Origin of the sequence: Actinomyces sp. SKVG-SVH-4(1), assembly GCF_048514265.1 — a bacterium.
In the GTDB taxonomy this organism is placed as follows: domain Bacteria; phylum Actinomycetota; class Actinomycetes; order Actinomycetales; family Actinomycetaceae; genus Actinomyces; species Actinomyces oris.
Window position 1 is genome coordinate 1 of sequence record NZ_JBGEVE010000008.1, and the last position, 115,343, is coordinate 115,343.

The following is a 115,343-nucleotide window of genomic DNA, read 5'->3' on the forward strand; positions in this document are numbered from 1 at the left end:
CATCGTCTTGAACGGACAGACCCCAACTGAGAAACTCAACGACATCATCAACGGTGCAAACACCACCTGACCCCACCCTCCAGCCGGGGACAGCCCACGCGTTCGGGGACCGGATTCCCGTCCCCGACGGCGTCGAAGGTCCCCGGACGCACAAGATTGTCCCCGGACGCGCGGAGTGCACCCGCCCGCGAGGACACAACACATCTCAACCGCCGCTCTTGTACCAGGCGACGGCGATTTGGACGCGGTCACGCAGGTGGAGTTTGGCCAGGATGCGGCTGACGTTGCGGCGCACGGAGGCGGGCTGCAGCACGAGCCGCTCGGCGATCTCCTCGTTCGACATGCCCTCCGCAATGAGTCGGGCGACGTCGAGCTCCCTGGGCGTCAGCACCTCGAACCTCTCCCGCAGCCCTTCGCGCTGCGCACCGGACAGCGCCCGCGGTACCCCACGTGCAATGAGCTCTTTGGTGACGCGAGGCGTGAGTACGGCATCGCCCTGTGCCACCGCCCGCACCGCCTGAGCCAGCTGCGCCGCGCGCACATCCTTGAGCAGGAACCCCGATGCCCCCACCTCCAGAGCCCCAAAGGCGTAGTCGTCCTCGTCGTAGGTAGTCAGCACCAGGACCTTTACCGTCGGGAACCGCCGCGCCACCGCTCGGGTCGCACTGATCCCATCCATCCCTGGCATGCGCACATCCATGAGCACGACGTCGGGCAGCCCCGTTGACCGGTTCAGCCGCTCCAGGGCCTCCAGCGCCTCCTGCCCGTCACCGGCCTCCGCCACTACGTGCAGGTCCGGCGCCTTGCGGATCATGAGTGCCAGCCCCAGGCGCGCGTAGCGCTGGTCGTCCACGATCATGACCGATGTCGGCCTCAGCCCCTCCGACTCCACGCCCACACCTCAACCCTCACCGCGAGTTCTCGGCACCGTCGCAGCCACCCGCCAGCCGCCGTCGGCCTCCGACCCCCAGTCCAGCGAGCCTCCCGCCGCCTCGATCCGGTCCCGCAGCCGCGGCAGGCCGGTCCCCTCCGCAGCCCCACCACAGCAACCGTTGTCTTCCCCGCCACGGTCACCCGAGGCGCCATCGTTGCGAACCGTCACCGTCACCGCCGACTCACCGTGGTCCCAGGACACCTGCACCTGCGACAGCGCGGGCGCGTGCCGCACTGCGTTGGTGAGCGCCTCCCGGGTGAGCGCGAAGCACAGCTCGGCCTGCCCGGCGTCGTCGGCCCGCTGCCCGGTCTCGGTGAAGACGACCGTGACGCCCAGCGACCGGACCCTGCCGACGACGCTCCTGATCTCATCCCAAGACCGGTGCCCGGCATCGTCCCGGTCCGGTAAGTCCGCCGGCTCATCCTCGCCGTCGGCCAGGGCCCTCACCGCCCGGCGCGTCTGCTCCAGGCACTCCCGCGCCACCTCGTTGATGCCGCCGAGCGCCTCATCGATCTCCGGGTCGGCCCCACCAGCCAGCCCCTCGGACAGGGCGATGATCGTGGTCAGGCCGTGCCCCACGGAGTCGTGCAGCTCGGCGGCGATACCGGCCCGGCTCACCGCGCGGTCGCGCTCGGCCCGAAGCACCCGGAAGCGCTCCCGCTCGGCTCTGGCCCCGGCTTGCGCCGCCCGCCAGTTCGCAACGCTGCGCGCCAGCATCGCGACGATGACCGTCAGCAGGACGGCGACCACCTGGCTGAGCCACTCCTCCATCAGGACCCCGGGCGGGGCCACCAGGACCGCACTGGCCGTCGCCATGAGGCAGGCCGCGCCGATCACCGCGAGGTGCTGCCACAGTGGGAGCCGGCTCACCGCACTCCCCAACGCGACCAGCACCGGGACGAGGAAGAAGTTGTTGAGCCCCAGCGCCGAAGCCGCCACGTACACGGCACCCTCGACCAGGAAGACCGCCAGCGGGTGCCTGCGTCGTGCAGTGAGGAGTGCCGTCGACCCAACGGCCGCCAGGATGAGAATCGCGAAGCCGATTCTGGTCGGGGCGATCCCCGCAACCAGGCCGCCGTCACCGACGCGGCCGGTCAGCACCGCACTGCCGATCATGTCGCCCTGGTAGGTGGCGCACAGGATGAGGAGCAGCGTGGACAGGATGCCGGGGCCGGCCTGCGCGGGCGCCGGCTGGCGCACCCACTCCCCCAGCGTCCGCCAGTCGACCCGAATCCTCATCACCGACGACGAGCCGCGCTCTGCACCGGACACCAGCGTCCCTCCTCTCCGTCGCGACCGTACCCTACGCCCCGAGATCTGAGCCCCAGAGCGGTTCGCGAGGCCTGGGGACGACCGCGGTTCCCAGGCAACCAGCGGCCTCTGCTCAACCTGCTCGGGCCCATCGTCACTCGGCCGCCAGGATGGCACCGATCGGGGCCCGGGTGGCACCCCGGATCGGAGCGAGTAGCACCGCGACCAGGGCCAGGAAGGACAGGAGGGCCACGAGCAGCACTGGCCCGATGCCGGGGCGCACTACCAGCGGCATCCCCGCTCTGGCGTAGAAGAGGGACTCGCCGGCTGTTGTCACCACTAGCGGTAGGAGCGAGATCAGCAGGGCCGTCCCCACGTACAGCGCCGCCTCGATGACCACCTGCCGGCGCACGCCGCGCACCGTGCTCCCGGCGCAGCGCAGCACCGCGAGCTCACGCTGCCGGGACCGGGAGGACATGCCGACGACGGCCACGGCCCCCAGCAGCGCCATCGCCCCGAGGATCGTCGCCAGCACCAGTGAGTCCACCTGGTTGATGGTTACGTTCAGGTGCGCCGCCTCCACCACTGCCTGCCCCGTGGCGAGACTGGTCGTGAGTGCCGCGGTGAAGGAGATCGCCAGGGCCAGCAGGCCGATGGCACTTGCCGACGACTCGCTGCGCCACAGCGCCGAACGGCGCGCGATGAGCCACGGTCCACCCAGCCGCGCCAGCGGCGCCGACCACAGCCGCAGCAGCCGCGGGATGAGCGCGGGCGCCAGCAGCACCACGAGGACCGCGAGCAGGAGCGACGCCAGGATCGCCTGGCCCCCACCGGTCGGCCATCCGTCGATCTTCCTTCCGGGTGGGGCCAGAAAAGCGACGAACAGCTGCCCCGCACACGCAAGCGCCCACACTCCGGCCAGGATCCATCGCCCCACCCCCATGCGGCGTCGGCCTTCCGATGCGGTGTCCCGCACTGCCTCCACGGCTGGCGTTCTCACGGCGGCACGTGCCGGGCCCACGGCCCCCAGGACCGCGACGGTGACCACGACGAGCACGGTGAGCAGGAGCGTCGTCGGGGTCTGGGCGACCTCGATGCGCCCCATGCGCGCGGCCGCCAGGCGGGTGAGCACCGAGGCGAAGGGCTGGGCCGCCACCTGCCCCAGCAGAATCCCGGGCACACAGGCCACCAGGCCTAGCACCGCCACGGTGGCGAGGACGGCGGCGAGCACCTGGCGGGGCAGGGCACCGGCCAGTCTCCACAGGGCCCAGCTCGTGCGCAGTGCCTGCACGCAGGACTGCCCGACGACGGCCACCACCGGAACCGTCACCATCGCCGTGTAGAAGGCGACCGAGATACCGGGAACGACGAGCTCGGCCGGGTCCACTCCCGCCGCCCGCGCCGCGGCGACGACGTCGGGCCGGGTGACGGTCATGCGGTGCACCAGGCAGACGTTGATGAGCCCCGCGGCGAGGGCCAGTACCGCCACCGTTCCCGACCAGGCCCGCCACTGGGCGGCCAGGGCGCGCAGTGTGTAGCGGGTCATGCCGCAGCTCCCGTCTGGTTGACGGCGGCCAGCAGCTCGTCGGGGGTGGCACCGCGGCGGTGGTCGACGATGCGGCCATCGCGCATGATGAGCACGCTCTCGGCCAGGGCCGCGGCCCCCAGGTCGTGCGTCACGAGGATGACGGCGGCCCCGTCGTCGGCCAGGCGCCGCAGCTCGGCCAGGACGAAGGCGGCCGATCGGGTGTCGAGGGCCCCGGTGGGTTCGTCGGCGAAGACGACCGGTGGGCGGCGGTAGAGGACCCGCCCCAGGGCGACGCGCTGCTGCTCACCGCCCGAGAGCGTGGTCGCGACCGCGTCGGCGCGCGACTCCAGTCCCAGTCCGGCCAGGACCTCCCGCACCCGTGCCGAGTCGGGGCGCCGGCCGGCCAGGGTGTCGGAGATCGTGATGTTCTCCCGCACCGTCAGGTAGGGCACGAGGTTGTAGGCCTGAAAGACGAAGCCCACCCGGTCGCGGTAGAGCTCGGCCACTCGCGCCGCCGGGAGCCCGCCGAGGTCGCGTCCCATGAGCGAGACGCGCCCCGACGTCGCCGGCTCCAGCCCGGCCAGGCACAGCAGCGCCGTGGACTTGCCCGAGCCACTGGGACCGACCAGCGCCGTCATCCGCCCCGGCATCATGGCGCAGGAGATGCCGTGCAGGATCTCGATCGGTTCCCCACCGGGGGTCGGGAAGGACTTGCGCAGATCGCGCGCTTCCACAGCGGCCGGGCCACCTTCTCCCCCGACGCCGACGACGCCTCCCTCCCCAGCCGTGCCGCCCGGGAGCCCGAGGCCCCCGGGTGTGCGTCCCCGCACTGGTTGAGCCGACCGGTCCGACTGCGTCCGTTCACGTCGAGCTGCCATGGCCCTGCGCCGTCCTCTCCCCTGTGAATCCGCCGGTATCGCTGGACGCCGTCGGACGCCCGCGGTTCAACCTAGGCGGCTGCCTCGGCTCCCGGGCCCGCAGACCGCGAACTGTCCACAGATGATGACAACCGGCCCCACAGGCAGCACGGCGGGGGACATTCCGCGCGGCCGGGTGCGGTCAGCTCCAGGCGGGGACAGCCCGCGCGTTCGGGGACAGGATTCCCATCCCCGACGGCGTCGAACGTCCCCGGCCGCGACGACATGTCCCCGGCCGCGCAAGATGTCCCCGCCCGAGCCGCACATCCGCCCACACCCCGTGCGCCCCACCCCACCCACACCAGCACGAAGGGCCGGTCGCGGTCGGTCCTTCGACCAACCACAACCGGCCCCGCACACGGACCCTCAACGGGCCCTCAGCCGCAGCCTCCGGCGTCAGAACGCCGGGATGACGGCCTCGTCGGGCCAGGTCTTGGTGATGTAGGCACGCAGCTTGTCGTCGTTGAGGAGCTTGGCGAGCTTCTTGAGGTGCTCGTTGTCCTTGTCAGCCTTGCGCACGACGAGCTGGTTGGGATACTCCGAGTCCTTGCCGCCCTTCTCCAGAAGGAGCGCGTCCTTCTTGGGATTGAGCTTGGCGGCGATGGCGTAGTTACCGTTGATGATCGCGGCGTCCCCGTCGGGCATCGCCCGGTGGACCTGAGCGCCATCGACAGTCTTGAACTTCAGCTTCTTCGGGTTGGACGACACACTTGTGACGTTGGGGAGGGCCACTCCCTCTTTCAGCTCGATCAGCCCGGCGGCAACCAGGAGCTTGAGCCCGCGAGCCGTGTTGGCCGGGTCGTTGTTGAGGATGATCGTGCCACCCTCAGGGATCTCCTTGACGTCCTTATAACCCTTGGCGGTGTAGATGCCCATGGGCTCGACGTGCACGTCGGCGATGGACACCAGGTCATAGCCCTTGTCCTTGTTCTGCTGCTCCAGGAAGTTGGGAGTCTGGAAGAAGTTGGCGGCCAGCGAGCCATCGCTCAGGGAGGCGTTCGGCGTCTGATAGTCGTTGATGGTCACGATGTCGAGCTTGATTCCGGTCCCCTCAGTGAGATTGTCCTGAACCCACTTGAGGATCGCGGCATGGGGCTGAGGACTCGCACCGATGGAGATGGTGGTGACACCGTTCTTCTCAGTCAAGCCGGTCTTGGAGCCGCAGGCGGCCAGAGTGAGGGCGGCAGCGGTGGCCAGGCCACCGGCGATGACGGTGCGGCGGGAGATGGAGGAGGACATGGTGGTTCCTTTCGCGGGGCCGGGCGGCCCCAGTGACGGGAGAGAAGAAAGTCTGATGATGCTGGGGCCGACGGCGCAGCCGCCCGGTTCCAGGTGGCGCAGCGCGCTTACCCGGCTGGTGATCGCCTCAGCGGTGGTCCACCAGCCGGCTGAGCATGTCGCCGACCAGCTGGATGATGCCGACGATGACGGCGATGATGACCACGGTGATGACCACGACGTCCACCATGTTGCTGTTGTGGCCGTACACAATGGCGAGATCGCCCAGGCCGCCGCCGCCCACGGCGCCGGCCATGGCGGAGTATCCCAGGAGGGTGATGATGGTGACGGTGCCCGACTGGATGAGGATCGGCAGGGCCTCGCGCACGAGGACCCCCCAGGTGATCTGCCGCCCAGAGGCACCCATCATGAGGGCGGCCTCGACCTTGCCGCGGTCGACGTCGTTGATGGCCGTCTCCACCAGGCGCGCGTAGAAGGGGATCGCGCCGATGGTCAGCGGCACGCAGACGGCCTGCCAGCCGGTGGACGACCCCACGATCAGCCTCGTCACGGAAATCAGGGCGATCATAAGGATGATGAAGGGCATGGAGCGCCCGATGTTGACGAACTGCGAGAGCACCCAGTAGATGGGCGGATTGGGACGCTGACCGCGCTGGCCGGTGGTCACCAGCGCGAGCCCCAGCAGGAGGCCGAAGATGATGGTCAGCATTCCCGAGACGAAGGTCATCGCCAAGGTCTCGAAGATGGCGGTGCCGAGGAAGTCGTGAATGACGGTGTTGTTGAACCAGGTCCCATCTTCGGAGCTCATGCTCGCGGCCTGGGTCAGCGGAAGGAGGATCGGGTTCATGAGCGGACCTCCGCAGCAATACCGGCGTGGCGCAGGGTGCTCACGGCCTGTTCGGTGTCGGACACGGGGACGGTGACGGCCAGGCGCCCGATCTGGGCCTGCCCGATCGTCTCGAAGACGCCGGCGGCGATGTCCCCACCGAGCTCGGCCACCATGGACATGAGGGCGACGGCGGCCGGCTGGCCCGGGTGGGCGGTGATGGAGACATCGATGACGCTCTCGCCGTTGGCGACGGCGGCCTCGGGCACCTTCGGGAAGGGCACGATCTCGCGCGAGAGCCGGGAGTCGACGTCGAGCACGATGTCCTCCAGGCGGCCGCTCTCCACGATACGCCCGGCCTCGAGCAGGCTGACGGAGTCGCAGACCTGGCGGACCACGCTCATCTCATGGGTGATGATGATGACGGTCAGGCCCAGGGTGTCGCGGACGTTCTTGATGAGGTCGAGGATGGAGCGGGTGGTCTCCGGGTCCAGGGCGGAGGTGGGCTCGTCACACAGGAGGACGGCCGGGTCGTCGGCCAGCGCCCGGGCGATGCCGACGCGCTGCTTCTGGCCGCCGGAGAGCTGGGAGGGGTAGGAGCCGCCGCGGTCGGCCAGCCCCACGAGGTCGAGCATGCGCTTGACGACCGGGTGGCGCTTCCCGCCGGGGACGCCCGCGAGCGCCAGCGGGTAGGCGATGTTCTGCGCCGTGGTGCGCTGGTCCAGGAGGTTGGCGTGCTGGAAGACCATGCCGATGCGGCGTCGGGCCTCGCGCAGCTGGCTGGACGACAGGGCGGTCATATCCTGGCCGGCGACGCTCACGTGGCCGCTGGTGGGGCGCTCCAGAGAGGTCAGGCAGCGCACGAGCGTGGACTTGCCGGCCCCGGAGGTGCCGACGATGCCGTGGATGGAGCCGGCGGCGACGTCGAGGCTGAGCCCGTCCAGGGCGCGCACCTCCTTGCCGCTGCGCAGGCGGTAGACCTTGTGGACGTCGCGCAGGGAGATCATGGGCTCGCTTGGGGAGCCGGGCACGTCACCGTCTTCGGACCGGCCGGACTCGGCGGTCGACTGTTCACTGGTTGTCACGTATTCCTCCATCGTTCCTGGCGGAAGCACCCGCACCATGAAGGGGGTTGCTGCAATGTCGTCGAGCCAGGTCTCTCGGTTGCTCTGGATGGCCACCAGTAACTTACGCAGCGCCGCCTTGGCGACGCAAGCGAGGCCACCTTCAAGGGACCGAGGTCACGCCCACATCGACGGCGTTCCCGAAGTACGAGACGGGCCGGGCGGGGCGAGCGGTCCGACCCGGGTTGCACGGGCCCGCTGGCCAGCCCGCTTTCAGCCCGGGCCGTTCGGGCCCCACTGGCCGGCCGGCTCTCGCTCCGCACGTGCGCCCCACCCGGTCGTCACCCACCGCTCAGCCCGGGCCTCAGTCCGCCCGCCACCGGCGCTCCCGCAACATCCTGGCTATTCCCAGGTCACGTGTCGGCGCCGCTACTCGCGCCGCACAGGGCAACGTGTTTGGATCTGCTCATGAGTGCGACCTTGGAGCCGACCGCCCCCGACATCCTGGGAGAGCCGTGGGTGGCCCGCCGTATCCCGGTGACCGAGTCACCCACGAAGGCACCCGGCGCCGACCACGCCGTGCTCGTCTTCCAGCGTGAGGCGGCCGGCCGGGCCAGCCGACCCCGGCACTCGCGCGCGGTCCTCTACCTGCACGGCCGCAGCGACTACTTCTTCCAGACCCACCTGGCCCAGGCCTACCTCGACGCCGGCTTCGAGTTTTACGCGCTGGACCTGCGGGCCTGCGGGCGGGCCGGCGTCGGGCACCCCTCCCCGCATGACGTGCGCGACCTGCGCGTCCATGACGAGGAGATCGCCGAGGCCCTGCGCATCATCCGCTCCGAGCACGGGCATGACGTCGTCGTCCTCAACGGGCACTCGACCGGCGGGCTGCAGGCGGTCATCTGGGCGGCCGACCACCCCGGGACCGTGGACGCGCTCGTCCTCAACTCCCCGTGGCTGGACCTGCGCGGGTCGGCACTGGTGCGCTCCTACGGCTCGGCCTTCGTGGACCTCCTCTCGCGGCGGGACCCCGAGCGCGTCATCGGTGAGCCGGGCAGTGGCGATGAGGACAACTACGTGGCGGCCCTGCACCGGCGCTGGCGCGGCGAGTGGGACTGGGACCTGGCGCTCAAGCCGGCGCCGTCCTTCCCGGTGCGGGCCGGGTTCCTGGCGGGGATCCGGCGTCTGCAGCGCGAGGTCCACCACGGGCTGGGGATCCGGGTGCCGATCCTCGTGTGCTGCTCAACGGCCAGTGGCGGCGTCAAGGCGAGCCTGGAGGAGGCGCAGCGCTCCGACGTCGTCCTCGACGTGGAGCAGATCATCGACCGCTCCCAGTACCTGGGCGACGACGTGACCGTCCGCCAGATCCCCGAGGGCGTCCACGACCTGGCCCTGTCCGGGCCGCTGGCGCGCGCCGAGTACCTTCAGGCCGTCATGCGCTGGCTGGACAACCGCCTGCACTGAGCGCCTGCGCTGAGTCGCTGAGCCTCAGTCGCGACGCCCTAGTCGCGGAACGCGGTGAGCTGCTCGGCGAGCTCGTCGCTGACCCGTTCGACGACCTCGAGGGTGTCGAGGAAGTCGGCCATGGTGCCGTACCAGGGGTCGGGCACGTTGAGGACGCTGCGGGAGGACCCGCCCGCGGCGACCGCCTCGACCTGCTGGGTGGAGGCCGGGTCGAGCTCGCGGTACATGCGGATGCGGGCGGGCTCTGCCCCGAGGCCCGCGGCGCGGCGCTGGAGGACGTTCCAGTGGGAGTCGGTCATGGCCAGCAGGAGGTCGGCCTCGGTGATCTCGGCGTCGGTGACGCGGTGGGCGGTGTGGGAGGCGATGGCGATGCTCGTGGCGCGCGAGACGTCGTCGGCGCCGACGCCGTAGCCGGCCTCGGTCAGGACGCGGCGGGCCCGGGAGTCGATGGGGTTGCCACGTTCCTCGTCGGAGACGCCGGCGGAGGTGACGGTCACGCCGCCCGGCCCGGAGTCGGGGATGCCGGCGGCGGCGAGGCGGTCGCGCAGGACGACCTCGGCCATGGCGGAGCGGCAGATGTTGCCGGTGCACACCATGACGACCCGATAGGGGCCGGCGCCGCGACGGCCGGGCAGCGAGGCGGGCGCAGTGGAGGAGGCGGAAGAGGAGGAGGCAGCGGCGGTCGTCTCGGTGCTGGCGTCGGAGGAGCTCACGTCCCGAGCCTTGCGCACGTCGAGGTCGGCTGTCCACTGAGGTCAACTGAGGTGAAGCGTCCGCGCGGTCGTAGGGTAGGTCGCGCAGTCGTGCCCTCAACCCTCGACAGCGCGGCATAAGGCTCGACCGCGACGGCGAGGCCTGCGTGCCGGTGTTGTACGGGCGGACTGCTCGGCCGGGCGGCTGCGCGAGCCCCGACTACAGCGCGCGGCCGTCGAGGACGTCGGCGACCCAGGAGCGGGCCACGACGAAGTCCTTGTCGCTGGTGCCGGCCAGGACCGCCGTCGGGCGGGCGTCCAGCCGCGGGTAGGAGCCCAGGAACCGCACCACCGGGCAGGTGCGGTGCAGCCCGATGAGGGCGGCCTGGACCCGCTCCTCGCGCACGTGCCCCTCGACGTCGATGGAGAAGCGGTAGCGCCCCAGGGAGTCGCCCACGGGCCGGGACTCGATGCGCGAGAGATTGACGCCGCGGGCACTGAACTGCTCGAGCATATCCAGCAGGGCGCCGGAGCGGTCGTGCGGGAGGTGGACGAGCAGGGTGGTCTTGTCGGCGCCGGTGGGCTCGCCCACGCGACCGGGCCGGGTCACCTTGACGAAGCGGGTGACGGCGTCGGGGTTGTCCGCCACGCCCCCGGCGATGACCTCCAACCCGTACTGCTTGGCGGCCAGCGGGTTGCACAGGACGGCCTGGAAGCCGGTGTCCCCCTCGGTGGTGGCCAGCGCGCGGGCGGGCGCCGAGGTGGAGGTCCCGGCCACGTACACGGCCTCGGGGAGGTTCTGGTGGACCCAGCCGCGGCACTGGGCCCAGGCGTGCGGGTGGGTGGAGATGGCGCGCACGTCCTCCAGGCGGGTGCCGGGGCGGCCGGCCAGGACGAAGGTGATCGGCACGGCCATCTCGGCGGCGATGACCAGGGGCGTGGAGGCCACGAGGTTGTCCAGCGTGGCGTTGACCCCGCCCTCGACGGAGTTCTCAATGGGCACGACGGCGGCCTCCACCGTGCGCTCGCGCAGGTGGTCCAGGGCGGTGGGCACGTCCGGGCAGGGGTCGAGCTCGACGTCGACGGGGGCGACCTGGCGCAGCGCCATCTCGGTGAAGGTGCCGGCCGGCCCGAGGAAGGACCAGAGCGGAGCGGGAGCAGTCATGGGCACAGGGTAGCCAGTCCGGACGGTCGGGCCGGCGGCGGCTTGCTCCGTGGAACGCGGGGCCCTCACCGGCGGGTCCGGTCCCTCCGCCGGGCCTGGTCAGGAGGGAACAGCCCAGGCCCGGCCAGAGCCGGCCTCCCCCACCGGGATGCCGCCTCGTGACACCCTCCCGTGACGCCGCCGGGCCTGGCAGGCTGGGGCCATGAGTGTCTTCCGCAAGCACGACGACGGCCCGGTCTCCACCGCCCTGGAGGCTCAGGGCCTGGCCTGGCTCGCCGAGGCGATGGACGACGGCGGGGCGCACGTGGTGCCGGTGACCAGCGGCCCGGGCTGGTTGGAGGAGCCGCGGCTGACAACAACCGCCGTGACGCCGGCCGGGGCGGAGGCCTTCGGTCGGGCGCTGGCCGTCACCCATGCGGCGGGCGCCCCGGCCTTCGGGGCGGCGCCTCCCGGCTGGGACGGTAGGGCGCAGATGGGCCGCTCGGACATCCGGTTGCGGCCGCACACCGTCGAGGAGGGCGAACCGCGCCGCTGGGGCGAGTTCTACGCCGAGGACCGGATCCTGCCCTACCTGCAGCCCAGTCGGGACAACGGCTCGATCAGCGCCGCCGGGGCCGGAGTCGTCGAGCGGCTGTGCGAGCGTCTGCGCGACGGCGACTTCGACACCGACCAGCCGGCCCTCGTGCGCGCCGGCGCCCGCGAGCGCGGCGCGCGGGTCGCGGTGGCCCGTACGCACGGGGACCTGTGGTGCGGCAATGTCCTGTGGACCCCGGCCGATGAGGCCACCCAGTGGGCGCCGCCGCGGGCCGGCCTCGGGCCGCAGGAGCCTGACCCCGGGCAGACGCCCGTGGGCGGGCCGGCCGGCGGGCCGACGGTGGTCGGCGTGCTCATTGACCCGATGGCGCAGGGCGCGCACGCCGAGACCGACCTGGCGGCCCTGGGCGTGTTCGGGCAGCGCTACCTGGATCGCATCTACGCGGCCTACCACGAGGTCTCGCCGCTGGCGGAGGGCTGGCGCGAGCGGGTGGGCATGCACTCCTGGCACATCCTCATGATTCACGCCTTCCTCTTCGGCGGGGGCTATGGCGGGGAGGCGGTCGCCGTGGCCCGCCAGTACCTGTGAGCGGTCAGGGCCCGTAGGCTGGTCGGGTGAGACCTCGACGACGTCAACAGCGCCTGGTGCGCGGGGTCGTGTACGTCCTCGTGCTGCTGGTGGTCATCGGCATGATCCTGGCGGTGGTCGGGCCGGCCCTCGCCACCGCGGCCCCGACAGCGCCGGCGTCCCAGGCGGCGTCGGCGCCGGCCTCCGATGTCGCCTCGGCCTCGCACTCATCTTCGCGGCCGGCGCCGGTAGTTGTCCTGGCGACGAACAATCTCACCTGGGCGGACCTGCAAGAACAGGCCTCCCGCGAAGGCGCCGGTGAAAGCTCCGACTCTTCCGGCGTCGGCTCGGCGGCCGACCGCCTGCTGGCCTTCGCCCAGCGGGGCGAGCCGATGAACCTGTCCGTGCGTACTCCGGCGGACCGCACCTGCCCGGCCGATGCCTGGCTCACCCTGGGCCGGGGCAAGCGCGCGAGCGCCATCGAACCGTCCGCTTCCTGCGCCGGCCCCACCACCGCGATCCCCCGCAGCACCCCCCTGGTCGGAGCGCTCGGGCAGGACGTCTCGATCCAGGCCGTCGGCCCCGGAACGCAGCTGGCCACAGGGGCACCGGGGGGTTCAGCGACCAGGCCCGCCCCTGTGGCGCCGTCGGTGGCCGAGGCCCTGGCCGCCGAGGCGGACCTCACCTTCATCGACACCGCGAGCGCCGCCTCCACTGACGTCGAGCGGATCGCCGCCCTCGACGAGGCCCTGCGCACGGTCCAGGAGCAGTCGCGCCCCGGCACCCGCATCGTCGTCGCCTCCCTGGCCGACGACGAGGCCCCCGGCCCCCAGGTGGCGGTCCTGCCCGCGGGCACGAGGAGCGCGCGCGGCACCTCCGAGGGTCTGATCGTCGGCGACTCCACGCACCAGGCGGGCCTGGCCCAGCTGACCGACCTCACCCCGACTCTCGTCTCCGCCCTGGCCGGCCGCCGCGACCCGACCTTCGACGGCCACGCGCTCACGCTGCCCGAGACCGGTCGCGCGGGCGTGGCAACGGCCGGCGCCGGCGCCACCACCGGGGACGCCCGCATCTCGCGGCTCGCCGATGATGCCCTGCACGCCCGTGCCTCTCAGGCCACGGTCATGCGGGCCGGCGCCCTGCTCATGGGCCTGGCCGTGGCGCTCCTGGTCTGGGCGGCCGTCGCGCTGCGCGCCCCGAAGGCGAGCCGGCGCGAGGCTCTCCGCCGCCGGGTCACGTGGGTGGCCGTCTGCCTCAGCGGCCTGCCGACGGCGTTGCTGCTGGTCAATGCCGCCCCGTGGTGGCGCGTGGGGGCCCGGGCCGGTTCTCCCTCGGGGTGGGCCTCACTCGTCGCCGTGGTCGCGACCGCGCTGGTCGCGGCTGGGATCGTGGGACTGGCCGCCGGGATCGTGGCGCTGGCGCGGCGGCACCGGCAGCCCCGCTCCGCCGCCTCACCGAGTCCGTCGCCCTCAGCGGTCGGTGCCGCAGCCGCCGCTGAGCCGGCCGGATCCCCCAACACCCCCTCCGCCCGAGGGGAGGCCGGAGCCGAGCCGCCACCGGACGAGGCCGACGGCCCCGCACCCTCCGCGTCGTTGTCTCCGCCCCGCAACGGAGCGAGCCTGACAGCGCTGCTGGTTGCGGCGGCGATCCCGCTGGCCTGGCTGGTCGACGCCGCCGCGGGCGCGCCCCTGGCCTTCAACAACCCGCTGGGCATGAACGCGGTGGTGGCGGGCCGTTTTTACGGGGTGTCGAATACGGCTTTCGCGCTGGTGGCCGGCGCGCTCATCGTCGTCATCGCCGGCGTCTGGGAGGTTCTGGGCGGCGGCCGGCGGAGCGCGCTGCTGGTGACAGCCCTGCTGGGCGGGGCGGCGCTGCTCGTCGATGGGGCCCCGCAGCTGGGCGCGGACGTGGGCGGTGCCCTGACGCTGGTGCCGACGCTGGCCTTCCTCGCTGCGGGCCTGGCGGGTCTGCGCCTGAGCTGGCGGCGCTGGCTGGCCATCGGGGCCGCGACGGTCCTGGTGGTGGGCGGCTTCGCCGTCGTCGACCTCCTCCGGCCCGGTGAGCCCACGCACCTGGGGCGCTTCGCCCGTCAGGTGGCCGACGGCTCGGCCGCCGGCGTGCTGGGGCGCAAGGCCTACGCACTGGTCGGCCCCTTCATCACGAAGCCGGTCATGGCGGCAGCCCTGGCCTGCGCCGTGGTCATCGTGGCCGCGGCCCTGTGGTGGGGACGCCGGCAGGTGCGGGCCTGGCGCTCCGGCACGAGCCCCTACGCCTGGCTCGCCCCCAACGCCCACGGGGACATTCCACGCGTGGGGGGACGGGAATCCGGTCCCCCAACGCGCGGAATGTCCCCCTCCGCGCGATGGGTGACGACGGCGCTCAAGTCCCTGGGTGTACTGACGCTCGTGGCCGTCCTGGTCAACGACTCCGGCGTCACGATGGCCGGCTTCATCCTGGCGGCCGCCGCCCCCGCCCTGCTGGCGCTGACGCTGGCCGGCAGTGAGTCGGCGCGCTAGCTCTCGGCCGTCTCCGAGGTGGCCTGCGGGTCCTCACCGTGGTGCGGCTTCTCGGCAGGCTCGACGTCGTCGCCGGCCTTGGGGGGCTGCGGCACGGCGCGGTAGGCGAAGAAGTGGTCCTGCTCGGCGGCCGCCCTCTCGAAGGAGGCGCGCGGCACGCGGTGGCGGCGCAGCTTGCGCCGGGTCACGGCCCGCAGGACGTCCTTGTACTGGGAGGCGCGGTGCATCGTGCCGGCCCGGTCGTTACCGGTGACGCGGTGGGTGATGTCGCAGGGGACCTCGATGACGGCGAGCCCGGCCACGAGGACGTCGATGGTCAGGCCGACCTCCACCCCCCAGCCGTCGGCCAGAGGCACCGCCTTCTCATAGGCCTCGCGGCTCAGACATCGCTGACCGGACAGCGGCGCCACGGGCAGCCACCCGGTGGACAGCGAGATGGCCCGCCTGGCGGCACGTACCACCCGGCCGCGGCCGCCGGCCCCGGACTGCTTGGGGGGAACCGCGATGGACATGTCGGCCACGCCGTCGACGACCGGAGGCACCAGCTCGGCGCAGGAGGCGGCCGAGTCCCCCAGGTCGGCATCGATGAACAGCAGCAGCCGGGCGGGACCGTCGGAGTAGTCGCGCATGGCGACGACGGAGGCCCCGGTCTCCATGGCGGAGGCCTTCCCGCGTGAGACGGAGTGGCGGACGGTCACGGCGCCGGCGGCGCGGGCGTGGTCCTGGGTTCCGTCGGTCGAGCCGTCGTCGACGACGATGACGAGGTCCACTCGCGGGATGGAGCGGCAGGCCCGGACAGTGGTGGCGATGCGCTCAGCCTCATCCTTGGCAGGGATGACCACGGCAACGCGCTGGTCGGGCCGCTTGGTGGAACTCACTCCCCCAGGGTATCCAGACTCCCGGCCTCCGGCCGATACCTGAGCGCCTCGTTATCGCACGCCTTTTTTGTGAGGCCCGTCAAGTTCTGCGATCTCATGCCATGCGGCGCGGAATCCTCGGGATCGGCGCGCAGCGCAGGCACGCCCGCCGACCCCCGCACACGTCGCGTCGGCCGCTGCGACACGCCGATGCACCACGAGGAGGGCACCCCTCGCCACTTTCAGACTTTCCTGGGTGATCTTGTGTCAAACCTTCAGCATGGGACCACGGTCCCCGGAGAAACTGAGAAATCTTGCAGCAATGAATCAGGTTCCCTCGTTCGGGAGCGGGAGTCACGTGTTTCGGCATGTCACACCCGGTTTTCGTGGCACAGTGGAGACAAGGAGCCCGTCAACGGAGCCGGGTTCCGCCGGCGCATTTCGCGTCCTTCCGTGTGCCGGGGCGACTCCCCTGCCGCCCCGGCACGCCTTGGTCCTCCAGCGCTGCATCCTTCATGCAGGTCAGTGCAAGGCGCTTGCGAGCAGATCGAGCCCCACGCTGCCCAGGTCGATGCCCCGGTTGTGGAAGGCGCGCAGGTCCAGCTCACCGCCCTCGGTGCGGGCCTGCGCCTGGGCACTGCGCCGACCGGCCTGCCAGACCCGCTCCCCCACCGCGTAGGCCAGCGGCTGGGCCGGCCACCCCAGGTGCCGGGAGACCTCGAAGCGCAGGCGCCCCTCGGAGATCACGGTGTGGTGGCGCAGGACGGCGGTGACGGTCGCCCGGTTCCACTCGCGGCAAGCCCCCGGGAGGGCGGCGACGTCGTCGGGCACGGGGAGCCGGGAGTGGACGCCCAGGTCCACGAGGACCCGGGCCAGGCGCCAGCGGCGTGCCGCCAGGCGGCCGAACCGGTCCTCGGGCGTGGGCATGAGCCCGAGCTCGTCGGCGAGGGACTCGGCGTACAGGCCCCAGCCCTCGTCGCAGCCGGGCACGGAGCCCAGGTAGCGCTGCCAGGCGGTCAGGCGCGTGCTGGTGGCGTGCGCGCCGACGTGGACGTGGTGGCCCGGAACCGACTCGTGCAGGACCGTGGTGCGCTCCATCCACGGCCACACCAGCTGCTCGCCGTCGGCCAGGGAGCGCATGACGACGCCGGGTCGACGCTCCCCGCCGGTACCGCGCGGCTCCTCGTACTGGACGGCGCCGTCGCCGGGTTCCCCGAGGCGCACTCGGGGGCGGCCCAGGCCGTCGGGCGGGTCGAGGATCCGGCCGACGACGGCATCCCAGGCCTCGTCGGCCACCTCCTGCGCCCAGGTCGTGTAGTCCTCCGCGCGCAGGGCGCGGGTCGGGTCGGCGCGCAGGTGCCGGTTGAGGCTGCCGGCATCGGCGCCGGGCCCCAGGACGTCGACGGCGATGGCGTCCTGCTCGGCGATGACCCTCCCCAGCTCCTCGGTGGCCCAGGCGTAGGTCTCCTCGGGGTCCACCCGGGTGCCCAGGACGCGGCGCATCCACAGGGCGTGGCGCTGCGGGCCGACACCCTCGGCCTGGGGCGCCCGCGGCGAGAGCGTCGTACGCAGGTGGGAGGCGAAGTCCAGCGCGGCACGGCGGGCGACGATGTCCGCCTCCTGGAGCTGGACGTGCAGGGTGGCCGGCAGGTCCTCGGGCAGTCCCAGGGTCCGACGTCGGGCCAGGTCGCGCGCCTGCCCGGCGACGACGTCGACCTGACTGAGCGGGGCGATCGCACCGGCCTCGGCGGAGGCGGCCAGGGAGGCGGCCAGCCCCTCCAGCGCGGCGGGCAGCGCCTCCAGTCGGGTGCGGTGCAGGTTCCAGGCGTCCTCCCACTTGGCCTCGGCCTCGGCGAGGTCCGCCTCCTCGGAGCCGGCACGGTCGGGGGCCTCGGGGGGTCGGTGCAGCTGGCGGGCGATCTGCTGGAAGGGCGAGGAGAGGAAACCGAGGTTTCCGCCCTCCTCCCCGGCGGAGATGAACTGGATGGAGGTCTCCAGACGCTCCAGGAGGTGGCGGCGCAGGAGCTCGTCGGAGCCGGTCGAGTGGTCGACGGCGGCCACGCGGTGGCGCAGGGAGCGCTCGGCACTGAGACGCTCGACCAGCCCCGCGGGCGAGTAATCGGGCAGGATGGCCCCGCCGGGCAGACCGGTGCGGGCAGCCGCCTCGGGGTCGTGTGCGCACAGAAGCAAGGCGTACTCGTCGGCAAGGTCGCGTAGGACGACGCCGGCCGCCGCGGTCTCGGAAGGCGAATGGACCGAGGAGCGGGTGGCGGACTGGGCAGAGGTGTGGGCGGCGGGCGCCGCGGAGGCGGCTGCCTCGACCTCTCGCACGCTCAAGGGGGCGCCGGCCGTGCGGACGGCCCGCCAGGTTCCTGAGCTCGGGTGCTGCGGATGAACCGGCGGCCGCTCGGGCGGCCCGGTGCTCACCGGGCTGGTGGCGGGAGCGGGTGCGACGTCCGCCGTGTCGGCGGGGGCGTCCTGCGGGTGGGAGCCGGCCGCAGAGGCAGCGGGTCCGGTTGGAGAGTGCTTCGAGGGGTCGTCGGTCATGACATCAGGCCTTTCGCTTCACTCGCCGCATGGCGAGCGGGCCCGGCGGCGACATTGCCGTTTCACCAGGGTGCCAGGAACCGAAACAAAGGTCCATAGGCATCGTGGATCTGACGGCGAAGAAAGTTGGATGAATTGGTGGGCGCCCCGCTCTGTTCGAGGGCGGTGGGCGCGGGCGGGAACTGGTACGGGTGCTGGCCCAGCCCCGGGGCACGTGACTCAACGATGAGCCCGGGCCGGGACCTCGGTAGCGGATGAGGGGAGTCGGCCCCCCTCCTGCCGGCGCGGAGGCCCGAGAGGGACTGGCCGGCGATCAGCGGGGGCTATCGGATAGCGGTCGAGGGGCATCGATGGCGGCCGGCCGATGAGCAGGAGCCCAGCAGGCTGACACGCATAGCCGTCGACCGCGGCGTGGAGCCGCAAACAGTACGGGTCATCAGTGCTCCTCTCATCCTGGACGGGCCGGGACGCCCCGGTGCGGGGCGCTCGTCGAGCCGTTGTTGTGCTGTGATGGTTGTGACACGATTGAAGGACGCTGCAGCGGCGGTGTCAAGGATCTGCGGCCACGGTTCACCCATACCGATATCCACGCAGGTCAGAGGCATCTTAATGATCGTCATGCATCGCTGGGCTGCCGCCGATGGGAGCGCTCACGGGAGGGCGTTCACCGCCGTCGAGTCGCATCCACCGGACCCGGACCGGCCGCATGGTGGTCACTCGTCATTGACAGCACGTGCCAGGTGTGCGCATCACGGCCCCTCCCCATGCACCCTGCCACGCCTGCCCGCCGCCGACACGGCCGGGGACATTCCGCGCGGCCAGGTGCGTGTCCTTCCGGGCGGGGGCATTCGACGCCGTCGGGGACAGCAAACCCGTCCCCCAACGCGCAACACGTCCCCAGCCGGAAGAAAGTGTCCCCGCACGCGCAGGACGTCCCCGGCCATGGCCGCAGCACCCGGAACTTCCCCAAAGCAGTGCCGTCATACCCCACACACCACCCACGGGGATATTCCGCGCGGCCAGATGCGTGTCCTTCCGGGCGGGGGCATTCGACGCCGTCGGGGACAGCAATCCCGCCCCCACACGCGCAACACGTCCCCAGCCGCGAGATAGTGCACCCCTACGCGCAGGATGTCCCCACATGCCAGCGAGCTCTCGGAGACACGGCGTACGTTGGTCGTACCCAATGCCGCGCGCCTTCCGCTGAGTCGGTGGCACCGGCGCCCGCGGATGGCGACCGACAGCACCACCGCCGACACCACCTTCGTCCGCGCAGCCTTGCGCACCATCGTCACGATTGGAGACAGCTGATGACCGCTAAGAAGACCCTCAAGAAGACGGGCGACCGCACTCTCATCATCTACGCCCACCCCTACGACGGCTCCTTCAACCACGCCGTGCTCGAGGCCGCCACCTCCGCCCTGGACAAGGCGGGCCGGCCCTACGACGTCGTCGACCTCTACGCCGACGGCTTCGACCCGCGCATGCCCGCTGAGGAGCTGGCCCTGTTCACGGAGGGCGGCACGCTGGACCCGCTGGTGAGCCACTACCAGAAGCTCATCGAGGGGGCCTCGCGCATCATTGTCATCTGCCCGATCTGGTGGAGCGAGGTGCCCTCCATCGTCAAGGGCTTCGTCGACAAGGTCATGAAACAGAACTGGGCCTACCACCCGACGGCCTCCGGGGTGAAGGGGCACCTCACCCACATCCAGCAGGTGCTGGTGCTCACCACCTCAACCGCCCCGACCTGGTTCCTGCGCCGGTTCTGCGGCAACTACGTCGGCTCGGTGTTCCTGGGAGCCGTCCTCAAGCAGCTGGGCATGGGCGGGCGAAGCTGGGTCAACTTCGGCAAGGTCGGCAAGACCGGCCGACGCCAGCACAAGAAGCACCTCAAGCGCGTGGCCCGGCTCGTGGTGAAGTGACGCATGAGCCCCGGTATAACCGCGGCGCGCCAAGCCGAGCTGAACTCGGGACGAGACGAGTCCCGAACACTGGCGGAGATCCTGGCCATCACCCATTCCGCACTTCTGACGCAGGTGGTGCCGGAGGCGCCCGAGGGGCTGGTGGAGGCGGCCAAGCGCGCCGACTCGCTCGGCATCCTGGCCCGCATGCAGACCATGGGCGAAGCGCTGTACACGCACCTGGGCCACTCCGCCTGCCTGGATCTCGCTGACCACCCGGCCGACACCGTCCGGGGCTGGGCGGTCTTCGCCCTGATCTCCCAGGAGAAGGACGCCGACGTCGACACGCTGTTGGCCCTGGTGCGACCGGCCGCGGACGACCCGCACTTCGGAGTGCGCGAGTGGGCATGGATGGCGGTGCGACCGCACTTGGTGTCCCGGCTCGATGAGGCGATCCGCGCGCTGCGGCCATGGACCTCGGAACCCTCGGAGCGCATTCGGCGCTTCGCCAGCGAGTCGCTGCGTCCGCGGGGCGTGTGGGCGCGGCACATTCCCGCGCTCAAGAAGGAGCCCGAGCGGGGCCTTCCGCTGCTCGAGCCGCTGCGTGCCGACTCCTCCCGCTATGTGCAGGACTCCGTGGCGAACTGGATCAACGACGCCGCCAAGACCCAGCCCGCCTGGGCCAGGGAGCTCTGCGAGCGCTGGCAGGAGGAGTCGCCCACCCCCGCCACTGAACGGATCATCAAGCGAGCACTGCGCTCGATCCGGTGATGGAGTCGGCCAGCTGGTGGCCGAACCCGGACGGGCTGCCCTCTCAGTAGTCACGCGCCCCTCGACGGGGGCATTCCACGCGGCCGGGGGCGTGTCCTTCCGGACGGGGGCGTTCGACGCCGTCGGGGACAGCAAACCCGTCCCCGAACGCGCGAGACGTCCCCGACCGGAAGAAAAAGTCCCCGCATGCGCAGGATGTCCCCGGCCGTGAGGGAATGTCCCCATCAGCGGGGCAACGTCACGGCGCTGGCATACTTCGGTCGTGCCCGATACCGCTCGCCTCCCCCTGAGTCGGTGGCGCCTGCTCCCCCGCCGCCTGGTCCAGTTCGCCCTCCTGGAGCTGGCCTGCTGCGCTTTCGCCATCGCCATCTTCGTCGGACTCGCGGCCAGCGTCCTGATCTGGAAGTACACGGATCCGCCGATCGCCCGCTACGACGCCCTGCTGATCTACGTCGTCGTCGTTCAGATCGCCTTCGTGGCCCTCAAGCAGGAGACCTGGCGCGAGCTCGGCGTCATCTGCGCCTTCCACCTCATCGGGCTGGCGCTGGAGGTGTTCAAGGTCCGCACCGGTTCCTGGGCCTATCCGGACGCGGGAGTGGTACGCGTCGGCGGGGTGCCGGTCTTCTCCGGATTCATGTACGCCTCCGTCGGCTCCTACATCTGTCAGGCCTTCCGGCGCCTCGACCTGCACGTGGGCGGTTTTCGGTGGTGGCCGGTGAGTCTGCTGGCCGTGGCCGCCTACCTCAACTTCTTCACCCATCACGTCATCGTCGACCTGCGCTGGGTGATCGCGGCCGGTTTCCTCATCGCCCTGTGGGGAAGCGCCGTCCACTTCACTGTCGGCGGGGACCGCTACTGGATGCCGACGACGGTGGCCTTCATCCTCATCGGGGGCTTCCTCTGGCTGGCGGAGAACCTGGCCACGGCGCTGAGCGCCTGGCGCTACCCCAACCAGGCCGACGGCTGGCACCTGGTGCACGCCGGCAAGTTCGGCAGCTGGGCGCTGCTCATCTCACTGAGCTTCGTACTCGTGGCCGCCATCAAAGCCAAGGAGGGCACCCTCTACGGGCGCGGCCTGCCGCGCGTGACGCGCCAGCGCCTGCGCATCGCCGAGACCTGAGCCGCGCGCTGCGGTCCCGGGTTCGTCGTCCACCCAATCGACCTGTACGTCTTCACGTAGGGCTGCGCGCTGCACGGCCTGGTCCGCCGCCACGTCCTCATCACGTCGCCAGCGCGCACCGGCCCACCGCGATCTATCGACCGACACTCGGCCCACCACCCCCAAGTACCAACACTGACGGGGACATTCCACGCGGCCGGGCGCGTGCCGCTGCAGCCGGGGGCATTCGACGCCGTCGGGGACAGTAATCCCGTCCCCCAACGCGCAGAGTGCCCCCGGCTGGCAAAGAGTGTCCCCACAGGCGTGGAATGTCCCCGTCAGCAAGGGGACCGGGGAGGCCAGCAGGAGGAGTCGCCCGCCCCGGCCGCCATCGAGCCGGGCATTCTTCGCGGTACCGGCAGAAATTCCGGAGGGCGACGCGAAGAATGACCGGCTCGACGAGAATAAGAGTCAGAGATTGACCTGGCGGGAGATGATACCGGCCTTGGCGCGGCGGACCTCGGGGCTCAGGGGGCTGGTGTCGGCCAGTGCGGCCTCCAGGCGCTTGCCCATGGCCTGCAGCGGCTTGGTGAGCTCCTCGGCCTCCGTGCCGGGGACGAGCTCCCACACCGGGATGGCCAGGCCGTTGGCCCGGAAGGCACCGACGAAGCGCGCCCCCTCCTCCAGGTCGGACTCGCGCGCGGCGTAGATGCGGGCGAAGGCGTTGAAGAACTCGTCCTCGTCCTCCCCGCGCGCCCAGCGCACGAACTCCTTGGCGCCCAGTCGGCACCAGTAGGCGTGCTCGACGCCGGGAACGGGCCGGGTCGGGGCGATCTCCTCCTTGGCGCGCTCGATGGCCTCCTCAATGACCTGGCGGGTCTGCTCGTCACCGGCCCCGGCCTGCGGGTCGATCCAGAAGTCGAAGGTCTCGCGCACGGAGACGACCGGCGGCTCAGTGGTGTCAAGAATGTCCTGGAGGCGCGGGCCGGGCTCGGGCAGGCCGTCAGTGCGCAGGGCCTGGCCCTCGGGCAGCTCGAGGGTGGCCAGGACGGCGGCGGCGACGTCGCGGGAGGCGTCCCCGGAGTGCATGGAGGTCTGCATGGCCACGAGGACCTCGCCGTCGGAGCGCTTGAGCCCCTGGACGAACTCGGGAAGGAGCGTGACGAGCTGGATCTGCTTGCCCCCGTACTCCTTGGTCAGGCGCACGGTGGCCGTGGCGGCCGGGATGATCTGAGCCATCGCCACGAGGTCCTCCTCGGCCGGCAGACCGGCGAAGGGGCGGGCGACGAACTCGATGCTCTGCTTGCGGGGCTTGGCCGACGCGGCGGCCGGACGGCGCCCGTGGCGCTTCTTCTTCGACATGCCCGTCAGCCTACCGGCCACGTGGCGCCCCACCGGGGTCGACGACGGCCCGTCGCCGCCCCATGACGCGCCTCACGGCAGTTCTCCCCACCGGTTTCCCCCGACGTCACAGGGAGAACAGTCCCGCCGCCGCAGGGAGTGAGGAATGCTAGTCCCATGCGATTCAGTGCGGTGGGCCTTCGGAACCTGGGGATCCGTGTTGCTCGAACGGCTTGGAGCAGCCGCCTGTTCAAGACTGCGCTGGTGTTCGTCGTCATCACTGTGTTCCTCACGCTCGCACAGGCGTGGGCTCAGCAGCGGCCGGTCATGGCGTCCTCACTCACTCAACCGGAGGCGCCGGCGTACTCGACCTGGCAGGCCTCGGCCGGGGCGAATGAGACGACATCATGCGACACCTCCACTAGCACGAGCCCCGCACCAGGGACCCAGTGGGGTGAGGCCTGGCGCTTCGACAGCGGAACCGATCCATCCATGACTCTGAGCTCCCCGGTGATCCACCGATGCGGGAGCTACCTCGTTGTGGAGTCCCGCGAAGAGAAGGACACCCTGCGCGGTTACCTCCTTGACAAGGCAGGCCCAAAGAAACTGTGGGAACTGACGAACAAGAGTATCAACCTATGGGGATCCCCTTGGTGGGGCGGACACTTGGTTCTGAACCACGAGATTCTCGATCCGGCCACCGGGCGCACGGAAACAGCCCCGTGGTCCTCAGACAACTGGCCGTACATCATCTCCCCTCATCTCATCATCACCTGCGATTCCTACTGGAATACCAACCGGTGCAGTGCCTGGGACTGGAGCGGCGGGCGCCCCACTCGGCGCTGGGAGCGCAGGTACGACACCCAAACCAACCCTCAGCCGTCAGGAATCGCTGGAGATGACGCCACTGGAAGCATCCTGGTGTCGACTGCCTCGGCTGACAACAGCCAAGCGGCAAGGACTGGTCTCATGAACCTTGCTGACGGGAGTGTTCGCAACGACTGGGCGGGCGAGGAGCTGGGGAGGGAATCGACATACATCCCCGCGCAGGACGGGTGGATCCACATCCCGCGGGACTCCGAGACCGCTGAGGCCTACTCCCTTCAAGGAGAGCCGAGGGGGACGTTCCCGCTGTCCGGGAGCAATGCGGCGCTGCTCCTGTCGGAGTCGGGGACCCCCACCGTGGAGCAGTTCCAGCGAGCCTACGAGTCGGGCGACCTCTCCTGGGCCGCGTACACCGTCGAGTGCACATCCCCCAACGCCTGCACTTTCAACGGCACCCCCGTGACGCTGCCCCTCGAGGAAAGCCTCGACCGGACTCCGGGACGAGGCACGCTGCAGCTCGGCTGGCATCTCACCGATGACCGACACATCCTGGCGGCCCCGTTCGCATTCGGCCGCCAGTGGAGCCAGTCGACAAACGATGAAACGTCCCTCGTCATCGACACCCGCACGTCGCAGGTCATCGCCCCTCCGGGGAGGTTGGCGCATATTCAGGCCAATCTCACCGACTCGCACCTGATGATCGGCATCCACGGGACCGAGATCGTCGGCTACATGCCCGCTGCGTGACGGTCCGCCTACACCCGCGCCTCGGTTGCCGTCGACGTCGCGGCAGCAGCATTGGCGACCGCATCACGACGTCGTGCCACCGCCGTTTCCACAGTGGAGACGAGGCGAGAGATCCGATCCAGCTCAGCCAGCGCGGCAGCCGGAGAAATCTCGCCTTGATCCAGGCTGTTGGTCAGCTCTCCCAGCCTCCGATTCTGGTGGCCGACCCAGTTCTGGACAGCCTCGACCTGGAGCCCGGACCGGCGGCGGCTTGCGGATCGCACCATCCGGGTGACTGATATCAGGCGCTCAAGAACCGGTTCCTGCAACTTGCCCCAGACCTGCTCCCAGGTCGGGGACATCGTCAGCATGGACACGGTGTCCACGATGACGTCGTCGCCGTCATCAAGGGCTGCGGAGCGCCGCTCGAGCTCCAGGGCCTCATGTTGAACGCTCTTGCTGAACCAGTCGATACCTCGAGGTTCACCGAATCTGTTCCAGGCGCGTACGACGTCGTCATACTCGGCCTCGAAGCGCTGGTAGCGCTGTGCGAGCTGACGAGACTCCGGCGAGCCGGGCTCAAGCGTCCCCACGCGTAGGGCGGTTGAGTCGTAGTCGTAGGTCACCTGTGCGTAGGAGCGGGCGGCTGTTCTTGCTCGACGACGGGCGCTGAGCCCCCGCCGACAGTAGATGACGAGTCTGACCACTCCTGCCGCGCACAGCGCCCCTGCACCGATAACGCCGATACCCGAGACCGTCATGCCGTAGGGACCCAGGTAGGTCTCGGCTTGACGTCCCATCGCCACGACACCGCCGTTCCAGTCCTGAGCGGCGAAACGTGATGCCGCCGCGTCCTGGATGGCGACCTGCTCGGATCGCTTCAGTGACACGTCTGCACCGGGGTAGAAGGCCATCTGGTGCGCATGAGGGGCCACCGCGATGACAACCACTCCTTCTTTCCAACGACCTCCGCCCGAGGATCGAAAGTCCTGTCGGTAGTCGAAGATGTTCTCGGCGTAGTTCGCGGTAGCCGCATCCAGGTTGTTGATACCCCAACCCGTCAGCGATACGACTTCGAAACGAATGTCTTGCCGGAATCTCAGACTCTGCAGATCACGCTGAAGAGCCCGGGAGTCGAAAATGCCGGCCTCATCGCGAACATTGACAGTAGGGACATGACCCTGCCGAAAAGGCCCAAGAATCGCGAGTGGAAGCGCAGAGATCATCAGTACGCATATCGCAATATTCGCAACGAACGTGATGACATCGGAGGTACTGCGCCGACGACGCTCCGGAACAGGTCGCTCTATGGCCATCTTATTGCCCACTTCCGCTTCTTGCTGGGTTCACGTTTCCACCAGGGATCCCTGTACAACAAAGCGTACCGGTAGGCGTTATACACATCCATCACTGGTGAACTGACGGACAGTGCGCCCACCCCCTCACCCGTTACCGCGACCTCATCAACCGCGGGTGACCTCGTGAGCATGCGCACGGTACTTGACATTCGCGGCACTCCTCCCCACCGGCCAGCGAACTTCAGCCCCTCGGCGTCAGGATCCTCTTGCCCGTCACGCCCGAATTGAGCACCACCCAGCAACATGGAGATCTTCGAGCTCGAGCTGCTGCTCCACGAATTCATGTACTTCTTATACCGGCGACGACACCTCCTCCTCTCACCCCTCGGCATTCCAGCAAACACCCCACCGACAAAGCGTTCCGCAATCTGCCTCAGCTCCGAAACCACACGACCCAGAACATCGAGCCCCTCCACAGGCCTTATCTGACCTTGAGACAGCCTGCCTTCAAGGCCGTCGACCAACGAACGCAGGGAGTCCACCTGCTGCATCGCGCTCGTGAGCTTCGAGTCATACGCGCGCCCGCCCGATGCGCCGAACCGCTTGACTGCCTGCATATCTGCGAACACCGCATCGCACTCGTTCTGCCACGCGTCCCGCCAGAACTCGGTCAGAGACAACAGTCGGGCACAGTTGATCACCGCCTGCTGAACAGCATCCAATTGCATCGAGTAGGCTTTGACATAGGCCGCCTTATTCCCCACCCTCAGTCCGTACCACTGAAGTCCCACAGGAGTCCCCAACGCACCCCATGATCGCTCAAGTCGACGATAGTGCTTCTGAAGCACCATGTACCTGGCAAGAACCTGAACCCCATAAGGCTCGTCAACAGGAATGAGCGACGTGAACACACTCATGTCGGCGCGCCGTCCAATCACCCGCTCGTAGGCCTGACGAGCCTCCTCAATGCCCGAGCGCGCCATCCTTCCTCTCGTCAGATAGTGTCGAAACCAGAGGTTGGCAGCAGCCATGAAGATCAAGAACAGTGCGGCAACCCTGAACATCCTGGTAAAACCCACGTGCCAGCCGATATAGGAGGACGCAGTTCCCACGGCAGTGACCACGAGCGCATCCTCGTCACGGTCACTCTGGGTCAGATACTCTTGAATCGAGTACCACACCTCACTTTGGCCGTCCGAGTCAATATCAAGCTTCGGTCCGTAAAAGAAGTTCCTCCCCTGCCCTGCCAGTACATCATCATAGTCGGTATGCGGCGCTTGGGCGACGATCATCACGTTATCGGCCCAGCGCCCCGATTCCTCCCACGAGATCCATGGGACATCCGTGGGATGAGTGCGAGCATAGTTCCGCACCTCGTCTTGGAGGCTTTCGACTTTGGAATTGGGTAGGTTCACGACCACCACATGGGTCGGCTGCCGGAAGGTGAGCTTCTCAAGCTCCGACTTGACGTAGTCCCGCTGAAGAATTCCGGCCTCGTCATGGATCTCCACTGTCGGATGAAATTGTTTTGCGGGATAGAAGGGTGATTGTCCGCCGTTGATAATGAATGGTGCGACCACAAGTGCCACACCAATGAGGAGATTACCCACATACCCGAAGATCGCTCGTAACCCACCGAGCTCAGAGACTGTTGGCGGCTTCTTCACAGAGTAGTACCCCCAGGATTCTGGATCGTGTCCACCCGAGTCACGGCGCCGGCGTTCACAGCAGCGTCGAGTTCGACCAAACTGGCTGTCCTCTCGGCGAGACGAGCGGCCTGAGCACGCACACCACGACCGAACCATTGAGCACCGCGCGGCTCCCCGAAGTCCTTCCACGCCCTACTGACGACGTCGTACTCCGCTAGGAATCTCCTGTAGTCCGAACCGACGTCACGACTCCGAGAGGACTGCGCCGGAAGAGTTTCCGCCTTGAGCTCGGTGAGATCATAGTCGTAGACGACCTGCATCATCTTCTTGTGAGCAGCCCTGCCAAGGCGCCGGGCGGTGACGCCCCGCCATATGTAGAAGGCGAGCCATCCACTTCCCGCCATGAAGGCGAGGACCGCACCGACCACCCACATCATCGTGCCGTTCCCACTGTCTGAACCGATGTATGTCGCCAGCTGCCGCCCCATCGCCACGGCTCCGCCATCCCAATCGTCCTGGGCGTAGTGGCTTCCCGCCGCGTTCTCGATCGCCTCACGCTTGTCGGCAGACAGCCGCAAGTCCTTCGCCGCGTAGCAACGCACCCAATGAGACTCGGGCGCCACGACGAAGAGGATCGTTCCATTCGCCGGACTACCGACGTCGGAGCCCTTGAACCACGACGAACCTTGTGTGCCGTCGGCTGCGTACTTGACGGTCTCCTCGTCAATGTTGCCGATACCGGCTCCGGGGACCGAGAGCACCACGATACGAAGCTCGCGATCGTAGTGCTGCTCCTCCAGGCCGCGGCGAAGAGTCTGCTCGTGATAGATACCGGCCTCATCGCGGACAACCACATCGGGACGATGCCCAGATGCGGAGGGGTGGAGGAGCACCACCGGCAGAAGCAGGATCGCGATCAACGCCCCGGCAATATTCATCACGAACATTGCGACCGCTCGAAGACCACCAAGGCGGATGATCGCAGATTGCTTCATGTGACATTCCTTGTTAATAACCGAGCCGACCTCGAAGGCTGTCCCGTCTCCACTCTTAGCGGTTTGAGGTTAACAGCATCAATTGTCCAATCTCATCCACATGCACGTATTTCCTCGTCGAGGACCGGGAACGAGCACGATCCCGGCTCAGAAGCTCGAGGAGGAGCCCGCCCCGGAGAATCCGCCGCCACCCCCGGAGAAGCCACCCCCTCCCGAGGATCCGCCGCCCGGGGTGAAGGTTGACGCCGCACTGTAGCCCATCACCAGGGACGAGACCGGGACGAAGGAACGGAAGACCGCGTTGTCGAAGCCAGTGAGGCCGGCGATCGCCGGCGACGCCGAGTTGACGCGGATCGTGGCATGGGGGTCGTACTTGCCGTAGCCGCCGCCCAGGGACCAGGCACCGCTGTAGGCGGCGTACCGACCGGAGCCGCGGTAGCTGTTGAAACGGCGACGGCGCTCGTCGGCGTACCGCGAGGTATCGACGTCGATGGCGTAACATGCCAGGCCGTCAGCCTCCCTGTGGGTGGCGTCGGCGATCAGGTCGAGCTCATCGAGAGCCTGAGACGGCTGGAGCCTGCCCGCCGAGAGGTCCATCGTCATGCGGCCGAGACGCTCATGAAACCAGCGAACCTTCTCCCGCGTACCCATCGTGTTGACCGGCAGCCTGCCGGAGGAGTCGATCTTCTGGCACAGGGTGAGCAGCGCCTGGAGGTCCTCCAGGACCGGGCCCTGCTCGTTGTACCAGGCCTGCTCCCAGCCACGGTCTTGGTTGAGGAAGGTTGCGGTGTTGGCGACGACGTCGTCGAGCGTGTCGAGCGCAGCCGATCGTCGTCGCAAGTCGGTCGCCCTGCGGAGCATGGAGAGTCCGAACCACTGGGTGCCCCGGGGGCTGCCGAAGTCCTGCCATGACCGGGTCAGGTTCTCGTACTCGTCGCGGAACCAACGGTAGCGGGCCATAACCTGCGCCCCGTGGGGTTCCTCGGCGGGGATGCGCTGGGCGTGCCGTTCAGTGGCCCGGTAGTCATGGGCGACCTGCGTGTAGTGGCGCTGCGCCTCGCCGGCCCGACGGCGGGCCGTGAGTCCTCGCCACAGGTAGACACCGATACCGGCGGCACCGATTCCGGCGACTGGGAAGGACACCTGCAGGAAGAAGGCTCTCAGGTCGCTGCGAGGCTTACCGACGTACTTCGTGGACTTCTTCCCCATGGAGACCAGCCCCCCGTCCCAGTCCTTCTCCCGGAACTGGGACTTAGCGGCGTCCTGGATGGTGCCCTCCTGGCTGCTCATCACCTTGACGTCCTCACCGAAGTAGCAGCCCACCTTGCGCGAGTCGGGGGCGACCGCCAGGATCACCAGGCCGTCACTCCAGTACTTGGGGTTCGACGTCGAGACCCACGGGACATCAGTGTCGCTCGCATGCGAACGGGCATACTCCAGCACGGCGTCGTCGAGGTTGTCGATGTCCTCACCCGGCACCGTCAGGACGGCCAGGTGGACCTGCTTGCGGAACTCCAGATTCTTGAGCGTGGCGCTCAGCGCTGCGCTGTCAAGCACGCCGGCCTCGTCCTGGACCTCGACCGTGGGCCGGTAGGCGACCACCGCCTCCTTCTTCGATGGCCAGAGCCACACGATCAGCGGCGAGAGGACCAGAGTCAGACCCAGGACCATGACGGCGGTGAAGGCCACCACTGAACGGCCTCCACCCGAGCGTGTGGCGGGGTTCTGCCCCAGCTGCTCCATCCGAGCCCCACTTCCCTACTAGCTCCCTACTGACTGGACGTTTTCAGTGCCGATCCTAGCGGGGACGGGGCCGCCCCGGAGGCGGGCAGAGACAGCACCGACGCGGGCCCGCCCGCACCGGCTCAGAAGCTCGAGGAGGAGCCGGACCCGGAGAACCCGCCACCACCGCTGTAGCCGCCGGAGAAGCTGCTTCCCGAGAAGCTGGACCCGGAGCCGGAGCTGCTCGACGGCGTGTAGGAGGAGGCCGAGCTGTATCCCACCACCAGGTCGGAGACCGGGGTGAAGGAGCTGAAGGACCCGCCGGCGCCGACGCCCGAGCTGGACGAGCCGGATGAGCCGATAGCAGAGATGGCCGGAGACGAGGGGTTGAGGCGGATCGTCGAGTGCGGGTTGTAGCTGCCGTGCCCCCCACCCAGATACCAGTAGCCGGCGTAAGCGGCATCCGTGGACGAGACCGAGTCGTCGTAGCGACGACGGCGCTCGTCGGCGTAGCTGGAGGTGTCGGCGTCAATGGCCTCGCGTGCGAGCCGGGAGGCCTTCGTCCTCGTCTCACTGGCGATCTCGTCGAGCTCGTCCAGCGCAGCCGAGGGCTGGAGCGAACCGTCCTCCAGCCCGGCGGTCATGTCATCCAAGCGCTGCTTACGGGAGCGGACCCATTCCCGCTCCTCCTTGGAGCGCTCAGCGATCGAACCGTTCTCGGCGACGACGGCGCTGTCGACCTCGTGGCACAGTCTCCGCAGCGACTGCAGGTCCTCCAGGACCGGCCCCTGCTCGTTGCTCCAGACGCGGTCCCAGCCGGGCGACAGACTCAGGAAGGTGGCAGTGTTGGCGATGACGTCGTCGAGCGAGTCCAGGAGCTCGGAACGCTTCTCCAGCTCGGTGGCCCGCCTCAGCACCGACATGCCGAACCACTGGGTGCGGTAGGGGTTGCCGAAGTCCTGCCAGGAGCGGGTGACCTTCTCATACTCCTGACGGAACCACCGGTAGCGGGCCATGACCTGGGCACCGTGAGGCTCATCCTCGGGAATCGTGCCGGCCAGGAGCTCGGTGGTCTCGTGGTCGTGAGTGACCTGCGAGTAGTGGCGCAGCGCCTCGCGCGCCCGGCGTCGCGCCGCGAAACCGCGCCACAGATACCACGAGAGCCAGACGAGGCCCACAAGTGCCGAGATTCCGGGCAGGACGTAGGTCGTGCCCACATCACCGCCTCCGGGCCGACCGATGACGTCGGCGGTCTTGGCCGCCATGGAGACGGTGCCCCCGTACCAGTCGGCCCGGCGGTACTGTTCCTTGGCGGCGTTCTGGATGGCGGCCTGCTGCTCCAAGGGGACCGCGACATCCTCACCGAAGTAGCAGCCGACCTTGCGCGCCTCCGGGGCGACCGCCAGGATCACCAGGCCGTCACTCCAGTAGTTGGGGTTCGACGTCGAGATCCACGGGACGTCGGTGTCGCCCTGGTGCGAGCGGGCGTACTCCAGCACCGAGTCGTTAAGGTTGTCGACGTCCCAGCCCGGGACTGTGAGCACGGCGACGTGGACGTCCTGACGGAAGCCCATCGCCCGGATCTCCTTGGCCAGTGGCTCGCTCTGGAGCACCCCGGCCTCGTCGTGGACCTCCACGCTGGGGTGATGGACCTCCCCGAAGGGCCAGATGACCATGATCGGCAGCACGGCGATGAGGGCCAGGCTCACCACCACATTGGCGACGAAGGCCGTCACCGACCAGATTCCACCGAGTCCGACGATGCCGGACTGTTTCATGTGCTTCATCAGAACTTCCTTCCTCTGACGTGAGCCTGGCCTGTAAGGCGTGCCGACATCAGCATCCCGGGAAGGTCCCGTCCCCGAAATATCCCGCACCGGCATTCAGGAACCGTGGCGGCCCGGCGTAGCCGACAGGCACGACGGCTCCCCCCTCGCCACCAGGGCTGACCGGGTTCCAGTAACCGGCGTTCCTTCCGGGTCCGACGACGTCCAGCAGGGCGTGGGTACCCGGACGGGCGGAGGCTCCGACGTCGAGAGAGCCGAGAGCGCTGAGGGCAGGCTCCGCACCGGCCGCACTGAGCGTCAGGCCATGCCCCGCCCGGCGAGCATCGGCCGCCATCCAGGCAAGCTCGTCAAGCGCCGCCGAGGGCTGCAGCAAGCCGGCCGACAGCTCCGCAGTCATCTCGCTGAGGCGCTGGTGGTGTGCCCGCACCAGCTCGCGCACCTCCACCGTGCCGCGGGGAGTGAACGCGTAGGAGTCGATCCACTGGCACTGGCTCAGGAGCAGGTCGAGCTCATGAAGAACCGGTTGCTGCTCCTGGCGCCAGAGCCTCTCCCAGTTGGAGGACAGGCTCAGGAACGCGGCGTTGCTGGCGATGATGTCGTCGGTCGACTCCAGCGCGGCCGAGCGCCGCTTGATGTCACGGACCCGCTGGAGCACTCCCGGTTCGAACCACTGGGCGCCCCGGGGGCTGCCGAGGTCCTGCCAGGAGCGGGTCAGGCTCTCGTACTCGTCGCGGAACCAGTGGTAGTGGGCCATGACGTAGGCGCCGCGGGTCTCGCCTTCAGGGATGAGACGGGCATGGAGCTCGGTGACCTCGTAGTCGTCGGTGACCTGCGCGTAGTACCGCAGCGCCTGCTCGAACATCCGCCGTGCGGACAGACCGCGCCACAGGTAGTAGCCGACGCCGCCGGCGCCCAGCAGGGCCGGCAGGAGCGTGAGGGCGGCGAGCGAGGGCGCCCACACCGCTACGGCGACCGGTGAGAGCGCGCCCGCCAGGCCCGCCGTCATGATGACGCAGAAGGACAGCAGCGAGCGGATCCCTCCGACGCGGATGACGAGAGGAAGGCGCGTGGGCGGCATCGTCTTCCTCTCATGAAACCTCGACGTGGGTCCTGGCCGGCTGATGACTCTGCGGCCGCCGGCCGTGCCTCATCCTTACCCGCGGTCACGCCGTCTGCCATGGGGAGAGCAACACGGGGCGCCCTCGACGAGAGGACACCCCGTGGACGTGGAACCGGGAAAGAGCCTAGTTGTAGTGAACGGATCGCCCCACCGGCAGGGTCAGACACCCCGTTCCGGTGGGGCGGCATCCCATCGGATGCACCCGGCCCCGGCTCGCACCTGTAGGACCGGCGCCGGTCTGGCACGCGTCGGCGTGGCTTCGGTGACGCCTCTCGATCGGACCGGCTCAGGACCGGGCGGCGATGGCCTCGATCTCGACACCGGCCCCCAGCGGCAGGGCGGCCACCCCGAAGGCGGCCCGGGCCGGGAGGGTCTCGCCGGTGAAGTAGCGGGCGTAGACCTCGTTGACGGCGGCGAAGTCGGAGATGTCGGCGAGCAGGACCGTGGTCTTGACGACGTCGTCGTAGCCGAGGCCGGCCTCGGCCAGGATGGCGCCCACGTTCTTGAGGACCTGCTCGGCCTGGGCCTGGATGTCTCCCTCGACGAGCGCGCCGGTGGCCGGGTCGAGCGGCACCTGCCCGGAGACGAAGACGAGCGAGCCAGCCCCCTGACCGGTGGAGACGCCCTGGGAGTAGGGGCCGACGGCGGCGGGGGCGTTGGTCGTGGCGATACGGCTGACGGTCATGGGTTCCTCGTTCCTGGTGGACGCTGGGATTCGGCCGCGTCCCCGGCGGGCGGAGCGGCGGCCCGGGTGGCAGCGCAGTGGCGCCGACGCCCGGGCCAGAGTACCCATGTCCTGCGCACCACCTGCTTCTTAACCTCGGAGGCAGCCGACCATCCAAGCCGACGCCTCCCAGTTGCTCCCACGTATGAAGGACCGCCATGAAGCTGCCCGGTATCCCCTCGCGCGATGCCCTGACCGCCCATGCCCGAGGCCTCGCCGAACAGGCCGCCTCCGGTGCCGCCAAGGCCGCCGACACGATGTCCCGGGCAGCGGCCGACACGGGCCGAGCGGCTACCCGCACGGCCGCCCAGACCTCCCAGCGCCTCGGCGTCGACCGGCTTCCGGGCCTGTCACACCTGGCGCCGAAGGCCCCCACCCCGGTCGACACCGACGCCGGGCCACGGCTCACGGGCACCCCCTTCGCCCGGACCCTCGCCACTGCCTTCGCCGCCCGCCCTCACACGCGCAGCGCCGGGAGCCTCCTCATGGGCGCCGACTTCATTCGCACCGGGCTTCGACTGGGAGGCCGCGAGCGCAAGCAGCTCAAGAGCCACGGCTTCGCCCCCGAGACCATCTGCGCCACCGGGTGCGCCCGAGCTCGATGTCGCCGAGCTCACCCACGTCCACGGTCGCCGCCTCCCCAACCTCATGCGCAACGCCTCCTACCGGGTCATCAAGCGCGACATGCGCGCCGTCACCGACCACGGATCGGCCACCGGCTCACTGCACTGGATCAGCGTCTCGGAGCAGGAGCAGGCCCGGGGCGCCATGGGGTGGACCCGGCTGTGCGTGGACACCGATCAGACGGACCGGCTGCCCGTGCTCTCCGAGGACCATCACCTCGACGTCGTCATCGCGTCGGTGGGTCAGGAGCCCGGCGAGTACGCCAGTGACATGGCGGGCCTCCTGCCGCAGGGGATACCGGCCGAGGCGTGGCAGGCGCTGTCCGCCGACCCGACCCGCCCGGTGACGCGCCTGCACCTGCTGGGTCAGGACCGTATCGGGGTCGACGCCGGTGGGGACACCTACATGCTGTTCAGGAACGTGCCGCACGCCGTGCGCGGCTCGCTGCTCATCATGGGCAACCGGGTCAGGCGGGCCGAGCTGTGGCTGGCGGACCGTGCGAACCTCGACATCCTGGAGTGGCTGCCGGTGTAGGGGAGCTCCGGGCCTCGGGTATCGGGCCTCGTGCCCGCCGCTGGCCATCCGCCTCCAACCCACCACCTCCAAACCGCCGGCCGGGGCACGGACAGCAGGCATGGCTCCGACTGGCCGCGCCCGCCCCACCGCCCGGGACCTACGGCACTTCCACGATGACCCTCACGGCGAGCCCTCCCACAACGCCGTCGTCGGGCGCCATCCCGAGCTCGCCGGCCACCACGTCCCAGCCTCGGAACGGCCAGTGTTTCGCACAGCGAAACGGGCTGATCCGACCAGTGGCACGTGACACACTGTGCCCATGCACGCACGCGCAGGACAGCCAGCACAGCCCGAAGATCTCATCGACGTCGATGAGGTCGTCTCCGCCTACTACGACCTCGTCCCCGACCCCGCCGTCCCGGCCCAGAAGGTCGTCTTCGGTACCTCCGGGCACCGCGGCTCCTCTCTGGACACCGCCTTCAACGAGGCCCACATCGTGGCCACGACCGCCGCCATCGTGGAGTACCGCCGCTCCCAGGGCACCGATGGCACCCTCTACCTGGGCCGCGACACGCACGCCCTGTCCGAGCCCGCCTGGCGCACCGCCGTCGAGGTGCTCGCCGGCGCCGGGGTGACCACCGCCGTCGACGCCCGTGGCGCCTACACGCCCACCCCGGCCGTCTCGCACTCCATCCTCCTGGCCAACGGCGCCGGGACGGAGGCGGGGGTGCGCACGAGCGGGCCCGGCCTGGCCGACGGCATCGTGGTGACCCCCTCCCACAACCCGCCGCGCGACGGCGGCTTCAAGTACAACCCGCCCACCGGCGGCCCGGCCGGCTCGGAGGCCACCACGTGGATCGCCAACCGTGCCAACGAGCTGCTCGCCTCCGGGTGGCAGGACGTCCCGCGGGTCCCGGTCGCTGAGGCCCTCGACGGCCCCCACATCATCAAGCACGACTACCTGGAGACCTACGTCAACGACCTGGAGAGCGTCATCGACCTCGAGGCGATCCGCAAGGCCGGCGTGCGCATCGGGGCCGACCCGCTGGGCGGCGCCTCGGTGGACTACTGGGGCGCGATCGGTGAGCGCTACGGCCTGGAGCTCACGGTGGTCAACCCTGAGGTGGACCCGGCCTGGCACTTCATGACCCTGGACTGGGACGGCAAGATCCGCATGGACTGCTCCTCCCCCAACGCCATGGCCTCGCTACGGGAGAAGATGACGCCCGACGCCGAGGGCAAAACCCCCTACGACGTCGCCACCGGGAACGACGCCGACTCCGACCGCCACGGCATCGTCACCCCGGACGGCGGGCTGATGAACCCCAACCACTTCCTGGCCGTGGCCATCGAGTACCTCTTCACCCACCGGCCCGGCTGGCCCGCCGACGCCGCCGTCGGCAAGACGCTGGTCTCCTCCAGCCTCATCGACCGGGTGGCGGCCGCGATCGGGCGCACCCTCATCGAGGTGCCGGTGGGCTTCAAGCACTTCGTGCCCGGTCTGCTCGACGGCTCGATCGGCTTCGGCGGCGAGGAGAGCGCGGGGGCGTCCTTCCTGCGCAAGGACGGCACCGTGTGGACCACGGACAAGGACGGCATCATCCTGGCTCTCCTGGCCAGCGAGATCATCGCCGTCACCGGCAAGTCCCCCTCCCAGCTGCACGAGGAGCAGGTGGAACGCTTCGGCGCCAGCGCCTACGCCCGCATCGACGCCGCCGCCTCCAAGGAGGAGAAGGCCAAGCTCGCCGCCCTGGCCGCCGAGGACGTGACCGCCACCGAGCTGGCCGGCGAGGAGATCACCGCCCGGCTGGTCGACGCGCCCGGCAACGGGGCCCCCATCGGCGGGCTCAAGGTCACCACCGAGGACGCCTGGTTCGCCGCACGCCCCTCGGGCACGGAGGACGTCTACAAGATCTACGCCGAGTCCTTCAAGGGCGCCGACCACCTGGCCCAGGTGCAGGAGGAGGCCAAGAAGGTGGTCGCCGCCGCCCTGGGCGGCTGACGGCGCAGGCACAGCCCCTACCCCACCGAGCCGGGCACGTCTCGCGGCCCCCAACAGAATTTCTGTGGGGCTACGCGGGACGTGCCCGGCTCGGCGTCTGCCTGCCTTTCTCCCTGTCTCCCACGAGCGGTGCATCCACCACCTGACCCCACCGACCCCACCCGCCCTGCCCACGGGGACATTTCACGCGGCCGGGTGCGCGCCGCCCCGGACGGGGGCGTTCGACGCCGTCGGGGACAGCAATCCCGTCCCCCAACGCGCAAGATGCCCCCGGCCCAACGAAAGTGTCCCCGGGCGCGCAAGATGTCCCCGGGCGCGGGGGCGGGACGCGCGGGGACACTGGTGAATGCTCGACGTCAGCCTACCGACTGGTGAAAATATGGCCATGGGTACCACCGACTCCCCCGTCCTCCATATTCGCACTGCTCGGACGGCCCGGGCGGAGCAGGCGCAGGACGCGGCCATGGCCGCTGCCCTGGAGGCCATCTGCTTCCCGCCCGAGTATGCGGCCAGTCCGGCCGCGATCGCCGAGCGGATGGCTACCTACGCCGACCACTTCTGGCTCATCGAGGACGAGGGCGGCATGCTGCTGACGCTGGTCAACGGACCGTGCACCCACGAGCGCGACCTGAGCGACGAGATGTACGAGGCCCCCACGATGCACGACCCCGATGGGTCCTGGCAGATGATCCTCGGCGTCGCCACGGCTCCCGCCGCCCAGGGTCAGGGGCTAGCCACCCGACTGCTGCGCACCGTCATTGAGACGACGCGTGTCCACGGCCGCCAGGGCCTGGTGCTCACCTGCCTCGACGACCTCGTGGGCTTCTACGCGCGCCTGGGTTTTGTCGACGAGGGCCTGTCCGCCTCCCACCACGGCGGCGTGCCCTGGCACCAGATGCGGCTCACCCTGGTCTGAGCATCCCGCAGCATTCGGAGCTTCACCCGAGCGGTGCCGTCTTACCCCGCACTACCCCACGGGGACATTCCACGCGGCCGGGGGCGTCTCGTTCCAGACGGGGCCATTCGACGCCGTCGGGGACAGCAATCCTGTCCCCGGGCGCGCAGGATGCCCCCGGCCGGAAGAAAATGTCCCCGAACGCGTGAGACGCCCCCGGCTGGAGTGGAACGTCCCCGGGCGCGCCGGATGTCCCCGGCCACCACCGCCGTCACCGCACAACCACCACCTGACCCCACCGCCCGCCCACCACCGCAGTGTCCCCACACGCGCGGAAAGTCCCCGCAGATGGCGACTCGCCGGGTGCCACAGGTCGCCGGGTGCAAGCCCCTTCCACAGGGCTGACGACGTCGGGCGCCTCCTCCCGCGCATCGCCCCACGATGGGAGGCATGAGTATCACCGTCCTCGAACGCACAAGCCCCGCGCACAGTCTCACCCCAGCACCATCGCTACCGCTGCTCCTCACCTCCGACCCGGTCATGACCGGGGCATCCCGTCTGTTCGCGGGCCCGGGACTCACCCGCATCGCCCCGGGGACCTACGTGCCCTCCCAGGAGTGGGCGGAGGCCAGGCCGGACCTGAGGCACATGACCCTCATCCGGGCCGCGATGGCCAAGACCCGCGGCGACGTCGTCCTGCTCGGCCCATCTGCGGCCGTGTGGCTCGGGCTGCCCCTGGTGGGCCGCCTCCCCGGCCGAGTGCAGTGCCTCCGCCTCAGCGAGGCCCGGGCGCGCACGGCGCTGCTTCAACGCCATCGCCGCCCCGGCCTGAGCGACCTGCTCAACGCATCCGGCACCCACGCCTCGTCCGTCGCCGACACGGTCGTTGACCTGGCCCGGTGGGGCGGGCTCACCCAGGGCGTCTGCGCCATGGACGCCGCCCTGGCCTCCCACCTGTGCACCCGTGCCGAGCTGAACGACGCCGTCGACCACCTGGCCGCCGGCGCCCGCGGCATCCGCAGCGCCCGCACCGCCGTCCACCTGACCGACACCCGCTCCGAGTCCCCCGGCGAGTCCCTCTCCCGCGTGCGCATGTGGCAGGCCACCCTGCCCCGCCCCGACCTCCAGCACGAGGTCCACATCAACGACCACACCTACCGCCTCGACTTCCTGTGGCCCCGCACCAAGGTGGTCGGCGAGTTCGACGGCCGCATCAAGTACCGCAAGAACAGCTTCGGCAAGGACGCCGAGGACACCGTCCTCAACGAGCGCCGCCGCGAGCTCGCCCTGACCCGCGCCGGCTACGACGTCGCCCGCTGGACCTGGGAGGACGCCTGGCCAACCGACGCCCCCGCCATGCTGCGCGAGCTCGCCCGTCACGGCATCCACCCCACCGGGGTGCGCTGGTAAGACGCCGCCGAGCCGGGCACCGCCCTGCCCACGGGGACATTCCGCGCGGCCGGGGGCGTCTCGCTGCGGCCGGGGGCATTCGACGCCGTCGGGGACAGCAATCCCGTCCCCCAACGCGCAAGATGCCCCCGGCCGGAAGAAAGTGTCCCCGGGTGCGCAGGATGCCCCCGGCCAGAAGGGAATGTCCCCGCACGCGCCGGATGTCCCCAGCCAGTGCCGGGGGCGAGCGATTAGGGTGAGGGCGTGAGCCAGTCACGCCCGTCGAGGCCATCCAAGCACCACGTCGAGCACCCCTCCGCGCACACCGATCCCCCGCGCCCGACGCCGGCCGCCGGATCGGCGGACTCCCCCGCACCTTTCGCATCCTCCGCACCTGCCGGCTCCCCGACGAGCCCGGAGGCCACGTCGACCAACCAGGCCCTGACTCCGCAGGGAGCCTCCACGGCGTCCTCCGGCACCACGGCGCCGCGCCGAGCCCCCTCTCAGCAGTCCCGCCCCGGCCCGCAGGACGACATCATGCTGGCCACCGGCAAGCCCCGGCAGACCGAGCGCCCCAAGCCCCCCACCCAGGAGCAGATCCGCCGTCAGCCCGGCCGCAAGGCCTGGGTCCCCAACCAGCACGGGGCCTGGTCGATGCTGGTGCTGCCGCCGATCGTCGGCTGGGTCGTGGGCGGTTTCAGCTGGGTGAACCTCCTGTTCCTTCCCGCCTGGTGGGGCGGCTACCTCACCTACTGGTCCTGGTCGCAGTGGCTGCGCACCCGCTCGGCCCGCAAGCGCGCCCTCATCATGCTGCCGCTCCTGGTCTACACCGGCTGGACGGCCTCCCTGGCCCTCATCACTCTGCTGGTGGCGCCCTACCTCATCCAGTGGGCGGTGCCCCTGGCGCCGCTGTTCGCCATCGCGCTGCACCAGGTGTGGCGCGGTCACGAGCGCTCACTGCTCTCGGGACTGTCGACGACGACGGCCGCCTCCCTCATGGCGGCCGTCACCTACAGCCTGGCGGTGCGCGGCGACGGCGGCTTCCTGGGTCTGGGGACACCGAGCTCCCCCCTTCCGGGTGCCTCCCCCAGCGGCGCCCTGACGGGCTGGTCCTGGATGTGGCTAGTCACGGCGCTAACGGCCGCCTACTTCGGCGGGACGGTCCCCTACATCAAGTCGATGATCCGCGAGCGCTTCAACTACACGCTGCTGGCCGGCACGGTGGCGGCACACGCGGTGGTGGCGGTGGTGACGTGGTGGCTGGCGTCGTCGGGGATGCTGCCGTGGGGGCACGCCGTCCTGTGGGTGGTGCTGACGGTGCGGTCGCTGGTCATGCCGCTGTGGCAGTGGCAGCTGGTGCGTGCGCGCCACCGCCCGCTGCGCCCGGGGACGATGGGCATCGTCGAGGTCTTCATGTGCGTAGCCTTCCTGGTGACCATCTCGGTGTGACCAGGCCTGCGACGACGCCGTGACCCGCCCCGCCCAGTCGGCGGCACCCGCTCCGGCGGGGCTCAGTGCTCGGCGCGCCAGGCGGCCGCGGCGGCCAGGACCCTCTCGTTGTCCGACGTCGTCCCCACCGAGACCCGCACGCCCTCGCCGGCGAAGGGCCGCACGAGGATGCCGGCGGCGCGGAAGTGCTCGGCCAGCGTCGTCGTCTGCTGCCCCGCGCCGAGCCAGAAGAAGTTGCCCTGAGCCTCGGGGACCTGCCAGCCCTGGGTGCGTAGGGCCTCCACGACCCGGTCCCGCTCGGCGGCGACGGCGGCCGAGCGCTCGGCGGTGCGGGCCAGCTCGCCCTGGCCCAGGGCCGCGGTGGCGGCTGCCTGCGCGGGCAGGTTGACCCCGAAGGGTGTGGTCACCGAGCGGATGGCGGCGGCCAGGCCGGGCTCGCACACGAGGTAGCCCACACGCATCCCGGCCAGGGCGTGGGCCTTGGAGAAGGTCCGTGAGACCACGAGGTTGGGGGCCCCGTCCAGGAGGGTGAGGGCGTCGCCGGCCCGCGGGTCGGTGACGAAGTCGAGGTAGGCCTCGTCGATGAGGACGACGACGTCGCTCGGCACCCCGGCCACGAGCTCGGCCAGCTCCTCAGCGGTCAGGATCGTCCCGGTGGGGTTGTTGGGGGTGCAGGCCATGACCACGCGGGTGCGGGGGGTGATGGCCGCCAACATGGCGGGCACGTCATGGCGGGCGTCGGGGGTCAGCGGGACGCGCACGGCACGGGCCCCGGCGACGGCCACACAGATAGGGTAGGCCTCGAAGGACCGCCAGGGGATGACGACCTCGTCGCCGGGCTCGCAGACGGCGTCGAGCAGGTGCTGGATGAGGGCGACCGAGCCGTTGCCGACGACGACCTGCTCGGCCTCCACGCCCCAGCGGCAGGCGAGGGCCTGCGTGAGGCTCTCCCCGGTCATCTCCGGGTAACGGTTGACCCCGGTGGCGGCGCGAGTGATGGCCTCGACGACCGCGTCCTGCGGCGGGTAGGGCAGCTCGTTGGAGGAGAGCTTCGCGATCTGCGCCGCGGCGTCCTCGTCAGGGCGGGCCCCGGGCACGTAGGCGGGCAGGGCGGCGACGTCGGGGCGGATGCGCACCGTCGTCGAGGGGGCGTCCGGCGAGCCCGCGGCGGAGGACGCGGGCCTGGGCACGCCGGGCACTGGGGTCGCTGCAGGATTCATGCCCCCATCTTGGCACCGGCACAGGTTGCCCGGGCACAATGGGCCCATGGAGATCGTGGCACGAACCGTCGGAAACGCGGCCGGCCTGTGGCTGGCCACGCGCCTGCTGTCCGGGCTGAGTGTGCCCGAGGGTGTGGGCACCTCCCACATGTGGCTCAACCTGCTGGTCCTGGGCCTGGTGCTGGCGCTGGTGAACTCGCTCATCAAGCCGGTGGCGAAGTTCCTGACCTTCCCGCTCTACATCATCACCTTCGGGCTGTTCGCCCTGGTGGTCAACGGCGCCATGCTCTCGCTGACGGGCTGGCTCACCGACCACATCGCGGCACTGGGCGCCGGCGGCTCGGTGCCGCTGGGGCTGGCGGTCGCCTCCTTCGGCTCGGCGGTGGCCGGCTCGATCATCATCTCGGTGATCTCCTCGATCATCGCCGCGATGCTCGTGCGTCGCGAGGACTGAGGTAGACGACGCCGGAGGTGCGCCGGACGGCTCAGTTGATACCGGCCGGCGTCGCCCAGCGTCACCTGGCGGCTCCCAGTGCTTCGCGGAGCAGGCCGGCACCCGCGTCCCAGCACGCTTCACCACCGTCATGACCTCATACTCCTAGTGCTGGCCCGTCGACTGAGGGCTCGGGGTGGGGCGGGGGTAGGAGGGTTGCGCCGAGGGCACCGCGCCTCGGTAGGTGGTGCCGCCCTTGTAGATCCCGTTGGGGTCGGTGTTGCGCTGGATCGCGAAGGTGTACTCGGTGGTGGTCGTCCCCTTCTCGCCAGCGCCCGAGGCGTGTGAGAAGGACTTGTTCCAGTCGGCCAGCTCGGGCGCCTTGTCCTCCAGCCCCTCAGCGGCCTGGGCGTAGGCGGAGGAGGCGTGCGGGTAGCCGTTCGTGCTCATTTGGTGGGTGTCGAGCATGGCGACCTGCCGGTGGGGGCCGGTGGGTGTGGGGGCGGCGTCGAGCCCGGGGACGGCGTCGCCGGTGTTCTCCAGGTGCAGGGCGTGGACGTCGTCGGGGATGTCGGCTCCCGCGGTGGGCGAGCCGGCGGTGAGGACCGTGGTGATGTTGTAACGCTCCTGGATCGCGGAGTCGGCGGCGATGTTGGAGACCGTGATCCCGCCCTGGGAGTGGCCGTAGAGGGCGACCTCCTCCCCCGGTTGGATACCGGCCTGGCGCATGGCGGTGACGACGCCGCTCTCCATGGCAGTGGGCGTGCCACCCACGGCCTCGAGGTTGGTGAGCAGGTCCTGCGGCTCGCCGTCGCCGGAGGTCCAGTCGGTGGTGCCGGGAACATAGACGACCCAGGAGACTCGGCCATCGGCATGCTCGACCCGCTGGATGGAGATGACCCCGGCCTCCTCGTAGCCCTGCCCCAGGGAGTTCTTCGAGGACTGCACCTCCTGGCAGTGGGTGATGGTCTCGGAGATGCTCTGCGGGGACTTGGCCTCCTTGCCCTTGCCGGTCATACCGGGATTCACGGCGCTGGCGAGCCCGAAGGGGTCCTTGGCGGCGGGTGGCAGCACGGTGGATCCGGTGCCGCCGACGGGGGTGACCGTGACGCCGCTCTGGGTTCCGTAGACCCCGGCCCCTATCGCGGCGGCGTTCGCGCCCAGGACCATGGCGACGCGTTGCATGGGCGTGAGGCTCTTGGTGTCGACGGCCTGTGTCCCGACGGCGACCTGCCCGGGCAGGCGCTGCTTCGCCCAGGGGTCGAGGCGCTGGGAGACCTGCTGGAGGTAGGCCTGGACCGTGGCGGCCTCCCGCCCGGTCTTGGCGTTCTTGAGCCAGCTCGTCAGCAGAACGATCCTGACGAGGTCCTCCTTGACCCACTGCTCGGTGGTCGGGTCACTGAGCAGGAGCTGGAGGACCTCGACGGCGGCCTGCCCGTCCTCGTTATCCCCCACCAGCTCATAGAGCAGCCAGCTCGTTGCCGGTGAGGAAGCCAGCAGAGCTGCGATCGTTGGGAACTGAGCGGCGGCTGCGACGGACCCCAGCGCCATCTTGAGCAAACCGGAGTCGAAGGCCCGCACGTCCACGGGCCCCACAAGACCATTGACGGGAGCGGCCTTCCCGTCGGCCAGGGTGTGGGCCTGGGAGCAGGCGGTGACGTCGGAGGCAATGCCGCGCAGCGTACCGGCGACGGCCTCGAGCGACCCCGGCCCGGTAGTCAACGCATCCAGGGCCTGAAACGCTTCCAACTTTTCCAGATCAAAATCAAGCAGATTCGGACGGTTTCCATAATCCACATTAAGACGATGGCCACCAAGATGATACATATCGGAGGTCTTCTCACTTTCCGCAATAGGAACGCACTGACCATTCACATCCTTCCATGTTCCACCCGGATTGAAATAGCTGTACGGATCAAGTCCGTAATACCGAGGAGGAGGAGAAGAAGACGGCGCCATATTCACTTCAGTGACTGCGTTGGCAATGAGTGCTCGCGCATCATCCAGGGATCCGGCCGCCGAGGTGAGGCTGCTGGCCAGGGAGTCGAGGTCACTCGTGTTCACAGAGACGGTTCCGCCCGACACCACCACCGCGGGGCCACCGTCCCAGATGGTCCAGGCGTGGCCACTGTCCTCCGGAGCCGGCCCGGCGTACGGGGCTGGGGAAGTCTTGGGCTTCGGGGGCGCCGCCTTGGAGGCCGGCGACTCCGTCGCGTGGGGGTTCTGCTTCCAGGCGGGGTACGGACTGTCGCCGTCCATGGCAACCGGGCTCATGATGAGCTCGTTCCAGTCGATGAGTTTCGAGACTCGACGACACCGACCTTGGAGGCGGCCGTGTCATAGCGCGTCGCCAGCGCGGTCAGGAGCCCGGAGGCGTTCGTGAGCGCCGTCTGGCAGGCGGTGGAATCCGCCCCCACCCAGCTGGTGGGGACCGACGTGGGGAACTGGGTGACGGCGGCGTCGTAGTCCGCCCTGGAGCGTGACAGTGAGAAAGACATGACTCGACGGTAGGGCGGCCCGGAGGCGGCCGCAGCGCTGGCTTGCAGCCCTGTGGATCAGCCCTGCACTCCGGCACCTGTGGCCCCCGGTGAACCGCACGTCCTCGCGCCGGGAGACGGAGAGGGGCTGGCCGCCTTGACCGGAGGCCAGGCCTCAGAAGCGCATCCTCTCAATAAAGGACTCGGCCCGCGGTCCGGTCTCCCGGACCGCGGGCCCAATCCTCGCGAGGTCCTCCTGCTACCCGGCTTCCCATAAGGCCGGGGAGGCAGGACCTCCTTCACCAGAACGTCCGGTCCGGGCTCCCTAAGACCCGTTCCAGACTCGGAGACCTGCCAGTCATCGGGCTCCCCAACCCTCGTGACCGGTTCCGTCCGGCGGCAGTAACTATGTAACCCATCGATCCTGAGCGGACCCCCCGAATTCCCCTATGAACACGCTGAGAAATAGGCGCCATTCCGCCGTTTTCACGTAGCCTGCACCACACTCCGGCGTTTACCCAGAATATTCCGGCACTTCTTCAGGGCCTTTCCCACGACTTGTCCATCAAACCGAGGCCGGCGGCCTGCGCAGGCACACGACGGCGTCGGCCCGGTGCCCCTCCTGGCCGTCGGGCCCCGTGGCCTGCCGGTCCCGCTCCTCGCCGACAACGACCTCCCAGCCGTCCGTCGCCTCGGCCAGGCCCTCAAGGAGCTCGGCGGCCGTGTAGGTGCGGGCGTGGTGGGTGTGCCAGGGCGGGTTGACGGCGTGCACCGCGGTGAGCAGGTGCCCGCCGGGGGCGACGCGGGCTGCGGCGTCGGACAGGAGGGCCACGAGGTCCAGGGAACCCGGCTCGTGCCCACCGTGGACGTAGAAGCTCGTCACCAGGTCGAAGGGGCCGGCCGGCAGGCCGTCTCCGGCGTCGTGCACGCGGCCGGTCACGCGCGAGGCGACCCCGAGCCGCTCGGCCTGCCCGGTCAGACGCCCGATGGCGGTGGCGGACAGGTCCAGCCCGACCACCTGCCAGCCGCGCTCGGCCAGCCACAGGACGTCGGCGCCCTCGCCGCAGCCGATCTCCAGGGCGGTCCCGGGGCTCCAGTCGGTGGCGAGCTCCGGCAGCCAGTCGTTGGGGCGACCCGACCAGAGCTGCTCGACCGAGGCGTAGCGCTCCTCCCAGCGGGAGGCGGAGTGAGCGGCGTCGGACTGCGGATCGGAGTGCTGCTGGCGGGGCTGCGTCATGACTGGATCCTACCGACGCCGGGTCACCCGGCAGGCGGTTCAGCGACGGCACCCAGCGGCCCGGTGGGGACGCGAGCGCTCCGCCCGATCTATCCTCTGCCCATGACAATCGACACCTCCTGGGTCGCCCAGCGCAATGCCGCCTTCCTCGCCGACCCCGCCGCCCGCCTGGCCGGCAACGCCGTCGCCACCACGGACGTGGAGCAGGTCTCCCTGGACCGGACCGCGGTGACCTCCATCGACACCTCCGTGTCCGACCTCGTCCCGGACGCCTCGATCACCGACCAGAAGCAGTCGGGGCGCTGCTGGGCCTTCGCCGGCCTCAACGTGCTGCGCGCCTCCATGCTCAAGGAGCTCGAGCTCGACTCCCTGGAGCTGAGCCAGGCCTTCCCCTTCTTCTACGACAAGCTGGAGAAGGCCAACGCCTTCCTCACCCGCGTCATCGCCGAGGCGGACCGCCCCCTGGATGACCGCGAGGTCGTCGACTCCCTGTACTCCCCCATTCCCGACGGCGGCTGGTGGCCGGAGTTCGCGCGTCTGGTGGCCAAGTACGGGATCGTGCCGGCCTACGCCATGCCGGACACCGTCTCGGCCCGCAACTCCGAGGCGATGAACGAGCACCTGGCCACGCTGCTGCGGCGCACGGCCCTGCGGCTGCGGGCCGCGGTGGCCGACGGCGTCGACCCTGAGCCGCTGCGGGTAGCGGCCCTGGAGCAGGTTCACCGGATGCTGTGCATCCACCTGGGGACCCCGCCCGAGGAGTTCGTGTGGCAGTACCGCGATAAGAACAAGGAGTTTCACCGGGTCGGGACGCTCACGCCGCGACAGTTCGCGCAGCGCTACGTCACCGGGGTGGAGGAGTTCGTGGTCGTGGCCCACGACCCGCGCCCCGAGATCGCGGTCAACACGCGCTACGGCATGGGCCGCAGCGACGTCATGGTGGGCGAACCGGTCCAGGATCACGTCACCGCCGAGCTGGAGGTGCTCAAGGCCGCCGCGATCGCCGCGATCCAGGACGGCGAGCCGGTGTGGTTCGCCTGCGACGTCGCCAAGCAGCGGGACAAGAAGGCCGGGATCTGGGACGCCGCCCTGCACGACTACGAGGGCCTGTACGGGGTGGACCTGTCGATGACGAAGGCCGAGCGGCTGGTGGCGCGCGAGTCGGCGCTCACGCACGCCATGTGCCTGACCGGCGTCGACCTGGTCGACGGCGTCCCGCGGCGCTGGCGGGTGGAGAACTCCTGGGGCGACAAGTTCGGGGACAAGGGCTTCCACACGATGAGCGACTCCTGGTTCGACGAGTACGTCTTCGAGGTCGTCGTGCGTGCGAGCCGCCTGCCCGAGGAGGTCCGCGCCGCCCTGAAGACCGAGCCCGTCATGCTGCCCAGCTGGGACCCAATGGCCTGAGGCGGCGAGGCAGGCCCTGGCCGGCGCAGGCAGCTCGACGACGCCCCGCTCCCGACCGCCCGGGCCACCGCGGCCGCCCGGGCCCGCCGGGCACTACCCCGACCATCCCCGCCCACTACCGGATTTCTTTCGGCATTTTCTCCTGTGTTCTCAGCAGCAGGTCCTAAGCAAGCCTTCAACCATTCCGGTTATGGTTCGCCTGAGCACGAGATCAGACGACCGGGAGGCGGACACGCAGATGGCACGTGGTGGGAGGGGATTCCAAGGCACAGTGCTCAAGGCGCTGCGGGCACCGGAGCACAAGCTCACGGTGACCGGGGTGCGCGAGCTGGCGCCCTACACGGAACTGACTGTTCACTGTCCGAGCCTGCTGGGCACCGGTGCCGCCATGCTGCCGCCCACCGCCTGGGTGCGCATGTGGATCCCGCAGGGCGGCCGCCAGCACCAGCGCGCCTACACCATCACCCGCATCAACCGCGAGCAGGCCACCGCCATCATCCTGGTCCTGCACCATGAGCCCAGCGGTCCGGCGTCGCGCTGGTCGAAGCGGGTCAAGCCGGGAGCCACCGTGTCCGTCCAGGTCATGGGCGGCACCAGCTACCGCTTTCCCTCCCCCGGTGACAAGATGCTGCTGGTGGGCGACCAGGCCTCCGCGCCAGCACTCGCCGACGCCGTCGCCGCCGCCCCGCCGAGCAGCCTGGCCACCGTCGTCATGCTGGCGCCCGAGACCGGCTTCCTGCCCCTGGCCGCACGCGACCATCGGCTCATCCGGGTGAATCCCGAGGTTTCCGAGGAGAAGCTGCTGGCCGCCGTCGACCGCACCCTGTGGGCAGACACCGGGGACCTGGCCCTGGACTGGGTGTTCATCGCCTTGGAGAGCAGCGCCACCAAGGCGGTACGACGCCACCTGATCGCCTCCGGTATCAGCCGGCGCAGCATCCAGCACCAGGCCTACTGGATCCGCGGCCACGCCATGGGCACCACCCCCGAGGCCTGAGCCCGAGCCCTGTCCCACGACCCGGGCCCTGAGCCCTGAGCCCGGCCGGCGTCGACTCCCCCCCTCACCACCGGCCAGGCTCCGACCAGGGCACCGGCTTAGACTGGGGACGTTCGCGACCGCAACCCGTTCGCCGAGGTGCTCGACATGCGACTCATCAAGCCCGCCATTGTTGTCCTTGCCCTGACCGTCCTGGTCAACTCGATCGGGAGCCTGCTGCTCGGGTGGCAGCTCAACAGCCTCACCTCATCGCTGTGCATGCTCCTGCTCGGCCTCATCCTGCTGCAAGCCCAGAACTCGGGTCCGGGCGAGCGCAGCCTGACGCCGTCGGGCGTTCGGCTGCTGGGGGCCGTCGGAGTCATCCTCTCCGGGCTCATGGTCGCGCGCGGCCTGTACCGGTCCGACGTCGACGTGCTCCTCGCCCTGCCCGCGCTGGGCCTGCTGGGCTACGTCCTGGCGCGCAGTCTGAGGGACCGGCAAACCCGCGAGGTCACCGCACACAAGACCTCGGCCCGATAGGGCCCGTCACCCACCGGCCCCGGTCGCCAGACCTCTCGACGACGTCGATCGAGAACGTACTTTCGCGCCGAGGACTGCGCTGTCCCCCAGATGACTGGGGGCGGAGACGCGTCGTTTGGAGGAGAAGTACGTCCTCGGCGCGAAACGCAGTCCTCGACATGCGCCGTTCGGAATCAGGACCGCCGCACGCATCGGTAGCGGCGGCGCCCCGGCCAGCGCGGGTCCGACGGCGCAGGGTCGATGTCGAAGTCGAGCGCCCGGTAGAAGCCGACGGCATCGTCGTCGGTCTAGGAGCCATCCGCGCTCCCCCCACGGGCTCATGATCTCTGGGCGACACAGCACCCAAGGCATCACAGAGGCATCACATTCTCCCCGGTCGGAACTTACTTCCCGGGTCCGGGGTCGGCGGGCCGTATAGGCTGGCGGCGACCGGGGAGTGCTCCCCGCCAACGACGACGGACCACTTGTTGAAAACGGCACAAGGATCCGGCAGGATTTTGCCCGGTCATACCATTCCCCACCATGTCCGCCCTAGAAGGTCATCTACCATGCGACTCCTCCCTCCAGTCGTCTTCACGCTTGCCACGACTGTCCTGGCCCTGACGGTCGGCGGCGGCCTGTTCGGCTGGGAAACCTCCCTCCTGACGCCTCTGAGCCTGCTCACGGTCAGTCTCATCCTCTTCCAGGCCCAGCACGTTCAGCGCGCCGAGCCGTCCCAGCGGATCCCGGGCCCCTCGATCCTCGCGCTGGCCGTCATCGGCCTGGGGCTGGCGGCCGCGCTGCTCGGCCACGGCCTCTACAGCCATGAGCCCGCCGCCGCCATCAACCTGCCGTCGGCCGGCATCCTGCTGTTCGTCGTCGTGACCGCCTACCGCCGACGCCGCCCCGAGGCCCAGCCCGTCCTCGTCTCGACCCAGGAGGCCCCACTCGCAGAGATCGGTGCCAACCTGCCACAATGAGCGGCATGGTCGATCTCTCCGCAGTCTCCCCCGCCATCGCCCTGGGCCCCCTGGACGGCCGCTACCGCGCCGTCGCCGCCCCGCTGGTCAATCACCTCTCCGAGGCCGCGCTCAACCGGGCCCGCCTGCAGGTCGAGGTCGAGTGGCTCATCCACCTCACCGACGGCGGCGTCCTGCCCGGCGCCCCCCGCCTGAGCGAGACGGAGAAGAGCTACCTGCGCGGCGTCGTCGAGGACTTCGGAGCCGAGGAGATCGCCGAGCTCGGCGCCATCGAGGCCGAGACCCGCCACGACGTCAAGGCCGTCGAGTACCTTCTCAAGCGGCGCCTGGCCGCGGCCGCCCAGGCCCCCGGCGTCGTCGGCGCCGACGGCGGCCCCACCGTGCTGCCCACGGTCGGCGAGATCGTCCACATCTTCTGCACCAGCGAGGACATCAACAACCTCTCCTACGCCCTGACGATCCGGGCCGCCATCGAGCAGGTGTGGCTGCCGGCCGCTCGCGGGCTGGTCGAGGACCTGGCCGCCATGGCCCACGAGTACGCCGACGCCGCCATGCTGGCCCGCACGCACGGCCAGCCGGCCACCCCCACAACGCTCGGCAAGGAGATGGCGGTCCTGGCCCACCGGCTGCGCCGCCAGGTGCGCCGCGTCGAGGCCACCGAGTACCTGGGCAAGATCAACGGCGCCACCGGCACCTTCGGCGCGCACGTCGTCTCCGTGCCCGGCGCCGACTGGCAGGCCGTGGGACGCGGATTCGTCGAGTACCTGGGCCTGACCTGGAACCCGTTGACCACGCAGATCGAGTCCCACGACTGGCAGGCCGAGCTCTACTCCGACGTCGCCCGCTTCAACCGGATCGCCCACAACCTGGCCACCGACGTGTGGACCTACATCTCGCTGGGCTACTTCCACCAGCGGCTGAGCGCGCAGGGCTCCACCGGCTCGTCGACCATGCCGCACAAGGTCAACCCGATCCGCTTCGAGAACGGCGAGGCCAATCTGGAGATCTCCTGCTCGCTGCTGGACACGCTGGCCGCCACTCTCGTCACCTCCCGCCTCCAGCGCGACCTCACCGACTCCACCACGCAGCGCAACGTGGGCGTGGCCCTGGGGCACTCGCTGCTGGCCGTGGACAACATCCGCCGGGGCCTGGCCGGGCTCGACGTCGACCGCGCCCGCCTGGAGGAGGACCTCGAGGCGACCTGGGAGGTGCTCGGCGAGCCCGTCCAGCAGGCGATGCGGGCGGCCGCCGTCGCCGGGGCGACCGGCATGGCCGACCCCTACGAGCGCCTCAAGGAGCTCACCCGCGGCAGGAAGGTCACGCCCGAGGGGATGCGCGAGTTCATCTCCGGGCTCGGCATGCCCGACGACGTCGAGGCGCGACTGCTCGCCCTGACGCCCGCCACCTACACGGGCCTGGCCGCCGACCTCGTCTCCCACCTGGACGACTGAGGGCCCGAGGGCAGGTTCGGCACTGCCCCCGGAGCCGCCGGCTGGCCCGCGCACGACCCCCGACCCTCGCCGGGGCGAGGGGCGGGCTCGATCAGAGCCTCAGCCCGGCTCTCAGACCTGACACCACCCGAACTGCACGAGGGTCGGGATCCACTGGCAGAGGGTCGGGTGTACTCCACAGGGTCCGGGGGTTCGTGCAGTATGCACAACCCCCGACCAATACACCCCCACCCTCGTGCAGTAGGCCGCTCTGAAGAAGACCCTGCTCAGATCATCATCGAACCATGACTTCTGGGTCCCCTGCGCGAGCACCTGAAGGGACCAGGCAGGGACCGGTGGGGTTACCCCCGAGGTGAGAGAACCTGAATGCGCCGCCAAGAACCTGGCGGACTCACTCCCCGCACAGCCACGTGTCCACAGCGCTGACATCAGCGCGCCAGCCCTCGAAGCGCCTGGCACAGATCGTTGGAATCCCGCGGTCTCTTCTCAGGCTGGAACGTCAGTGCAGTGTTGATGTCAGCACCGTGGACACTTCCAGGCCTTCATCGACACTCCACGGCCCTTCATGAACACCTCATCGACACTTCATACACACTTTCGGGCCCTTCATCGACAATCAGGGGCCTTCTCGTGGGCACCTCGCGCGGTTCTGGGTTCCCGGGCGCCGCTGCGCCCGGCTACCCGACGGCGGCTGAGGGCTGGGCCGGGGGCACGGCACCCCCGGTCAGGAGCTGGCGGGCACACAGCCCGGCGATGCACTCCTCGGCCGGGTTGAGGCCGAGCCGGTTGACGTCGATGTGCAGCAGGTCCAGGGCCCGGCGCCCGCCGGTGCCCGCCCCCATGACGCCGATGGCGCGTCCGGCGTCGTCGGCCAGCTCACCCACGGCCGCCGCTGCCTGACTCCAGGACGGGATCTCATCGAACTGGAACTCGATGACCTCCAGCAGCTGCTGAACGATCGGTCCCAGGGCACTGCCGTCGCGCAGGTGCGCGGGGAGCCGCGAGCCCCACATCCGCAGGTGGGCGGAGAGCAGCTCGGCTTCGGGCAGTGGCGCACTGCGGGCAGCCAGCGCCAGGAACCGCGCCGCCAGGGCCGCCCGCGGCACCGGCCTCGGGATCTGCCAGACCTGGTGGTCCAGGCACCATCGGCTCGAGACGTAGAAATGCCGCTCGGCCTCCTCGACGCCGGCCACTCCCCCGTACTTGTCGTACTCGGGGCCGTAGACGCCGAAGGTGATGCCGGGCCGGCTCACGCCGATCCCCCCGGTCATCGGATCGGAGACGAGACGCTCGACCGTGCGCGCCTCGGTGCGCTGGGCCACGGCCCCCAGCTCGCGCATGCTCGCGTAGGCCTCATCCAGGACGCCCTCGACGGCCTTGAGCCGCAGCCGGATGTGGTGGCCGCGCAGGTCGACGAAGCGCAGGAAGTGCGCCGAGCGGATGTCCCACTGGCCGCGGGCCCGATCCAGCCACTGGGCGACCTCGGGCAGCAGGGCGTCGGTGTCGTCCCCGCCGGCGCAGTAGATCCGCGCATACAGCCAGCCGACCCCCTCACGCTGACCGGCCATCGCCGCGCCCCGCTGGCGCATTGCGCTGTGCTGGGCACGCAGGGTGCCGAAGTCGGCGGCCGCCATCTCCAAGGGCTGGATCCCCGGGATCGAGCCGCCAGACTGCGACGTCGCGCCCCCCAGGCGGACCATTCCGGCCTGGCCGACCATTCCGGCCTGACCGGCCTGACTGGGCTGGCCCACCTGGCTCGCCTGGCCCACCTGGCCCACCTGGCCCACCTGGCTCGCCTGGCCCACCTGGCTCGCCTGGCCCACCTGGCCCACCTGGCTCTCCTGCCCGGTGCGCTCCGCCTGCTCACTGGCCCGCGAGCGCCCCCCGAGCCAGCGCAGCCTGCGGGAGCGGATGAGCCGGCTGGGCTGGTTGCGCTGCTCGCGCCGGCTGAACTGGACGTCGTCGTGCGTGCTCATGCCATGCCTCCCAGGTTCTTGGGCCACTGGAGTCCCACCAGGTACTCGGCCACCGTCGGCTCACCGTCCTGGGTGAGCCCCAGGGCCTCACCGCGAGCCGGCAGGGCCTCGACGAAGCTGATGTGGGCGGCGCCCGGGTCGATCCAGCCGCGCAGCGCCAGCAGCGACACCGGTGAGGTGAGGTCCACGTAGCGGGGCTTGTGCTGGTCGAAGGTGGCACCCTGGGAGGGCATGTGCTGGTGGACGAACACCTCCGTCGGTATGCCCCACTGCTTGCGCAGGTCGTCCATGTGCAGCAGAGTCGTGGTCAGGTCGCGGTCCATGAGCGGGGCGATCTGGCGGGCCGGGAAGGTCCAGGACTCGCGGCGGGTCACCAGGCGGCCGGCCACGTTCCGCTCGGAGTGCATCACCTCGTCGGGCAGGGGCCCGCTGAGGTCCCGACGGCGGCTGGTCCAGTGGTCCGCGAAGGGGGGCAGCCGGGACCAGGGATCGCTCAGCAGCACCAGCCAGGACAGGTAGCCGCCCAGGAGGTACTGAGGGGTCAGGCCCAGGTAGGCCAGTCCCACGGGCCCGGCGTCGTCCGCCAGGAACAGGGTGCTGGTGGCCGGGTCGTGGACGAGCCGCAGGGAGCTGAGGGGGACCGCGTCCGGCGCCCCCGGCTCACCGGGCAGCCCCAGCGGCGGCAGGAGCCCGCAGGAGACGGCCTGACCGGTGTTGCACTCGGTGCTGGCCTGGATCTCCAGGACCCTCTCGGTGCCCCAGGAGGTGCGGATCCGTGTGGCCAGGCGCTCCCGGAAGCCGGAGCCCAGGAGCCGGTGGAAGCGGGCCTGGAGGGAGCCGTTGGCGTTGGTGAAGGCGTTGACGACGGTCAGGCCCCCGCCGGCGGCGTAGGTCCGGGCGCTGGGGGCCACCGGCTGGAGGAAGGCGCCCAGGTGCCTGGGCGAGCCGGAGAGCCCGCCGGACAGGGCAGCGCGCTCCTCGTCGGGGCCGGCGGCGTAGTCGAGCCCGGCGGCGCGCAGCATCTCCTGGTCGCCGTCGGGGGCGTGGGCGATGGTCATGAAGAAGGCCAGCGGGTCCTTGCACACCCCGCCGTTTCCGAACAGGGAGACGAAGCGGGCCACCATGAGGTCGTAGATGTGGGAGCGGGCCACCCAGGGGTCGGCGAGCTCGCCCAGGGTCTTGACGTCCTGCTCGAAGGGGGCGTCCTCGAGAGGGTCGACCCAGCTGCGGGTCGACTCGCAGTCCTCGTAGAGGAAGCCGCTGGGACGCTCGCCGAGCTCGCCGTCGGGGAAGACGCGCTCGGCCAGGCGCACCGTGCGGTTGAGGAGCTCGGCGCGGCCGGGCCCGTCAGCGGCGCCGACGGCGTCGTCGAGCCGGGCCAGCCAGGCCAGGTCCTTGCCCCACTGGCGCTGCTGCTCCGGTGAGAGCGAGGCGGCCAGCAGCGGGAAGGGGTTCTCCCCGCGGTACCAGGGCACGTGCGGCACGATGGCGCCGGAGGCCAGCAGCCGCTCCAGGCGCAGGCGCGGGTCGGTGCCGCCCACGCGCTCGCAGGCGTCGCGCACGCTGAGCACGGCGTGCATGCCGCCGCCGGTGAGGGCGTCGTGGGTCTCCTGGAGCCAGCGGGCGGGCTGGATGGTCTCCTGGCGGAAGACCATGCCGTTGCCGTACTCGTGCTCGCCGACGACGGTCAGCGCCTCCGCCTCGACCTCCCGGGAGGGGTACTGGCCGTAGGCGCCGGCCGCGTCCGGGCCGGGGGCGGCGCTGTAGGACCGGCGCACGGGGGCGGGCTCGAGGTAGAGGGCGCCGTCGGCGGCCAGGTCCTGGGCGGTGGCGCTCAGGATGCGGTACGCCAGGTGGGTGGCCACCATGCGGTGGCTGCGCCCGGTGGAGGGCTGGCCCGCCTCGTTGACGGTGGTCAGTCCCGAGAAGGGGCTGGTCTTGAGGGCGGCCCGGGTGGCCAGGGTGTAGAGGGTGCGCAGGACGCGGGGGTCCTCGAGCCGGCGGCCGCGGGCGGCCAGGGTGGAGACCAGGGCCGGGGCGGCAATCGCCAGGGCCTCCTGGTAACCGGGCTCGTCGAGGCCGGCCGCCAGCAGCTCGCGACTGCGGTCCAGGTCGACGTCGACCAGGACGGCCAGGCGGGCTCGGGTCTCCTCCTTGCGGGCCACCAGGGCGTCCCAGCGCTCCAGCAGCGCGCGCAGCTCGGCGGGCAGGGCCGCCAGGACCTCCTCGGACAGGTCGGTGGCGCGCCCCTGGAAGACGCAGCGCTTGGCGCGCAGGACCGGGCGGCGCTCGGCCTTGTCCAGGGTGGGGACGATCTCGTAGAGCGGGTCGAGCAGCTGGTCGGCGGCGCCGTCAAGCACCTCGTCGAGCCGGCGCAGGTAGTCCAGGGTGCCGATGACGGCGGCGCTGGTCTCGGGGACGGCCCGCACCGGCAGCCCGCCCAGGCGCACGAGGGTCGGCAGGGCCACGGCGGGCTGGGCCAGGGCCGGGGGCTCCGGCTCCGGTGCCGGTACCGGCGCTGGTACGGCGGAGGTCGGAGCGGATGGGATGGGCTCCCCGGGGGTCACGGCGGATACGGGCTGCGGCTGTGGCTGTTGGGAGGGGGAGGCACCGGCACGAGAGAGAACCGGCTGCGTCATAGGAGGAAACCTTTCAAGAGGGCGTACAGCCAGTAGCCTATCCATACAACGCTCATCACGAAGGCCACCAGTCCGAGAAGAGAGCACGCCAGCCCGTAGATGAAGTAGCCCCAGCGCACCGCGGGCCGCATGACGGCCAGACCCGGCGGCAGCGGCTGGCGCGTCAGGACGCAGCGCAGCACGAACATGGAGCGCCCGCGCAGGTTGACCGAGCCGGTGGCCGCCTCGACCGCGGCGACGCCGTCGGACTGGGTGAGGGGGTTGAGGTTGGTGACGAGCATGGTGAGCTGGAAGGCGCACAGGGTCAGGGCCACCTGGCGCACCGTTCCCGTCGAGGCCCAGGCGACGGCCGCCTCCAGTCCGCAGACGACGCCGTCGGAGAAGATGCCGGCCAGGGCCAGCATGGTCAGCCCGCTCCGGGAGCGCACCCGGTAGGAGTCGGTGCGGTCGACGTAGGCGATGGGGATCGCCCAGAACATGAGCGCCACCCCCAGTCCGCGGATGGGGGTGCCCAGGTAGCCGGCGACGATGGCGTGCCAGGACTCATGCAGCAGGATGCTCACCAGCTGGATCGCCACCGCCGTGACGAAGACCAGGACCCCCGGGCGGGGGCCCCCGGCCAGGGAGCTGAGCGCCATGGCCCCGGCCGCGTAGCCGCAGGCGGCCAGCGCCAGGAATACCCAGCTGAGCGCGGGGGCCGGCAGGCGCTGGAGCAGGGTGACAACGGGAGCGACGATCCGGTGGTACTTGCGGGCGATGATGATGCGGGGCAGCCACCAGCCCCCGCTGCGGCGGGGCCTCTCGACCTTGAGGTGTCGGGCCCGGCGGGGCTGGGCGGTGTGGCGTCCGCGGCTGCGCCTGGTGCGCACCGGGGCCGCCGAAGCGTCGGGGGCGGCGGGGTCGGCGGAGGCGGGGTCGCCGCCCGCCAGGAGGCCCTTGTCGCGCAGGTTGTCGACCAGGCCCGTGATGCGCTTGGCACCCGCCTCGTCGATGTCCTGGGGCAGCTCCTCGATGATGGTCGGCAGGGGGCGCACCCCGTCGAACTGGCCCACGATGAAGGCGGCGGCCGCGCCGAGCCGGTGGTACTTGCCCGAGTCGGAGTCGAACAGCATCGGCTGGTTGTCCATCCCGACGATGAGGCTCACCCCGCGGCGCAGGCGCGGGATCGGACTCGTCGGGCGGCTACCAGGGATCGTCGGCGTTGTCCTCGCCGTACTCATCACCGTGCTCATCGTGGGCTCTTGGCTCCCTCAGGTCGGTTCACGGGGCTCCGGGGTACCACCCAGTGGCGGGCAGGGGACCGAAGTCCCCTACCCGCCACCATGGGGTCGTCAGCAGGACGTCGTCGACGCGCTGGCAGCGCAGGCCGGGCACGAGGCCGAGGCCGCGCTGGCCGGGCACGAGGCCGAGGCGGCGCTGGCCGGACAGGACGCGCTGGCGTGGCTGAAGGCACAACCCAGGGCGTTGCCCTCAGGCAGCTCCTCGACGCCGAAGTCACTGTCGGCGAGGGTGAGATCAATCGAGCTGTTCGTCATATGCTGTTCACCTCCTTCTCTCAGGTGTCTGGTGGGCAGGAGCGGGGTCCCTTTCGGGCCCCGGGGGTCCGGTCTGCCGGGACCGGGCCCCAACCCCGCGAACGGGGTGGTCCGTGGAACACTGGGGAACTCTGTGACGCGGTATGCAGTTCTGGGTCCGTCTGGCCGGCGGTGGACCAGCGGATGGGCCGACGGCGCTCGCAACCAGCGCTGCCGGGACTAGCCGGCCGCCTGACCTGGCGGTTCTGTCTGCGGACTGGCGATGGTGACGGCGAACATCTGGTGGCGGCTGACGCCGTCGGAGTCCAGCAGGTGGCGCACCGCCGAGGTGGCGAAGCCGGCGAAGACCGTCCCCACCAGTCCCCGAGCGGCGGCGCGCAGGTGCAGCGAGTAGATGAGGGCGGCGCTGCGGCTCATGGTGAACCGGTAGCCGGCGGCCCCGCCCCAGGCGTCGGCCTCATCGAGGTTGGCGGCCGCTGAGACGATGGCTCCGGCGCGGGCGAACTCCTTCTGCACCGCCATGCCCTCGATCTCCTCGGCCGGCGGCAGGGGGCGGACGAGGTCGACGCCGTCGAGCCGCACCCGGTAGATGCCGGGCTCGGCGCCGCGCGGGCGCAGCAGGAGCACGAAGGGCTCCAGGGGGCAGGCCACCGCGTCCTCCCCCCAGGTGCGTGCGTCGTCGGTCAGGGCGTCGCGGACCATGCCCAGGAGGGCCTCGGCCTCGAGCGGCTCGGTGCCGTAGGTGGTCGACGACGAGCGGCGCTCGAAGGTCTCGTGCAGGCTGTGGGGGTAGGGGCCCTGGGGGCCGGGGACGAGCGCGTCCGGCACCCGGCAGTCCAGCGGCGGGCGCGGGCGGCGCGCGGCCAGGCCGTCGGAGGACGGCTCGGCGGGGCGAGTGTCCGTTCCGGCAGAGAAGCCGGCGATGAGCTCGCGCAGCGTCTCGAAGTCAGTGCGCACGGCGGCCTCCCAGGTCGACGACGATGCAGGCCGGCTCCCGGGCCGGGTCGGTGCCCAGTGCTCGGGCGATGCGCTGCTCGTCCCAGCGGGCCCGGGCGCGCAGCGGCACCCCGAGGGCCTCGGCGACCAGGCGGATGACCTCGAAGGAGCAGCCGCAGTCCTGGACCGCGATGCGCAGGGCGAAGGAGAAGTACTTGCGGGCCACCTTGTCCACGTTGCCGGTCAGGACGATCCGGGCGCCGACGCCGTCGGGCGGGAGATCCGGCCCGGCCTCCGTCGCGGCATCCGTCCCTGCGTCCGTCCCGGTGTCAGCCGCCGAGGGGGCGGGGCCGATGAGGGCCAGGGCGTGGTCGCGCTCGATGTAGACGTAGGTGCCGGGGGCGAGCCGCTGCCCGGCCGCCGCCCCCGAGACCTCCTGGCCGCTCTGCTCGTGCTCGGGGATGAGGACGTAGGCGGTCACCGAGCCGATGTTGCCGCCGGCGGCCGTCCAGCGGCGCAGCTTGGCGCTGGGCGGGGCCTGGGCGGCCTCGGCCGACTCCGGGCCGGTGGGTTCGGCGCCGAGCGGCTCGCGCACACCCACCGACAGCGCCAGGATCGTGGCGAGCTCGCCCAGGGTGGGGCGGGTGACGACGTCGGGCTCGGCGCCGTCGTCGGTGAGCGGGTGCGCGATCGGCCAGGGCTGGTCGAGGCGCCCCAGGTCGGCCGGCGGCAGGAGCGTGCGCGGGCAGACCGGCCAGTCGCGGAACTCGCGCTGGAGGCGCAGGTTGGAGGGCTTGTAGTGCTGCTGGTGGCCCTTGGAGTCGACGAAGGCGGCCGGCGGGATGGCCACGGACTGCTCGTAGCGGGCCCCCACGGGGGCCGAGGGCGCCACCGGCACCGGCTCCTCGCCCTGCCCCGCCACCGAGCAGACGGGGCAGCCGGGGCGGGAGACGACCGGGCGGTCGGAGTAGGTGAAGGTGGCCAGCTCGGTGCGCCGCGCGTCCCCGGGCAGGTGGGTGACGGTGGCGCGGGCGATGAGGGCGGCCACGGCCCGGGCGGCCAGACCGACGATGATGTCGTGGCGGGCGGCCTCGGGGCGCGGGCCGATCTCGGGCTCGTCGGCGCAGGCGCAGGCCAGGCAGGGTGAGAAGGCCTCATCGACGTAGGGGCCGACCGTCACCGCCTCCTGCTCGGCGCGCACCCGCAGCAGCGCGATGCCCTCCTCGCGGCAGCGGCGCGCCACCTCCGGGGAGCGGGCCGCGGACTCGGCGGTCTCGATGAGGACGGTGAGGGTGTCCCCGCGGCGGGGGGCGCTGTCGAGCCGCACCTCGGGCAGGGTGGGCTCCAGGGCGGCGACCATCTCCCCGGCCAGCTCGGCGTCCCCGACGACGGCGACCCGGGCGGCGGCCAGGCGGCGGGCGGCGTCCTGCCAGGAGTCGTTGACGCCGGTGGAGTCGCCCAGGCGGGAGAGCAGCCGCGCCAGCTCGGGCGCCGGATCCCCGGGGGCGGGCTCGGTGTCGCCCTCCTCGACGATGCCGCCGGTCCACAGCAGGGAGACGGCCTCGAAGGCGGCCTGGGGGCCGACGCCGGTGACCTCGCCGATCTCCTCGAGGGTGCGGGTGCCGTCGCAGGCCTGGAGCAGGGGGCCCATGTGCTCGCGGGCGAAAGCCCCACCCAGGACCTGGCTCTTGCGGGCGCCGTCGATGATCCAGCCGGTCTCCTCGGGCCGGGCGCGCAGCCCCAGGCGGACCACGGGCCGGCGGGGGATGCGGAACTGCAGGTCACGGCGGGCGGCGCGGCCGACGTCGCCGGCGCGCATGACGGAGCCTGTGGCGTCCCCGGCCATCTCAGGCCACCTCCTCACGTCGCCCGGGCAGGAGGGCCGCGAGCGCGGGCAGGCCGTCGCGGCGCCTCTCGTAGCGTCCCGAGCAGGTCTCGCAGCGGTCCACGGCCACGGTCGGCGAGCAGGTGGTGATGCCGGAGACGAGGTCGATGGTCCACACCCGGCCGCCGATCGGGGCGACGTCGTCGGCGCCCTCCAGGGCCGGGTCCTGGGGGCCGGGGGCGTCGAGGGTCTGCAGGGCCAGGGAGATGAGGCCGGCGCCCAGGAGCACGTGGTGGTGGCCGTAGGCCTGCTCCAGCGGGCCGTGCTCGGAGACGACCTCCGGGGGCAGGGGGCGGTAGCCGTGCTGGCGGCGGCGCCGGTCGTAGCAGCGGTAGCAGGCACTGCGGCCGGGGACCACGAGCGGCCCGCAGCGCAGCTCGGTGGGGAAGAGCTCCAGGCCCAGGGAGGGCATGGACCGGGTGAAGGACAGGGTGTCGAGGTCCTCGCGCAGGCCGGACTGGTCGGGGTCGGCGATGAGGACCGCGCGGTCGGCGTAGGGGATGTAGGCGCTGACCAGCCCGTGGTCGACCGGGATGATGACGTCGCTGGGCCCGGCCAGACGCGAGGCGACGGCGCGCGCGAACCCGCCCTGGGGCAGGTAGGCCGTCACCGGCCCCGTGGGGGCCTGCGGCGCCGGGTGCTGTTCCGGCTGCGCGTCCGGTGCGGGCGGCGTCGTGCTCATGTCGGGTCGGGGCTCCTGGGTGTCGGTCGGTGAGGCGGTCGCTGACGTGGACGGTGGTGCGGACATCGGGCTCAGGCGAAGGGCTGGCGGACGGGGTTGATCCCCGCCTCGTCGTGGACGGTCAGGCCCATCGCCCGGGGCGCCTGGTAGAGACGGGGCGTGGCCAGGTAGCGGGCGTGGTGGCTGAAGGACAGGGGCATGGCCTCGGGGATGAGGGCCTTGATGACGTGCATGCCGACCTGGCGGGCCTCGTCGGTGGTGATGTCGACGACGATCGCCTCGGCGCCGGCCCGCTCCAGGTTGGTGACGACCTGCTCGAGCGGGTCGGGGCCGGCACTGCCGTCGCTGCCGCCAGGGCCGGCACTGCCGCCTGCCCCGGGCCTGGACGCCGGGAGGGTACCGATCTCATCGAGGGCGTGGACGGGCCGCTCCCCCTCCAGGAGGAAGTCGAAGACGTGGCGCATGGACAGCTCGGCGTCGGCCAGGGCGCCACCGACGACGGTGAGGTCCTGCCCCTTGATCTCCTGGGCGCGCGGACCGCGGGCGTGGCTGCGCAGGGCGATGCGCAGGGAGGCGAGCTCGCGGTAGATCTTGGCCAGCGCCCGCTGCGGGTCGATGTCGCAGGTGGCGGCCACCACCTGGGCCAGCTCGGGGTCGACCTGGGAGGTCTGGACGGCGTAGAGGGTGGGGACGCCGTAGTCGGTGGTGGCGTCGAACAGATGGGTCTCCAGCTCGGTGGAGGTGCCGACCCGGTGGTACTCGGCGGCGGCCTCCCCCAGGGTGGAGGGGTCGACGGCGACCGCGGGCAGGCGCAGGCGCTGGAGCCAGGTCAGGGCGATGGAGTCGCGCTCGATGACCTCGAGCAGGCCACCCAGGACCGCCTCGCGCAGGTCGGAGTGCGCGGCGGTGCCGGTGGAGATGGGGTTGACGAACTGCTCGGAGGGGGTGCGTACCGGGAAGTTGAGGTACGTCAGCACCGCTGGGACGAAGACCTCACGGCCGCGGGTCAGGGACCAGCCGCGCACCCAACGCAGGGGGACGCGGGGGTCTGAGGCGATGAGCCCGCAGTCGGGGTCGGCCAGCTCGGTGGCCGAGCACGCCGGCCAGCGCTCCGGTCCGATCGCGGCCTCGCCGAGACCGGCGGGGGTGTCCCACACCAGCTCCTCCTCCGTCCATGAGCAGCTGGAGTAGCGCTCCATCGTCTCCACAATCGCGATGTGTCTGGCGCGATCGGCGTCGATGGCCCCGCCGGCCCCGTCGAAGTTGCCCGCCTCGGCACGGTGATTCCAGGTGCGCTGTGACCTCAGCGCCTCAGAGGGATCACCCAGAAGACCGGTCCAGATCGCGAAGACCGGCTCTCCGGCCGCTTGGGGCAGCTCGGTGGAACGGGAAACCAGGCCGAAGGGAGACTCGAGTGACGCAGCACGAGCCAGTGATGGCGCGACGCCCTCAATGAGCGCAGAGCGATACACGGACCCTCCTTCCTGGGAACGACAGAGGAGGCACACTTGGGGAAGTGCCGTTGGCCATGAGCCTGCCGGAATCCGACGGGGCCTCGCATCGCCCTTTGATCTATTGCTTTCCTCGCCGTTTGGATGGCTCCCTCCACCTTTTGTCGGGGCGCGTCTGAGGGTGTTTACACGGCGATCATCTTTTTTCAGGTAGTTTGTTCACTGTTCCCAGCAGACCGCGCCCCCCACTGATCGCGGACTGCACACATCTGCCCAAGGAGACTCATGTCTTCCCAGATTTCTCCCGATTGTGTCGGCCTGGCCCTGGTCGACGACGACGCGATGGCCCTGGCCCATCTGGAGTCCTATTTCTCCGACGTCGAGGACTTCACGATCCTCACCGCAACGCGCTCACCTCGCGCCGTCCTGCGATTTGTGCAGTCCCATCAGGTCGACGTCCTCATCACCGATGTCCACATGGAGCACATGGACGGCGTGGAGATGACCAGGGAGGTGCTCCGCCTCTCGCCGTCGACCCGGGTCATTCTGCTGACCACGGTGGACACCGACGAGGACCTCCTGCAGGGCCTGGGAGCCGGGGCCAGCGGCTTCCTGCTCAAGAGCGCACCGGCTGAGGAGATCATCGCGGCGGTGCGCACGGTCCACTCAGGGGCGAAGGTCGTGGCCCCGACGCCAACGACGCGCCTGATCAACTACGCCCTGGCCTCCGTACGCGGCGCGGACGGCAGCGTCCACCTCTCGCAGCGGGAGCGCGACGTGCTCCGCCTCCTGTGCGAGGGGGCCTCGAACCGCAAGATCGCCTCCCTGCTGGCGATCGCCGAGGCGACGGTCAAGTCCCACATCACCGGCCTGTTCCACAAGACCGGGACGGTCTCACGCCTGGAGATCGTGGTGTGGGCCTTCAAGCACGGCTACGCCTCCAACAGCCCCATCACCATCCCGGCCGCCGGCGCCCCGAGCGCCTCAACCCCGGGCTCCGCCGCACCCTGAGGCGCGACCACTCCCTGGGACCGCGCCCCCGCCCCCTTGCGTCTCAGCCGTTGAGGGCCCGGATGACGATGAACAGCAGGGCGAAGAGGATCCAGCCAATGATCTTGGCCGGGCTCGTGCTGGACGGCGACGACGGGGCCGACCTCCTGGCGCTGCGCGAGGAGGCCGGGGCGTTGTAGCGCCCCACCCCGAAGGAGGCGCCGGGGATCCCCGGTGCACCGGAGGGCGGCGGAGGTGCGGACGGCAGGCCACCACCGGCCGGCGCCCCTCTCACGGCCCAGGGGTCGGCCTCCACCCGGCCCGGGGCGGCTCCGACAGGCCCGGCAATCCCGACCGGCCCGGCGATCCCCGGCACCGGGTAGGGCGCCGCGGGCGCGAAGCGTCCGGGCGGCATCGGGGCCGGGGGCGCAGGCATCGTCACCGCCGGCCGCTGCGGAGGCGGGGCGGGGGCCTGCGTAGCCCGGGCCGCGGCTGTGCGCGAGGCGGTACGGGCCGGAGCGGTATGGGCGGAGGCGGTGTGCGGCCTGGCCGTACGCCGGCTCGACGGCGCCCGTCGCCCACCCTTGCCGTTGCGAGCAGCCGCACCGGTGGGCTCGGTGGGATCGGCGTCGGCGGGTTGGTGGCCCGAGCCGTCGTCGTCGAAGAGCGGTGAGCCCATGAGCGGGTCACCCAGGACGGAGCCGAAGGGGTCCTCACCCAGGCCGATGTCGGAGGGCTCCCAGCCCGTGGGCGCCAGAGACACAGCATCATCCGCGTCGTCAGCGCTGCCAGAGCCGCCCGTCCGAGCCACCGCGGCCTCGGGACCGCGGCGCCCGGAGCCGGCGGAGGCTCCCCCCATACGGCTCACCCAGGCGCGCAGCTCCGGGGAGCAGCCCGGATTGTCCGCGATGACGCCGCGCAGGTCGGGACGGTTGCCGGCCAGCACCATGAGTCGCCCGGCACCCGCCCTGGGGTCCCGGGCGAGCTGGAGATCGGGGTCATCTGGCGTCCGGGGCACCGCGTCGGGGTCGGCGGGGCCGGGGGCGGCATGGGCAACGGCGGTCATGACACGAGCATCCCACGTCACCCTCCGCCATGTGCCGGATCCGCGCCCATCCAGCCGGTCGCCGCCAACCATATACCCCTCCGGGGTATTTGACACCCCTACCCCCTAGGGGTATGGTCGATCCCGACCGAGACAACGGAGGAGAGATGGCCGGCTACACCGGATCCAAGGAGGACTACCTCAAGCGCCTGCGCCGCATCGAGGGGCAGGTACGGGGCATCTCCCGCATGGTTGAGGAGGACGTCTACTGCATCGACGTCCTCACCCAGATCTCCGCCGCCACCAAGGCCCTTCAGGCCGTCAGCCTCGGCCTGCTGGAGGACCACATGAGCCACTGCGTCCTGCACGCCGCCCAGGCGGGTGACGAGGAGGGCACCGCCAAGATCCGCGAGGCCTCCGACGCGATCGCCCGGCTCGTGCGGTCCTGAGCACCACGGTCCGCTCCACGGCGGACCATCTGGTTTCCGATCCGATCCACCCATTTTCCGCACACGCCTCCCAAGGAGTGAGAGATGACTGAGTTCACCGCCGACGGTATCGACCGCACCACCACCCTCAAGGTCTCCGGACTCACCTGCGGCCACTGCGTCGCCCACGTCACCGAGGAGCTCGAGGCGCTCGACGGCGTCAAGGACGTCGCCGTCCTGCTCAACAAGGGCGGGCAGTCCACCGTCACCGTGCTCTCCGATATCCGCCTCGACGACGCCGCCCTGGCCGAGGCCATCGACGAGGCCGGGGACTACACCCTCGACGCCGTCGAGCGCGACGACCGCGAGCGCTGAGCCCGGGAGAGTCCCCGTCGACGCCCGAGACCCGGGTGCCGACGGGCGGCAGCGGACGCCAGCAGACAGCACCGGACGGCACTGGACGACAACGGACACAGGAGGCTCCCATGAGTACGACCAGCCAGGAACTCGACGGGCAGCTGCGCACCGTCAACCTCTCCATCGGGGGCATGACCTGCGCCAGCTGCGTGGCCCGAGTGGAGAAGAAGCTGAACAAGCTCGACGGCGTGAGCGCCTCGGTCAACCTCGCCACTGAGTCGGCCCGCATCACCGCCCCGAGCGCGGTGAGCGTCGATGACCTCCTGGCCACGGTCGCCCGCGCCGGCTACACCGGCGCCCTGCTGGACACCGCCTCACCAGATGAGTCGGCGCAATCGGAGACGGCGCCGGCCGGGGAGCCCGCGTCGGCGACGTCGGCGGCACCGGCGTCAGGACCGTCCGTTCCCGGTTCGGCCGGGGGTGGACGCGGCGCCAAGGGCACAGGCGGCCGCGCGACGCTGTCCATGGCGGCCGCGGCGCCGGCCACGCGCCCCGGCGCCCTCGCCGGCACGAACGGCCCCGCCGGCACCTCCCCCCGCTCCGCCTCCGGGAGCGGCGCAAAGTCCCTGGGCGCCTCGCATATGGAGCGAGCCGCCGACCTGCGGCTGCGGCTCATCTACTGCCTCATCCTGTCGGTGCCGATCATGGCGATCTCCATGGTGCCGGCCCTCCAGCTGCCGGGCTGGCAGTGGACGGTGGCGCTCATGGCGCTGCCGGTGGCGGTCTGGGGGGCCTGGCCCTTCCACAAGGCGGCCTTCCGGGCGCTGCGCCACGGGGCCTTCACGATGGACACGCTCGTGTCCCTCGGGGTGATCGCCGCGACCGGCTGGAGCCTGTGGGCGCTGGTGCTCGGCGGGGCCGGGCACATCGGCATGCGGATGAGCATGGAGCTGCTGCCCCGCTCCCAGGGGCATGCCGCCCACATGTACTTCGAGTCGGCCGCCTGGGTGACCACCTTCCTCCTGGCGGGCCGCTACGCGGAGGCGCGTGCCAAGTACCGCTCCGGCGACGCACTGCGCGCCCTGCTGGAGCTGGGCGCCAAGGAGGTGACCCGAGTCGTCCTCACCTCGCCGTCGGGCAGCCGCGACGCCGTCGACGTCCTGGACGAGGACGGCTCGCCGCGCGCGGAGGCCACCCGCACCGAGGAGCGCATCAGTATTGAGGACCTGGCGGCCGGGGATCTGTTCCTCGTGCGGCCGGGTGAGAAGGTGGCCGCCGACGGCGTCGTCGTCGAGGGCCGCTCGGCCGTGGACGCCTCGCTGCTCACCGGGGAGTCCGTGCCCACCGAGGTCGAGGCTGGACAGACCGTCACCGGGGCGACCGTCAACACCTCCGGCGTCCTGCTGGTGCGGGCCACGGCCGTGGGCGAGGGGACGACGCTGGCGCGGATCGGCCGGATGGTGACGGCCGCGCAGGCGGGCAAGGCCCCCGTCCAGCGCCTGGCGGACCGGATCTCGGGGGTGTTCGTGCCCATCGTCCTGGCGCTGTCCGCCGCGACCCTGGCGGGGTGGCTGCTCACCGGGCACAGCCCGCAGGCGGCCTTCACCGCGGCGGTGGCCGTGCTCGTCATCGCCTGCCCCTGCGCGCTGGGGCTGGCCACGCCGACGGCGCTGCTGGTCGGTTCGGGCCGGGCCGCCCAGCTGGGCGTGGTCATCAAGGGCCCGGAGGTGCTGGAGTCGACGCGGGCGCTGGACACGATGGTCATGGACAAGACCGGCACCGTCACCCAGGGGCGCATGAGCCTGGACGTCGAGGCCTGCCGGGAAGTGGGCGCCGGCGCAGGTACCGGAGCTGCGGGCCTGGCCCCGCTCGGGGAGGAGGCGCTGCGCCTGGCGGGGGCGGTCGAGTCCGCCTCGGAGCACCCGGTGGCCACAGCCATCACGGCAGCCGCCCGCGAGCGATTGGGCGACCTGCCGACGCCGGCCGACTTCTCCAACCACGAGGGCCGGGGCGTCTCCGCCACCGTGGAGGGGCGCCGGGTCGCGGTGGGCCGGCCGGGCTGGCTCGCCGGCGAGATGGGCGCCGAGGTTCCCGAGGCGGTGCGCTCCGCCGTGGAGGAGGCCCAGGACTCCGGGGCGACCGCCGTCGTCCTGGCCGTGGGCGGGGCCGGTGAGGCCGCGAACCTTGAGACCGAGGCGCCTGACGGGGCCGCCGCGGACAGCACCGCTGACGCCTCCGCCGACGCCGGCGCGACGGCCCCTGATACGCAGCCACTGAAGGCCATGGCGGTTCTCGTGGTGCGGGACACGGTGCGGCCCTCCTCGCGGGAGGCGGTGGCGGCACTGCGCGAGCTGGGGATCCGGCCGGTGCTGCTGACCGGGGACAACACCCGGGCCGCTGAGCACGTGGCGGCCCAGGTGGGGATCGAGGCCGCCGACGTGCGCGCCGAGGTGCTGCCCGCCGACAAGCGCGACGTCGTCGCCGACCTGCAGGCCCAGGGCGCGGTGGTCGGCATGGTGGGTGACGGGGTCAACGACGCCGCCGCCCTGGCTCAGGCCGGCACGCAGGGCCTGGGCTTCGCCATGGGCTCGGGGGCGGACGTGGCCATTGAGGCCGCCGACATCACCCTGGTGCGCACGGACCTGGATGCGGTGGTGGCGGCGGTGCGGGTGTCGCGGGCGACCCTGCGGATCATCCGTCAGAACCTGTTCTGGGCCTTCGCCTACAACGTGGCCGCGATCCCGCTGGCGGCCGCCGGGCTGCTCAACCCGATGATCGCGGGGGCCGCCATGGCCGCCTCCAGCGTCATCGTGGTCACCAACTCCCTGCGCCTGCGCCGCGCCGGCTGATCGGTGGCTGGTGGCGGGGGCAACGCGTCGCCGGGTGGCGCCGGCGGCGGCGCTCCCGCTATGCTCACAGCCATGACGACTCTTTCGCCCCAGGCCCGCGCGATGATGGTGCGCACCCTTGGCGAGGGTCGAATGTGCATGCGCTGACAGCGCCAGCCGTCGCTGTCTGACACATAACGGTGAGAGTCCGAGCCGCCCGAGACCGGCTCGTCGCACTCCGCGGAGGCCCACCGCCCCCGTGTTCATCCCTCCAGTCACCCGCCACCTCGGCCGGCCCGCGCGCCGGCCACCCCTGAGCCCGACGCCGCAGCAGCGTCTTGCGCCCTCGCGCGTCACCGCCATCAGGGCACCCGAGAGGACCTCCTGTCATGCACACCCGCCTCACCCCCGTCTCCAGCTCCGCCGACTCCACTGACTCCGCCTGTCCGGCCCGCCCCGACCTCACAGCCCCCCACGCACCTGCCGCCTCCTCCCCCGCGGCCACCTTCTTCACCGCCCCCGCCGTCGACCCGGCCGTCTTCGACGCGGTCCCCGACCGCCGCGGCACGGCCAGCCTCAAGTGGGACTCCGCCGTCAAGCGCGGCCGCCCCGAGGACGTCCTGCCCCTGTGGGTGGCGGACATGGACCACGCCACCGCGCCGGCGGTCACCAGTGCCCTGCTGTGGCGCACCCGCCACGGCATCTTCGGCTACTCCGAGCCCGACGAGGCCTATCGGACGGCCCTGACCGGCTGGTTCTCCCGACGCTACGGCTGGCAGGTGGAGGCCGAGTGGAACACCGTGACCCCGGGCGTCGTGCCGGCTCTGGCCCTGGCGGTACGGGCCCTGACCGCACCGGGTGAGACGGTCCTCATCGAGGAGCCCGTCTACTACCCCTTCCGCGACGTCGTCGAGGTCAACGAGCGCACCGTGGCCGCCGTCCCCCTCGTGCGTGACGCCGACGGCGTCTACCGCCGCGACCTGGCCGCCCTGGAGGAGACCATCGAGGCGACCGGTGCGCGCCTGCTGCTCCTGTGCAATCCGCACAACCCGGTGGGCCGGGTCTGGAGCCGGGAGGAGCTCGCCGCGCTGGAGGAGGTCACGGCGCGCCACGGCGTCGTCGTCGTGGCCGATGAGATTCACGCGGACCTGGCCCTGCCGGGTTTCGCGACGACGCCCTTCGCCTCCCTGAGCGAGGCGGCCGCCGCCCACACGATCACCTGCACCTCGCCGTCGAAGTCCTTCAACCTCGCCGGTCTGCAGGTCGCCAACATCCTCATCTCCGATGCCCGCCTGCGCAGGGCCTTCCGCCGCGAGCTGGCCACCACCGGCTACTCCCAGCCCAATACCCTGGGCCTGACGGCCTGCCGGGCCGCCTACGAGAGCGGGGACGCCTGGCTGGACGCCCTGCGCGAGCACATCGCGGCCGCCCGGGCCCATGTCGAGGCGCGCCTGGAGCGGATCGAGGGGATCGAGGCCGCCCCCTGCGAGGGCACCTACCTGCTGTGGCTGGACTGCTCGGGATTCCTGAAGGCCGCCGGGCTCGAGCCCGAGCAGCTCGACGAGGTCATGCTCAACGAGGCCGGGCTCTGGCTCGACGACGGCCGGATCTTCGGGGCCGGCGGTGAGGGCTTCACCCGCATCAACGTCGCCTGCCCCCGCGCCACCCTCGACGCCGCCCTGGACCGGTTGGAGACGGCCGTCGCCGCCGTGACCGCCCGTGCCGCCGAACGGGCCGGGCAGGGACCCGCCGCCCTGTCCGCCTGAGCCGGCTCGCCCGGACCGCACCAAGGGTGCCGTCCCGCAGGCGTCCGGTCACCGGTCACCGGCCGCGCCGCCGTCGACCGTCAGTCATCATGTCTTCCCGCCGCTGCCCCGCCCATGAGGAGAAACCGCTCATGACCAGTCCGTCCGCGCCCCAGCCCACTGCTCAGACCGAGTGTTCCCAGCCGCCGGCCGCCCGCACCTTCCCCGTCCACCACCACCCGACGTCGTCGGCCCCGGACCCGCAGCTCCGCCTGGAGACGCTGCTGGTGCGCTCAGGCACCGGGACCGACCCGGCCACGGGTGCGATCACGACGCCGATCCACCTGTCGACCGCCTACGGCCACCCGGGCCTGGGCGAGTCGACGGGCTACGACTACACGCGCACGGCCAGCCCTACCCGAGACGTCCTCCAGGATGCCCTGGCCCGCCTGGAGGGCGGGACGGCGGCCTTCGCCCTGTCCTCGGGGATGGCGGCCCTGGAGCTGGTGACCCGCACGCTGGCGCCGCACGGCAGCCGGATCGTGGCGCTGCGGGACCTGTACGGCGGCTCCTTCCGCTTCCTGGAGGTCCTGGCCGAGGAGGGGGCGGCGCGCGTCGACTTCGTCCTGGGCCTGGAGGGGCTGCGCGGCGCCCTGGCCGACCCGGCCGACCTGGTCATCATCGAGACCCCCACGAACCCGATGATGGAGGAGATCTCCATCCCCGAGGCGGCCGAGCTGGCCCACGCCGCCGGGGCGAGGCTGGTCGTGGACAACACCTTCTACACCCCGGTGGTGCAGCGGCCCCTGGAGCTGGGGGCCGACGTCGTCGTCCACTCGGGCACGAAGTACCTGGGCGGGCACAACGACGTCATGGCGGGTGTGGCCGTGGTGGCCGACGACGCCCTGGCCGAGCGACTGAACTACCGGCTCAACACGACCGGGGCGACGCTGGGTCCCTTCGACTGCTTCCTGCTGCTGCGCGGGCTGAAGACCCTGGCACTGCGCATGGAGCGTCACGAGGCCAACGCCACCGCGATCGCACAGTTCCTGCGCTCGAGCCCCTACGTGACGCGGGTGCTCTACCCGGGGCACTCGGGCATGGTGAGCTTCGATCTGGCCGAGTCGGTGGACGTGGCCCGCTTCCTGGCCTCGGTGCGGGTGTTCACCTTCGCCGAGTCCCTGGGCGGCGTGGAGTCGCTGGTGACGTGCCCGTCGGTGCAGACGCACGCGGACGTTCCCGTTGAGGTGCGCGCCTCCTACGGGCTGACCGACCGGCTCATGCGCCTGAGCGTCGGCATCGAGCACGTCGACGACCTCATCGCGGACCTGGCCCAGGCCTTCGAGGCCGCCCACACCTGAGCGCAGGCTGAGCCGGAGCACTGAGGGCGGAGGGTGCAGGGTCGGGCTACCCCGACATCAATCAACCAGTCTTCCGTATGGTTCATATTCGACGAAGACATGAGAATCGTGGGCATGAGACACCTACGAACTTCCCCGCCATCGCGCGCCACCTCACGCCTGACCGTCCTCACCCTGCTCGGTACGCTCACCGCCTGCAGCATGCTCGCCACGAGTGTCACAGCCGTCGCGAGCCCGACCGCGCAGGGCTCCCAGCCGACCGGCGTCGTCCTGGACAACAGCACGAATGCCGCGAGTACCAGCCCGTCTCAGAGCACCAGCAGCAACAGCTCCAACGGTTCTTCGAAGGGCTCCGGTGGCTCTACCGGGGCCACCGGGTCCACCGGGGCGAAGGTCCCCAAGGGTCTGGAGTCCTTCTACCGTCAGAAACTCACCTGGACCGACTGCCCCGACGGCGCCACCGGCACCGCCTTCCAGTGCGCGACCGTGACCGTGCCCCTGGACTACGACCACCCGCAGGGCAAGACCATCACGGTGGCCCTCAAGAAGCTACCCTCGACCAGCCCCTCCCCTCGGGGCTCGGTCTTCCTCAACCCCGGAGGCCCCGGGGGAAGCGGCATCTCCCTCATCAATATCCACGCCGGGCTCTACAAGACCGGCGGCATGTCGGGAGTCCTGGCGAACTATGACGTCATCGGCTTCGACCCACGCGGCATCGGCCAGTCCACCCCCATCACCTGCTGGTCCCCCGAGGACGTTCAGGCGATTGTGGACGGGCGGGCCCAAGCACCCTCCCAGCTGACACCGGGCAGCGCCGGCGACATCGTCGCGAAGGGCTCGCGCGATGCCGCCACCTGCCAGAAGTACACGGAGGTCCCCGAGATCCTGGACCATATGGACACCCGTTCGGTGGCTCGCGACATGGATGTCATGCGTGCCCTGGTCGGAGACCAGGACCTCAACTACCTCGGGTACTCCTACGGCACCTACCTGGGAGCCGTGTACACCGAGCTCTTCCCGGACAACGTCGGGCGCGTCGTCCTGGACAGCGCCATGGACCCCACCCTGTCCCGGCAGGGGTCCTTCGAGGGCGATGCGGCAGCCGAGGAGCAGACGCTGCGCACCTACATCGAGTCTCAGCAGGGTCAGGCCGGATTCCCCCTGAACGGCTCGACCGATGAGGCCGTCACCCGGCTCGCCGCCTTCCTCGACGGCCTGGACGCCAATCCGCTGACCGTCTCCGACGGCGCAGACTCCCTGAACCGGGCCGAGGCCACCAATGCGATCAAGGAGCTCGTCGTCGCCTCACCCGATAAGTGGCCGCTGCTCAACGAGGGACTGACCCAGGCCATGAACGCGCACGACGGCACCGCTCTGATGAAGAATGCCGGGTTCCTCCCGGGCGAGGGAGGGCCGACGGCGACCGAGGCGCAGATCGTTGAGCATCTTCGGTCCGTGTACGGCTTCGCGGCCAACCGGTGCCTCGACTTCCCCGACACCGGGAACCAGGCGAGCTGGGATGCGGCACTGGCCTCCTACCGCCGCGACTACCCGGTCTTCCACAGCCTGGTGCCCCAGCACAACGCCTACTGCCACGGCTGGGGGCACACCGGTAAGACTGAGCCCGTCGACGTCGACGTCGACGCCACGAACCCGGTGCTCGTCGTCGGCATCCTGCACGACCCGGCCACCCCCTACCCATGGTCCAAGGCGCTGGTGTCGAGGCTCCGCAACAGTCATCTGCTGAGCGTCGACATGTACGGCCACGGCGCTACCGGCTTCAATGCCTGCGCGACCGCGAAGGTGAATGACTACTTCGTCAAGGGAGCGCTTCCCTCCGACGGCGAGGTCTGCGCGGCGAACCCGGAGCCCCGGGCCGAAGAGCGGGCTCCGGCTGGAGTTGGGACGCCGGCAGGAGTGGCAACACTGGCCGGAGTGGCTCGTCCGGTCGGATTGAGGGCCGGCTGACAGGCTGAGTGAGCCACGCCGTCGGGGCCGGGGAGTGCCAGACATGGAAAACACCCCGGCTCCGACTGTTCAGCCGATGACGGGGTGTTGGTGCGCCCGAAGGGATTCGAACCCCCAACCTTCTGATCCGTAGTCAGATGCTCTATCCGTTGAGCTACAGGCGCATGTCGTTGCCGACGGGAAGAACATTACTCAGCGTCCACCCAGGGGACAAATCCAATCCCCGTGAGGATGGGCACAGGGCCGGAGTCCCGCCGACGACGGGGCTCCGGCCCTGTGTGCTGTAACGGCTGCGGTGCTCACCTTCGAGCCGCTGGAGCTCTATCCGACGCTGGCGCCTCCAGCATTGATCGTCCAACCAAGCGCACCCAGCACGACGACGAGGAGGCCGCTCAGGACGGCACCGATGACCGCCCAGATGAGAGTGGCCTTGGCCCAGTTCCTCTTGCTGGCGGAGTGGCCGCCGCCGAAGACGAGCATCAGCAGCCAGACGAGGTTGACGACGGGGATGGCCATGAGGAACAGCGTCAGCATCCAGCTGCCCACGGAGTCCACGCGCTCGGAGTCCTCGGACCGCGCTGCTGCCAGCGCTCCGCCTTCCGCCGGCCGATCGAAGGGCGAGCCCGCTGCGGGAGGAACCATGTCGGAGAAGGATGGGGCCTGCCCGGCCGCGGCGTCGGAGGAGGGGGCCGAGCCCCACTGGGGCGCCGAGCTCTGCGACGGGAAGGCTGAGGAGGACGACGGCGCGGACTGGGCAACTGCCTGAGTCGCAGCGGGGACGAAGGCCTCCGTGGCCTGCTCGGCCTCAGCGCGCGCGGTCGCCGTGGGGAAGACCGAGGACATGCCGACCTCGCCATCCTGACGCCCACCACTGAAGGGGTGCGAGTGCGGGGCGGGCTGCTGGGCGAAGGGGTGCTGGTCCGACAGGCCCGCCGGCTGGGCCTGCGGCTGCTGACCCGGCCAGTGCGGGGTCTCCCGACTCGCCTCGGCGCCTGGAGCCGCACCGGCGACGGGGGCTGAGGATGTGCCCGGAGCCGAGGGGATCCCGGGGGCGGACTGGGCGAAGGGCGACGACGCGGGTGCGGCGCCGTCGGCAGCGGTGGACCCACCCCAGGCGGGCTGCGCCGGCGGGTTGTAGGGCGCCGGTTGGGCGGCCCCGCTCTGCTGAGCGAAGGGGCTGGCCTGAGCGTAGGGGTCAGCCGGTGCCGCACCGGGCTGAGCAGTACCGAGGCCGCCGCTGCCGGCCGAGTCGGACTGGCCGAACTGGGTCGACGGGTTGTAGGGCGCCGGTTGGGTGACCCCGCCCTGCTGGGCGTAGGGGTTGGCCTGGATGTAGGGATCAACGGGCGCTGCACCAGGCTGGGCGGCCGCCTGCGCACCTGTGGAGAAGGCGCGCGTCTGCTCCTCTGGGGGCGGCCCGGCGGGCAGGTCGGGCTGCGCCGGGCGCCACGATCCGGCCTGGGCGCCGGGAGCCGCACCAGGGACGGCACCGGGTGCCTGCCCCGGAGCCTGCTGCTCGGCGCGCGCGGCGTCGAGCATGTCCTGGTTGATGAGGACGGTCCGGGCGTTGAACTCGTCGCCCTGATCGGGGCGGGGCGAGCCGGAGGTCGGCGGCTGGGTTGCGTCGTGGTCAGACATGAGGTCCCTCTCAGTCGAGTACAGCATCACGCTATCCCGGATCCGCGCCGGAAGACACACAGGCACCCCGATCGGCCAGAGGCGAACGCCCTGACCGCCGGGCCGACTCGAGAGCCCGGCAATCCGTTGGGGAGTTGCGCGGCGGCCGCGACGAGCGCTCCGGCAACGACGAAGCCCCGGCGCGCTGCTGCACACCGGGGCTCTCGCTGTGGCGGAGATGGGGAGATTCGAACTCCCGAGGGGCTTCCACCCCAACCTCCTTAGCAGGGAGGCGCACTAGGCCACTATGCGACATCTCCATCGCCTTCCCACGGCTCCGCCGCAGGACGCACGGGCAGCCTACCGGGAGGATGCCGCGTGAGCAAACCGCCGAAGACACGGTGCGGGCGCCTCAAGGCGAGGCAACGCGGCCGCCGACTGCGTAGGTGTCCTGGAGCCCTCGTTCACGGCCCGGGGCCGCGGATTTCCAGGCCCCGCGTGCCTGCGCCACCCGGGTCCATAATGTCGATGAATGTCTGTGGAAGTACGTCGTGAGGCGAGGAGGAGCGAGGATGGCGGAGAGCGGGCAGACGGATGCGCGGGTCGCGGAGTTCATCACCGATCTGCGTCAGGCCCTGGCGGAGGCGGGCGACCCTGCCCGCGCCGAGCAGCAGCGGGCGTACCTGAAGTCCGAGATGGCAATGTACGGCGTCGGGGTCCCGGACACGCGGCGCCTCGCGCAACGGATCGCCGCCGCCCACAGCGACGTGTGGACTGAGGCCGCCACCTGGGAGGCGGCACTGCGGCGCCTGTGGGATGGGGCGGTTCGCCGCGAGGAGCGCTATGCGGCGCTGGCCGTCATCCGCGCCAAGCTCTCCGCTTCGCATGCCGGACGCATGGAGTCCTTGGTGCTCTACGAGCACTTTCTGCGCACGGGGCAGTGGTGGGATCTGGTCGATGAGACCTCCCACGCCGTCGGGCTGGTGGTGCGTGAGCATCCGGCTGCGGCGGCCCGCATGCGCGTGTGGGCCACCGACCCGGACATGTGGGTGCGGCGCAGCGCCATCCTCTGCCAGCTCCAGCACAAGGCCGACACGGACCTCGACCTGCTCACCAATGTCATCGAGGTCAACCAGGAGGACCCGGAGTTCTTCATCCGCAAGGCCATCGGCTGGGCGCTGCGCGACTACGCACGCACGGACGGCGACTGGGTGCGCGCCTTCGTCCAGGCGCATCCGGCCCTGTCCCCACTCAGCCGACGAGAGGCCCTCAAGCGCCTGTGATGGCTGGGGCGACCTCCGGCGGGGCATGCGGCGGGCCGCGCAGTGCTCTGCCGCTCCTCGCCGTCGGGGCACGTGCGAGCGTGCTGCCTCAGCCGCACGCCATCAGTTCCCATCGGCACGGTACCGCTCACGCATGCGGTCCACGTAGTCGAGGAGGTCCTGTCGCAGGCGCTTGGGGGTGATGACGCAGGCATCCGGACCGAGTCGAAGCAGAATCGTCATGGCATGCAGGTGATCCATGAATTCCAGCTGGAGACAGGTCCATCCATCATCTCCGGAAGGTTCGCCATCTGCATCGGTCGTCGCTGCGCGCAACGTCCACTCCTGCACATCACTCCAACGCTCGTCCCGCACCCAGACAGTGGCTGTGATCGCCTCGAACCTTTCAAGAAACTCCTCACGCTGTTTCCGCCATGCCGCGGCCATATCGAAGCCGGAGTCGTCAACACACTCCTCAGCGAGTACATCAGCCTCTTCGATCCGAGAGAGCCTGGTGAAGCGAACCTCGGTGCCGTGTGAGGCGCACAGGTACCAGCTGCGACCAGCGGCAACTATTCCGTGCGGATCGACGACTTCCTGCGTCGTCGTCCTCGACTTGTGACGGAAGACCATACGCAGTCGATGGCGCGTCAAGACCGCTTCCTGAACAGCTTGGAAGACGGCGTCGGCCCGCTCGCTCTCGGGAAGGGGAAGCCACCCTTGAGGATCGACCACGACGCGCGAGGCAATGCCAATGGACCGGCTTCGATGGCTGTCGGGCACGGCGGCGAGCAGTTTGCGAGACGCGGAGGCGAGAGCGTCGCCAAGGCCCAGTGGCGCAGCACCCCAGCTGGTGAGACCTGCGAAGAGAGCCCGGCTCTCCTCACGGTTCAGTCCCGTCACATCAATGCGAAAGCCGGGGTCGATTCTCACTCCCCCATGAGGTCCTCGCTCGCACCATACGGGCACGCCCGCAGCCGACAGCGCCTCAACGTCCCGCAGCACGGTGCGCCGTGAGACCTCCAGCCGCTGAGCCAGATCCGAGGCGGACAGACGACCATGCGTACGCAGCAGCCAGATCATGGACAGCAAGCGGTCAGCACGCACCGGCTCATCCTCGCACATACGTGACACAAGGTGGCACCAATGGTCTCTAACCTCGACGCCGTCCGCCCACCTCGTATACCCATGAGAGTCTCAGGAGCATCGCCATGACGACCTTCGTTCCCAACAGCGTCATCCTCTACGTCTCCGACGTCGAGGCGAGTACCACCTTCTACAGCCGGATTCTCGGTCATGAACCGATCAAGACCTATCCAGGATTCAGCGTCTTCGCATTGTCCGACGACGTCACTCTCGGCCTGCAGGCAGCCGACGAGATTGAACCCACTGCCGAGCCATACGTAGGCGGGACCGAACTGAGTCTCAGCAACGTCGAGCGTGCCGACGTCGATCGTCTTCACGCGCAATGGAAGAAGCTGGGCATTCCGATGGTTCTGGAGCCGACCGTCCTCGAATTCGGCTACACCTTTGTGGCAACAGACCCCGATGGGCACCGCCTGCGCGTGTGCGCCACTGATACCTCGAGCTTCGTCTGACTCGAGACCCTCGGCACCCTGCCCGTCACCAGGTGCAGGCCTCGATGCATCTCGGCAGTACCCCAGCACCCAGTTCACGATGACGTAGGTCGGCAAGAAAATGGGCAGGCGGACGTCTGCCTTCGCCTAACCGATCATCATCGAACCGCGGAATATGACCTCAAGGTAGTCACGCTGGGCCTGATCGGGGACGTGCGTCGCCGACGAGGACTGCGCTTTCCTCCAGATGACTGGGGCGCGACCTCAGTCATCTGGAGGAAAAGTAAGTTCCGGACGCACAACGCAGTCCCCGATTCAGTCAGGCGGCCTCCCCTGCTCCCGCCAAAGCCGACCAGGACCAGCACAGTCCCATGAAGCCAGGGGGGCCGACGACGCCGCAGTCCCCACATCCTCCACGGGCGCAGTCGGTCACGTCTCGGCCGGCTACTCCACGATCCTCGGGCAGTACTGGCCGGGGGTTGTGCGTACTGCACGAACCCCCGCACCCCACGGAGTACACCCACCCCTCGTCCAGTAGCTCCCGACCCTCGGGCAGTGCGCCAGGACGAGGCCGGAAACCACCCGGGTGACCGCATCCGATCACGAACAAACCCCCGGCAGCGTTACAGCTACCGAGGGTTCGAATAAGCGGGATATGGCGGAGAGGGAGGGATTCGAACCCCCGGTGCGCCAGGCGCACAGCGGTTTTCAAGACCGCCACATTCGGCCGCTCTGTCACCTCTCCATGCCGCACCCACCGGGCGCGACAGGCACAGACCCTACCATCCCGGTGGGCCCGCGGTCACTGCGAGCCCAGCGGTCCGAGCCCGCCGGTCGCTGACGACGCGGTCGTACCTTAAGTCTCGCGTTCGAGGGGTAGAGGGTACGAACGCGCGACCCACCCTACGAACGCGCGGCCCGGCCCCAGCCCCTAGGCCCGCCCAAAGAACCCCCGCCGGTGCGGCTTGCTGGCGCGCGCCGGCAGCGGCGAGCTCGGCTCGTCGAGCCGCCCCTCGGCCAGGGCCTGCCCGATGGCCGGCCACACCGGCAGGCGCGCCATGAGGGTCGCCTGCAGGGCGTGGTAGATGTCCGGGTGCCCGGCCCAGGTGCGGGTCGAGGGCCGGTTGTCGCGGTCGAGCTCGTGGGTCCACACGCCGGGCGCCTCGATGAGGAACTCCTCGGCGTAGTCGATCCAGGCCCGGTAGCAGTGCTCGTAGTGCTCGACGTCGATCTCCCCGTGCCCGTCGTCGAGCAGGGCCTGACGGATGGCGGCCGACGCCGAGATGCCCTCGCAGACCACCCAGTGCATGCGCTCGTGCACCACGGGCTTGCCGTCGAAGTCCGTGGTGTAGACGAAGCCCGGGGCGCCGTCCACGCGCCAGCCGTCGGTGCGGGCCTGATCGAAGATGTGCTCGGCGGCCTCCAGCATCCACTCCGGCGCACTCATGGAGCGGTTGATGAGCGCCCCGCGCAGCTGCACGGTCAGGCGCGCCCACTCCAGCCCGTGGCCTGGCGTGACGCCGTAGGGCCGGAAGGGGTGGGCGGGCTCGTCGCGGTTGTAGTCCAGGAGCGGCTCCCAGGAGGTGGAGTAGTGCTCGGGCAGGCGCCAGCCGTGCTCGCGGGCCTGGACGTTGACGGCGAAGTCGGTGATCTTCAGGGCCCGCTCCAGCCAGCGCACGTCACCGGTGACGTCGGCGGTGGCCAGGTAGGCCTCCACCGTGTGCATGGCGGCGTTGATGCCCCGGTAGTCCTCGGGGTCGGTGAAGTCGGCCGCGTAGGACTCCACCGGCATCTGCTGGCCCTCGTCCCACCAATAGCGGTCCTGGACCTCGATGGCGTCGCGCAGCAGCTCATGGGCGCCGGGCCGGTCGGCGGCCGTCGCGGTGGCCGCGGCCAGGAGCACGAAGGCGTGCTGGTAGCACTCCTTACGGGCCTCACGGTCCACCGGGAGGCCCCGCCCCTCGGCGTCGGGCTCAGGGCCGATCGCCGAGTACCAGCCGCCGTTGACCGGGTCGCGCAGAGGACCATTGAGGGCGCGCACGCCGTGGTCGGCGTAGCGGCGGCAGCCGGGGATCCCCATGAGCGCCCCCAGGGAGAAGGCGAAGGTCATGCGGCCGGTGATCCACAGCTCGACGGGATGGGCGGGGTCCACCTCACCATCCCGACCGATCCACCCGAATCCAGTGGGCACCTGCGCGGCGCGCGCGTAGTGCAGCAGCGCGTGCGTCTCGTAGGCCAGCCAACGCTTGTGCTCGGGGGCGCCGAACCATCCCAGTCCCATGAGTCCTCCTTGAATCGCTGGGGATCCAAGGCTATCGACCCGCCTAACGCGGATCAATGCTCCAGTCTGCTCCCGACCGCCCGGGATGGGGCCGGCGTCGCCGGGACGCAATGCACGAGGGTGGGGTGCTACTGGAGGAGGGTTGGGGGTACTGCAGGTGGGTGGGGCCTTCGTGCAGTACGCACAACCCTCGACCAGTGGATCCCGACCCTCGTGGAGTAGGCCGGCTCAGGGCGGAAGCCTCGGAGCCGACGTCGTACCCATGGCCTGCGGGCCCCGCCGGGGCCGGCTATTTCTTGGGCCAGGCCGCCTCGGCCTGCTTGAGCGCCTCCTTGGGGGTCACCGTCCCGGTCGACCACCGGCTCAGCCCGACCCACAGGGCGCTACTGCCCACACCCACCGGCATCGAGTCCGAGGCATCCATCTCCACGGTCGTCTGGCGCGACTGGAGCAGCCTGGTGGCGCGCCGGCCGACGTCGCTGGGCGCCAGGTCCGGATCAACACCCTGGTTGGCGGTCGCCACCCCGCCCATCGCCATCCGCGTGCGGGCCCACTCCTGGGAGGTCAGGTACTCCATGACCGCGCTGACCGCGTCCGAGCGGGTGAAGGCCACGAGGTAGTCGGTCCCCACCAGAACCGAGTCCGAGCCGCGGTCCGCCGCCGGGGTGACGAAGGCCGAGACCTTCGTTCCCGTCGTTCCGGCCGTACTCGTCGTGCCCGCTGCGGTGGCCGTGCCCTTGGCCGACGCCGTCACCCCGGTTGCCCCGGCCGTCCCGTCGCTGCCGGCGGTGGGGCTCGCGGTCGGGCGGGGGGCCTGGACCGTCACCGGGTTGGCGCCGTCGGCGTCGGTGATGACAGTGCCCTCGGGGAAGCGGCTCTCGAAGGAGGAGGAGGCGTGCAGCATGAGGCAGCTGCCCTTGGCCAGGTCGGCCCCGGCCTGCGCGGGCGTGCGGGAGATGACCGATCCGCGCCCACCGACGACGCGCCCGTTGTCCAGGACCAGGGAGTTGACGGCACCGAGGGCCTCGACGGCGTTCGAGGAGTCAACGGGAACCCGGTGCGAGGCCCAGGTCTCGTAGACGCCGGGTCCCTGGGTGGCCAGCAGGGCATCCTCGAGCCAGTCGGTGAGTACCCAGCCGGTGGACTCCCCGTCGGCGGCGCCCACGCACCAGGGCGTCACGGAGCCGTCGGGGTGGTCGGAGCGGATCTTGCTGGTGAGGGCCTCCAGCTCGGCCCAGGTGTCGGGCACCTCGTAGCCGGCCTTGGCGAAGGCGTCCGGCGAGTACCACACGAGGGACTTCAGCGAGACCATGAGCGGGGCGCCGTAGGGCACGGAGGCGTGGATGCCGACCTGGATCCAGTGCCGGTCCCAGCCGGCCTCCACGTTGCTGTTGACCTGGTTGGGCAGCGGGTGGACGACGCCGGTGTCGACGAGCTCGGCCACCATGGCGGGCTGGGGCACGATGGCCAGGTCCGGCAGGTTCTCCGGGTTGTCCTGGCTCGACGGCGAGGCCCCCGAGCTGGTGGACAGGTTGGCTCCCGAGCCGTTGAGCAGCTGGGAGCGCAGCTCGGTGGTGCCGGTGTGCTCGACGTTGATGCCCGTGCAGCTCTCGAACTCGGCCACGGAGGCCTCGAAGCGCTCGGCCTCGGTGCCGGTCAGGCTGCTGGAGATGGTGACGGTGGCGCCCTTGTGGCCCTGATAGGCCTGGTAGGCGGCGCAGCCGGTGGCCGACGCCGAGCCCGTCCCACCGGCTGAGCAGGCGGCGGTGGCGGCGGCCGCCAGGGTCAGGGTGCTGGCGGCGGCCAGGAGGCGGCCGCCTCGGCGCAGCCGACGGCGCACGCGGCCCCGGCCGGGAGCGCTCGCCTCACCGGCCGGGCCGGCGGCGCGAGCGGCGTGCTCCTCGGGGATGGAGTTGTGCTGGGAGACAGGGAGGGGGGACTGTCGCATCAAGGGTGCCTTACTCGTTCGATGAGGGCGTCCAGGACGGCGGCGCAGCCGTCCCGCCACACGGGCTCGGTCAGGATATCGCCGCGGTCGCGCACCCACTGCGGTGCGCTGCCCATGACGACGCCGGCCCCGGCCCACTCGATCATCTCGACGTCGTTGGAGCCGTCCCCGACCACCAGGACGTGGGCGGAGTCGGTGCCCAGGCGGGCGATGAGCGCCTCGAGGGCGGAGGCCTTGGTGACGCCCTCGGGGGCGACGTCGAGCCAGGCCGTCCAACCGATGGCGTACTCCACCGAGTGCAGCCCGGAGTCGGCCACGATCTGGGAGAAGCGATCCACGGGCATGCCCGGGGCCCGCAGGACGACGCGGGTGACCGGCCGGGAGACGAGCTCGTCGAAGGTGACGACCCGCTGGTCCTCGATGAGCTCGCCGTCGGGGAAGAGCCGGGAGACCTTGAAGCCGACGCCGGGGTCCTCCACGGCGAGGATCCCGTCGGGCACGGCGGCGTGGAGGGTCTCGATGGCGGCGCGCGGGTCGAAGGTGCGCGAGTCGACGACCTCGTAGCCGCCGGGGGCGTCGGGGTCGAGCCGCAGGGTCATGGCGCCGTTGGCGCACACCATCCAGCCGGTGGACAGCCCCAGGTGGCGCACCACCGGCATGGTGGCGGCGATCCCGCGGCCGGTGGAGATGACCACGGGGACCTCGTGGGCGCGCAGGCGGGCGACGGAGGCCATGACTCGCTCCGAGACGTGCCCGTCCATGTCCAGGATGGTGCCGTCGACGTCGAGGGCGACGACGAGCCCGTGGCCGGGTGCAAGCCGCGCGCCGCCGTCGGCCTCCAGGGCGTCGAGGTCCCGCATCCGGTCCTGGACGAGGGCGTGGTACTCCTCGTGGTCCAGGGGCCGACGGCGCAGGGCGCGTTCGCCGCCTGCCGCGGTGCGGTCGGCGCCGTCCTCGAGGTGCTCGAGGTACTCCGTGGAGCCGCCCAGCTGGGTCAGGGGCTGGCCGGCCGGGGCGATGCCGGTGGCGGGGTTGACGGCCGGGCCGTTGCCGGTGGGCTCAGAGCCGGCGGGCTCACCGACGGCGTCGGTCTCGCAGGCGGCCCCGGGACTGGAGGCGGACGTGGGGTTCACAGGGCCGGTCCTCAGGCGGTGGCGCCGACGGGCTCGATGACCTCCAGGCCGCCCAGGTAGGGGCGCAGGCCCGTGGGCACGCGCACCGAGCCGTCGGCCTGCTGGTGGTTCTCCAGGATGGCGACCATCCAGCGGGTGGTGGCCAGGGTCCCGTTGAGGGTGGCCACGGGGCTCGTGCCGCCTTCGCGGCGCTCGCGCACGGCCAGGCGGCGGGCCTGGTAGGTGGTGCAGTTGGAGGTGGAGGTGACCTCCATCCAGCGCTGCTGGGTGGGCAGCCAGGCCTCGCAGTCGAACTTGCGGGCGGCGGAGGAGCCCAGGTCCCCGGCGGCGGTGTCGATGACCCGGTAGGGCAGCTCGACCAGGGCCAGCATCTCCTCCTCCATGGCCAGGAGTCGGGCGTGCTCGGCCTCGGCGTCCTCGGGGCGGCAGTAGGAGAACATCTCCGCCTTGTTGAACTGGTGGACGCGGATGATGCCGCGGGTGTCCTTGCCGGCGGCCCCGGCCTCGCGCCGGTAGCAGGTGGACCAGCCCATGTAGCGCTTGGGCCCGGCGGACAGGTCGAGGATCTCGTCGGCGTGGTAGCCGGCCAGGGCCACCTCGGAGGTGCCGGTGAGGTACAGGTCGTCGGCGGGCAGGTAGTAGATCTCGTCGCTGTGGGCGCCCAGGAAGCCGGTGCCGCCCATGACCTGCGGGGTGACGAGGGTGGGGGTGGTCATCGGGGTGAAGCCGTGGGCGACGGCGGCATCCAGGGCGGCCGTCATGAGGGCCAGCTCCAGGCGCATGCCCCAGCCCTTGAGGTAGTAGAAGCGGGCCCCGGAGACCTTGGCGCCGCGGCGGGTGTCGATGATGTCCAGGCCCTCGCCGATCGCCAGGTGGTCGGCGGGCTCGAAGCCCTCGGCGGCGAAGTCGCGGGGCCGGCCGCCCTCGTGGCGCAGGACGACGTAGTCCTCCTCGCCGCCCGAGGGCGCCCCCTCGATGAGGTTGGCGAACTGGCGGGCCAGGTCGTCGAGCTCGGCGGTGGCGGCCGAGGAGGCGGCCTCGGCGGCCTTGACCTGCTCGGCCAGCTCCTTGGCGTTGGCCAGGATCGCCGGGCGCTCCTCCGGGGAGGCCTTCCCCACGGACCGGGAGACCTGCTTCTGCTCGGCGCGGAGGTTCTCGAAGGCGGCCAGCGCCTGACGGCGGGTCTCGTCGGCGGCGATGACGCGGTCGACGAGATCGACGTCGGCTCCACGGGCTCGCTGGCTGGCGCGGAAGGGCTCGGGGTTCTCACGAAGCGCACGCAGGTCGATCATGGTCCCGAGTGTAGTCAGGACCGCGGCCCAGACAGCATTCGATCAGCACCTGAGCCGATCCGGGCCGCGAGCGCGGCGGACGGCGCAGACCGGGAGAGCCGGGGACGACCAAAGTCACGAGCGAGTGGCTGAGCCAACACTCGGGGGCGCAGCGGACCGGAATCAACGTCATCGCCCCGGCGCCCACCCCGCCGTCAGGGCGACCCGAGGGCCTGGAAACCCTGGAATCATCCGGGAGATTGGATGACCGCGGCGCGAGTCCGGTGAGGCCGCGCCCCATACACGCTCGCCCACACCCGCACTACCGCCCGACGGCGAACGTGACCCACTTCCCTCTTACCAACGCAATCCACCTGTGAATAGAATCCATTTCAATCGGTGCACCCTATCGTTCCCGACGGTGTTTCCGAGCCGCCACGTCGGAGGCTCGCCCACACCACCCACGCACCACTCTCCCCACAACCTCCCGGCTAGTCGTCTGTCCCCGATTTTCTGTCACTCCGTCATATCAGGCTCGCCGACCGCCATGAATGCGGGCCCCAACCACAGGACCACAACTCATGCCGACCACATCATCTCCGTCCTTCTCCCAGCTGAGGGCCTTCGTAGCGCTGTGCGACCACCAGCACTTCGGCGAGGCCGCCACGGCGCTCGGCGTCAGCCAGCCCAGCCTGTCCCAGGCCATCACCGCACTGGAGAAGCGCGTCGGCGGCGAGCTGGTGGAGCGCACCACCCGCCGCGTCCTGGTCACCTCCCTGGGCGAGGCCCTGCTGCCCTACGCCCGGGACGCCGTCCTGGCCGCCGAGGCCTTCAGCGAGGCCGCCTCCAGCCAGGGCGCCGCCCTGAGCGGCACGATGCGCCTGGGCATCATCCCCACCATCGCGCCCTACCTGGCCCCCGTTCTCATCGACGGCCTGCGCGAGGCCCTGCCCCAGATGGACCTGGATCTGCGTGAGATGGTCACCGGGGACAACCTCGACCAGCTCGCCCAGGGGCGCCTCGACGCCGCCATCATCGCCCTGGAGGACGACCTCCAGCGCACCACCGCGATCCCGATGTTCGACGAGCGGCTCGTCGTCCTCACCGCCGCCGGCCACCCTTGGGCCGGCCGCACGGACGTGAGCCCCGCCGAGCTCGACGACCAGCCCCTCCTCCTGCTCGACGAGGGCAACTGCCTGCGCGACCAGACCCTGGCCCTGTGCCAGCGCTACGGCTCCCAGCCCCCGGTCGCAGTGGCCACCACCCTGTCGACGGTGACCCGCATGGTCGCCCACGGCTCGGGCGTGACGATCATCCCCGAGGGGGCGCTCCAGCTGCTGACCCCCTCCTCGGAGTACGGCATCGCCCGCTTCGGCGACGAGTCGCCGATGCGCCGCATGGGCCTGGTGCACCGGGTCTCCTCCTCCCGCGGCGCCGACTTCGCCCAGCTGGCCGAGCTCATCTCGAGCCTGGTGAAAGAGGCCGACCTGCCCGTGGCGCCCGTCACGGCCTCGGCTGCGGCCTGAGCCCTCCTCCGGGGCCGCTCTTGCCCACCGGTCCCCGCCGGGCCGTGACCTGGGGCCGCCCAGGCGACTAGCCTGCCCCTATGACGGGCGGCACCGACGGCGGCACCCGGGCGACGACGCGCACCGGGCGGCCGCTGGCCTGCGTCGTCGTCAACCCCTCCAAGCCGCGCGCCACCGCCGCGGTGCGCTCCCTCCTGGAGGGCGAGCTGCGCGAGGCCGGCTACGCCGGGCCCGTGTGGCTGGAGACGAGCGTCTCCGAGCCCGGCACGATGCAGGCGCGCCTGGCCCTGGCGGCCGGGGCGAGCCTGGTGGTGGCCGCCGGCGGTGACGGAACAGTGCGCTCGGTGGCGGCCGGCCTGGCCGGCACCGGAGCCCAGATGGGCATCATCCCGCTGGGCACGGCGAACCTGGCGGCCCGCAACCTCGGGGTGCCGGTCGGGGACGCCCGGGCCGCGGCCCGAGTGGTGGCCCACGGCGTCGACCTTCCCGCCGACCTGGCCTGGGTACGCACCGAGCCCTGGTCTGACCCCGGCGCCCTCCCCGACCCGACGCCGCCAGGTGATCCCCGCGGGCGGGCCGACTCCGCACCCTCCACACCCCTGACGGGCCGAGCCACAACAGCCCCGCCGGACTCCCCGCCCACTCCGGCCGACCCGGCCGACTCCGGGCAGCTGTCGGCTGAGGCGGCCCGGGCCGTGCGCACGATTCAGAGGGCGACCCGCCGGCCGCATCAGTGGACCCGGCCCACACTTGGCGACGAGCATGCCTGCATGGTGGTGGCCGGGATCGGTTTCGACGCCGGACTGGTGGCCTCCACGCGCCCGGCTCTCAAGGCGCGGGTCGGTTGGGGCGCCTACGCGCTGGCGGCCATGGAGAACCTGGGCTCGCCGCGCATGGACCTGGTGCTCAGCCTCCGGGACGAGGCCGGCGCGCGGCGCGTGGAGCGCCTGCGGGCCCGCAACCTGCTGGTGGCCAACGGCGGCCGGCTCCCGGCCGGAATCACCCTGCTGCCGCAGGCCCGCACCGATGACGGCCTGCTCGACGTCGCCGCCATCGACACGGTGGCGGGCCTGGCGGGCTGGAGCTCACTGGCGCGCCAGGTGCTGCCGCCCTACGCGGCGCACTACTCCGAGTCCGGCCGCTCGCTGGGGCGGGTGATGCTGCGCCGCGGCGGGGAGGTGGCCGTCCAGCTCTCGGCGCCGGCCCTGGTGGAGGTCGACGGAGACCTGCTGGCGCCCACGCAGAGCATGCGGGTGCGCCTCGACCCCGGGGCGCTGCTCATCCGCCGCCCAGCGGCCTGAGAGCCGACGCAGCCGGGGCAGGTGCGGGCCAGGGCGGCCTGAGCCCGCCTCACTCCTCCCAGAAGTCGGCGACGTCGATCGCCCCGCCAGTGGCCTCGAAGTCGGCGCGCACGGCCCGGCGCAGCTCGGCGTCGTGCAGCCAGTCCAGGGCGACGGCGGCCAGCCCGTAGGCGCCGTCGAGCGCGGCCGCGTCCCCGGTGGGGGCGCCGGCGGCCTCGGTCATGGCGGGGGTGTGGAGGGCGACGTCGGGCCGGTCGGTGACCTTGATGAGCGGGTGGATGCCGGGGATGCGCTGGGACACGTTGCCGAAGTCGGTGCCGGCGGCGATGGTCTCGGGCAGGACCCCGGCGGCCAGGGGGTCGCGGCCGCGCTCGCGCTGGGAGCGCACCCAGGAGGTCAGCAGGGGGCCGTTGTCGCGGACGGGGATCTCGTTGCAGTACTCGGAGGTGAGGATCTCAATGCCCGTGCCGGTCATGAGGGCGGCGCCGTGGAGGACCTCCTCGACCCGCTCGGCGATCTCCTTGAGGGTCTCGAGGTACTTCGAGCGCACCATGATGGACAGCTCGGTGCGCTCGGGGATGATGTTGGGGACCTGGCCGCCGTCGGTGATGATAGCGTGGAGGCGGTCCATGGGGAGCATCTGCTGGCGCAGCAGGCCGATGCCGGTCAGGGCCAGGGTCGCGGCATCCAGGGCGTTGCGGCCCATGAAGGGCTGGGAGGCGGCGTGGGCCGGCACGCCGTGGAAGATGACGCGCAGGCGGCGCACGCCCAGCCAGGTCTGGTGGGTGACGTCGTGGGCGTAGGAGTGGGTCTGGATGGCGGCGTCGACGCCGTCGAGCATGCCGCGCACGGCCAGGATCTCCTTGGCGGTCGAGTTCTCCTCGGCGGGCGTGGTCTGCAGGACGACGCGGCCGGGCAGGGAGCCTGGGCGGGTGCGGGCCAGGGCGGCCAGGGCGAGGAAGGCGCCCACGGAGTTGGCGCACATGACGTTGTGCCCGCAGCCGTGGCCGATGCCGGGCAGGGCGTCGTACTCGGCGAGGATGGCGATGGTGCCGGCCGACTCACCGGAGCCTCCGGCCGCCACGTCCGCGCCGCCGCCTCCGGGGATCTCGGCGCGCAGGGCGGTGTCCATGCCGTAGACGCCGACCTCGGGCTCAATGCCGTGGCGGCGCAGGAGCTCGGCGACCGTGGCCACGGCGTGGTGCTCCTCGTAGCCGGTCTCGGGGTGGTCGTGGATGTCGTGGGAGAGCTCGACGATCTGCGGGGCCAGCTCGGCGACGGCCTGCCCCAGGGCGGCGCGCAGAGCGGTGGGGGCTCCGGCGTCGTCGGGCAGGGCCGGTGCCGGGCCGACGACGCCGCGGCGCTCCTCGGTCTCGGCGAGCATGCGCTCCTGGATGGCGCCGGAGGGGACGGTGGGGCGGGTCAGGTCGTTGAGGTCGCGCATGGCCCTATCTTGGCCCAGCCGCCACCACTACGGGAGCGGCCGTCCCCATCGAGGACGTACTTTTGCAACGAGGACTGCGTTCTCCCCCAGATGGCGACGGGGAGATCCCCGTGACCTGGAGGAAAGCGCAGTCCTCGATCGGGAAGTACGTTCCGGGCGCGAACCGCAGTCACCACTGCGGCCCGCCCGGCCCGCCTCACCCCGTCCTCAGCTGAAGAGCGAGGCGGCCACCATGGTGTCGCCCTCCTTGATGCCCGGGGGGATCGCGAACAGCGCCGAGGCCTCGTGCTTGAGGTACTCCTGGAGGGCGTCGCTCTTAGTCATGCGGTCCAGGATCGGGTAGAAGTTCGTGCGCGGGTCACGCACGAAGGCGATGAAGAACAGGCCGGTCTGCAGCTGCCCCAGGGAGTCGGAGCCGTCGGTGTAGTTGTAGCCGCGGCGCAGCATCCGGCGCCCCTGGTTCTGCTCCGGTGAGACGACGGCGATGTGCGCGTCGGCCGGCACGAGCGTCTCGCCCTTGTCGTCCTTGGCCTTGTAGTCCACAGCCGTGAACTCCTCGGAGGCCTTCGTGGGGTTGGCGATGCTCAGCGGTGCCCCGTAGCGCTTGTCACGGCCCATGGTCTGCTCCTGCTCGATGAGCCGCAGCCGGTCCCAGATCTCGGCGAGCATGCGGATGCGCCGGGCCACGTAGTAGGTGCCGCCCGTCATCCACTCGGCTGCGGCGTCGTCGCCCTTCTGGACCCACAGGTGCTTGTTGAGCTGGTCGGAGGAGTCCTCGGCCTTGATGTTGTTGGTGCCGTCCTTGAAGCCGAAGAGGTTGCGCGGCGTCTCCTGGTCCACGGAGGTCGACGACGTGCGCCCGTAGCCGACCTGGCTCCACCGCAGTGTGGCGGTCCCGAAGGCGATGCGGGTGAGGTTGCGGATCGCGTGGACGCACACCTGGGCGTCGTTGGAGCAGGCCTGGACGAGCAGGTCGCCGTCGGACTGTGCGGCGTGGAGCTGGTCACCGGCGAAGGAGGGCATGCCCTCCTTGAGGACGGCGGGCATCTTGGCGGCCAGGCCGAAGCGGTCCTTGCCGTCGGCGTCGACGAACAGGCCCTTACCCACGCCGAAGGTGATGGTCAGGCCGTTGGGCTTGTAGCCCCAGGTCTCGCCGGTGTCCTTGGGCGGCAGCTGCTTGTTGGAGCTGGGCTGGCCGCCGATGAGCTCACCGGCGGTCATCTGCTCGGCGGCCACGGCCCATTCGGACAGGAGGGTTTTCAGGTCCTCGACGTCGGTGGCGGAGACGTCGAAGGCCGCGGTGAACATGTTGTCCTGGGCGGGGGTGGTGATCCCCGCCTGGTGGTCACCCCGGAAGGGGTAGGTCGTGAGGATGGCCTCCTCGGGCCGGCGGGAGGCCTCCCAGGCGCGGCCGCCGGCCACACCGGCCAGGCCCGCGAGCGCGGCACCCAGGCCCGCACCGGTGAACATGGCACGGCGGCTAGTGCCCTTGGCACTGGGCTTCCCGGCCTGTCCGGGCGTCCCCGTCGCATCCGGCTTCTCCGGCTGGTCAGCCGCGTCGGATGCGCTCACCTCATCGGGCTGCTCCGCCGCGTCGGGCGCCGAGTCGCTGTTACCCGGGCCCTCCGACGTCGGGGCCTGCGACTCCTGCTGCGCCTGCGCGGTCTCGTCCTGGGGCTCATCCAGGGTCTCGTCCTGGGCCGCGTCGTCGGCGACCGGGGAGGTGTCCGACTCGTGGGCCGGCTTGCCACTCACTGCTGTCTCCTTCCGGGGTGTCCGGGTTGTCGGGGTGCCGCCGCCTCAGAGGATGGTTCCGGCAACCTTGGACAGCGACTCGCTCAGGGCGTTGACGGCGTCGGAGAACTTGCGCTGCTTGTCGGTGTAGGCGTTCTTGTCGGGGGTCTCGCCGGCGTCCTTCTGGACCGCGGCGATGGTGGAGTAGTCCACGTAGGTGGGCTGGCCGTTGGAGGCCTTTCCGGAGACCTCGGCCGCGACGAGCTTCTCAACCGCCGCGAACTGGGTGGTGATCTTCTCTGCGAGCTTGGCGTCCTTCTTCTTCACGAGCTCCTCGACGTTGCCATAGGCGACCTTGGCGCCCTCGACATTGGCCTGGAAGTCGTAGAGGTCGGTGTGGGAGAAGGTCTCCTCCTCGCCGACGATCTTGGAGCTGGCGACCTCCTCGAGGAGGCCGGAGGCGCCGTTGGCGACATCCTCGAGCTCGAGCTCGAACTTCTTCCCGCTGGCGCCGTTGATGTTCCCGTAGACGAGGTCGTAGAGCGACTTGGTGTCGGCGTTGAGCTGGTCGGCGACCTTCTTGCGGGCGGCGTCGTCGGCGAACTTGAAGGGACTGGAGGAGTCCTGGGCCCACAGGTCGGCCTCGATGCGGTGCCATCCGGTCCATCCGGCGAGGACGTCCTTGTCCGTGACGGCCTTGCCGGCGCCGGAGGCGAGGTCCTGGACGCGGGTGTCCAGGGCGGCGTCGAGGTCGCCGGCCTCCTTGAGGCCGAAGGACTCGGCGGTGGGCTCGATGCGCTCGTAGAACTGACGCGCCAGCGGGTAGAGGCTCTTGGCGGTGGCGGTGTCGCCGGAGGTGTAGGCGGTGACGAAGCCCTGGGTGGCGGTGAGGAGCTGGCCGGTCTGGTCGCGCACGTAGGCGGTGTAGTTGGTGACGGCGGCCTCGCGCGCCTTGGTCTCGTCGGCACTGATGTCGACGGCGGCGCCCTTGGTGATCTTCAGCTCGGTGACGCCCTTGAGCTCGCCGACCATATTGGGCTTGCAGGCGGCGTAGTAGGTGCCCTCCTTGAGGGACGTGGTGAGCTTCGTGGTGGTGCCGGGGCCGATGTTCTCCTGCTCGGAGACGATCTGGAGCTTGTCCTCGGTGAGGATCTCCAGCTCGTTGGGGGCCGAGCCGGAGTTGGTGATGGTGAAGGTGACCACGCCCGAGGGGAAGGAGGTCGAGGAGAGCTTGCAGGCGTCGTCGGTGAGGGTCACCGTGATCTCCTGGGACGCCCCCGAACCGGAGGCGCCGCCCTTGGCGTTCTTGGGGTTGTCGGCGCAGGCGGCCAGGCCCAGGCCCATGGCGGTCAGGGGAAGCAGGGTGAGGACGTTGCGTCGCTTGATGGTGGGCATGGTCTTTCCTTTGTGAGGAGTGGCGTGGACAGGGGTGGGGAGAGAGGTCGGGGTGGTCAGGAGGTCGCGACGGCGTCGGGCTCCTCGGCGTCGGACTCGTCAGCGCTCACGGCGGCCGGGGTGGCCGGAGCGGACTCGACTGCACGTCCGGGCGAGGGCCATCGGCCCGCGATCTGGAGGGTGAGGAGCACCAGGGTCGGGACGATGTAGACCCACCAGCCCACGACCTGCAGGACAGTGGGCTGGAGGTTGAACTGGAACATGGCCTGGAGCAGCACGTAGAGCCAGTGGAAGGGCGAGGCGCCGTCGGGCAGGTAGCGGGACAGGTCCCAGGCGTGGTTCGTGAAGCCGGGAAGAACACTCGCCTCCTGCAGGTCACCGACGCCGTAGGCGACGATGCCGGCGGCAACGACGACGAGGAAGTAGCCGGTCACGGCGAAGAAGACGCGCAGGTTGATGCGCACCGCACCCTGGTAGATGAGCACGCCCAGCACGATGGCCAGAACGAGGCCGGTGATGACGCCCGCCGTCGTCTGCATGGTGGAGCTCTCAATACTGGAGCGCACGGTGGCCCACACGAACAGGGCGGTCTCCACTCCCTCGCGCCCGACGGCGACGACGGCGATCCAGACGACGCCCCAGCCGGAGCTGCCTGCGGAGAGGGACTTGGACAGCGACCCCTCCAGCTCGCCCTTGAGCTCACGGGCGTTCTTCCCCATCCAGAAGATCATCCAGGTCACCATGCCGACGGCGACGAAGGACAGGGTGCCGCCGAGGATCTCCTGGGCCTGGAAGGTGAGGGTCTTGGGGCCCCAGGTCATGATGGCGCCGGCGACCAGCGGGATCAGCGCCGCCAGCCCGACCCCGAGCCACAGCTTGGGCAGGGCATCGCGGCGGTCGGCCTTGACGAGGTAGGCGACGATGATGCTGACAACGAGCGCCGCCTCCAGGCCCTCCCTCAGGGCGATGAGCAGGTTGGCGAGAAACACTCGACCTCCAAGTCACGAATCAATCTCAAGTCACGACGGTCGAGGTAAGCCTAACCTCAGGCGCTCTCGTCACCAAAGACTCACGTTTATCGCGTTCGTGTGGGATGAAGCCCAGTTTCGCCGGTCACGCCTGCCGGCGCCGCCCCCGGAGCAGCCCGGGGCAGCCCGGGGCATTGACCCGGTCGAGGGGCGCGTCCGACGTCGACCTGAAGGCCGTTCTCACTGACATCGCCAACGCTCTTGAGCTACTCGATCAATCCGGCATCGAGCGCACCCGGTGATCGTCCACGCCAAGGTCCCGCTAAGCGTCGATCGAGGACTTACTTTCGGTACCAGGACTGCGTTCTCCCCCAGATGACTGCGGGGAGATCCCAGTAGCCTGGAGGACAACGCAGTCCTCGATCGGGAAGTACGTCCTCGGTGGCGTCACAGACGACGACAACACGACGGGCGGCGCACCAGCGGAGAAGAGCTCCGCCAGCGCACCGCCCCGGGAAGGAAGGTGGGGGCGAGGGCGCGCCATCCGCGCACCTCAGTCTCGCCCCCACCCGTGAGTCGAGCCGCTCGTGCAGCCTCAGCTCGTCGAGTCCTCGCTCTCCGAGGGGCCCGCAGCAGCACCCGGGTTCCCGACGACGTCGCCACCGCCGACGGCGTCACCGGTCCGCCCCGCGGTCACGGAGCCGCCACCGGTTGCTCCGGCACCGACCTCCACCTCGGCCCGCGCGTCGGCCTCCTCCTTGAGCCGGGTGTTGACCTTCTCGACGTCCAGCCGCAGGAGCAGGAAGAGGATGAGCGCGTTGGCCGCCAGCGGCAACCACACGTACATGATGTAGATCATCTGGATGGCGGACTCCGGCTGAACCTTGAGGTCCCCGTCGTACCCGGAGGCTGCCAGCAGCCACCCGGACAGGGCCGTGCCGAGCCCACCACCCACCTTCACGCCGAGCGACGTGCAGGAGAACATGAGCCCGTCGATGCGCTTACCGGTACGCAGCCAGGTGTGCTCCGAGGCCTCGGCGATGAGGGCGTTGAGCGTGCCCTGCAGCGAGCTCATACCCAGGGCCGCGACCCCGGAGAGGATCAGCATGAGCGGGAGGCTGTTCATGTAAGCGGCCACGAGCACCCCGAGCCGCCCCAGGGTCGCGATGACATAGCCGACGATGTTGATCCGGTACATGCTCCCGAAGCGACTCACCACCACCGGCGTGATGAGGAGCCCGATCATGAGTGGGATGTTGATGGCCCAGGAGAAAGTCTTCAGCAGGTCCTCATCCCCCAGGACGTACTTCATGAAGTAGATACCCATGTTGAGCATGGCCGTGAAGATCTGGGTGAGCAGGAAGACGATGAGAATAATGAGGTAGTACTTGTTGGATACGAGCATCTTGGCCGACTCCCCCACTGAGAGCTTGTCCTCCTGGGGCTCGTCCTCACCCTCCAGCTCCTCAGGCGACAGCTCCTTGACCGAGAGCACCGAGAGCGTGTTGACCGCCAGGCCGAGCAGCGCGTAGATGATCGCCATCGTCCGCCAGCCGACGGCACCGCCGCCGAATAGGGCCACACCGCCCACGGTAACGCTCTGGATGAGCAAGTTCGTTCCGAAGGCGAACATGAAACGGATGGAGCCCATCTGCACACGCTCGGCCCCGTTGCGGGTGATGAGAGCGGTCAGCGAGGAGTAGGCGATGTTGTTGGCCGTGAAGAAGACGGCGTTGAGCAGCGTGTAGGCGATGAAGAACCAGGCGTACTTGGCGGTGTCCCCCAGGCTCGTGGGGATCGCGAAGATCGCGATGAGCATGGCGGCACAGCCCACGAACCCCCACAGCATCCACGGACGGGCTTTGCCCATCCGCGTGTTGGTGCGGTCCAGCAGCGCCCCGAAGATGATGTCGGAGAAGCCGTCGAAGAGCCGGGAGACCATCATGAGCGTGCCGACGACGCCCGCATTCAGCCCGGCGGTGTCCGTCAGGTAGATCATGACGAAGGCGGACAGCAGGACGTAGACGACGTTGCCGGCGACGTCGCCCGATCCGTAGCCCACCTTGTTGTACCACTTCAGGTACTTCCTCTCGCTGGCCGCCTCCAGTCCGTTTCCTGCGGTGGGGGCGCCGACCGTCTTGGCGGCGGACTCGCTGCTCATAGCGTCACCTCGTTGTGAGTGCTGGTGTGGGTGATGAGGGGGTTGAGCAGGAGATGGAGCTCCATCCCCAGCTCCTGGCTGTCGACCTGGTAGCGGGGCCGCAGGGCGGGACCGCAGCTGTTGGATCCGATGCCGGCCATGGCGGCGTCCAGGCACAGGACCGTGCAGCCCGACGGCGTCAGATCGGTGTTGCGTCGCCGCGCAGCCAGTTCCTCCTGCGTGTATCGGGAGGCGTTGAAGGAGAAGGGGGTCGGCCCGACAGCGGCCAGGCTCAGCCCGCCTCCGGAGAGGACGACCTTGTTGCAGTCGGCGTGGCTGCCGTTCTCCTGGGGCCGGATGTAGTCCTCGTGGAGGTCGACGACGTCGGCACTGAAGGCCCCGTGGTAGCTGGCGCGGTGCTTGTCGACGTAGCTCTCCTGCGGGCCCAGGCCGTAGTAGTCGACCTGGCTCATGGACTCGGGCAGGAAGAGGCGCAGCCCCAGGCGCGGCAGGTTGGGGAAGCCCAGTGTCCGGCGCAGTCGCAGGTTCAGGCTCAGGACGCCGTCGTCAGTGAGGGTCCAGATGAGCCGTCCGCGCAGGGCCGGCTGGACCGAGGGCGCCACGAGGCCGACGTCGGCGCTGATGGTGACGCGCCCGGGCTCCTCGTTGACGTCGAGGTCGTAGGCACGGGCCACGGCCTGGTGGTAGTGGGCGCGCTCCCACTCCAGGCGCGCGTGACGGTCATTGTCGGTGGGCGCCCGCCAGATGTTGAGCTCCACCGGGCGCTGAAGGAGCTCGCGGCCTTCCGAGGACAGGGACACCGGCAGGCCGGTGCGCGTGTCGATGGCGCAGTTGAGCCTGTCGCTGTCTATCTCGATCCGAGTGCCCTCCCGTCTGACCGGCAGATGGGTCTCGCCGATGGGGCGGTCGGCGAGTGAGGCGACCCACCGGTGGCGCCTGTCGGCGTTGCGCAGGGCGATCTCGTCGAAGCCCAGGACGTGGCCGGCGGCCCGCAGCGAGTCGGGTCGGGCGAGCCGGTAGGTGACCAGCAGGTGGCAGCGTCCGGTGGGCGGAACCTTCGGTTCGCAGCGCAGCATGACGCTCGTGCGCGGCGGGACGGGCTCGACCAGGTCGAGGTCCTCGCGGTCCACGACGACGCCGTCGCAGCGCACCTCATAGGAGATGCGCAGGTACTGGGACAGGTCGGTGTGGTCGAGGTCGTTGTGGATGGTGAGCAGGCCCTCCTCCTGGTCGTACTCGATGACGCGGGCGGGGCGCTGGACGTTCTTGAGCTCGGCGAGTCCCGGGTGGGGGACGCGGTCGGGCGAGACGAGCCCGTCGACGCAGAAGTTGCCGTCGTGGACGGCCTCGTCGTGGTCGCCGCCGTAGAGCTGGATCGGCCGACCGTCGTCGCTGGTCCCGGCGGTGACCGCGTGGTCGCACCACTCCCACACGAAGCCTCCGCACATACGCTCGTCGGCCCGGATGATCTCCCAGTAATCCTCGAGGTCACCGGGGCTGTTGCCCATGGCGTGGCAGTACTCCACGAGGATGAAGGGCTTGTCGGGGTCGGAGTCGAGGTAGTCGCGGATCTCCTCGATGGCCGGGTACATGCGGCTGTACAGGTCGATGCAGGAGTAGTCGTAGCGGCGCTTGGAGTCCCGGTAGTAGGAGCTCTCGTAGTGGGTCAGCCGTGTGGGGTCGAATTCCTTGGCCCAGAAGAGCGCCGCCTCGAGGGTGCAGCCGTAGGAGCACTCGTTGCCGGCGGACCAGGAGATGATGCTGGGGCGGTTCTTCTCGCGATGGACGCACAGCCTCATGCGGTCGACGGTGGCCTCGGTCCACTCAGGGTTGTCGGCGATGGGCTCGTTCCAGTGCTCGACCTGGTTGTCCCAGGACGGGTCGGCCAGGAAGCGGCTCTGGGTGCCGTGGCTCTCGTTGTCGGCCTCGGACATGACGTAGAAGCCGTGCTCGTCGCACAGCTGGTAGAAGCGCGGGTCATTGGGGTAGTGGGAGCTGCGCACCGCGTTGATGTTGTGCTCCTTCATCAGGCGCAGGTCCCACAGCATGTGCTCCAGGTCGACGACGGGCCCGGTAACCGGGTCGGAGTCGTGCCGGTTGACGCCGCGCAGGGTGATGGGCCGGCCGTTGAGGTGCACGACGGCGTCGCTCACCGCGACCTCACGGATGCCCACCCGGTCGGTGATGACCTCACCGGGCGTGGTGATGACCAGCGTGTAGAGGTAGGGGTCCTCGGCGCTCCACAGGTGAGGGGCCTCCACGGTGAGCCGGGCGCGGTGGGTGTAGCCGTCGTCGCCGGCGAAGGGCTCCAACTCACCGGCGGCCACCACGGCGCCGTCGTGGTCGATGAGCTCGACGGAGGTGGGGACGGGCCCGCCCCGGTAGGTGCCCTGGATCCTGACCAGGGCGGTGGCCGGGGCGACGTCGAGGCCGGTGCCGGAGACCGGACCCAGTGAGGTGGTGGTGACGTAGTCGAACAGGACGGCGGCCGGGCGGCTCAGGAGGTAGACGTCGCGGAAGATGCCGCTGGTGCGGAACTTGTCCTGGTCCTCCAGGTAGGTGCCGTCGCACCACTTGAGCACCAGGACGGCCAGGCGGTTGGCGCCGGGGCGCAGGAGCTCGGTGACGTCGAACTCCGCGGAGGCGTGGGAGACCTGGCTGTAGCCGACGTAGGTGCCGTTGAGCCACACGTAGAAGCAGGAGTCCACGCCCTCGAAGGTCAGGTAGGTGCTGGGGGCGGCGGGGTCCGGGGTGTAGTCGAAGTCGCGGATGTAGGCGCCGCAGGGGTTGTCCTGGGGGACGTAGGGCGGATCGAAGGGGATGGGGTAGCGGACGTTGGTGTACTGGTGGTGGTCGTAACCCAGGTGCTGCCAGGTGCTGGGCACCTGAATCATGGTGAAGCCCTCCGGGAGGTGGGCGGGGTCCGCCTGGCCGGGCTCGTCGCCGTCGGACGTGCCGACGGGGGCGTCCTGCTCCCAGAAGGGCTCGGTCAGCTCGTGGATGCTGGGCAGGTAGCGGAAGGCCCACTGGCCGCTGAGCAGGTGGAAGCGGTCGGAGTCCTCCCGCCTCCAGGGGCTGGTGGCGATGGGGCGGGATGCGGGCACGTAGTAGGAGCGGGGCGGCAGCGTGTGTTCATGGAGGACGTCGAGGTCCTCGAAGTGTCTCGGAACGATCATTGTTCGGCTCCCCATGGGGTTGACGGGAACAGAGGACGCGCAGCGGTGCAACGCCTGCGTGGTGACGTTAACATACCAGATGGGAGCCTGCTTCGCTAGGTGTATCTACCGACAAATTCTCGGTTCACCACCCCCATGACGGATTTCCATGGCAACGTCACCATTCCATCAGGATGTGGATGCCCCTGACACTCCTGATAACCTCTCGCCATGCCAGGGCAGAGCCGAGGGGCGCAGGGAGCGCCGTCGATGAGCGACGTGGCCCGTCTGGCGGGAGTCTCCGCTCAGACGGTCTCCCGCGTGGCGGCGGGCTCGGAGCACGTCCGTCCCGACACCCGCGAACGGGTCCTGCGCGCAATGAACCAGCTCGGCTACTCCCCCAACCGCGCCGCCCAGGCCCTACGTCGCGGCTCCTTCAAGACGATCGGCGTGCTGACCCAGCAGATCCAGCGCACCGGGGAGGCCCTGACCACCGCGGGCGTGCTGGAGGCCGCCACCGCCGTCGGCTACGCCGTCAACCTCGTCCAGGTGGAGCACCCCGCCTCCGAGGAGCTGCGCGAGGCCGTCTACCGGCTCTCCCACCAGGCCATCGATGGGCTCGTCGTCGTGCAGGCCGGGCGGGCGGGGCGCGAGCAGCTGGCCCTGCCACCCTCGATGCCGGTAGCGGTCTCGGACTCCACGCTCGTGGACTACTACCCCTCGGCCAGCGCCGACCAGGTCGGTGGGGTGCGCGAGGCCGTCACACACCTTCTGGAGCTGGGGCACCGCACCGTCCACCACGTGTGCGGGCCCGAGGACTCCCAGTCCGCCCTCATCCGCAAGGCCACCTGGGCCAGGACCCTGCGGGAGGCCGGCAGGGACGTCCCCGAGGCGGTGGCCGGTGACTGGGAGGCAGCAGCGGGCTATGAGGCCGGCCTGCGCCTGGCCGCGGACCCGGAGGTGACGGCCGTCTTCTGCGCCAATGACGAGCTGGCTCTGGGCCTCATCCGGGCCATGCACGAGCAGGGAAGGCGCGTGCCCAGCGACGTCTCAGTCGTCGGCTTCGACGGACTGGCGGTGGGCGAGTACACCTTCCCGCCGTTGACCACGGTGCGTCAGGACTTCAAACGGCACGGCCACGAGATGGTGGATCTGGTGCTGGAGCAGGCGACCTCCGGGCCCCTGGACGGCAGCCGCAGCATCATCATCCCCACCGAGTTCCTCGTGCGCGGCTCGACGGCCCCGCCGGCCGCCTGAGCGCGGCGCGACGTCGGCCCGGCCAGCCTCGCTGCGGGAGCCACCGCCCCATCGAGGACTTACTTTCGGTACCAGGACTGCGCTCTCCCCCAGATGACTGCGGGGAGTTCCCAGTAGCCTGGGGGACAACGCAGTCCTCGATCGGAAAGTACGTCCTCGGAGCAAACCGCAGCCGCCACTCCGGCCCAGCCCGGCACGCGGGCCCGCCCTCGGCTCAGCCGGCTTGCGGCAGGAGGATGGAGGCCCCCAGGGCGAAGGGGTAGCCGGGTTTGAGGATGCACTGGACGACCGGCTGCGCCATCTCCAGGACGCTGTCGGCGTCGAGGCCCTCCTCGCCGTTGGGGCCGGCCTCGGCCACGAGGTCGGAGTAGGGGATGGTGAGGTCGAGCAGGGCCATGCCGTCCCGATGGGTGGCGGAGTCCCAGGCGCCGCCCTCCATCTCCTGCAGGGTCCCCAGGTGGAAGCTCATGACGCCGTGGTCGTCGACCTGCGCAGGCACGGACAGGATGTGGTGCGGCTCGGGGTCGCGCGGCGCACGCAGGGTGAACACGATGATGCCGCCGTCGCGGGCGGCGCGCAGCATGATGCGGCCGATGTGGATGCCGAAGCCAACGATATCGAAGACCCCCTCCATGGCCTCCGCATAGCTCAGCGGCGCCTCCAGGGGGATGGGGGCTCCCTCACCGGGGTCGTTGATGGCGCGGCGGCCCGACGGCGTGGCCGCCTTGAGCAGCAGGAAGCGACCAGAGTCGGTCAGGATGCCGGTCTCGACGCGCTCCTGCCACCCGGCCGGGGCCTGGGCAGGACCGGGCTCGGACTCCACCAGCCCCATGCCCAGGACGGTGGACAGGTCGGTGCCGTCGGCGGGCCGGTGCCAGGTGATGGTGGCGTCGTCGTGCCAGATGGGCAGGACCCCGTTGAAGGGGATGCCGAAGCGCACGTGCTCGCGCTCGCCGTCGACGGGCCGGGAGTTATCGACATGACTGACGTGGCTGGTGTGCCGGCCGGACCGACTCTCCGACCCTGCGCCGCCGGCACCATTGTCCTGCGGTCCTGCCAGGTACTCGCTCATGAGCTCAGCCTAACTGCCGCCCGGTCGCCCCGTGCGCTCGCACGGCCGGCAAGCCGCTCCTCCTTGCGGGCGTGCTCCCACTGGTGGACCTGCCGGGCCGAGAGCGCCAGCAGGGCCAGGACCTGGAGCGCACTGGTAACGACCAGGCCGAGCGTGGCCTGGCGGACCCCGAGGCTGGAGACCTGAACCATGTCAGTGGCGATACCCAGGACGAGGGTCGCCATGAGGGCGATACGACCGCGCGGGTGCCCGCGCCAGGCCGCGACCCCCAGGGCGGCGGTGATGAGCGTCAGGCCACCGGACACCGTGGCGATGAGGGCGACGACGGCGGTGACCGCCCCCGGGTCCTCCTCCGGGAACGGGGCGGCCTCCAGCACCTGGGTGATGTCGACGCGGGCCACGCGCAGAATCTCGACCGCCACCATGAGCCCGATGAGCACCAGGGCGATGACGAGCTGGCTGGGGCGGCGGCGTCGGGCCTGGTGGTCGGCCAGGCGGGCCTGCTGCAGGGAGAGGCCGGCATCGGAGCCGGGGACCACCTCGTTGAGGTCGAGCACGTGGAGGGCGCCGTCGGTGACCACCCGGTCCCCTCCCCCGTTCTTGTCGTGGTAGGAGGTGAAGACGTCCGGCCAGATCTCCAGCTCGGCGGCCTCGTTGGCCCAGCGGACGTCGTCGACGACGTAGTTGCGCTCAATGTCGATGTCGGCGTCGATCTTGTGGGTGACTTGCAGGGTGAGGGCGCTCAGGCCGACGGCGCGGTCGTAGGTGGCGGCGGCCAACCAGTCCACGTGCCCGCCGCCGGGCAGCGACCAGCCCGGCGGGCAGTACCAGAAGCGGATGTGGTGGCGCTGGGCGGGGTTGCCCTCGACCTCCTTCTGGTAGGCGAAGCTCTGCTTGCGTCCGAAGAGCATGAGGTTGGAGACGGGAGCGGCCGGGTAGGAGCGGCGCAGCAGCGAGGAGACGATGATGCGCCAGGAGGAGCGCAGGGTGATGGGGTCGGCGCGCACCCAGCCGGCCGCGATCATCGCCTCGTGAATGTCCTCCTCGTCGCCTTTGACGGCGAGGTTGACGGGGTCGCCCAGGAGCCCATCAGGGGTGCGGGTGCGGCCGATGAAGTAGTCGGGGACGTAGAGCCAGGTGAGGACCTGATGGAGGCGCGGCAGGGCGAGGTAGGCCAGGACCGCCCAGAACAGCAGGGAGTTGACCACGAGCACCGCATTGAGGTGCCAGCCCGAGCCGATGAGCAGCCAGGCCAGCCAGAGCGTGGCGACGGCGGCGATGGCGAAGAAGACGGCGTCGAGGACGTCGTCGATGCTCCAGGAGCGGGCATCGACCTCCGACATCTTGGACGGGCCGTCCCGGTAGACGGGTGGCGCCGTCGGACGGGGGCGAGTCACCTCGGATGACGTCATGACAGCACGTTACCGAATACCTCTGACATTGGAGGCCGGCCGTACCGCCATCAGCCGCCCCCTCACGCGCTGCCGCGCCCTTCGGACCAGTGGAACGGAGGACGCGGCAGCCGGGGAACAGCATCGGCGGGATTCTCAGGGCCGCCGAGGAGACAGTGCTATGAGATCACTTGAGCACGAGGTCCTGGGTGTCGGAGTAGGCCGCGTACTGCTTACCGGACTGGATGCCCTTTCCGGCTGCGCGGTCGTAGACGATGCTGGTGGTGCCCTCGGAGAAGGGCTTCAGCTTGGTCGACTCCGATACGGTAGCCATGGAGACCCAGCCCTCAACATGCGTGGATCCGGAGTCCTCGGAGTCGAACACCTCAAGACCGTCATCCTTCAGGTCGTCGGCCAGCAGCGCCCCGTACTCATCCGCCTTGTGCCTGGATTCCGTTTTGTCCTGGAGCGAGGTGGAGTCCACGATCGTGCTGCTGAAAGCAATATCTCCACTGAAGTCGAGCGTGCAGTGAAGCAGGTAAACCGTGTCTGAATCACGGCTTGCCTTGTACTTCGGTGCGGCGTAATCCTCGATCACCTTGTCGCAGGTCTGGGTAAGACCGATCTCCTCGTCCTTGAAGGTCACCGGCTTGATCTCCTGAATCTCGGAGCCGGACTTAGTGGTCTCACCACTCTTGCTCTTGGTGTCCTTGGCACCCTTGCCGTCCTTGTCGTCCTTGGAGTCCTCGGACGGGGATGCATCCGAGTCGCCTGAGTCCGGCTCGGCGGAGCTGGTCGCAGAGCCGCTACCGGGGGAGGGCTGAGCGATGTCCTGCTCATCGCAGGCGGACAGTCCGACAGCCATGACAAGGGCAGCTGCGACGGAGAGAACCTTGACGGAGGAGCGCATGGGGATTCCTTTCTCGCGCTGGGGATAGCGAAAGTGTGCACCCGGCGCGAGCCCCCTACCATGGGGAGCCCACCCAGGGGAGCGCTCCCCGTCTCCGGCTGCCTGCCTCTCAGAAGTCCCAGTCCTCGTCCTGGGTGGCCTCGGCCGTACCCATGACGTAGGAGGAGCCCGAGCCGGAGAAGAAGTCGTGGTTCTCGTCGGCGTTGGGGGACAGGGAGGCGAGGATCGCCGGGTTGACGTCAACGGCGTCGGCCGGGAACAGCGCCTCGTAGCCCAGGTTCATGAGGGCCTTGTTGGCGTTGTAGCGCAGGAACTTCTTGACGTCCTCGGTCAGGCCGAGCTCGTCGTAGAGGTCCTCGGTGTACTGCTCCTCGTTGTCGTAGAGCTCCATGAGCAGCTCGAAGGTGTAGTCCTTGAGCTCGGCCTGGCGCTCGGGCGAGGACTCTCGCACGGCGAGCTGGTACTTGTAGCCGATGTAGTAGCCGTGGACGGCCTCGTCACGAATGATGAGGCGGATGAGGTCGGCGGTGTTGGTCAGCTTGGCGTGGCTGGACCAGTACATGGGGGCGTAGAAGCCGGAGTAGAAGAGGAAGGATTCCAGCATGGTGGAGGCGACCTTGCGCTTCTCGGGGTCGTCGCCGCGGTAGTAGTCCAGGATGATGCGGGCCTTGCGCTGGAGGTTCGCGTTCTCCTCGCTCCAGCGGAAGGCCTCGTCGATCTCCGCCGTCGAGATGAGGGTGGAGAAGATCGAGGAGTAGGAGCGGGCGTGGACCGACTCCATGAAGGCGATGTTGGTGAGCACCGCCTCCTCGTGGGGGGTGCGGGCGTCCGGGATGAGGGAGACCGCGCCGACCGTGCCCTGGATCGTGTCCAGGAGGGTCAGGCCGGTGAAGACGCGAGTGGTCATGTTCTTCTCGGCCTCGTTGAGGGTGGCCCAGGACTGCACGTCGTTGGACAGCGGCACCTTCTCGGGCAGCCAGAAGTTGCCGGTGAGGCGGTCCCAGACCTCGAGGTCCTTGTCGTCGGTCAGGCGGTTCCAGTTGATGGCCTGGACGCGGTCGACCAGCTTGATGGGCTCGTGCATCAGTTCCTCCCGGGGTTTGGGTGATCCGGCTTCATGCTACCGATGAGACCGCCGGGCGGCAGTGACGCCCGCCCGAAGAGGGCTGTGGTGCCCGCCGCGCCGGGGCCATCAAGATTCAAACCACTTGTATGATACGATGGCGACATCAGACTGCACCACAAAAGGAGAGCATTTTGACCGACCAGAGCGTAGTCGTCATTACCTTCACCGAGTCCTCCAAGGCGTACGAAGTTCTCAGTGACCTCCGCCAAGCCTCCGCGGAAGGGAGGATCGACGTCGTCTCAGCACTCATCGCGGAACGCGAGGAGGACGGACACCTGCACCTGGCGGAGGGATCGGACGCGACGATCGGCGAGGGCACGGCAACTGGGGGCCTCATCGGCCTGATTGTCGGTCTGCTCGGCGGCCCACTCGGCATGCTCCTGGGATGGGGTGCAGGTTCCGTTATCGGAAGCCTGAGCGACATCGACCATGCTGACAAGCGTGAGACCGTCCTCGGGGACCTCAGCGCCCGCGTCGCTCCCGGAACAACGGCCATCCTCGCCCAGGTATCTGAGGTGACGCCCGAGGTGCTTGACAACATCTCAACGAAGTTGGGTGGAACTGTGGCCCGCCGCCCCGTCTCCGAGGTGCTGGCCGAACTCGAGGCCGCCGAAGCAGCTGCAGAAGCAGCGGATCGCGAGGCACGCCGTACCATTCGCGACAAACGCCGCGAAGAGCGCAAAGAAGCATGGGACAAGCGAGTCGCTGATCTCAAGGAGCACTTCAAGCGCTGAGCACAACACTTTAAAGCGGGCTGCACGCATCGATGTCTCGATGCGTGCAGCCCGTCGTCATTGGCACTGGTGGGGAGAACGGTCGGCACGCCCCAAGGATGCAAGCCCTCTCGCAGATACCTTACGACGAAGCGTCCGGCTGCTGGGCCGCGGCAAGGATGGGCGCCCCCTTCTCAGGCGGATCTCCCTGGCCGACCACAGTGCCGGACTTCATGTCAAAGCCAACCACCCTGGGCTGGACCTTGCTTTCCACCGAGGTAAGCAGCTCCACCCTCTGGAGCACCTGGTTACCGAGGACTGTGGCAAGAACCGCAGCGTCGGCCTGAACATCCTCATCCTGCCAGTCATTGACCCATTTCTTGAATATGAGACGGGCCTGGTGACTGTTATAATCCTCCGCCTCCAGGCTCAGGACCGCTCCGTACCGCTTGTCGGAGGGAATGGTTTCCAGTGCACGCTTGACCGGCACAGATGTGAGGTCCTTACCCTTGGCGTGGGAGATGAAGCAGTGAGACCGTCCAATCAGAATGCTCTGCTCGACCCTCAGGGAGCCGAGGCGCAGCACCGCAGAGCTGGGCGGCAGGATGAAATGATCCGGGAGGGTCTCAGTAGTCCGGTACTCGAAGGAGATTCTTTCCTCCTCGATCTGGACTCGCTCCATGCCGGGCGATAACGCCTCCACCGTGGCGGAGGCAGCCTTATCGGCATCCTTCATCGGCAGGTAGCAGAAGACGGAGACCTTAGCCTGGGCCCAGGTGACAACCATCCTCACCTCACTGGCCCCGGTCAGGCGCAGCACCTCGGCGTAGGCGTCCCGCACAACTGACGACACCGATCCCACAGACGGATCATCCTTGAGCCGCACGTCCACAATCCAACGATCCGGCTCTGAGAACTCCGGGTGCACCTCCACCCGTGCGGATGCCACGGCGTCGAGCCCGGAGAGGTACTGCTGCACCTTCCGCTTCCGTCTCTTGCGCGCCATGGCCATGGGCGAGCACCCGGCCACTGCGAGAGCAAGGGATGCGGCCGTTACGGCCAGGACCTGACGACGTCGCACACTCATCAGACGTCACTCCGTTGCATCGAGAACACCTGGCGCACTCTCCTGTCACAGGGAACCATCAGATTCGTGCTCCCATTACGATGGCGAAGATGCTAGTAACCCTATCCTGGGCGGTTCTGCTGGGAGCCGGCGAAGCGGCACTACTGATGACGGCGGGGTTACTGCTCGGCCTGGGGGCGGCAGGAGCCACCGGTTGCTTCGCGACGCTGTTGCTTGTCTCAGTGGTGCTCAGCGCAGGTGTCCTGCCGGTCATGTGGGCGGCGACGCGGTGGCGCGGCTACCTGGCCGGCATCGGGCTGACACTGGCGATCCTGGTCGTCACCAACCTGGCCGCCGGATTCGGCCTCGGCACCTACACCCCGTGGTCGATCCCGGTTGCCTGGACCATGAACCATGATGATGTCAGCACATTGCTGCTGGTAGTTCCGGTGATGACCGCCGCGATTGGCGCCTGGGTCACCCTCCGATCCTGGGACCGGCTCCAGCTGGGCACAGACTGACCGCAATTCCCATGGAACAACTGTTATGACGAGGAGGCGGCCGGCTGCTGGGCGGCAGTGAGGATGGGCGCGCCCTTCTCGGGTGGGTCCCCCTGGCCGACCACGGCACCGGCGTTCATGTCAAAGGCGACGACCTCAGAGTCGTAGTCGTCGTTCGGCGCGGTCGCCAGCTCGACCCGCTGAAGAGTCCGATTTCCCAGGACGGCCGCCAGAACCGGCGCTGCGGCGTCAACCTCCACACCCTTTCCGTACTCACCGAGTCCCCACACTCTCAGCTGGGTCACCTGGTTGATATCATCATGCGCATCCAGGTCCACCGTCGCATTGGCTCGTTTGTCTGCCGGGATGGCATCGAGAACGCTCTTGAGCGGCACGGAGGTGAGGTCAACGCCTTTGGAATGGGTGACGTGACAATAGGATGAGCCCACATGAATATTCTGCTCGGTCTTGAGTGAACCAACACCGACAACCGGAGATGTTAGCGGAAGAATGAAGTTGTCCGGAAGGGTTTTCACGCCTTGGTAGCGTAGCCGGATTTCATTCCAGGAGATCTCCACGCTCTCCACCTCCGAGGAGACCACCTTCATGGCAGCCGGCACGGCCCTCTCGGAGTCATCCATCGGTAGACGACAGGACATCGACGTCGCACCCTGGGTCCATTTGACGTCAATCTCCACCTTATCGGAATCGGCCAGATTCACTACTTCGTTTCGAGCATTGCGAATGATGGCGAGGACTGAATCCTGCCCAGGATCACCCTTGAGGTTGACGATCACATCCCAGCGATCATCGGTCACGAGCCCCGGATCCACATCAACCTCAACGGACGTGACACCATCAAGACCGGATAGATACTTGCGCACCTTCCTCTTCTTCTTGCTGAGAGCCAGAGCGAAAGGTGAGCACCCGCCCACTCCGAAAGCAAGAGACACCGCACCCAGCGCCAGCACCTCACGACGTCGAATACTCATCAACCTCACTCCCCTTCCCTTCATCATGCTTGCATGTGCACGTCAGGCAGAGACACCTTCGGGTCCATACCCCACCCTCCATCACCCCATCAGGATGCCGAGGTGAGCACCTGTTGGGCGGCGGCGAGGATGGGCGCTCCCTTCTCTGGTGGGTCACCCTGGCCGACCACAGCGCCGGACTTCATGTCGAAGCCAACCACCTTGGGCTGGACCTTGCTTTCCACTGAGGTGCTCAGCTCCACCCGCTGAAGCACCCGATTGCCGAGGACTGTGGCGAGGACCGCGGCATCTGGCTGAACATCCTCATCCTGCCAGTCCTTCGCCCATTTCTTGAATATGAGACGGACCTGGTGACTGCCCACGTCTTCTGCCTCCAGGCTCAGGACCGCTCCGTACCGCTTGTCGGAGGGAATGGATTCCAGTGCGCGCTTGATCGGCACGGAGGTGAGGTCCTTACCCTTGGCATGAGCGATGAAGCAGTGAGATCGTCCAATCAGGATACTCTGCTCGACCCTCAGGGAGCCGAGGCGCAGCACTGGGGAGGTGGGCGACAGGATGAAGTGATCCGGGAGAGTCTCAGCAGTCCGGTACTCGAAGGATATTCTCTCCTCCTCGATCTGGACTCGCTCCATGCCGGGCGACACTGCCTCCACCGTGGCGGAGGCGGCCTTGTCAGCATCCTTCATCGGCAGGTAGCAGAACACGGAGGTCTCGCCTTGGGCCCAGGTGACGACCATCCTCGCCTCGCCGGCCCCGGTCAGGCGCAGCACCTCGGCGTAGGCGTCCCGCACAACTGACGACACCGATCCCACAGACGGATCAGCCTTGAGCCGCACGTCCACAATCCAACGATCCGGCTCTGAGAACTCCGGGTGCACCTCCACCCGTGCGGATGCCACGGCGTCGAGCCCGAAGAGGTACTGCTGCACCTTCCGCTTCCGTCTCCTGCGCGCCATGGCCATGGGCGAGCACCCGGCCACTGCGAGAGCAAGAGACGCGGCCGTTACGGCCAGGACCTGACGACGTCGCACGCTCATCAGACGTCACTCCGTCGCGTCGATAACACCTGGCGCAGTCTCCTGTCACAGGGAACCATCAGATTCATGCTCCCCTCACAACTAAGAGCCAGACTCCCGTGCTGCCGCCAGAACCTCCCTACCCTTTTCAGGTGGATATCCGGCATCGAAGTCACCCGATTCCATCTCGAAGCGCACCCCTTCTGTTCCACCAGAACTCCGGTCCGACACGGTTGAGACGTAAAGCGACTGAAGTGCCTGATTCCCTGAGACGATATTAAGGACCTTAGCGGCAGCAGTGACATCAAGACCATCCGACACCGTCCCAAAAGCAGAGACATCGAGCGTTGGCTTCTCATACACGTGATGATCGTCCGTTAACTCAACGGTGGCCTCATCCCGATATTTAGAATCGACAACATCCACAACCTCACGGAGAGGAACGGAGGTGAAGTCAACAGTGTCCGTATGCACCTTAATGGTCATACCATCGAGATCAAAACTGTCATCTACACCCACCCCAGATCGTGGCACCATGATGACATCAGCCGGGAACTCCTTGACGTCACCTCGACTCACCGAGATGTGATGACCTCCAACATTCATAGACTTCAAACTGGGCTTCGCGAGATCCCGAAGATAATCGAGCGTCGCCTCACTCTCCCCCTTCTCTGAGAGAGACCACGACACCGAGACGCCATTCTGCTTCCACGACACCGACAGCGAGAAGTATGTCTTCCCCACGGCCCCCTCGACCCGACGATAGGCGTCTTTGAGGACGGCGAGAGTCTCTTCTCTTCCGGGATCATCGTTGAGACTGATCAGCACCGTCCAAGAATCACCTATCTCGAAATTGGATTTTACCTGCGCGTTCACTGACTTGACGGCATCGAAGCTCTTCAAGGACTGCGTAATCCGACGGCGAGCCCGAATATTTCCCGGAGCCAGCGACCCGCAGCCCGACATCGCCAGCAGCGTCAACGAGCCGACACCCGTCAGAATCGTGCGTCTCGGGAGGCTCCGTCCGCCCGCCAGCCCCATCACAGCGGTACCGATTCACTCGAACGCGACAGGAAGAGCGCAATGAACAGGAACCGGATGATGCTGCGTCGACGATGAGCCATGGCGCCACCTTAGGCTCTCACTCCGGCACACGGGATGGGGATCGTTCCCCTCTCCGGTGCAGTCGGCTGCTGGAGCGCAAGACGCCCCGGGCCCACCTGAGTGCAGAACTCAGGTGGGCCCGGGGACCTATCCCTGTGAGAGGTGGGAACTAGCGGCCGGCGTCAGGCGCGGCGGCGGCTCACCAGCAGAGCCCCTCCCATCACGGCGACCACGGCGATGCCCAGAGGCAGGCCGATCCTGACACCGGTGCTGGCCAGCGGGCCCCCCGCAGGACCGCCAGGTGCCCCATCGGCCGGGGCCGGCGCCGCCGAGCTAGTGGACGTCACCGGTGCAGGCGCGCCGTCCGACGACGAGTCACCCGCAGCGGTGGAGCTGCTCGCGTCAGCGCTGGGCTTGGCGTTCGGGTCCGCGCTGGCGTCAGCAGCGGGCTTGTCAGCCGGGTCCGCACTCGCCTCAGCACTGGGCTTGGCGTTCGGGTCCGCACTCGCCTCAGCACTGGGCTTGGCGTTCGGGTCCACACTGGCGTCAGCGGCCGGCTTGTCAGCCGGGTCCGCACTCGCCTCAGCACTCGGCTTGGCGCTCGCCTCAGCACTGGGCTTGGCGTTCGGGTCCGCGCTGGCGTCAGCAGCGGGCTTGTCAGCCGGGTCCGCACTCGCCTCAGCACTGGGCTTGGCGTTCGGGTCCGCGCTGGCGTCAGCGGCCGGCTTGTCAGCCGGGTCCGCACTCGCCCCAGCACTCGGCTTGGCGCTCGCCTCAGCACTGGGCTTCACGTTCGGGTCCGCGCTGGCGTCAGCGGCCGGCTTCTCGGTCGGAGCGGCACTCGGCGCAGCACTCGGCTCGGCGGAAGGCTTCGCAGTCGCCTCAGCGCTCGGCGTCGGCGACGGCACGGCGAGAGAGGTGTACATACCAGCGAACTTCAGGTCCAGCACCTTCTCGCCAATAGTCACCTTCTGAGACGCGGGAGCCTTGAGGGTGTACCCGTCGACCTGAGCCTTGTCCACGTCCTGTTCAATGGTGCACTCAGTGCCCACGGGCAGCTCCGGACCATTGACCGCCGGGCCATTGGCCTTGGCCTTGAGGGTGCCTTCCTGCCCGTTGTCGCAGGTGTAGGTGAAGGTGAACTCCTTGTCGGCCACAGGAGCACCCGAGGCAGTGTTGGTCACCGAGAAGGAGCCCTTGGCCTTCGTGTAGGTGTTGGTCATCGTCACCTCGGCCGTCTGATCCTTGACGATAGCGACGGTCTGCGGCTCCGGGGCGGTCAGCGTGTACCCCGACCGGAAGGCGGAGTCGGTGATCTCGGTGACGGTGCAGGTCGAGCCTGCCGCGACCTCCTCGGAGTGCTCCGAGGTCTTCCCACCCTTCACCATCAGGAAGCCCGTGGTCTGGTCGGTGCAGCTGTAGGTGAACAAGAAGGTGGAGTTGCTGAAGTCGCCGTCGCCGGCCAGGGCCTTCGTGATCGTGAAGTCACCGTGATCCACGGGCACGGCGTCAGCAGAGTTGCTCAGCGTCACGGTCTCGAGCATCTGCTCCTCAACGGTCGCAGTGTTGGTGCTCTGGCCGTTCACCATGAAGGCCGGCTTACCCCAGACGACACCTTCAGGAGTGACCGAGGCGTTCGTCGGGTCCTCGTTGAACGTGAGGACCGTTCCGGTGGGGAAGATTTCCTTGAACACGGTCTTCGCACCGATGTTCAGGTTCATCTCGAGGTCACCACCAGTACCCTCCTGGTTGAGGGTGCCCGGGGCCTTCCAGCCCGGGTAGGCGCTTGCCTTCGCGTCACCGGGCAGGTCGTAGTTGACACTGACCTTGAAGGTGGTGTCCGCCGGCACCTTGCCGGTCTGGGTTCCGGTGAGGAGCTTGGTGATCTCGAATCCACCGAAGCCAGGCTTCATCTCGACGTTAATGGAGAAGGATGAGGCGTAGTGCACAGCGTAGGAGCCCCGCAGACTGGTTCCCAGCGCGGTGGCGTCGTTCTTGTACCGCACACCGGGCTGCACCTTGCCGTTGTCGGTGTTGGGGGTCGACTCGTAGCGGACGATGTAGTTGCTGCGCGGCGCGAAGGGACCGGTCACCTTGATGAAGGCGACGTCGCCGTTGAAGGTGACGTCGAGGTCGAAGTCGCCCGCGCCGGTGTTCTGGTCGGCGCCGGAAGCGTCCGTGAGCTGCCCGGAGCTGGCACCCTTACCCTCGGAGGTGCCGGTCTCCAGCCTCCACCTGCTCTTGTCGGCGACGTACTTCTGTCCGGGGCCGAGCTCATCGGTGAACATGATGGTCGAGCGGGTCTTGCCGTCCACGGTCAGCGACTGACCGTTCTCCTCGAGAGCCGCCTTGATCTGGTCAGGACCGAAGATCAGCTGCCAGGCAATTTTGTCGGAGTCAGCGGTCAGGTCGCTGGCCCACTTGGTGACCTTCTCCGGCTTGTAGGGGCCTTCGACGTACGCGCCGATCTTGCCGCCAGGAACGGCCACGGGAGTGTCGACACCGTTGGCCTTGATCGACAGGTTGGGCAGATCCGAGGCCCCGTTGGCCACCACCAGTGACGTCCCGTTACCCCGCAGGTCCTTGAAACCCTGGGCGACGATCTTGTCGAGCTCACTGTTGAAGGTGCAGGTGATCTTACGCTCGGCCACCGAGCACTCACCCACCTGCGTGTTGACGCCATCGTGGTTGAGCATCATCGGCTCAGTGATCTTGTCCTTGCTGCGGACCTGCTCGGGCAGTGCGATCTCGAAGGAGTCCCCGCCCTTGGCCTGGGCCTTGCTGGCATCCCAGCTGAACTTCAGCTTGAGGTAGTCACCGCTCTGGATCGCGGTCTTGCTCGGGTCCTCCTCGCCGACGGCGTTTGAGGGGGTCAGTGACAGGTCGGAGACAGTGATCTTCGGGTTGATGGCGGCTCGGGCCTGCATGGGCAGGACCGTCAGCATCGCGGCAACCATCACCACGAGCAGGAGGAGAGCACCTGTGGCACGCACAGGCGCTCTGAGCGCTCTGGGGGCATGGATCTTTGACACGGCAAACCTTTCGGGAGAAGTCCGGCACTCAATTGATGCGGTGCCGAACTTAAGTTCTATATTTACTGGTATCAATGGCGAAAATCTCACGCGACGGTCACGAATCGGCTGCCGTTTTGCCTCGGAATGATGACGATGATGACGACTTCATCGCTAACCGCTCAGGTGGGAGAAATCGATTTTCGACGGCGCCCACCTCGGCTCATCCCTCAGCCGGCCCCAGAGTTGCAGCCAACAACCGATCATCAGCAGTATCGGCCGCAATTCCACCATCCATCCGGCATCCACTCAGCTCCGGACATCACCACGGACACAGACACTGCACCGGCACCTCAGGCACGTAGTTGACTGAGATAATAGATTCATGAGTCCCACGGTTCGGGTGGGCGAGACCTCCGCCCTTGTCAGCAACCTCGTCAACCAGCTCGTACAGCGGTTGGCGGCCGACGACGCGCCTGAACGCCTCGTCGTCGGGCTGGCAGGCGCTCCCGGTTCGGGAAAATCAACGATTGCCGAGCAGCTGAAGACCGGCCTGAAGGCGGCGGGTGTCTTCGCTGGGCTGGTCGCCATGGACGGCTTCCACCTGTCCAACGCCGTCCTGGACGAGCTGGGGCGCCGCAACCGCAAGGGCGCCCCTGACACATTCGACGTCGAGGGCTACCTGACGACCCTGGACCGGGTGCGGGCCGACGGCGCCCCTCAGGTCCTCGTTCCGGTCTACCGGCGCGACATGCACGAGTCCGTGGCGGCCGGGAGCATCGTCAGCGGCACCGGCGTCGTCGTCACTGAGGGCAACTACCTCGCGCTGGAGACGCGCGGTTGGGGTGCGGCGCGTGAGCGGATCGACCTGCTCATCCACATTGACGTGCCCGAGGAGGTGCTCGTAATGCGGCTCATCAACCGGCACGAGGACTTCGGTAAGAACCCGCTGGCGGCCGGCCACTGGGTGCGCACCGTGGACCTGCCCAATGCTCGCCTCATCGCCACAAGCGTCCACCGCTGCGACGAGGTGTGGCGCGAGCCCGAGGATGAACCCGAGTCCGGCGTCGTCAACTGTGCCGACGACGCCGACGACGACCTCGAGTAGAGCCCCGGCCTGCACTGGCCTCACCAAGCCCGCGGGGCCACCGACGCGGGTCACGGCCGGCGGCCCATTCCGAGCCCCCAGTACTCGACGCTCAGATGCGTCCGCACGGTGGACTGAGACGGCATCGTTTCACTCCTCGGACTATCGTCACCGCGCGTATCCCCGCTGACGCTCCACCGTTGATCCGAGGCATCCCATGACACCCCCTCCTGACACAGGCGCTGACACCGACGCGGCCTCCGAGAGGAGGCAGGACCGCAGCGCCCGCGTTGCGGTGACGGTCTTCCCGCTCATCATGTTCGGCGCCTTCCTCGCCGCCTTCTTCTCGCCCTCCACCTTCGTGCCGTTGGCCGGTTACATGACGCCGTTGCTGGCCGTCACGATGCTGGGGATGGGGATGACCTTGTCCATCCCGGACTTCACGATGATCGCCCGTCACCCAAAGCCGGTCATTCTGGGTGTGCTCAGCCAGTACGCGGTCATGCCGCTGGTGGGCTGGAGCGTGGCGAACCTGCTGCCGCTGTCCCCCGAGCTCAAGGTGGGCATCATCCTCATCGGTTGCGTGCCCGGAGGGACGACGTCGAACGTGGTCAGCTACCTGGCCAAGGGCAACACGGCCCTTTCGGTGTCGATGACCGCCTTCTCCACGATGCTTGCCCCCATCGTCACCCCGCTGCTGACCCTGTGGCTGGCCGGGACCTACATGCAGGTACCGGCCGGGTCGATGGCACTGTCGATCGTGCAGATCGTGCTGCTGCCGGTGGGTGCGGGCCTGGCCTGCAATGTCTTCTTCCACCGGCAGGTGGCGCGGATCCAGCCGGCGATGCCGTGGGTCTCGGTCGTGGCGATCGCCGCGGTGGTGGCGGCCGTGGCCTCCAAGAGTCAGCCGCTCATCGCCACCGCGGGGCCGCTCATGTTCGCCGCAATCGCCTTGGAGAATGCAACCGGCTACGCCCTGGGCTACGCCGTGGCGCGAGCCTTCGGCGTCTCGCGGGCCGACCGCCGCACGATCGGTATCGAGGTGGGCCTGCAGAACGCCGGGCTCGGTTCGACGCTCGCCCTGCAGTACCTGAGCGCGGCGGTGGCCGCGCCCTGCGCGGTGGCGACCTTCTGGCACACGATCACCGGTTCCCTGCTGGCCATGTACTGGCGCCTGCGCGGGTTCCCGGCCGGTGAGGATCCGCACGCCACCGTGCGCGAGCTGCGCCGTCGTGCCAAGGAGTCCTCGGCTGCGAGGTGAGCCACTTGCTGTTAGGCAGAGAGCTGCGCGATCCGCCCCGGAGTGAGTGCCACGGCGCCGGCGACGTCGCGCACACTGTGCCCTTGAGCCAGCATGGCGTGCACTGACTCCTCCGTCGCGCTTCGCAAGGCCGCCTCGGCGGAGCGGAGAGCCATCCGGTCGTTACCGACCTTGAGTGCCCGCACGATGTACTCCGGCAGACCATCATCCGGAAGAAGACGGACGTCAATGACAGCCCCCTCCGGCAGATCCGCTGCAAGGATGATGGCGTCGACAATCTCAGCGCGCACCGCTGCGAGAGTAGGGGCCCAGGTATGCGCCGTGGGTTCCTGAACGCACTGCGCCAACCAGTTGTCCGCCTCGCGACTCACCGTCACGTCATACATCGTCATCGTCTTGTCCACCCTTTCCCGAGGACCGGCGCAAGGTCGCGATCGATCGCAGCCAGCGTTCCCACCGGCACCTCTCCAGCATGTTGAGGAACAACAGTGAAGGCCCGAACCCCCTCGGCCGACACCACCTCGTACCGTCGATGCGAACCACGTTGACGAGTCATGACACCACCCAGCGCCTCGATCCGTCGGTTGAGCTCACGCACCTTCA

At 69.8% G+C, this 115,343-nt stretch carries 89 protein-coding genes and 3 tRNA genes (1 of these 92 running past the window's edge); 34 read left to right on the forward strand and 58 right to left on the reverse strand.

Going from position 1 to position 115,343, the window contains the following annotated elements; all coding sequences use genetic code 11:
- Positions 1-205 precede the first annotated feature (205 nt).
- From AB7V09_RS07965 to AB7V09_RS07995, 7 genes are all read right to left on the reverse strand, one after another.
- Positions 206-898 carry a response regulator transcription factor gene (locus AB7V09_RS07965; RefSeq protein WP_314193976.1) on the reverse strand — a complete coding sequence of 231 codons (693 nt, stop codon included), beginning with the start codon at positions 896-898 and terminating at the stop codon, positions 206-208.
- A 3-nt stretch (positions 899-901) separates the two neighbouring features.
- Complete coding sequence (locus tag AB7V09_RS07970) at positions 902-2,206, reverse strand: sensor histidine kinase (protein WP_256694001.1); 1,305 nt, start codon at positions 2,204-2,206, stop codon at positions 902-904.
- A 133-nt stretch (positions 2,207-2,339) separates the two neighbouring features.
- Positions 2,340-3,731, reverse strand: a complete 1,392-nt coding sequence (locus AB7V09_RS07975; RefSeq protein WP_419143416.1) for an FtsX-like permease family protein — start codon at positions 3,729-3,731, stop codon at positions 2,340-2,342.
- Entirely contained in the window at positions 3,728-4,447 is a 720-nt protein-coding gene (locus AB7V09_RS07980; RefSeq protein WP_020992037.1) for an ABC transporter ATP-binding protein, read from the reverse strand. The genes AB7V09_RS07975 and AB7V09_RS07980 overlap by 4 nt, the downstream gene beginning before the upstream one ends.
- Positions 4,448-5,026: 579 nt before the next feature.
- A complete protein-coding gene (locus tag AB7V09_RS07985) occupies positions 5,027-5,869 on the reverse strand; it encodes a MetQ/NlpA family ABC transporter substrate-binding protein (protein WP_419143417.1) in 843 nt (280 codons plus the stop codon).
- Between the two features lie 127 nt (positions 5,870-5,996).
- Positions 5,997-6,716 (reverse strand): methionine ABC transporter permease, encoded by a 720-nt coding sequence (locus AB7V09_RS07990; protein WP_419143418.1) that lies wholly within the window; start codon positions 6,714-6,716, stop codon positions 5,997-5,999.
- Complete coding sequence (locus AB7V09_RS07995) at positions 6,713-7,876, reverse strand: methionine ABC transporter ATP-binding protein (protein WP_419143419.1); 1,164 nt, start codon at positions 7,874-7,876, stop codon at positions 6,713-6,715. The genes AB7V09_RS07990 and AB7V09_RS07995 overlap by 4 nt, the downstream gene beginning before the upstream one ends.
- 351 nt (positions 7,877-8,227) lie before the next feature.
- On the opposite strand from AB7V09_RS07995, the gene AB7V09_RS08000 reads away from it, so the two are divergent.
- Complete coding sequence (locus AB7V09_RS08000; RefSeq protein ID WP_003788219.1) at positions 8,228-9,223, forward strand: alpha/beta hydrolase; 996 nt, start codon at positions 8,228-8,230, stop codon at positions 9,221-9,223.
- A gap of 38 nt (positions 9,224-9,261) precedes the next feature.
- Here the strand turns inward: AB7V09_RS08000 and AB7V09_RS08005 are convergent, their stop codons facing one another.
- Both AB7V09_RS08005 and pheA read right to left on the reverse strand, forming a co-directional pair.
- Positions 9,262-9,819, reverse strand: a complete 558-nt coding sequence (locus AB7V09_RS08005; protein WP_419143492.1) for a low molecular weight protein-tyrosine-phosphatase — start codon at positions 9,817-9,819, stop codon at positions 9,262-9,264.
- A 316-nt stretch (positions 9,820-10,135) separates the two neighbouring features.
- Positions 10,136-11,080, reverse strand: a complete 945-nt coding sequence (pheA, locus tag AB7V09_RS08010; protein WP_075254466.1) for a prephenate dehydratase — start codon at positions 11,078-11,080, stop codon at positions 10,136-10,138.
- 202 nt (positions 11,081-11,282) lie between these two features.
- Between pheA and AB7V09_RS08015 the strand changes: the two genes are divergently transcribed.
- Both AB7V09_RS08015 and AB7V09_RS08020 read left to right on the forward strand, forming a co-directional pair.
- A complete protein-coding gene (locus tag AB7V09_RS08015) occupies positions 11,283-12,203 on the forward strand; it encodes a fructosamine kinase family protein (protein ID WP_419143420.1) in 921 nt (306 codons plus the stop codon).
- Between the two features lie 26 nt (positions 12,204-12,229).
- Positions 12,230-14,698 carry a hypothetical protein gene (locus AB7V09_RS08020; protein WP_419143421.1) on the forward strand — a complete coding sequence of 823 codons (2,469 nt, stop codon included), beginning with the start codon at positions 12,230-12,232 and terminating at the stop codon, positions 14,696-14,698.
- Here the strand turns inward: AB7V09_RS08020 and AB7V09_RS08025 are convergent.
- A complete protein-coding gene (locus AB7V09_RS08025; protein WP_419143422.1) occupies positions 14,695-15,576 on the reverse strand; it encodes a glycosyltransferase family 2 protein in 882 nt (293 codons plus the stop codon). The genes AB7V09_RS08020 and AB7V09_RS08025 overlap by 4 nt on opposite strands.
- 501 nt (positions 15,577-16,077) lie before the next feature.
- Complete coding sequence (locus AB7V09_RS08030; RefSeq protein ID WP_419143423.1) at positions 16,078-18,102, reverse strand: DUF885 domain-containing protein; 2,025 nt, start codon at positions 18,100-18,102, stop codon at positions 16,078-16,080.
- Between the two features lie 1,310 nt (positions 18,103-19,412).
- Here AB7V09_RS08030 and AB7V09_RS08035 point away from each other — a divergent pair.
- The 3 genes from AB7V09_RS08035 (at position 19,413) to AB7V09_RS08045 (ending at position 21,894) form a co-directional block, all read left to right on the forward strand.
- Positions 19,413-20,024: an NAD(P)H-dependent oxidoreductase gene (locus AB7V09_RS08035; RefSeq protein ID WP_009406677.1), complete on the forward strand. Its 612-nt coding sequence runs from the start codon at positions 19,413-19,415 to the stop codon at positions 20,022-20,024.
- Between the two features lie 3 nt (positions 20,025-20,027).
- Complete coding sequence (locus AB7V09_RS08040; RefSeq protein WP_419143424.1) at positions 20,028-20,774, forward strand: DNA alkylation repair protein; 747 nt, start codon at positions 20,028-20,030, stop codon at positions 20,772-20,774.
- 262 nt (positions 20,775-21,036) lie between these two features.
- Positions 21,037-21,894 (forward strand): DUF817 domain-containing protein, encoded by an 858-nt coding sequence (locus AB7V09_RS08045; RefSeq protein WP_419143425.1) that lies wholly within the window; start codon positions 21,037-21,039, stop codon positions 21,892-21,894.
- Between the two features lie 450 nt (positions 21,895-22,344).
- Here the strand turns inward: AB7V09_RS08045 and AB7V09_RS08050 are convergent, their stop codons facing one another.
- Positions 22,345-23,235 (reverse strand): DUF5926 family protein, encoded by an 891-nt coding sequence (locus AB7V09_RS08050; RefSeq protein ID WP_060956977.1) that lies wholly within the window; start codon positions 23,233-23,235, stop codon positions 22,345-22,347.
- A 243-nt stretch (positions 23,236-23,478) separates the two neighbouring features.
- On the opposite strand from AB7V09_RS08050, the gene AB7V09_RS08055 reads away from it, so the two are divergent.
- The gene (locus tag AB7V09_RS08055; protein ID WP_419143426.1) at positions 23,479-24,786 is read left to right on the forward strand and encodes a serine/arginine repetitive matrix protein 1; all 1,308 of its coding nucleotides are present in this window, start codon (positions 23,479-23,481) and stop codon (positions 24,784-24,786) included.
- A gap of 8 nt (positions 24,787-24,794) precedes the next feature.
- Here the strand turns inward: AB7V09_RS08055 and AB7V09_RS08060 are convergent, their stop codons facing one another.
- From AB7V09_RS08060 to AB7V09_RS08090, 7 genes are all read right to left on the reverse strand, one after another.
- Positions 24,795-26,093, reverse strand: coding sequence for a DUF5129 domain-containing protein (locus tag AB7V09_RS08060; protein ID WP_419143427.1), 1,299 nt, complete (start codon positions 26,091-26,093; stop codon positions 24,795-24,797).
- The gene (locus AB7V09_RS08065; protein WP_419143428.1) at positions 26,072-27,730 is read right to left on the reverse strand and encodes a DUF5129 domain-containing protein; all 1,659 of its coding nucleotides are present in this window, start codon (positions 27,728-27,730) and stop codon (positions 26,072-26,074) included. The genes AB7V09_RS08060 and AB7V09_RS08065 overlap by 22 nt, the downstream gene beginning before the upstream one ends.
- The gene (locus tag AB7V09_RS08070) at positions 27,727-28,707 is read right to left on the reverse strand and encodes a DUF5129 domain-containing protein (RefSeq protein WP_419143429.1); all 981 of its coding nucleotides are present in this window, start codon (positions 28,705-28,707) and stop codon (positions 27,727-27,729) included. The genes AB7V09_RS08065 and AB7V09_RS08070 overlap by 4 nt, the downstream gene beginning before the upstream one ends.
- Positions 28,708-28,854: 147 nt before the next feature.
- Positions 28,855-30,450, reverse strand: coding sequence for a DUF5129 domain-containing protein (locus AB7V09_RS08075; protein WP_419143430.1), 1,596 nt, complete (start codon positions 30,448-30,450; stop codon positions 28,855-28,857).
- A 122-nt stretch (positions 30,451-30,572) separates the two neighbouring features.
- Entirely contained in the window at positions 30,573-32,216 is a 1,644-nt protein-coding gene (locus AB7V09_RS08080) for a DUF5129 domain-containing protein (protein ID WP_419143431.1), read from the reverse strand.
- A gap of 49 nt (positions 32,217-32,265) precedes the next feature.
- On the reverse strand, positions 32,266-33,294 hold the full coding sequence (locus AB7V09_RS08085) for a DUF5129 domain-containing protein (protein WP_419143432.1): 1,029 nt from the start codon (positions 33,292-33,294) through the stop codon (positions 32,266-32,268).
- 328 nt (positions 33,295-33,622) lie between these two features.
- Positions 33,623-34,021 carry a RidA family protein gene (locus AB7V09_RS08090; RefSeq protein ID WP_315064423.1) on the reverse strand — a complete coding sequence of 133 codons (399 nt, stop codon included), beginning with the start codon at positions 34,019-34,021 and terminating at the stop codon, positions 33,623-33,625.
- 687 nt (positions 34,022-34,708) lie between these two features.
- On the opposite strand from AB7V09_RS08090, the gene AB7V09_RS08095 reads away from it, so the two are divergent.
- The 5 genes from AB7V09_RS08095 to AB7V09_RS08115 all read left to right on the forward strand — a co-directional run bounded on the left by AB7V09_RS08095 (position 34,709) and on the right by AB7V09_RS08115 (position 40,935).
- Positions 34,709-35,218 (forward strand): hypothetical protein, encoded by a 510-nt coding sequence (locus tag AB7V09_RS08095; RefSeq protein ID WP_419143433.1) that lies wholly within the window; start codon positions 34,709-34,711, stop codon positions 35,216-35,218.
- Between the two features lie 301 nt (positions 35,219-35,519).
- On the forward strand, positions 35,520-37,202 hold the full coding sequence (gene pgm, locus AB7V09_RS08100) for a phosphoglucomutase (alpha-D-glucose-1,6-bisphosphate-dependent) (protein ID WP_419143434.1): 1,683 nt from the start codon (positions 35,520-35,522) through the stop codon (positions 37,200-37,202).
- A 385-nt stretch (positions 37,203-37,587) separates the two neighbouring features.
- On the forward strand, positions 37,588-38,118 hold the full coding sequence (locus AB7V09_RS08105; protein ID WP_279012408.1) for a GNAT family N-acetyltransferase: 531 nt from the start codon (positions 37,588-37,590) through the stop codon (positions 38,116-38,118).
- 429 nt (positions 38,119-38,547) lie between these two features.
- On the forward strand, positions 38,548-39,507 hold the full coding sequence (locus AB7V09_RS08110) for a hypothetical protein (RefSeq protein WP_419143435.1): 960 nt from the start codon (positions 38,548-38,550) through the stop codon (positions 39,505-39,507).
- 243 nt (positions 39,508-39,750) lie between these two features.
- Positions 39,751-40,935 (forward strand): YwiC-like family protein, encoded by a 1,185-nt coding sequence (locus tag AB7V09_RS08115; RefSeq protein ID WP_419143436.1) that lies wholly within the window; start codon positions 39,751-39,753, stop codon positions 40,933-40,935.
- A 62-nt stretch (positions 40,936-40,997) separates the two neighbouring features.
- On the opposite strand, the gene hisC is transcribed toward AB7V09_RS08115, so the two are convergent.
- Positions 40,998-42,155, reverse strand: coding sequence for a histidinol-phosphate transaminase (gene hisC, locus AB7V09_RS08120; protein WP_419143437.1), 1,158 nt, complete (start codon positions 42,153-42,155; stop codon positions 40,998-41,000).
- 46 nt (positions 42,156-42,201) lie between these two features.
- Between hisC and AB7V09_RS08125 the strand changes: the two genes are divergently transcribed.
- Positions 42,202-42,609: a phage holin family protein gene (locus AB7V09_RS08125; RefSeq protein ID WP_419143438.1), complete on the forward strand. Its 408-nt coding sequence runs from the start codon at positions 42,202-42,204 to the stop codon at positions 42,607-42,609.
- 144 nt (positions 42,610-42,753) lie between these two features.
- Here AB7V09_RS08125 and AB7V09_RS08130 read toward each other — a convergent pair whose 3' ends face one another.
- The 3 genes from AB7V09_RS08130 to AB7V09_RS08140 all read right to left on the reverse strand — a co-directional run bounded on the left by AB7V09_RS08130 (position 42,754) and on the right by AB7V09_RS08140 (position 46,302).
- Positions 42,754-44,862, reverse strand: a complete 2,109-nt coding sequence (locus AB7V09_RS08130; protein ID WP_419143439.1) for a hypothetical protein — start codon at positions 44,860-44,862, stop codon at positions 42,754-42,756.
- The gene (locus AB7V09_RS08135; RefSeq protein ID WP_419143440.1) at positions 44,859-45,086 is read right to left on the reverse strand and encodes a hypothetical protein; all 228 of its coding nucleotides are present in this window, start codon (positions 45,084-45,086) and stop codon (positions 44,859-44,861) included. Before AB7V09_RS08135 ends, AB7V09_RS08130 begins: the two co-directional genes overlap by 4 nt.
- A 544-nt stretch (positions 45,087-45,630) precedes the next feature.
- Positions 45,631-46,302 carry a class I SAM-dependent methyltransferase gene (locus AB7V09_RS08140; RefSeq protein ID WP_009406687.1) on the reverse strand — a complete coding sequence of 224 codons (672 nt, stop codon included), beginning with the start codon at positions 46,300-46,302 and terminating at the stop codon, positions 45,631-45,633.
- 102 nt (positions 46,303-46,404) lie between these two features.
- Between AB7V09_RS08140 and AB7V09_RS08145 the strand changes: the two genes are divergently transcribed.
- The 5 genes from AB7V09_RS08145 (at position 46,405) to purB (ending at position 51,635) form a co-directional block, all read left to right on the forward strand.
- Positions 46,405-47,709, forward strand: a complete 1,305-nt coding sequence (locus AB7V09_RS08145) for an aminopeptidase C (protein WP_419143441.1) — start codon at positions 46,405-46,407, stop codon at positions 47,707-47,709.
- 238 nt (positions 47,710-47,947) lie between these two features.
- Positions 47,948-48,706: a siderophore-interacting protein gene (locus tag AB7V09_RS08150; RefSeq protein WP_419143493.1), complete on the forward strand. Its 759-nt coding sequence runs from the start codon at positions 47,948-47,950 to the stop codon at positions 48,704-48,706.
- Between the two features lie 147 nt (positions 48,707-48,853).
- On the forward strand, positions 48,854-49,225 hold the full coding sequence (locus AB7V09_RS08155) for a hypothetical protein (RefSeq protein ID WP_419143442.1): 372 nt from the start codon (positions 48,854-48,856) through the stop codon (positions 49,223-49,225).
- A gap of 548 nt (positions 49,226-49,773) precedes the next feature.
- The gene (locus tag AB7V09_RS08160) at positions 49,774-50,184 is read left to right on the forward strand and encodes a hypothetical protein (RefSeq protein ID WP_009406703.1); all 411 of its coding nucleotides are present in this window, start codon (positions 49,774-49,776) and stop codon (positions 50,182-50,184) included.
- Between the two features lie 5 nt (positions 50,185-50,189).
- A complete protein-coding gene (purB, locus tag AB7V09_RS08165) occupies positions 50,190-51,635 on the forward strand; it encodes an adenylosuccinate lyase (protein WP_419143443.1) in 1,446 nt (481 codons plus the stop codon).
- Positions 51,636-52,312: 677 nt separating this feature from the next.
- On the opposite strand, the gene AB7V09_RS08170 is transcribed toward purB, so the two are convergent.
- The 8 genes from AB7V09_RS08170 to AB7V09_RS08205 all read right to left on the reverse strand — a co-directional run bounded on the left by AB7V09_RS08170 (position 52,313) and on the right by AB7V09_RS08205 (position 62,760).
- Positions 52,313-53,611, reverse strand: coding sequence for a thiopeptide-type bacteriocin biosynthesis protein (locus AB7V09_RS08170; protein WP_419143444.1), 1,299 nt, complete (start codon positions 53,609-53,611; stop codon positions 52,313-52,315).
- Positions 53,608-56,250: a lantibiotic dehydratase gene (locus AB7V09_RS08175; protein ID WP_419143445.1), complete on the reverse strand. Its 2,643-nt coding sequence runs from the start codon at positions 56,248-56,250 to the stop codon at positions 53,608-53,610. Before AB7V09_RS08175 ends, AB7V09_RS08170 begins: the two co-directional genes overlap by 4 nt.
- Complete coding sequence (locus tag AB7V09_RS08180; RefSeq protein ID WP_419143446.1) at positions 56,247-57,482, reverse strand: PqqD family protein; 1,236 nt, start codon at positions 57,480-57,482, stop codon at positions 56,247-56,249. Before AB7V09_RS08180 ends, AB7V09_RS08175 begins: the two co-directional genes overlap by 4 nt.
- 99 nt (positions 57,483-57,581) lie before the next feature.
- Positions 57,582-57,785 (reverse strand): thiocillin family RiPP, encoded by a 204-nt coding sequence (locus AB7V09_RS08185; protein ID WP_075375698.1) that lies wholly within the window; start codon positions 57,783-57,785, stop codon positions 57,582-57,584.
- 219 nt (positions 57,786-58,004) lie between these two features.
- Complete coding sequence (locus tag AB7V09_RS08190) at positions 58,005-58,742, reverse strand: hypothetical protein (RefSeq protein ID WP_419143447.1); 738 nt, start codon at positions 58,740-58,742, stop codon at positions 58,005-58,007.
- Entirely contained in the window at positions 58,732-60,567 is a 1,836-nt protein-coding gene (locus AB7V09_RS08195; RefSeq protein ID WP_419143448.1) for a bacteriocin biosynthesis protein, read from the reverse strand. Before AB7V09_RS08195 ends, AB7V09_RS08190 begins: the two co-directional genes overlap by 11 nt.
- Before the next feature lies 1 nt (position 60,568).
- Entirely contained in the window at positions 60,569-61,288 is a 720-nt protein-coding gene (locus AB7V09_RS08200; protein ID WP_419143449.1) for a cyclodehydratase, read from the reverse strand.
- Between the two features lie 71 nt (positions 61,289-61,359).
- Positions 61,360-62,760, reverse strand: a complete 1,401-nt coding sequence (locus tag AB7V09_RS08205) for a YcaO-like family protein (RefSeq protein WP_419143450.1) — start codon at positions 62,758-62,760, stop codon at positions 61,360-61,362.
- Between the two features lie 264 nt (positions 62,761-63,024).
- Here AB7V09_RS08205 and AB7V09_RS08210 point away from each other — a divergent pair, with 264 nt between their 5' ends.
- On the forward strand, positions 63,025-63,750 hold the full coding sequence (locus AB7V09_RS08210; RefSeq protein ID WP_419143451.1) for a response regulator: 726 nt from the start codon (positions 63,025-63,027) through the stop codon (positions 63,748-63,750).
- 43 nt (positions 63,751-63,793) lie between these two features.
- Here AB7V09_RS08210 and AB7V09_RS08215 read toward each other — a convergent pair whose 3' ends face one another.
- On the reverse strand, positions 63,794-64,795 hold the full coding sequence (locus AB7V09_RS08215; RefSeq protein ID WP_419143452.1) for a hypothetical protein: 1,002 nt from the start codon (positions 64,793-64,795) through the stop codon (positions 63,794-63,796).
- 146 nt (positions 64,796-64,941) lie between these two features.
- Here AB7V09_RS08215 and AB7V09_RS08220 point away from each other — a divergent pair, with 146 nt between their 5' ends.
- From AB7V09_RS08220 to AB7V09_RS08245, 6 genes are all read left to right on the forward strand, one after another.
- Positions 64,942-65,223, forward strand: a complete 282-nt coding sequence (locus AB7V09_RS08220) for a metal-sensitive transcriptional regulator (protein WP_009406821.1) — start codon at positions 64,942-64,944, stop codon at positions 65,221-65,223.
- An 84-nt stretch (positions 65,224-65,307) separates the two neighbouring features.
- Positions 65,308-65,577 (forward strand): heavy-metal-associated domain-containing protein, encoded by a 270-nt coding sequence (locus AB7V09_RS08225; protein ID WP_314135367.1) that lies wholly within the window; start codon positions 65,308-65,310, stop codon positions 65,575-65,577.
- Between the two features lie 110 nt (positions 65,578-65,687).
- Positions 65,688-68,408: a heavy metal translocating P-type ATPase gene (locus AB7V09_RS08230; protein WP_419143453.1), complete on the forward strand. Its 2,721-nt coding sequence runs from the start codon at positions 65,688-65,690 to the stop codon at positions 68,406-68,408.
- Between the two features lie 368 nt (positions 68,409-68,776).
- The gene (locus AB7V09_RS08235) at positions 68,777-70,153 is read left to right on the forward strand and encodes a MalY/PatB family protein (protein WP_419143454.1); all 1,377 of its coding nucleotides are present in this window, start codon (positions 68,777-68,779) and stop codon (positions 70,151-70,153) included.
- Positions 70,154-70,284: 131 nt separating this feature from the next.
- Positions 70,285-71,493 carry a PLP-dependent transferase gene (locus AB7V09_RS08240; protein ID WP_009406757.1) on the forward strand — a complete coding sequence of 403 codons (1,209 nt, stop codon included), beginning with the start codon at positions 70,285-70,287 and terminating at the stop codon, positions 71,491-71,493.
- A 114-nt stretch (positions 71,494-71,607) separates the two neighbouring features.
- Positions 71,608-73,461 carry an alpha/beta hydrolase gene (locus AB7V09_RS08245; protein ID WP_419143455.1) on the forward strand — a complete coding sequence of 618 codons (1,854 nt, stop codon included), beginning with the start codon at positions 71,608-71,610 and terminating at the stop codon, positions 73,459-73,461.
- Positions 73,462-73,549: 88 nt separating this feature from the next.
- Here AB7V09_RS08245 and AB7V09_RS08250 read toward each other — a convergent pair.
- From AB7V09_RS08250 to AB7V09_RS08260, 3 genes are all read right to left on the reverse strand, one after another.
- Positions 73,550-73,625, reverse strand: a tRNA-Arg gene (locus AB7V09_RS08250).
- A gap of 157 nt (positions 73,626-73,782) precedes the next feature.
- Positions 73,783-75,099: a hypothetical protein gene (locus AB7V09_RS08255; RefSeq protein WP_419143456.1), complete on the reverse strand. Its 1,317-nt coding sequence runs from the start codon at positions 75,097-75,099 to the stop codon at positions 73,783-73,785.
- 209 nt (positions 75,100-75,308) lie between these two features.
- A tRNA-Ser gene (locus tag AB7V09_RS08260) sits at positions 75,309-75,398 on the reverse strand.
- 252 nt (positions 75,399-75,650) lie between these two features.
- Between AB7V09_RS08260 and AB7V09_RS08265 the strand changes: the two genes are divergently transcribed.
- Entirely contained in the window at positions 75,651-76,361 is a 711-nt protein-coding gene (locus AB7V09_RS08265; protein ID WP_419143457.1) for a DNA alkylation repair protein, read from the forward strand.
- Positions 76,362-76,463: 102 nt separating this feature from the next.
- On the opposite strand, the gene AB7V09_RS08270 is transcribed toward AB7V09_RS08265, so the two are convergent.
- Positions 76,464-77,447 (reverse strand): helix-turn-helix transcriptional regulator, encoded by a 984-nt coding sequence (locus tag AB7V09_RS08270; protein ID WP_419143458.1) that lies wholly within the window; start codon positions 77,445-77,447, stop codon positions 76,464-76,466.
- Positions 77,448-77,551: 104 nt separating this feature from the next.
- Between AB7V09_RS08270 and AB7V09_RS08275 the strand changes: the two genes are divergently transcribed.
- Positions 77,552-77,938 carry a VOC family protein gene (locus AB7V09_RS08275; RefSeq protein WP_009406771.1) on the forward strand — a complete coding sequence of 129 codons (387 nt, stop codon included), beginning with the start codon at positions 77,552-77,554 and terminating at the stop codon, positions 77,936-77,938.
- Positions 77,939-78,573: 635 nt separating this feature from the next.
- On the opposite strand, the gene AB7V09_RS08280 is transcribed toward AB7V09_RS08275, so the two are convergent.
- The 5 genes from AB7V09_RS08280 to serS all read right to left on the reverse strand — a co-directional run bounded on the left by AB7V09_RS08280 (position 78,574) and on the right by serS (position 84,571).
- Positions 78,574-78,662, reverse strand: a tRNA-Ser gene (locus AB7V09_RS08280).
- Positions 78,663-78,848: 186 nt separating this feature from the next.
- Positions 78,849-80,198: an AGE family epimerase/isomerase gene (locus AB7V09_RS08285; protein WP_419143459.1), complete on the reverse strand. Its 1,350-nt coding sequence runs from the start codon at positions 80,196-80,198 to the stop codon at positions 78,849-78,851.
- Between the two features lie 289 nt (positions 80,199-80,487).
- Positions 80,488-82,146, reverse strand: a complete 1,659-nt coding sequence (locus AB7V09_RS08290) for an ABC transporter substrate-binding protein (RefSeq protein WP_419143460.1) — start codon at positions 82,144-82,146, stop codon at positions 80,488-80,490.
- Positions 82,146-83,279, reverse strand: coding sequence for an HAD family hydrolase (locus tag AB7V09_RS08295; RefSeq protein ID WP_419143461.1), 1,134 nt, complete (start codon positions 83,277-83,279; stop codon positions 82,146-82,148). The genes AB7V09_RS08290 and AB7V09_RS08295 overlap by 1 nt, the downstream gene beginning before the upstream one ends.
- An 11-nt stretch (positions 83,280-83,290) precedes the next feature.
- Complete coding sequence (gene serS, locus AB7V09_RS08300) at positions 83,291-84,571, reverse strand: serine--tRNA ligase (protein ID WP_419143462.1); 1,281 nt, start codon at positions 84,569-84,571, stop codon at positions 83,291-83,293.
- A 560-nt stretch (positions 84,572-85,131) separates the two neighbouring features.
- Here serS and AB7V09_RS08305 point away from each other — a divergent pair.
- A complete protein-coding gene (locus AB7V09_RS08305) occupies positions 85,132-86,076 on the forward strand; it encodes a hydrogen peroxide-inducible genes activator (RefSeq protein WP_419143463.1) in 945 nt (314 codons plus the stop codon).
- Between the two features lie 80 nt (positions 86,077-86,156).
- Positions 86,157-87,377, forward strand: coding sequence for a diacylglycerol/lipid kinase family protein (locus AB7V09_RS08310; protein WP_419143464.1), 1,221 nt, complete (start codon positions 86,157-86,159; stop codon positions 87,375-87,377).
- A gap of 49 nt (positions 87,378-87,426) precedes the next feature.
- On the opposite strand, the gene AB7V09_RS08315 is transcribed toward AB7V09_RS08310, so the two are convergent.
- The 6 genes from AB7V09_RS08315 to AB7V09_RS08340 all read right to left on the reverse strand — a co-directional run bounded on the left by AB7V09_RS08315 (position 87,427) and on the right by AB7V09_RS08340 (position 98,255).
- Entirely contained in the window at positions 87,427-88,821 is a 1,395-nt protein-coding gene (locus AB7V09_RS08315; RefSeq protein ID WP_419143465.1) for an amidohydrolase, read from the reverse strand.
- Positions 88,822-89,028: 207 nt separating this feature from the next.
- Positions 89,029-90,576 carry an iron uptake transporter deferrochelatase/peroxidase subunit gene (gene efeB / locus AB7V09_RS08320; protein ID WP_419143466.1) on the reverse strand — a complete coding sequence of 516 codons (1,548 nt, stop codon included), beginning with the start codon at positions 90,574-90,576 and terminating at the stop codon, positions 89,029-89,031.
- A 45-nt stretch (positions 90,577-90,621) separates the two neighbouring features.
- Positions 90,622-91,950, reverse strand: coding sequence for an iron uptake system protein EfeO (gene efeO / locus AB7V09_RS08325; RefSeq protein WP_419143467.1), 1,329 nt, complete (start codon positions 91,948-91,950; stop codon positions 90,622-90,624).
- A 56-nt stretch (positions 91,951-92,006) separates the two neighbouring features.
- Positions 92,007-92,939, reverse strand: coding sequence for an iron uptake transporter permease EfeU (gene efeU / locus AB7V09_RS08330; RefSeq protein ID WP_419143468.1), 933 nt, complete (start codon positions 92,937-92,939; stop codon positions 92,007-92,009).
- 574 nt (positions 92,940-93,513) lie between these two features.
- Positions 93,514-95,079: an MFS transporter gene (locus tag AB7V09_RS08335; protein WP_419143469.1), complete on the reverse strand. Its 1,566-nt coding sequence runs from the start codon at positions 95,077-95,079 to the stop codon at positions 93,514-93,516.
- On the reverse strand, positions 95,076-98,255 hold the full coding sequence (locus AB7V09_RS08340; protein WP_419143470.1) for a glycoside hydrolase family 2 TIM barrel-domain containing protein: 3,180 nt from the start codon (positions 98,253-98,255) through the stop codon (positions 95,076-95,078). Before AB7V09_RS08340 ends, AB7V09_RS08335 begins: the two co-directional genes overlap by 4 nt.
- A 249-nt stretch (positions 98,256-98,504) precedes the next feature.
- On the opposite strand from AB7V09_RS08340, the gene AB7V09_RS08345 reads away from it, so the two are divergent.
- Positions 98,505-99,491 carry a LacI family DNA-binding transcriptional regulator gene (locus tag AB7V09_RS08345; RefSeq protein ID WP_419143494.1) on the forward strand — a complete coding sequence of 329 codons (987 nt, stop codon included), beginning with the start codon at positions 98,505-98,507 and terminating at the stop codon, positions 99,489-99,491.
- 214 nt (positions 99,492-99,705) lie between these two features.
- Here AB7V09_RS08345 and AB7V09_RS08350 read toward each other — a convergent pair whose 3' ends face one another.
- The 4 genes from AB7V09_RS08350 to nrdF all read right to left on the reverse strand — a co-directional run bounded on the left by AB7V09_RS08350 (position 99,706) and on the right by nrdF (position 103,948).
- Positions 99,706-100,563: a hypothetical protein gene (locus AB7V09_RS08350; protein WP_419143471.1), complete on the reverse strand. Its 858-nt coding sequence runs from the start codon at positions 100,561-100,563 to the stop codon at positions 99,706-99,708.
- On the reverse strand, positions 100,560-101,975 hold the full coding sequence (locus AB7V09_RS08355) for an LssY C-terminal domain-containing protein (RefSeq protein WP_239653325.1): 1,416 nt from the start codon (positions 101,973-101,975) through the stop codon (positions 100,560-100,562). The genes AB7V09_RS08350 and AB7V09_RS08355 overlap by 4 nt, the downstream gene beginning before the upstream one ends.
- Before the next feature lie 166 nt (positions 101,976-102,141).
- Positions 102,142-102,864, reverse strand: a complete 723-nt coding sequence (locus AB7V09_RS08360) for a hypothetical protein (protein WP_303880161.1) — start codon at positions 102,862-102,864, stop codon at positions 102,142-102,144.
- Positions 102,865-102,973: 109 nt separating this feature from the next.
- The gene (gene nrdF, locus AB7V09_RS08365) at positions 102,974-103,948 is read right to left on the reverse strand and encodes a class 1b ribonucleoside-diphosphate reductase subunit beta (RefSeq protein WP_010612846.1); all 975 of its coding nucleotides are present in this window, start codon (positions 103,946-103,948) and stop codon (positions 102,974-102,976) included.
- A gap of 173 nt (positions 103,949-104,121) precedes the next feature.
- Between nrdF and AB7V09_RS08370 the strand changes: the two genes are divergently transcribed.
- Positions 104,122-104,724 (forward strand): DUF1269 domain-containing protein, encoded by a 603-nt coding sequence (locus AB7V09_RS08370; RefSeq protein ID WP_003788384.1) that lies wholly within the window; start codon positions 104,122-104,124, stop codon positions 104,722-104,724.
- Between the two features lie 121 nt (positions 104,725-104,845).
- Here AB7V09_RS08370 and AB7V09_RS08375 read toward each other — a convergent pair whose 3' ends face one another.
- Positions 104,846-105,682, reverse strand: a complete 837-nt coding sequence (locus AB7V09_RS08375) for a hypothetical protein (protein WP_255304749.1) — start codon at positions 105,680-105,682, stop codon at positions 104,846-104,848.
- A gap of 197 nt (positions 105,683-105,879) precedes the next feature.
- Here AB7V09_RS08375 and AB7V09_RS08380 point away from each other — a divergent pair, with 197 nt between their 5' ends.
- Positions 105,880-106,290: a hypothetical protein gene (locus AB7V09_RS08380; RefSeq protein ID WP_419143472.1), complete on the forward strand. Its 411-nt coding sequence runs from the start codon at positions 105,880-105,882 to the stop codon at positions 106,288-106,290.
- Between the two features lie 23 nt (positions 106,291-106,313).
- Here AB7V09_RS08380 and AB7V09_RS08385 read toward each other — a convergent pair whose 3' ends face one another.
- The 4 genes from AB7V09_RS08385 to AB7V09_RS08400 form a co-directional block, all read right to left on the reverse strand.
- Complete coding sequence (locus tag AB7V09_RS08385; protein ID WP_419143473.1) at positions 106,314-107,261, reverse strand: hypothetical protein; 948 nt, start codon at positions 107,259-107,261, stop codon at positions 106,314-106,316.
- Between the two features lie 89 nt (positions 107,262-107,350).
- The gene (locus AB7V09_RS08390; RefSeq protein ID WP_419143474.1) at positions 107,351-108,190 is read right to left on the reverse strand and encodes a hypothetical protein; all 840 of its coding nucleotides are present in this window, start codon (positions 108,188-108,190) and stop codon (positions 107,351-107,353) included.
- 189 nt (positions 108,191-108,379) lie between these two features.
- Positions 108,380-109,180 carry a hypothetical protein gene (locus AB7V09_RS08395; RefSeq protein WP_254654111.1) on the reverse strand — a complete coding sequence of 267 codons (801 nt, stop codon included), beginning with the start codon at positions 109,178-109,180 and terminating at the stop codon, positions 108,380-108,382.
- A 383-nt stretch (positions 109,181-109,563) separates the two neighbouring features.
- Positions 109,564-112,374: a DUF5979 domain-containing protein gene (locus AB7V09_RS08400; protein WP_419143475.1), complete on the reverse strand. Its 2,811-nt coding sequence runs from the start codon at positions 112,372-112,374 to the stop codon at positions 109,564-109,566.
- Between the two features lie 403 nt (positions 112,375-112,777).
- On the opposite strand from AB7V09_RS08400, the gene AB7V09_RS08405 reads away from it, so the two are divergent.
- Complete coding sequence (locus tag AB7V09_RS08405) at positions 112,778-113,500, forward strand: phosphoribulokinase (RefSeq protein WP_419143476.1); 723 nt, start codon at positions 112,778-112,780, stop codon at positions 113,498-113,500.
- 196 nt (positions 113,501-113,696) lie between these two features.
- The gene (locus AB7V09_RS08410) at positions 113,697-114,740 is read left to right on the forward strand and encodes a bile acid:sodium symporter family protein (protein WP_419143477.1); all 1,044 of its coding nucleotides are present in this window, start codon (positions 113,697-113,699) and stop codon (positions 114,738-114,740) included.
- Positions 114,741-114,751: 11 nt separating this feature from the next.
- Here AB7V09_RS08410 and AB7V09_RS08415 read toward each other — a convergent pair whose 3' ends face one another.
- Together AB7V09_RS08415 and AB7V09_RS08420 are read right to left on the reverse strand one after the other, a co-directional pair.
- Complete coding sequence (locus AB7V09_RS08415; RefSeq protein WP_419143478.1) at positions 114,752-115,132, reverse strand: hypothetical protein; 381 nt, start codon at positions 115,130-115,132, stop codon at positions 114,752-114,754.
- Positions 115,129-115,343: the 3' portion of a type II toxin-antitoxin system HicA family toxin gene (locus AB7V09_RS08420; protein ID WP_003788403.1), read on the reverse strand. It continues 1 nt past the right edge of the window; the window shows 215 of its 216 coding nt (coding positions 2-216); the start codon is cut by the window's right edge — 2 of its three bases fall inside, at positions 115,342-115,343; it ends in the stop codon at positions 115,129-115,131. Before AB7V09_RS08420 ends, AB7V09_RS08415 begins: the two co-directional genes overlap by 4 nt.

What these genes read in the sequence shown, in the direction of transcription:
- AB7V09_RS07975 (WP_419143416.1), bottom strand. Translation starts at nt 3,731, where the DNA reads ATGACCCGCTACACACTGCGCGCCCTGGCCGCCCAGTGGCGGGCCTGG.
- AB7V09_RS07985 (WP_419143417.1), bottom strand. Translation starts at nt 5,869, where the DNA reads ATGTCCTCCTCCATCTCCCGCCGCACCGTCATCGCCGGTGGCCTGGCC.
- AB7V09_RS07990 (WP_419143418.1), bottom strand. Translation starts at nt 6,716, where the DNA reads ATGAACCCGATCCTCCTTCCGCTGACCCAGGCCGCGAGCATGAGCTCC.
- AB7V09_RS08000 (WP_003788219.1), top strand. Translation starts at nt 8,228, where the DNA reads ATGAGTGCGACCTTGGAGCCGACCGCCCCCGACATCCTGGGAGAGCCG.
- AB7V09_RS08005 (WP_419143492.1), bottom strand. Translation starts at nt 9,819, where the DNA reads ATGGTGTGCACCGGCAACATCTGCCGCTCCGCCATGGCCGAGGTCGTC.
- pheA (WP_075254466.1), bottom strand. Translation starts at nt 11,080, where the DNA reads ATGACTGCTCCCGCTCCGCTCTGGTCCTTCCTCGGGCCGGCCGGCACC.
- AB7V09_RS08015 (WP_419143420.1), top strand. Translation starts at nt 11,283, where the DNA reads ATGAGTGTCTTCCGCAAGCACGACGACGGCCCGGTCTCCACCGCCCTG.
- AB7V09_RS08030 (WP_419143423.1), bottom strand. Translation starts at nt 18,102, where the DNA reads ATGACCGACGACCCCTCGAAGCACTCTCCAACCGGACCCGCTGCCTCT.
- AB7V09_RS08035 (WP_009406677.1), top strand. Translation starts at nt 19,413, where the DNA reads ATGACCGCTAAGAAGACCCTCAAGAAGACGGGCGACCGCACTCTCATC.
- AB7V09_RS08040 (WP_419143424.1), top strand. Translation starts at nt 20,028, where the DNA reads ATGAGCCCCGGTATAACCGCGGCGCGCCAAGCCGAGCTGAACTCGGGA.
- AB7V09_RS08050 (WP_060956977.1), bottom strand. Translation starts at nt 23,235, where the DNA reads ATGTCGAAGAAGAAGCGCCACGGGCGCCGTCCGGCCGCCGCGTCGGCC.
- AB7V09_RS08070 (WP_419143429.1), bottom strand. Translation starts at nt 28,707, where the DNA reads ATGAAGCAATCTGCGATCATCCGCCTTGGTGGTCTTCGAGCGGTCGCA.
- AB7V09_RS08075 (WP_419143430.1), bottom strand. Translation starts at nt 30,450, where the DNA reads ATGGAGCAGCTGGGGCAGAACCCCGCCACACGCTCGGGTGGAGGCCGT.
- AB7V09_RS08080 (WP_419143431.1), bottom strand. Translation starts at nt 32,216, where the DNA reads ATGAAGCACATGAAACAGTCCGGCATCGTCGGACTCGGTGGAATCTGG.
- AB7V09_RS08085 (WP_419143432.1), bottom strand. Translation starts at nt 33,294, where the DNA reads ATGCCGCCCACGCGCCTTCCTCTCGTCATCCGCGTCGGAGGGATCCGC.
- AB7V09_RS08090 (WP_315064423.1), bottom strand. Translation starts at nt 34,021, where the DNA reads ATGACCGTCAGCCGTATCGCCACGACCAACGCCCCCGCCGCCGTCGGC.
- AB7V09_RS08095 (WP_419143433.1), top strand. Translation starts at nt 34,709, where the DNA reads ATGCGCAACGCCTCCTACCGGGTCATCAAGCGCGACATGCGCGCCGTC.
- pgm (WP_419143434.1), top strand. Translation starts at nt 35,520, where the DNA reads ATGCACGCACGCGCAGGACAGCCAGCACAGCCCGAAGATCTCATCGAC.
- AB7V09_RS08105 (WP_279012408.1), top strand. Translation starts at nt 37,588, where the DNA reads ATGGGTACCACCGACTCCCCCGTCCTCCATATTCGCACTGCTCGGACG.
- AB7V09_RS08110 (WP_419143435.1), top strand. Translation starts at nt 38,548, where the DNA reads ATGAGTATCACCGTCCTCGAACGCACAAGCCCCGCGCACAGTCTCACC.
- hisC (WP_419143437.1), bottom strand. Translation starts at nt 42,155, where the DNA reads ATGAATCCTGCAGCGACCCCAGTGCCCGGCGTGCCCAGGCCCGCGTCC.
- AB7V09_RS08125 (WP_419143438.1), top strand. Translation starts at nt 42,202, where the DNA reads ATGGAGATCGTGGCACGAACCGTCGGAAACGCGGCCGGCCTGTGGCTG.
- AB7V09_RS08130 (WP_419143439.1), bottom strand. Translation starts at nt 44,862, where the DNA reads ATGAGCCCGGTTGCCATGGACGGCGACAGTCCGTACCCCGCCTGGAAG.
- AB7V09_RS08135 (WP_419143440.1), bottom strand. Translation starts at nt 45,086, where the DNA reads ATGTCTTTCTCACTGTCACGCTCCAGGGCGGACTACGACGCCGCCGTC.
- AB7V09_RS08140 (WP_009406687.1), bottom strand. Translation starts at nt 46,302, where the DNA reads ATGACGCAGCCCCGCCAGCAGCACTCCGATCCGCAGTCCGACGCCGCT.
- AB7V09_RS08145 (WP_419143441.1), top strand. Translation starts at nt 46,405, where the DNA reads ATGACAATCGACACCTCCTGGGTCGCCCAGCGCAATGCCGCCTTCCTC.
- AB7V09_RS08150 (WP_419143493.1), top strand. Translation starts at nt 47,948, where the DNA reads ATGGCACGTGGTGGGAGGGGATTCCAAGGCACAGTGCTCAAGGCGCTG.
- AB7V09_RS08155 (WP_419143442.1), top strand. Translation starts at nt 48,854, where the DNA reads ATGCGACTCATCAAGCCCGCCATTGTTGTCCTTGCCCTGACCGTCCTG.
- AB7V09_RS08160 (WP_009406703.1), top strand. Translation starts at nt 49,774, where the DNA reads ATGCGACTCCTCCCTCCAGTCGTCTTCACGCTTGCCACGACTGTCCTG.
- purB (WP_419143443.1), top strand. Translation starts at nt 50,190, where the DNA reads ATGGTCGATCTCTCCGCAGTCTCCCCCGCCATCGCCCTGGGCCCCCTG.
- AB7V09_RS08170 (WP_419143444.1), bottom strand. Translation starts at nt 53,611, where the DNA reads ATGAGCACGCACGACGACGTCCAGTTCAGCCGGCGCGAGCAGCGCAAC.
- AB7V09_RS08175 (WP_419143445.1), bottom strand. Translation starts at nt 56,250, where the DNA reads ATGACGCAGCCGGTTCTCTCTCGTGCCGGTGCCTCCCCCTCCCAACAG.
- AB7V09_RS08180 (WP_419143446.1), bottom strand. Translation starts at nt 57,482, where the DNA reads ATGAGCACGGTGATGAGTACGGCGAGGACAACGCCGACGATCCCTGGT.
- AB7V09_RS08185 (WP_075375698.1), bottom strand. Translation starts at nt 57,785, where the DNA reads ATGACGAACAGCTCGATTGATCTCACCCTCGCCGACAGTGACTTCGGC.
- AB7V09_RS08195 (WP_419143448.1), bottom strand. Translation starts at nt 60,567, where the DNA reads ATGGCCGGGGACGCCACAGGCTCCGTCATGCGCGCCGGCGACGTCGGC.
- AB7V09_RS08200 (WP_419143449.1), bottom strand. Translation starts at nt 61,288, where the DNA reads ATGAGCACGACGCCGCCCGCACCGGACGCGCAGCCGGAACAGCACCCG.
- AB7V09_RS08210 (WP_419143451.1), top strand. Translation starts at nt 63,025, where the DNA reads ATGTCTTCCCAGATTTCTCCCGATTGTGTCGGCCTGGCCCTGGTCGAC.
- AB7V09_RS08215 (WP_419143452.1), bottom strand. Translation starts at nt 64,795, where the DNA reads ATGACCGCCGTTGCCCATGCCGCCCCCGGCCCCGCCGACCCCGACGCG.
- AB7V09_RS08220 (WP_009406821.1), top strand. Translation starts at nt 64,942, where the DNA reads ATGGCCGGCTACACCGGATCCAAGGAGGACTACCTCAAGCGCCTGCGC.
- AB7V09_RS08225 (WP_314135367.1), top strand. Translation starts at nt 65,308, where the DNA reads ATGACTGAGTTCACCGCCGACGGTATCGACCGCACCACCACCCTCAAG.
- AB7V09_RS08230 (WP_419143453.1), top strand. Translation starts at nt 65,688, where the DNA reads ATGAGTACGACCAGCCAGGAACTCGACGGGCAGCTGCGCACCGTCAAC.
- AB7V09_RS08235 (WP_419143454.1), top strand. Translation starts at nt 68,777, where the DNA reads ATGCACACCCGCCTCACCCCCGTCTCCAGCTCCGCCGACTCCACTGAC.
- AB7V09_RS08240 (WP_009406757.1), top strand. Translation starts at nt 70,285, where the DNA reads ATGACCAGTCCGTCCGCGCCCCAGCCCACTGCTCAGACCGAGTGTTCC.
- AB7V09_RS08245 (WP_419143455.1), top strand. Translation starts at nt 71,608, where the DNA reads ATGAGACACCTACGAACTTCCCCGCCATCGCGCGCCACCTCACGCCTG.
- AB7V09_RS08255 (WP_419143456.1), bottom strand. Translation starts at nt 75,099, where the DNA reads ATGTCTGACCACGACGCAACCCAGCCGCCGACCTCCGGCTCGCCCCGC.
- AB7V09_RS08265 (WP_419143457.1), top strand. Translation starts at nt 75,651, where the DNA reads ATGGCGGAGAGCGGGCAGACGGATGCGCGGGTCGCGGAGTTCATCACC.
- AB7V09_RS08275 (WP_009406771.1), top strand. Translation starts at nt 77,552, where the DNA reads ATGACGACCTTCGTTCCCAACAGCGTCATCCTCTACGTCTCCGACGTC.
- AB7V09_RS08285 (WP_419143459.1), bottom strand. Translation starts at nt 80,198, where the DNA reads ATGGGACTGGGATGGTTCGGCGCCCCCGAGCACAAGCGTTGGCTGGCC.
- AB7V09_RS08290 (WP_419143460.1), bottom strand. Translation starts at nt 82,146, where the DNA reads ATGCGACAGTCCCCCCTCCCTGTCTCCCAGCACAACTCCATCCCCGAG.
- serS (WP_419143462.1), bottom strand. Translation starts at nt 84,571, where the DNA reads ATGATCGACCTGCGTGCGCTTCGTGAGAACCCCGAGCCCTTCCGCGCC.
- AB7V09_RS08305 (WP_419143463.1), top strand. Translation starts at nt 85,132, where the DNA reads ATGCCGACCACATCATCTCCGTCCTTCTCCCAGCTGAGGGCCTTCGTA.
- AB7V09_RS08310 (WP_419143464.1), top strand. Translation starts at nt 86,157, where the DNA reads ATGACGGGCGGCACCGACGGCGGCACCCGGGCGACGACGCGCACCGGG.
- AB7V09_RS08315 (WP_419143465.1), bottom strand. Translation starts at nt 88,821, where the DNA reads ATGCGCGACCTCAACGACCTGACCCGCCCCACCGTCCCCTCCGGCGCC.
- efeO (WP_419143467.1), bottom strand. Translation starts at nt 91,950, where the DNA reads ATGCCCACCATCAAGCGACGCAACGTCCTCACCCTGCTTCCCCTGACC.
- AB7V09_RS08335 (WP_419143469.1), bottom strand. Translation starts at nt 95,079, where the DNA reads ATGAGCAGCGAGTCCGCCGCCAAGACGGTCGGCGCCCCCACCGCAGGA.
- AB7V09_RS08340 (WP_419143470.1), bottom strand. Translation starts at nt 98,255, where the DNA reads ATGATCGTTCCGAGACACTTCGAGGACCTCGACGTCCTCCATGAACAC.
- AB7V09_RS08345 (WP_419143494.1), top strand. Translation starts at nt 98,505, where the DNA reads ATGAGCGACGTGGCCCGTCTGGCGGGAGTCTCCGCTCAGACGGTCTCC.
- AB7V09_RS08350 (WP_419143471.1), bottom strand. Translation starts at nt 100,563, where the DNA reads ATGAGCGAGTACCTGGCAGGACCGCAGGACAATGGTGCCGGCGGCGCA.
- AB7V09_RS08355 (WP_239653325.1), bottom strand. Translation starts at nt 101,975, where the DNA reads ATGACGTCATCCGAGGTGACTCGCCCCCGTCCGACGGCGCCACCCGTC.
- AB7V09_RS08360 (WP_303880161.1), bottom strand. Translation starts at nt 102,864, where the DNA reads ATGCGCTCCTCCGTCAAGGTTCTCTCCGTCGCAGCTGCCCTTGTCATG.
- nrdF (WP_010612846.1), bottom strand. Translation starts at nt 103,948, where the DNA reads ATGCACGAGCCCATCAAGCTGGTCGACCGCGTCCAGGCCATCAACTGG.
- AB7V09_RS08380 (WP_419143472.1), top strand. Translation starts at nt 105,880, where the DNA reads ATGCTAGTAACCCTATCCTGGGCGGTTCTGCTGGGAGCCGGCGAAGCG.
- AB7V09_RS08385 (WP_419143473.1), bottom strand. Translation starts at nt 107,261, where the DNA reads ATGAGTATTCGACGTCGTGAGGTGCTGGCGCTGGGTGCGGTGTCTCTT.
- AB7V09_RS08405 (WP_419143476.1), top strand. Translation starts at nt 112,778, where the DNA reads ATGAGTCCCACGGTTCGGGTGGGCGAGACCTCCGCCCTTGTCAGCAAC.
- AB7V09_RS08410 (WP_419143477.1), top strand. Translation starts at nt 113,697, where the DNA reads ATGACACCCCCTCCTGACACAGGCGCTGACACCGACGCGGCCTCCGAG.
- AB7V09_RS08415 (WP_419143478.1), bottom strand. Translation starts at nt 115,132, where the DNA reads ATGACGATGTATGACGTGACGGTGAGTCGCGAGGCGGACAACTGGTTG.